We start from the raw sequence: 114904 nt of genomic DNA on the forward strand, positions 1-114904 counted from the left end.
ACAGCGCCGATGGTACTGCCCTGGAGACGGGGTGGGAGAGTAGGACGCCGCCGGACACCCTTCACACGAAGACCCGCACCCACCAGGGTGCGGGTCTTCGTGCTTTTTCACATCACCGGTTCGTCTTTTCCCCGGGATTCCGGGCGGCCCAGGGCCTCACGCTGACTAGACTGGGCGCATGTCCACCATCTCCCGTGACGAGGTCGCGCGCGTGGCCGCTCTGGCACGGATCGACCTGCGCTCCGACGAGGTCGACCGCCTCGCCGGCGAGCTCGCCGTGATCGTCGAGTCGATCGCCCGAGTGAGCCAGGTCGCCACTGCCGACGTGCCCGCGACGAGCCACCCCCTGCCGTTGACGAACGTGTTCCGCGCGGACGTCCCCGTACCGGCCCTGCCGGTCGCGGACGTGCTCGCCGCGGCACCGCAGCAGGAGGACGGCCGTTTCCTCGTTCCGCAGATCCTCGGGGAGGAGTGACATGAGCACCGACATCACCCGCTTGTCCGCAGCGGAGCTCGCCGGGGCGCTCGCCCGGGGCGACGTGTCCAGCACGGAGGTCACCCAGGCCCACCTCGACCGCATCGCGGCCGTGGACGGCGACCTCAACGCCTTCCTCCACGTCTCGTCCCAGGACGCGCTCGCCACCGCGCAGGACGTCGACGCGCGGCGCGCGGCCGGCGAGGAGCTGCACCCGCTCGCGGGCGTGCCCATCGCCGTCAAGGACGTCGTCGTCACCCGGGGCATGCCCACCACCGCCGGGTCCAAGATCCTCGAGGGCTGGATCCCGCCGTACGACGCCACGCTGGTCGAGCGGCTGCGTGCCGCCCGCCTGCCGATCCTCGGCAAGACCAACATGGACGAGTTCGCGATGGGTTCGTCCACGGAGCACTCGGCCTACGGCAACACGTGCAACCCGTGGGACCTCGGCCGCATCCCCGGCGGTTCGGGCGGCGGCTCCGCCGCGGCCGTCGCCGCCTTCGAGGCGCCGCTCGCGATCGGCACCGACACGGGCGGCTCGATCCGCCAGCCGGGTGCCGTGACCGGCACGGTCGGCGTGAAGCCCACCTACGGCGGCGTCTCCCGGTACGGCCTCATCGCGATGGCGTCCTCCCTCGACCAGGCGGGTCCCGTCACGCGGACCGTCCTGGACGCGGCGCTGCTGCACGAGCTGATCGGCGGGCACGACCCGCGCGACTCCACGTCGATCCCCGAGCCGCTCCCCGCGCTCGTCGAGGCGGCCCGCCAGGGCGCCACCGGCGACCTGTCCGGCGTGCGCGTCGGCGTCGTCACGGAGCTGTCGGGCGAGGGCTACCAGGAGGGCGTCTCCGCACGCTTCGCCGAGTCGCTCGAGGTGCTCCGCGGGCTCGGCGCCGAGATCGTCGAGGTCTCGTGCCCCAGCTTCACGTACGCGCTCGACGCCTACTACCTGATCATGCCCAGCGAGGCCTCGAGCAACCTGGCCAAGTTCGACGGCATGCGGTTCGGCCTCCGCGTCGAGCCGACGGAGGGCCCGGTCACCGCCGAGCGCGTGATGGCCGCGACCCGTGGCGCCGGCTTCGGCGACGAGGTCAAGCGCCGCATCATCCTCGGCACGTACGCGCTGAGCGCCGGCTACTACGACGCCTACTACGGCAGCGCGCAGAAGGTGCGCACGCTGATCCAGCGCGACTTCGCCGCGGCCTTCGAGAAGGCCGACGTGCTCGTCTCGCCCACCGCGCCCACGACGGCGTTCCGGTTCGGCGAGAAGCTCGACGACCCGCTGGCGATGTACCTGAACGACGTGGCGACGATCCCCGCGAACCTCGCGGGAGTGCCGGGCATGTCCGTCCCGAACGGCCTGTCCGATGATGGCCTGCCGGTGGGCTTCCAGATCCTGGCCCCCGCCAAGGCGGACGACCGCATGTACCGCGTGGGCGCCGCGCTGGAGGCAGCCCTGGAGAAGACGTGGGGCGGGTCGCTGCTGGCCCAGGCCCCCGAGCTGAAGACGACGGAGCTGACCCGATGACCTCACCCACGCTCGAGCTGGTCGCCTACGACGACGCCGTGCGCCGCTACGACCCGGTGATCGGCATCGAGGTCCACGTGGAGCTCGGCACCAAGACGAAGATGTTCTGCGCGGCCGAGGTGGCCTACGGCGGGGAGCCCAACTCGCAGGTGACGCCCGTGTCGCTGGGCCTGCCCGGCGCGCTGCCCGTGCTCAACGGCACCGCCGTGGAGCACGCCATCAAGATCGGTCTGGCGCTGAACTGCACCATCGCCGAGTCGTGCCGCTTCGCCCGGAAGAACTACTTCTACCCGGACGTGCCCAAGAACTTCCAGACGTCGCAGTACGACGAGCCCATCGCGTACGACGGCTGGCTGGACGTCGAGCTCGAGGACGGCACCATCGTGCGCGTCGAGATCGAGCGCGCGCACATGGAGGAGGACGCGGGCAAGAACACCCACGTCGGCGGTGCGACGGGCCGCATCCACGGCGCGGAGTACTCGCTCGTGGACTACAACCGCGCGGGCATCCCCCTCGTGGAGATCGTGACCCGGCCCATCACCGGGGTCGGTGACCGCGCCCCCGAGGTGGCCCGCGCCTACGTGCAGACCCTCCGCGACATCTTCCGCGCCCTGGACGTGTCCGAGGCGCGCATGGAGCGCGGCAACGTGCGGGCCGACGTGAACCTCTCGCTCCGCCCGAGCCCCGACTCGCCGCTCGGCACCCGCACGGAGACGAAGAACGTCAACTCGTTCCGGTCGGTCGAGCGTGCGGTGCGCTTCGAGATCTCCCGTCAGGCGGGCGTCCTGGACGCCGGCCAGAAGGTGATCCAGGAGACCCGGCACTGGCACGAGGACACCGGGGTCACGACGTCGGGCCGCGTGAAGTCGGACGCCGAGGACTACCGCTACTTCCCCGAGCCGGACCTGGTTCCCGTGGCCCCGAGCCGTGAGTGGGTCGAGGAGATCCGGGCCACCCTGCCCGAGATGCCGGTGGCGCGCCGCAACCGCCTCCAGGCCGAGTGGGGCTACGCCGACGCCGAGATGCGCGACGTGGTGAACGCCGGCGCGCTCGACCTGATCGAGGCCACCGTGGCTGCGGGCACCAGCGCCGCGGGCGCCCGCAAGTGGTGGATGGGCGAGCTCGCCCGCCGCGCCAAGCAGGACGACCAGACGCTGGAGGACCTCACGGTCACCCCGGCGCAGATCAGCGCGCTGCAGGCGCTCGTCGACTCGGGCCGCATCAACGACAAGCTCGCCCGCCAGGTCCTGGAGGGAGTGCTCGCCGGCGAGGGCGACCCCGAGGACATCGTGGTCTCGCGCGGGTTGGAGGTCGTTTCCGACGACGGTCCGCTGCTCGCCGCGATCGACGACGCGCTGGCGGCGCAGCCCGACATCGCGGCGAAGGTCCAGGGCGGAAACCTCGGCCCCGTCGGCGCGATCATCGGCGCGGTCATGAAGGCGACGCGCGGTCAGGCCGATGCCGGCCGGGTGCGGGAGCTCGTGCTGGAGAGGATCGGCCAGTGACCCGCGGCCCGGAGCTCCGGGGCGAGATGGTGCGTCTGCGCCCCATCGAGGCGCGCGACGCCGACCGGCTGTGGGAGTCGCTGCACGACCCGGAGGGCATGCGCCTGACGGGCACGACGGCGACCTTCACGCGCGAGCAGATCGACGAGTGGGCGCGGACGGTCAGCGACCGCCCCGGCCGCTACGACTGGGCGGTGACGTCCGGCGGGGTGCGGGAGGGCAAGTTCGTCAGCGACGAGCTGCTCGGCGAGATCGTCCTCAACCAGATCGACGAGGACGCGCGCTCCGCGAACCTGCGCCTCCAGATGCTGCCCGACTACCGGGGGCGCGGATACGGCCGCGAGGCCATCGAGCACGTGCTCCGCTTCGCGTTCGAGGGTGCGGACGAGGACCCGGGTCCCCGGCTGCACCGCGTCAGCCTCGACGTGCTGAGCATCAACCCGCGGGCCCGTGCGCTGTACGCGTCGCTGGGCTTCCGCGAGGAGGGCCGTCTGCGAGAGGTCTACCGCGACGGCAACAGCTGGGCGGACGCCATCCTCATGAGCGTCCTCGAGGACGAGTACCGCGCGGCCTGACGGTCGCTCACCTGCTGGACCGGCGGTCCCCGGCGCCTACGCGCCGGGGACCGCCGGCATCAGCCCGCCGAGCAGGTCGGGCGCCCACAGGAGCACCGCGGCGGTGACGGCCCAGGCGGCGGCGACGAATCCGGCGTCGGACGGGCGGAGCGGGACCGTGTGGCGCTCCGTGCGCGTGGGGTGCGCGCCGAAGGCGCGGGCGTCCATGGCCAGCGCCACCCGCTCCGCGTGGCGCAGCGCGCCCGCGAGGAGCGGCACCACGTACCCGGCCCAGCGCCGGACCCCCGCGAGCGGGCCGCGCCCGCCCGCCATGCCGCGCACGCGATGGGCGGCGCGGATCGTCGCGAGCTCGTGCCCGAACCGGGGCACGAAGCGGAACGCGGCGAACGCCGTGTAGCCCACGCGGTAGGGGACGCGGAGGTGCTGGACGGCGGCACGGACGACGTCGGGCCCGGTGGCGCTCACGCCCGGGACCAGGGCGACCGCGAAGAGCGCCCCGAGCCGCAGGGAGGTCGCGAGGCCCACGAGCCACGTACCGAGGTGGTACTGCCACGGGCCCAGCCGGACCAGGACCGGCGTCGTCGCAGCCTCCGCCGGGGCGGACCACAGGCCCAGCGTGAGCGACGCCAGGAGCACGAACGCCGTCGGCAGCACGAACACGAGGACGCGGTGCGGGCGCGCGACGTGCGCGCAGACCGCGACCAGGCCCGTCGCGAGCAGGAGGAAGACGAGCGGGGTGGCGAGGTCGCGGACCAGGACGAGCGCCACCAGGGCGGGCAGCACCGCGGCCATCAGCGCGAGCGGGTTCACCCGGTGCAGGGGGCGGGAGCGGTGGTGCTGGGCCCACGGGTCGAGGAGCAGGCTCATGAGGTACCTCCGGCCCGGGCTGCTCCTCCGGCACCAGCGCCGACGGCGGCGGCCGTGGCGCTGACGGCCGGGCCGACGGCGGCACTGCCGCTCGGCGCCGCGGCGCTCAGCGCCGAACCCGTCGGCGGGCCGCCGGGCAGGTCCTGCAGGCGGGTGACCGAGCGCCAGGCGGCGTGCCGCTCGAGCCCGCTCAGGGCGGCGGCCAGCGGGGGCCGGCGGAGCCCGGCGCGGAGGAGCACGTCGTCGGCGAGGAGGTCGGCCGCGGGGCCGTGGGCGAGGAGCCTGCCGTCGGCGAGGACGGCGGCGTGCGACGCGTGGTCGGCGACGAGCTGGAGGTCGTGCGTGACGACCAGCACCGTGGTCCCGTCGGCGACGAGCTGGTCGAGGAGGTCCAGCAGCTCGGCGGCACGCTCGCGGTCCTGGCCGAAGGTGGGCTCGTCGAGCGCGAGCACGGTGGCCCCTGCGACCAGCACGGTCCCCACGGACAGGCGGCGCTTCTGCCCGCCCGACAGCAGGAACGGGTGCACCTCCCGGTGGGCGGACAGGCCGAAGCGGGCCAGGACGTCGTCGACCCGGGCGGCGATCTCGTCGCGCGGCACCCGCTGCACCTCGAGCGCGTGCGCCAGCTCCTCGGCGACGGTGTGGCGCACGAACTGGTGCTCCGGGTTCTGGAAGACGAAGCCCACGTGACGGGCGAGCTTGCGCACGTCGGCCCGGGCGGGGTCCAGCCCCGCCACCTCGACGGTGTCGCGGGGTGGCGCGACCACGCCCGCGACGGCCTGCAGCAGCGTCGTCTTGCCCGCGCCGTTGACGCCCACGAGAGCGCAGAGCTCGCCGCGCCGGACGTCGAGCGACACGTCGTGCAGCACGGTGCGGCGCCCGCGCCGCACGGAGAGCCCGCGCACCCGCACCACAGGCCCGTCCGCCGCCCCCTTCGCCACAGAGACGGGAGAGGCGGCGACGGGAGAGGCGGCGACACGGGCAGCGCCGGGAGCCGGGGTCAGAGCCGGGAGCGTCTCCTCCGCGTCCAGCGCCTGCCGCAGCTCCGCCCCCGTGAGCGGCAGCGCCGCGAACGGGACCCCCGCGCCCCGGAGACGCAGCGCGGCCAGGGTGGCGACGGGCAGCCACACGCCCAGCGCGAGCAGCTCCTCGGCCCGGCCGGCCAGCACGTCGCGCACGGGCCCCTCCAGCACCAGGCGGCCCCGCCGGTCGAGGACGAGGACCCGGTCCACGAGGTCCACGCACGCGTCCAGGTTGTGCTCCACGAGCACCACGGAGCGGTCGCCCGCGGCCACGACGTCGCGCAGGGCGGCGTAGACCTCCTCGATGCCCGCCGGGTCGAGGTTGGCCGTGGGCTCGTCGAGCACGAGGACGGGGGCGCCGAGGGCGAGGGCGCACGCGATCGCCAGGCGCTGGCGGCCACCGCCGGAGAGCACCGCCGGGTCGTCGGCACGACGCTCCCAGAGGCCCACGCGGCGCAGCGCGTCCTCCGCCCGGGCGAGGACCTCGGGCGCGGGGACCAGCAGGTTCTCCGGGCCGAAGCAGACCTCGTCCAGCACGGTCCCGGTGACGACGGAGGCGTCCGCGTCCTGGAAGACCAGGGCGACGTGCTCGCTGAGGCGAGCGACCGGCGTCGTACCCGCGTCCAGGCCTGCGACCGTGACGCTGCCGCGGACCTCCGCCGCGACCGCGTGGGGGACCAGCCCGTCCAGGGTGAGGGCGAAGGTGGACTTGCCCGACCCGCTCGGGCCGAGCAGGAGGACGACCTCGCCCGGGGCCAGGTCGAGGCTGACGTCGGAGGGGGTGAAGCCCGCGTGGCCGTGGTGCCGCACGCCGACGTGGTCGGCGCGCAGCAGGAGCGGGGCGCTCACTCGTCCGCGGCCACGACCACCGTGGCGGGCTGCCGCCGGCCGAGGCCCTGGCGGGCCAGCTGGACGGCTACCCGCTGCGCGAGCAGCGTGACGCCGATCGCGAGAGCGACCGTCGCGGCCAGCGTGGCGAGCGCGCCCCACGGGTAGAACGACGCCGGGAAGAGGCCCGCCAGGGCGCACGACGTGTAGTACCCGGCGCTCCCGAGGACGAGGGCGACCACCGAGGCGTTGCGCACGTAGCGGTCGGACCAGCGGCGGTAGAGCATGACGAGGAACGGCAGCTCGAGCACCACGCCCGCGGCGAGGAAGTTCACGACCTGGAGGAAGCCGGTGGGCGCGACGAGGTTGACCACGCCCGCGAAGACCGCGGTCAGCAGGCCCACGCCCGGGACGCGGAACAGCGACACCGCCACCAGGGGGCCGAGCGCCCACACGCCGATCGTGGCCGTGTAGACGGCGTAGGCGAGCGGGCTCGGCGGGACCAGCGCCAGCAGGTAGTTGATCACGACCGCGAGCAGGCCACCGGCGGCGCCGATCGCGGCGCAGGAGAGCAGGAGGCGGGTCGAGAAGCGGGCGGGGCCGGCGGTCGGCGTCGTCATGATGGTGCTCCGGTTCACTGGTGAGGGCAGGCTTACCTTAGTCGTTCCCGAAGGGTGGCGGAGGCACCGTCCCAGGGCGCGCGCACTCTGGTCCCCGGTGCGACGATCGAGGGCATGACCCTTGCCGACCCGCCGGCCACAGGCACGGACAGGCGCTTCTTCGGCCATCCCCTCGGACTGATGACGCTCTTCACCACCGAGCTGTGGGAGCGGTTCAGCTACTACGGGATGCGCGCGATCCTGCTGTTCTACCTGACCGACACGGTCCAGGACGGCGGGCTGGGGCTCGACCAGACCACCGGCCTCGCCCTCGTGTCGATCTACGGCACCGCGGTGTACCTGCTGTCGGTGCTGGGCGGGTGGGCGGCGGACCGGCTCGTCGGCGCGCGGCGCTCCACGCTCTACGGCGGCGTGGTCATCGCCGCCGGGCACGTCTGCCTCGCGATCCCCGGAGCGGGGTTCTCGTACGTGGGCATCGTCCTCGTCGCGTTCGGTACGGGCCTGCTCAAGCCGAACGTGTCGGCCATCGTGGGCGAGCTCTACACGCGGGAGGACCCGCGTCGGCAGTCCGCCTTCTCGATCTTCTACATGGGGATCAACCTCGGGTCGCTGTTCGCACCCCTCCTCGTGGGGCTCGCGCGCGCCTGGGGCGGGTACCACGCGGGGTTCGCGGTCGCTGCCGTCGGCATGACGTTCGCGCTCGTGTTCTTCGTGGCCGGGCGGCGCATGCTCGGCGGGGCGGGCGACGCGGTGCCCAACCCCATCGAGCCCGGCGAGCGGCCCGCCGTGCTGCGGATGCTCGCGGTCATCGCGGGCGGCATCGCCGTCGTGTTCGCCATCGCGTGGCTCGTCAGCGGGGGCGGCATCACCTCCGTCATCGACACGCTGAGCTACCTCGCGTTCCTCGCGCCGATCGTCTACTTCGTCGTGATGTACCGGTCGCCCAAGGTGACCGACGCCGAACGGCCCCGCGTCGTCGCCTACATCCCCCTGTTCGTGGCGGCGATGCTCTTCTTCATGATCTTCGAGCAGGCGGCCACCACCCTCGCCGCCTACGCCCGGGACCGCACGGACCTGTCGGTGCTGGGCATCACCGTGAACCCCGAGTTCTTCCAGTCGATCAACCCGGCCGCGATCATCCTGCTCACGCCCGTCTTCGCGTGGCTCTGGCTACGCACCGGCAACCGGCCGCCCACGGCGTACAAGTTCGCGATCGGCCTGGCGCTGGCCGCCGTCTCCTTCCTGTTCCTCGCGGGGGCGGCGGCGCTCGCCGGCGACGCGAAGACCCCCGGCTGGGTCCTCGTCGCCGTCTACCTGATCCAGACCCTCGGCGAGCTGTGCCTGTCGCCCGTCGGCCTCGCCGCCACCACCCTGCTCGCGCCCCGCGCGTTCCGCAGCCAGGCCATGGCGCTCTGGTTCCTCGCGCCCGCCGCCGGGCAGGCCATCACGGCGCAGCTCGTCCAGGCCACCGAGGGCGCGTCGCCCACCGGCTACTTCGGCGTCATCGGGCTCGTGACGCTCGGCTTCGCGGCGGCGCTCGCCGCCATCGGGCCGTGGGTCACCCGCCACGTGCGGCACGCCGACGAGCTGGAGGGCGTGCACACCGCGGGGGAGTGACGGGCGGGCGCCGTCCGGAGTGTGACCCTCCGCCGTGACCGCTGTCTGCGCGGACTACCCTCGGGGCAGCCTTTCGTGAAGGAGCTGAAAACATGAGCCGTCCCCTGCGGTCCCGGACATCCACCCACGGCCGGAACATGGCCGGCGCCCGTGCGCTCTGGCGCGCCACCGGGATGGGGGCGGACGACTTCGGCAAGCCGATCATCGCGATCGCCAACTCGTACACGCAGTTCGTCCCGGGCCACGTGCACCTCAAGGACATGGGCGACCTCGTGGCGTCGGCGATCCGCGAGGCGGGCGGCGTGGCCAAGGAGTTCAACACGATCGCGGTCGACGACGGCATCGCGATGGGCCACGCGGGCATGCTCTACTCGCTGCCGAGCCGCGACCTCATCGCCGACTCCGTCGAGTACATGGTCAACGCCCACACGGCCGACGCGCTCGTGTGCATCTCCAACTGCGACAAGATCACGCCCGGCATGCTGAATGCGGCGCTGCGGCTCAACATCCCGGTGATCTTCGTGTCGGGCGGGCCCATGGAGGCCGGCAAGGCCGTGGTGGCGAACGGCGTGGCCTCCACGCCGCTGAACCTCATCAACGCGATCAACTACTCCGCGGACGAGGGGGTCGACGACGCGGCCCTCGCCCAGGTGGAGGAGAACGCCTGCCCCACGTGCGGCTCGTGCTCCGGCATGTTCACCGCCAACTCGATGAACTGCCTCACCGAGGCACTCGGCCTGTCGCTGCCCGGCAACGGCTCGGTGCTCGCCACGCACACCGCCCGCAAGGAGCTGTTCCTCGAGGCGGGCCGCACCATCGTGGACCTGGCGCGCCGCTACTACGAGGACGAGGACGACACCGCCGCGCCGCGGGGCATCGCGACCCGGGCCGCGTTCACGAACGCCATGACGCTCGACGTGGCGATGGGCGGCTCGACCAACACGGTGCTGCACATCCTCGCCGCCGCACAGGAGGCCGAGGTGGACTTCGACCTCGCCGAGATCGACGCCATCAGCCGCCGTGTGCCGTGCCTGGCCAAGGTGGCGCCGAACCACCCGCGCTTCCACATGGAGGACGTGCACCGGGCGGGCGGCATCCCCGCGCTGCTCGGCGAGCTCGACCGCGCCGGCCTGCTCGACCACGACGTCACGTCCGTGCACACGCCGACGCTGCGCGCGTGGCTCGACGACTGGGACGTCCGGGGCGGCAAGGCCACCGAGCGGGCGGTCGAGCTGTTCCACGCCGCCCCCGGCGGCGTGCGCACCACGAAGGCGTTCTCCACCTCCAACCGCTGGGACTCGCTCGACACGGACGCGGCCGAGGGCTGCATCCGCGCCATCGAGCACGCCTACACGGTGGAGGGCGGCCTCGCCGTGCTCCGCGGCAACGTGGCCGAGGACGGCGCCATCATCAAGACGGCCGGCATCGACCCCGACGTGTTCCACTTCGTGGGCCGGGCGCTCGTGTGCGAGTCGCAGGACGAGGCGGTCGAGAAGATCCTCACCAAGCAGGTGGAGCCGGGCCACGTGGTGGTCGTGCGGTACGAGGGGCCCGCGGGCGGCCCCGGCATGCAGGAGATGCTCTACCCGACGTCGTACATCAAGGGCCGCGGCCTCGGCAAGGTGGTCGCCCTCATCACGGACGGCCGGTTCTCCGGCGGGTCCAGCGGCATCTCGGTGGGGCACGTCTCGCCCGAGGCGGCGGCGGGCGGCACCATCGGCCTGATCGAGGACGGCGACGAGATCGAGATCGACGTCGAGACGCGGCTGATCCGCGTCAACGTCGCGGACGCGGTGCTCGCCGAGCGCCGCGCCAAGATGGAGGCGTCGGAGCAGCCGTGGCAGCCCCTCGGCCGGGACCGGTACGTCTCGCCGGCGCTGCAGGCCTACGCGGCCCTGGCGACGTCGGCCGACAAGGGCGCCGTGCGCGACGTGGCGCGCCTGCGTCGCGGCTGAGCGCGGACGTTCCTACACTCGGGCCATGACGGAGCCCGACATCAAGCCACGGTCCAGGCAGGTCACCGACGGCATCGAGGCCACGGCCGCGCGCGGCATGCTGCGCGCGGTCGGCCTCGGGGACGCCGACTTCGCGAAACCGCAGGTGGGCGTGGCCAGCTCCTGGAACGAGATCACGCCCTGCAACCTCTCGCTCGACCGGCTGGCCACGGCCGTGAAGAACGGCGTCCACGCCGGAGGCGGCTACCCGCTCGAGTTCGGCACCATCTCCGTGTCCGACGGCATCTCGATGGGCCACGAGGGGATGCACTTCTCACTGGTCTCGCGCGACATCATCGCCGACTCCGTCGAGACGGTGGTGCAGGCGGAGCGACTCGACGGCACGGTGCTGCTGGCGGGCTGCGACAAGTCGCTGCCGGGCATGCTCATGGCCGCCGCGCGGCTGGACCTGGCGAGCGTGTTCCTCTACGCGGGCTCGATCATGCCGGGCTGGGTCAAGCTCGAGGACGGCACCGAGAAGGACGTCACGATCATCGACGCGTTCGAGGCCGTCGGGGCGTGCGCCCGCGGCCTGATGAGCGTCGAGGACGTGGGCCGCATCGAGCGGGCCATCTGCCCGGGCGAGGGCGCCTGCGGCGGCATGTACACGGCGAACACCATGGCGTCGGCGGCCGAGGCGCTGGGCATGTCGCTGCCGGGGTCGGCCGCGCCGCCCGCGGCCGACCGCCGCCGGGACGCCTTCGCGATGGCCTCTGGCGAGGCGGTCGTGAACCTGCTGCGGCTCGGCATCACGGCGCGGGACATCCTCACCAAGGAGGCGTTCGAGAACGCGATCGCCGTGGTCATGGCGTTCGGCGGGTCCACCAACGCCGTGCTGCACCTGCTGGCGATCGCCTACGAGGCGGAGGTGGAGCTCAGCCTCGACGACTTCGACCGGGTGGCGAGCCGCGTGCCCCACCTGGGCGACCTCAAGCCGTTCGGCCGGTACGTCATGAACGACGTCGACCGCATCGGCGGGGTGCCGGTGATCATGAAGGCCCTGCTCGACGCGGGCCTGCTCCACGGCGACTGCCTCACCGTCACGGGCCGCACGGTCGCGGAGAACCTGGCGCTGATCGACCCGCCGGACCCGGACGGCAAGATCCTGCGGGCCCTCGACAACCCGATCCACCGGACGGGCGGCATCACCGTGCTGCACGGCTCGCTCGCGCCGGACGGCGCCGTGGTGAAGTCCGCCGGGTTCGACTCCGACGTGTTCGAGGGCACCGCCCGGGTCTTCGAGCGTGAGCGTGCGGCCCTGGACGCGCTCGAGGACGGCACCATCCAGGCGGGCGACGTGGTGGTCATCCGGTACGAAGGGCCCAAGGGCGGGCCCGGCATGCGGGAGATGCTGGCCATCACGGGCGCGATCAAGGGCGCGGGCCTCGGCAAGGACGTCCTGCTGGTGACGGACGGCCGGTTCTCCGGCGGCACCACGGGCCTGTGCGTGGGCCACATCGCGCCCGAGGCGGTCGACGCCGGGCCCATCGCGTTCGTGCGCGACGGCGACCGGATCCGCCTCGACGTGGCGGCCAAGACGCTGGAGCTGCTCGTGCCCGGCGAGGAGCTCGCCGCCCGCGCGGACGGCTGGGTCCCGCTGCCGCACGCCTACACGCGCGGGGTGCTGGCGAAGTACACCAAGCTGGTGCAGTCGGCCTCGCGCGGGGCCATCCTCCAGTAGCCCCTGGGCCGCCCGAGTGTCGGTGGCTCGTGGCAAGGTGGGAGGAGTCACGACGAAGGAGACGATGATGGCCGCTACAGGACGGATCACCCCCGGGCAGTTCCACGACGAGCGGGGCGTGGGCGACTGGCGCGTCCTGCTCCAGGTCGCCACCGCCCGGTTCGCCACCGGCTCGTTCCTCACGGGCGTGCGGCTCGTCGACGCGATCGGCGAGCTCGCCGAGGCGGCGAACCACCACCCCGACGTGGACCTGCGCTACCCGCACGTCACCGTGCGGCTCACCACGCACGACGTCGGCGGGCTGTCCCAGCGCGACGTCGAGCTCGCCCGCGACATCTCCGCCGCCGCCCGCGAGCTCGAGATCCCGGCTGACCCCACGGGCCTCCAGGAGCTGGAGATCGCGATCGACGCGCTCGACCGGCCCGCGGTGCAGCCGTTCTGGGAGGCGGTCCTGGGCTACAAGCCCGGCGACGACGACCTCTCCGACCCCGCGGGCCGCGCGCCCGCGTTCTGGTTCCAGCAGATGGACGAGCCGCGCCCGCAGCGCAACCGCATCCACGTCGACGTGACGGTCGCGCACGACGTCGCGGAGGAGCGGGTGGCGGCGGCGCTCGCGGCCGGCGGCACGCTCGTGTCCGACGAGGCGGCGCCGCGATTCTGGGTGCTCGCCGACGCGGAGGGCAACGAGGCCTGCGTCTGCACGTGGCTCGGGCGGGAGTAGTCCGCAGGTGCAATCCGGGTAATCCGGCGACGGCAGGCCCGTCCGCCGGTAGGGTCTTGTGCTCGTGCGCGCGACAGGGGTTCCCAGGCTGCGCGGTGACCTCAGGCTCCGTGCCTACTGGCTGCTCCTGGTCGCCGGGATGCGCACCCAGTCGGCCTACCCGCTCGCCACGTTCGCGGGCCTGGTCGCCAACGCGACGTTCGGGCTGCTGAAGACGGCGATCCTGTTCGCGGTGGTCGAGGCCGCGGGCGGCGGGATCGCCGGGTACACGGCGGGGACCATGAGCGCCTACATCTGGCTGTCGCAGGGGCTGCTCGGGTCGGTCAACCTCTACGGCCGCAGCGACATGACCGAGCGGGTGCGCACCGGCGACGTCGCCACCGACTTCCTGCGGCCGGTGAACGTGCAGGCCGCGAACATCCTGCCGGCGATCGGCAAGGGGCTCTTCGCCTTCGTGCCCCGCGGGCTGCCGAGCATCGTCATCGGCGTGCTCGTGGTGGGCATGACCATGCCGGCCACCCCGGGGCCGTACGTCCTCGGGACCGTCAGCATGGTGCTCGGCATCGTCCTGTCCCACTCGGTGGTCTACCTCGTGGCGGTGAGCGGGTTCTGGCTCGTCGAGACGCGCGGCTTCGTCGGGCTGTACATGGCGGTAGGAGGCCTCTTCGCGGGACTCTTCACGCCCTTCCACCTCTTCCCCGACTGGCTCCAGGTGATCGGCCGGGCCACCCCGTTCCCCTCGATGATGATGTTCCCGATCGACGTGCTCACGGCGCGCGTCACCGGGTTCGCCGCGCTGCAGGTGGTCGGCGTGCAGCTCGCCTGGCTGGCGGGGGCGCTCGCCGTCGGGCACCTGATGACGAGGGCCGGGCAGCGGAAGCTCGAGGTGCAGGGTGGTTAGCGCCTACCGTGCGGTCCTGGCCTCCCGGGTGCGCGCGCAGCGCAGCTACCGGACGAGCTTCGCGCTCGACCTGGTGGGGGCCTTCCTCATGGGCCTCGCCGAGCTCGCCGAGGTCTACATCCTCTACACCGCGGTGCAGGGGATCGGCGGGTTCACGTTCGCGCAGATCCTGCTGGTCTTCGGCCTGGCGGACCTCACGTTCTCGCTGGCGGACATCGTGTTCGGCCACGTCGACAACCTGCCCGAGTACGTGCGCACGGGGAAGCTGGACGTGTACTTCCTGCGGCCCCAGCCCGTCCTGGCCCAGCTCGTGACGAGCGATATCAGCCTCCGCCGGCTCGCCCGGGCAGGAGTGGGTGCCGGGGCGCTCACCGTGGGCCTCGTCCTCAACGACATCGCGTGGGGCCCAGCCACGGTCGCTCTCCTGGCGCTCGCGCTCGTCAGCGGGGTCGCCACCTTCTCGGCCCTGTTCGTGACCGCCGCCGGGCTGCAGTTCTTCCTGGTGAACGGCGCGGAGATGACCAACGCGTTCGTCTACGGCGGCCGGTATGCCGCCACACAGCCCGCGTCGGTGTGGCCGCGCGCGGTGACCGTCGTGTTCGGCTTCGTCTTCCCCATGGCCTTCACGGCCTACCTGCCGGTCACGGCGCTGCTCGGCCTGCCGGGCGCACCCTGGCTGCCGTCGTGGCTCGGGTGGTGCGCGCCGCTCGCGGCGCTGTGGTCGTGGGCGCTCGCGCTCGCGTGCTGGCGGTGGGGGATCCGGCACTATCGAGGAGCAGGCGGATGAGCAGCATCATCGAGACCCGGGACCTGACGCGGGAGTTCACGGTCCGGGACCGGCTGCGCCGTCGGACCGTGACCGCGGTGGATGGGCTGAGCCTGCGGGTCGCGGCGGGGGAGTCCGTGGGCTACATCGGCGCGAACGGCGCCGGGAAGTCCACCACGATCAAGATGATCGTCGGGATCCTCGTCCCGACGAGCGGCGAGGCGACCACCTGCGGCCTGCGGCCCGTGCGCGACCGGCGCGTGCTGGCGCGGCGGGTGGGGGTGGTCTTCGGGCAGCGGTCTCAGCTGTGGTGGGACCTGCCGGTCCGGGAGTCCTTCGAGATCCTCGCCGCGATCCACGCGCTGCGCCCGGCCGAGGCCCGGGCCCGTGCGGCCGAGCTGGCCGAGACGCTCGAGCTCGGCGAGTTCCTCGCCACCCCCGTGCGGCAGCTCTCCCTGGGCCAGCGGATGCGCGCGGAGATCGCCGCCGCCCTGCTGCACCGGCCGGAGCTGCTGATCCTCGACGAGCCGACGATCGGGCTCGACGTGCTGTCCAAGCAGCGCCTGCGCGAGTTCCTGATCGCCGAGCGCCGCGAGCACGGCACCACCCTGCTGCTGACGACCCACGACATGGGCGACATCGAGCGGCTCTGCGACCGCGTCCTCGTCGTGGACCGCGGGCGGCTCGCCTACGACGGGACGCTCGACGGTCTGGCGGCGACGGTGGGCGCCCGGCGCGTCCTGGTGGTCGACCTCGTCGAGCCCACCGCCGACCTCGTGGGACTGCCGGGCACCGAGCACCTGCGCAGCAAGGTGGGCGGCCTCAGGCAGCACCTCGTCCTCGACGGCTCGACGACGTTGGCGGCCGTGCTCGCCGCCGTCGCCGAGCACGCCGAGCTGCGCGACCTGTCCATCGAGGAGCCGGACATCGAGGACGTGGTGCGCCGGATCTACGCGGCGTCGCGCTGAGCGCTGGGGGCGTGGGATCGGGCGGGCGGCGGGCCCCGCTCGCCGCGTCGGTCGGTTTCGTACACCACTGCTCGCCGCGTCGGACGGTTGTCGCGGGGTCGGTCCGAATACCGACCGACCCCGCGACAAGGGACCGACCCCGCCGGCTCGTAGGCGACAGGGGACCGACCCCGCCGGCGTCCGGGGGCTCAGGACTGCCGGCGCTCGCGCGCGACCAGCAGCTCCACGTACGACGGGATCAGCACCCGGCGCTGCGCCCGGCGGCGCACGACGCGCAGCGGCTCGCCGTCGGACCACAGAGTCCGCAGCAGGGCGGCGATCTCCGCCCGCGCGAGCGCTGCCCCGAGACACAGGTGACGGCCCGCGCCGAACCAGAGCTGCCGCGTCTCGCGCACGTAGGGCCGGTCGGCCCGGAACGGTCCTGCGGCCGCGTTCGCCGACCACACGAGCAGCATGATCCGCTCGCCCGCCCGCAGGTGGGCGCCGCCGATCTCGACGTCCTGCGCCACGCCCCGTCCGATCACTGACGCCGGGCTCGTCACCCGCAGGCCCTCACGCACCACGTTCTCGATCGGGTCGGCCTCGCCGGGAAGCAGGCTCCCCGCGGGCAGGCTCCCCGCGGGCAGGCTCCCCGCCAGCGGGCTGCCCGACGACGCGGCGGGCGCACCCAGGTGCACCGCGTCGCGGTCCGGCGCGTGCTCGCGGAGCCGCGCGAGCAGCCGGTGCTGCTCGCCCGTGTCGACGAGGAGGGCGGTGGTGCGCATCATGGCGCTCGCCGACGTCTCGGTGCCGGCCACCATGAGGAGGCTCGCGAGGCCCGTCGTCTCCTGGAGCCCCAGGCCGAGCTCGCGGCAGCGGCCGAGCAGGCGGTCCGGCGGTGCGGACTTCCAGCCCTCGGGGACGCCCGCGGTGAGCTCCTCGACGATCCCGCGCGCGGTCGCGATCTGAGCGGGGGACAGGCGGGTCGAGCCTGCGGTGCCGAGCGCGACGGTCGCGAGGCGCTCGCCGGTCGCGAAGGCGGCGAGGGCGCTGTTGTCGTCAGGCCACGGGTCGCCTGCGCCCTCGGGCGCCGGAAGGCCCAGCAGGGAGACCATCATGCGGCCCACGAGTACGCGCGCGAGGCGGGCGACGTCGACGGCATCCCCGGCGCGGATCGCATCCCCGGCGTCGGCGAGGGTGGAGCCCCAGGCGTCTGCGACGAGCGCCGCGGAGCTGGCCTCGGTGAAGAGCTCACGTGAACGTGACCTGAGGTCGTGGTGGCCGGGGCCGTCGAACAGGTCGGGCACCCAGTCGCCGAGGATCTGCGTCCACAGATCACCCACCCCGCCCTCGCCGAGGATGGTGAAGGAGCGGTGGTCCTGCAGCACGGCGCGGGCGACCACCGGGTCGGCCGTCACCCAGCCGATCCCGGGCACGCGGCGCACGGCTGGCCCCGCGACGGCGTGACCAGCGAGGAGGAGCCCCGCCATGGCGGGACGGGCGCTCCAGAGGAGGCCGAGCTCGTGGCGGGTGGTGGGCAGGATGGTCGGCACGGGCAGAGTGTGGCAGGGATGGGGGCGTCGTGCTTGGAGGGGGAACACCGACTCGTACTTCGGTCGTTTTGAGTCTAATGCGCCTGATGCTGCTAAAGTCCCGACTTGGCAGGGCTGCCCCTTTTGGAGCGCTTTTGTTTCGCTGGGCGTTTTCGGTACTCGGGTGGCCTGTGGATCGTCGCGGGTGGAGCAAGAGGGAGATTTGCGCGTGATGGTTCGGCATTCGATGACGGGGCGGCTGGGGCGGGGGCTGATTTCGGCGCTCTGCTTGACAGCTCTTTCGGTGCCGGCGGCGTCGCCGACTCGTGCGGGTGCCGATGACGCGGTGACGTGCGTTGCGGAGGTCGGCTCGTTGCGGGAAGCTGCCGGGCTCTCGGTGGTGTGTGGGGACGTTGTCGCGGTTGATGAGCACACGGCCTGGTCGACGACGACGGCGCTGGCTGGTGGTGGGACGCGTTGGGACTCCTCGACGTTGGCGGTGCGTGCGGATGCTGATGGCGACGGCGTGTGGTCGCCGATCGATACGTCGTTGGTGGCGACTCCTGCGGGTCTCGAGGTTGCGTCGGGTGTCGCGGAGATCGTGTTCTCTGACGGCAGTGCGTCGATGCCTTTGGCGCGGATCTCGCGGCTGACGGACTCGCCGACCGGAGGCGAGGTCGTGAGCGTGGCGCTGGATCTGACTGAGGGTTCGCCACTGGCGCTGGGTGAGCCGGTCGTATCGGGGTCTCGTGCGACGTTCGCGGAGGTCCTTCCAGGTGTGGACCTGGCGTTGTCCGTCAATGAGGACGGAACCGGGTTCGGCCCGACACTCGTGCTCAAGACGGTGGCGGCTTTGTCGGACCCGCGGTTGGAGCAGATCGAGTTCGACGTGAGTGTCTCGGGAGGGCTGCGGGTAGTGCCTGTGGCCGGAGGATTCGAGGTGACCGATCAGGAGGGGGTCGTGTGGTACACGTCGCCGGCTCCTGTGATGTGGGACAGCTCGGGTTCGACTGTGGAAGACCTGGCTGGTGACCGTGTGTCGGCGCGTGGTGTTGGTGGTGACGTCGGCGAGGCCGTCGATCGGGTCGCGTCCCCGTTGCCGGGTGATGTGGTGGCGCCGATCGGTCTGGAGCTGGAGCCCGCGGGCGATGGCGCGACGCGGCTGATGCTGACCCCCGATGCGGGCATGCTGGCAGATCCCGAGGTGAGCCTTCCGGTCCATCTGGATCCGGACGTCGAGATCACCGCTCCGCAGTCGCGTACGACGGTGCAGTCGGCGTGGCCGAACTCGACCAGCGGGTGGGCGTTCGCAGGCGATGCGGGGGTGGGTTTGTGCGACCCGAACGCGCCGTACGAGAACGGTGCGTGTGCGACGACGTTCGGGGCTCGCAACTTCTATCAGTACGAGGGGATCCCGATGCCGGACGGGGTGACGGCTGCGGACGTATCCGGCTCGACCTTCTCCTTGTTCGGCACGCACTCATACGGGTGTTCGAACGGTGCGACCGAGGTAGTCCTGACAGCGCCGATCCATGCTGGTACGTCGTGGTCGACGCAGCCGTCCTGGGGCTCGGTGCTGGCCAGGTCGACGGACTCTTATAGGCCGGAGTGTGGTGGGCAGCGCTTCACCGAGCACAACGTCCTGGCTGGTGCTCGGCTCATCGCCGACCGGAACGGTCACCAGCTGACATTCGGCGTGCGCGGTGACGAGTCGAGCATGGCGGGTTGGAAGCGGTTCTCCCATGCTCAGCTGTCGATCGTGTGGAACCGTGCCCCGAACCCGCCCTCAGGGATGGCGATCACCTCCGCCGGCGTGCACCGCGCAGAGTGCATTACGGGGCAGGGACGGCCCGTCATTCGCGACCTGACACCGCGTCTGTCGATGGTTTTGGGTGATCCGGACGCGGACCAGGTGACCGCGCACTACGAGCTGTGGAACCCGGCTACAGGGCTGATGGTCTGGGATGCGCATCCTGCGGGGGCTCAGCGTTCCGGAAGCGTGCACTCGGTGGACGTGCCCTCGGGGAAGCTGGCACTCAACGGAACATACTCGTGGCACATGGCGGCGCACGACACCCTCGGACGGAGCGGGCGCGCAGGGTTCTGCGAGTTCACTGTGGACCAGGTCTCGCCGAACATCCCGACGATCGAGTCGAAGAACGGCGTGTACCCGAAGGACACACTGATCAACGTGACAGGCACGGCACCAGCCGGAGAGTTCATCCTCGGCCGGAACACCTCGGTCGACGTGAACCGGTGGTACTACGCCTTCGACACCGATGTCCTGACCGGTCCCTATGCGGCCTCTCCGACCAACGGCAGTCTCACGATTCCGTTCCCGGCGGGCAAGCCTGGACCGCACGTGATGTTCGCACGGTCGGTGGACAAAGCTGGGAACGTGTCGCCGGTGCAGATGTACCGGTTCGGAACTAGCTTTCCTACCGCATCCGGGCTGTGGCACCTGGATGACGCGGCAGGGACGGTTGCCGCCGACTCGGCCTTGGTCGAGCTTCCCGACCCGTCGTTCCCGGGCGACGAATGGGCAGCCCAGTCGAGATCGAACCCGTTGACGGTGGCCGGTTCGACGATATGGGGTAGCGGCCGTGGTGGGACGACGGGATTGTACTTCGACGACCCGGCAGACCAGGCGTACTCGGTGGGTCCGGTGCTACGGACGGACCGTTCGTTCACGGTCAGTGCGTTCGTCAAGCTGACCGACGTCCAGGACGTGGTGCGTACCGCGGTCAGTCAGGACGGGTTCGTCAGCGGGGCGTTCAAGCTTGGTCAGCTGCCGTCGCGGTTCTGCGCTTCAGGGATAACGGGATGCTGGGGATTCTGGATGCCGTCGGCGGACCGGACCGGGGCACCAGTTGTCGCAGTGTCCGACACCCCGCCGGTGCCGGGCCAGTGGACGCATCTGACCGGTGTGCACGACGCGGAGTCCGGCGAGATCCGGCTGTACATCTGCGGGACGGACACCGTGTGGAGCCCGGTCCTGACCGACGATGCGGACTTCCTCACCCCGTGGCCCTCGAGCGGGAGCCTCCGCATCGGACAGGGCATGGCGACGAGCCGGTTGCAGGAACCGTTCGCGGGAGCGGTCGACGACGTCCGGGTCTACGCGACGGCTCTGAGCGAAGAGCGGATCAGGCAGGTCTGCGGAGGGCAGCAGGTCTCATGAGGCTTGGTGAGTGGTGGGCGGGTGTCGGTGAGCTTCTGCGCTGTGCCGGTGTGCGGTCGGGCAGGCGTTTGGACGCGAGGGGAACGACGATGGTCGGCACGGTGAATGAGGCAGCAATGTCGGGTCGATCACGTATGGGTCGGGTGTCGGGGTGGGTGGCCGGTCTGGCGTTGGTCGCCTCGTCGGTCGTCGCTGTCCCAGCGGCTGCCGACGAGGACCCGTCGCTCGCGGAGCGGATGTCTTGGACCGCTGAGGAGCGACGGGCACATGGCGAAGCGGTTGCCCCAGACCTTCCGAGTACCGAACCCGTCGTAGCGGAGGAGACAGGTGGCGAGGTCGAGCGCGAAGCGCCGAACGCTGCCGACGAAGGCGATGCTCCGGGTGGAGACACACGGGACCCCGCGGCTCTGACGGGGCTCGGGGCGAAGTGGCCGTTTCCGGGGAGGGCGGCAGCGCCGGGTCTCGACCGGGCAGCTCAGGTCACCGCCGGAAGCCTGCCTGTCCGCCTCGAGGCAGCCGCCGACGAGGCAGACGCAGTTGCGCGTCTCGCGGGCAACGGCGCTCGGGTGGAGTCGCTTGGCAGGGAGCGGGCGGAGGATGTCGGCGTCGCGGGTGCGATGTTCACCTTGAGCGGTACGACCGGCACCGTTGCGGTGCCGCAGACGCCGGGGCAGGCAGCGGCTGCCCGGCAGGCGGCACCTGGGCGGCTGAACGTCAGCGTCGACTATTCCGGCTTCGGGGCTGCATACGGTGGCGAGTGGGCGTCACGGTTGCGTCTGGTCCAGCTGCCCGGTTGCGCTCTGACGACACCGAAGGAGCGGGCCTGCACCATTCAGCGTCCCGTGCAGGTGGCTGACGGCATGGTCGCGAACGACGCCGAGGCACGGACCGTGTCGGGGGTGGTAACGGTCGGCGGCGTCGAACCGGTGGTGCTGGCAGTGGCCGCGGACACGGCCGGGAGCGCGGGAGACTGGGGCGTGACATCGCTGGCAGCCGAGGCGACATGGGAGGTGAGCGCCAACAGCGGTGACTACTCGTACTCGTACCCAATGCGGGTGCCGCCGACAGCCGGTGGACTTGTGCCCCAGGTTTCGCTCGGATACTCCTCCGGGTCGGTGGACGGTCGGGTATCGACCACGAACAACCAGACGTCCGTGGTGGGCGACGGGTGGGAGCTGAACGCGACCGGCTACATCGAGCGCAAGTACGTATCGTGCGCGGACGACACAGGAGCCAATCCCGCTGGGGAGTTGCCGAACAATGCGACGCGCGAGACCGGGGACCTGTGCTGGAAGTCGGACAACGCGACCTTGCTCCTGAACGGTCGCGCGCTGGAGCTGGTCAAAGACCAGACCACCGGGGTGTGGCGGGCCTTGAACGACGACAACACCAGGTTCGAGCGGCTGACCGCTGCTCAGGCATGGAACAGCGACAACGACCACGAGGCGTGGAAGGTGACGACCGCTGACGGCGTCCAGTATTACTTCGGGCGTGATCAGCGTTCGGCGACCGACACAGCGAGGCTGAACTCGTCCTGGGTTACCCAGGTCTACGGCAACCACCCGGGTGAGCCCTGCCACCAGGCAACGTTCTCCGCGTCACGATGCCAGCAGACGTGGCGATGGAACCTGGACTACGTGGTGGACCTGAACCAGAACACGATGACGTACTTCTACGCCCGTGACGCCAACCGATACGAGTACAACCAAGGCGAGGGCGTGTCGGCCTATCAGCGCGGCGGTGTGCTCTCCCGGATCGAGTACGGCACCCGCACGGGGGCGGAGTCGGCCCCGCCGGTCAAGGTCGAGTTCGCCTACCAGAACCGGTGTCTGCCGGCAACGGCGGCGGAGTGCCAGGCCCTGACTGCGGCGACAAAGGCGTCGTGGCCGGATGTGCCGTACGACCTGATCTGCGACTCCAACACCAGCTGCCCGGGCAGGTACTCACCGTCGCACTTCATCACCAAGCGACTTTCGTCGGTTGCGACCTCGATCCGCAAGGCCGACGGCACCTACCGCGCCGTGGACCAGTGGGTCACCGACCACGCCTACCCGGCGACGCTGCCCGGTCCGGCCCTCGTGCTCTCCTCGCTGACGCACACCGGTGTGGCCGGCGCAGCGTCGGCCAACAACGTGCCGATGCCGTCCACGAAGTTCGAGTACATCAAGCTGGCCAACCGGATCGATGTCCAGGGAGACGCCCAGCCGCCGATGAACCGTCACCGCCTTTCGGCAGTGACCACTGAGGCCGGTGGAACGGTGAACATCACCTACTCCGGAATGGACTGCAGCCCGACGTCCAAGCCCGCGGTCGAGTCGAACAAGCGCCGATGCTTCCCTGTCTGGTACACCCCGCCAGGGCAAGCGGAGCCGGTCATGGAGTTCTTCCACAAGTACGTCGTGACCGACACAGTGACCAGCGGGAACCTGGCCGGCGCGGGGGAGACCCGGGTGCACTACCAGTATCCGGACCCGTCCGTGACGGGTGGTGGAGGAGCGTGGCGGTACACCGACGACGAGATCATCCCAGCCGACCAGCGCACCTGGTCCCAGTGGCGCGGATACGGATTCGTGGACGTGTACACCGGGACGGCCGGCAACCCGGACCAGCCACGTACACATGCGCGGCACAGGTTCTTCCGAGGGTTGGACGGCGACCGCCTCAACGGTGGTGGTGGTACGACCGACGTGAAGGTCGACGGACTGGACGACCACGACCAGTTCGCGGGCATGACCCGCGAGCTGATCACCTTCGACCAGGCCGCGGTGGTGTCCAGGACGGTGTCCGACCCCTGGCGCTCGGCCGCCACTGCTACCGGGCCGAACGGTCAGGCGTTCCACGTCGCGACTCAAGCGGTCCAGACCCACACCGTGGCGCCCCTCCTACCGGGCGGGGAGCGGGTCGCGCGGAGCGAGACCGAGTTCGACTCCTACGGCATGGCCGTCGCGGTCAACGACCTGGCAGAGGTCGGACTGGCCACAGACGACCAGTGCACCCGCACCGAGTATGCGCGCAACACCACGCTGAACATCCTGGGCACGGTCAAGCGGGTTGAGAAGGTCGCCAAGAGTTGCGATGCGGCCAGCGTCGCGCGTCCCGGCGACGTGATCAGTGACACCAGGACCTGGTACAGCACAGCCTCGTACGCGACCAATCCGACGGACGGTCTGCCCCGGCGGGTGGAGGACGTCAGCTCCTACGACTCGGCGGGGGCGGCGGTCTACACACCGACTCAGCGGTTCGGGTATGACGAGTTCGGGCGACCCACCTCGCTCACCGATGGGGGGTGTCAACTTCTCTGTGTAAGGCCTGATCACGGGCCTTTCGAGAGGAGCATGTATGTCCGTGAGGGACGAGAAGAAGGACGCGACGGCGGCGATGGCTGCCGAGCTGGTCGCGTCGGGTGCGTTGGACGGGTTGTTCTCCCGGATCGACGCGGGCGAGGTCAAGCTGACCGGGGACGGCGGGATGCTGCCGGCGATGATCAAGGCGGCGCTCGAGCGAGGGCTGGCCGTCGAGCTGTCCGATCACCTCGGCTACGACAAGGGCGACCCCGACGCGAAGCACTTTGCGAACTCGCGCAACGGCACGACGCCCAAGACGGTCGCGACCGAGGTCGGGGACGTGGCCCTTGACGTGCCGCGGGACCGGGACGGGACGTTCACCCCGATGCTCGTGCCCAAGGGCGCGCGGCGGCTGGGCGGGTTGGACGAGATGATCATCAGCCTCTATGCGGGCGGGATGACGATCCGCGATATCGAGCACCACCTGGCCATCACGATCGGGACCGAGCTGTCGCACGAGACGATCAGCAACGTCATCGACGAGATCCTCGAGGAGGTCATGGCCTGGCAGAACCGGCCGCTGGAGGCGTTCTACCCGGTCATCTACCTCGACGCGATCATCGTCAAGGTCCGCGACGGGGCGCACGTGCGTAACAAGGCCGCGCACCTGGCCGTGGGCGTGGACCTGGACGGCGTCAAGCACGTGCTGGGCATCTGGATCGAGAACACCGAGGGCGCGAAGTTCTGGGCCTCGGTGTGTGCCGATCTGGCCAACCGCGGAGTGCGGGACGTGCTGATCGTGTGCTGCGACGGCCTCAAAGGCTTCCCCGAGGCGATCGAGGCGACCTGGCCCGACAGCGTGGTCCAGACCTGCGTGGTGCACCTGATCCGCGCGGCGATGCGGTTCGTGTCCTACACCGATCGCAAGGCCGTCACCGCGGCGCTGAGGCCGATCTACACCGCCGCCAACGACCAGGCCGCCAAGGCGGCACTGAACGCGTTCGAGGCCTCACCGCTGGGGCGCAAGTACCCGCACGCAGTAGCGACGTGGAAGGCCGCGTGGGAGCGGTTCACGCCGTTCCTGGCCTTCCCGCCCGAGCTGCGCCGGGTGATCTACACGACGAACTCGATCGAGTCGCTGAACTACCAGCTGCGCAAGGTCACCAAGAACCGCGGTCACTTTCCGACCGACGACGCGGTGCGCAAGCTGCTCTGGCTGGCGATCTGCAACATCGAGGACAAACGCGCCCGCGAGCGTGCCAAGGAACGCGGCCTGCCGGCCGACAAGCGCAAGGCCTCCGGCAGGCTCATCGAGGGCCAGGTCACCACGAACTGGAAGCACGCCCTGGCCCAGCTCGCGCTCGCCTACCCCGAACGCATCAACCCCTACCTGACCTACTGACCAGGCCGTTTACACAGAGAAGTTGACAGGCTCCACCGATGCTCTCGGACGTGCGACCACCACTGTCTATGCCCAGACCGCGGGATCACCGACGCGGACGACGGTCACGACCCCGGACCCCGACGGTACGGGCAGCCTGAGCGCGCACCGGACGATCACGGACCTTGACCCCGCCTGGGGAAGTCCAGTGAAGGTCACCGACCCCAACGACCGTGTCACCATTGGCGTGTACGACGCGCTCGGGCGCCTGACCTCGGTGTGGGAGCCGGGCCGGGTGCTGGGCACCCACACCGCGAACACGACGTTCTCCTACGACGTGCCCGGGACCGGCAAGGCCGCCGTCACCACCGCCACCCTGAACCACGACGGGTCGAAGCACCTGTCGAGCTCCACGATCTACGACGGGCTGCTGCGGCCACGCCAGACCCAGGCGCCGTCGTCCGACCGCCTCTCGCCTGGACGTGTGGTGACCGACACCGTCTACGACTCGCGGGGCCTGGTCATGATCAGCAACGACCGCTGGTACACGACTGGAACCGTCGGAACAGCCCTGGTGACGCCGACCACCGCCGTGCCCGGCCGCACCGAGTACGCCTACGACGGCGCCCGTCGACCCGTGTCCGAGACTTTCCTCAACGGGGTCCAAGGCCTACCAGACACTCTGGCGAACTATGTCGTGGCATGGACCACGACGACCGAGCACGGCGGAGACCGCACCACGGTCACCCCGCCCGACGGTGGCACACCGACTACGTCCATCACGGATCTGCGAGGTAACACCATCAGCCTGGTCCAGCACACCGGAGCTGCGACGAACGGCGACCAGGCGACCACCTACCGGTACGACATCGCAGGCCGGCTGGCCGCGATGACCGACCACTCGGGCAACCAGTGGACCTACTCCTACGACCTCCGCGGACGACAGGTCTCAGCGACCGACCCTGACAGGGGGACCACCACGTCGACGTACGACGCGGCCGGGCAGCTGACCACGACCACCGACGCGCGCGGGCAGACCCTGGCCTACACGTACGACAACCTCGGCCGTAAGACGTCCCTGCGGGACGGCTCCCCGACGAGCACCTCGGTCCGGGCGCAGTGGACCTACGACGCCCTGGCCTCCGGCACCGTGGTCAAGGGACCGGTCGCCTCCACCAAGCGGATCGATGCCGGCAAAACGTTCACCACCACGATAACCGGATACGACCACCACAACCGCCCGCTCGGACAGACCGTCACCGTCCCCGCAGGACTCGGTGGCATGTCCGGCGCATGGACCACGAACTACGAGTACACAGTCGACGGCCGTATGAAGTCCCTCACCATCCCCGCCGCGGGCGGACTGGCGACCGAGAAGATCGGGCTCGGCTTCGACGCCGCCAACCAGGCCACAACGCTTACCACCGAGAACCGCGAGCTCCTGGAGCCGTACGGGTCGATCGTCAACGGCACCCGGTACAACGCACTCGGTCAGGTCATGCAGACCGACCTGGGGTCCAACTACGCCGTCGTCGTCTCCCACGCCCACCAGGCCGGAACCAACCGACTCGAGCGCACCTGGGTCAACCGGTCCCATCAGACCGGGTTCGACCTCGACCTCACCTACAGCTACGACGACGCCGGAAACATCCAATCCATAGCCGACACCCCGACCAACCCTGGCACCACCACAGACGTCCAGTGCTTCGACTACGACGGGCTACGCCGCCTGACCCAGGCATGGACACCGGCAAGCGGAGACTGCACCCCGGCGCCGACCGTCGCAGAACTCGCCGGACCAGCCACCTACTGGACGACCTACACATTCGACCCCGTAGGCAACCGCACCAGCACCACCCAGCACGCCGCGCAGAACACCGTCTCCACCTACTCCTACCCGCCAGCCGGCCAGCCCCGCCCCCACGCCGTCACATCCGTGACCGCCACCACAGGGACAACCACTCCGACAGCCGCGTTCGACTACGACGCCACCGGCAACACGACACGACGGGCGCTGCCTGGCCAGCCCGAACAGATCCTGGCCTGGGACGCGGAGGGAGAGCTCGACACCGTCACCGAGAACTCGGCCGTGACCGACGAGTACGTCTACACCGCCGACGGCGACCGACTCTTGCGCACCCAGGACGGAATCACCACCCTCTACCTGCCTGGAGGCCAGGAGCTCACCCTCAATGGCACCGCGGTGACCGCCACCCGGTACTACCACCACAACGGCTCCGCCGTTGCCCTGCGCACAGGCCCCTGGGCCACCGGCCTGACCACGATCGTCTCCGACCACCAGTCGACCGCGCAGATCCAGATCAACCAAGCCACCAATACCCTCACCCGAAAGTACGCCGACCCCTACGGCGCTCCCCGCGGCATCAACCCCACGATCAAGGGCGACCACGGCTTCCTCGACAAACCCACCGACACCACCGGCCTCACAGCCATCGGCGCCCGCTACTACGACCCGGTCATCGGCAGGTTCATCTCGGTGGATCCGATCATGGACCTGTCCGACCCTCAGCAATGGGGTGCCTACGGATACTCCAACAACAATCCCGTCACGTGGTCCGACCCCACCGGGCTGATCCTGCAGAACATGATCGACGGCCTCTACGGCTCGGGGGCTGCTGCTGCGGCCTCAACGCCCGCAGCTTCGGCACACACATGGCAGGACGACCGTCCAGGCGGGGGAGCCGCCGAGGTCAACGAGAAGCTGGAGGGTTCCGGTCGGGCTGCCGACGCGGCCGAAGCGGCGAACGATGCGATCGACGATGCGGTCGACGATGCGGTCGAGGAGAACCATCGGAACTCGATCAAGCTTGATTTCTTGGGGAGTGTTTGGAGGTCGGCATCTGACCCGCTTGGTTATGGGTTCACGCTAAACGGACTTCTAGGTGATGTGGCTGGAGTGTTCGCCGCCTGCGAGGAGTACGGCGAATGCTGGGATGAGAACGGCCTAACCGGTGCATTTTGGCTTGCGGTGGCACAGGGTGTAAACAAGGCGAGTTTTGAGTTTGTGTTTGCCACTATTGGTGCGGTGTATGGGGCGAATGCTGGTTCGGCGCTTGGTGCAGGTCTTGGGACTGTCGAGCTGCCAATCGTAGGTACAATCGGCGGTGGGGTGGTCGGCGGCGTCGTCGGTGCAGGGCTCGGGGGTTGGGCGGGCGGTGCCCTTGGTGGCGTCGCCGGGGATTTTACGAACGAGATCGTGCTTGAAGCATATTGGCGACGTGAGGGGTGGATCGAGTGATCGAATTGTCGGGAGATCTCATCTACCGAATTCTCGGTGTGTTGATCGGCATCCTAGCTGTTTCCTTTTTGGTATTCGGTGTAGTGCGTGCGTCCAGTTCGTTGCGCCACTCCCCATTCGGCGGGCATGACACTGAACTCCGCGGACACCAACGGACCTTTGCGCACAGGTTTATGCTGATACTCCCTTTTGCCCTCTTCGCACTGATAGGCGGAATTGTCGGCAAGCATTACCTATACGATAACTTTGTCGTGGTAGCCGTCCCTCTCGCGTCACTATGGATAATTCTAGTGTTGTGGGAGCGGGTTGAACGCGAGTTCGCATGGCCCGGATGGCTCGTGCCGCCCGAAGCTCGGGATGTTCCGGGGGACGCCTCTGTTCGTGCGAAGAGGCGCAAAGAGGGCGGTCGGAATCGATAGCCTTTGTGGCGGTCCGGCCTCGGAGCAGGCGTGCTGATCGGGGCGGCTTGGCGATCCGGCTGGGAGTGGTTCCAGGTGGGCGTCGGCGAGCTCTGCACCCGGGGGATCTCGTTGGAGCTTCATGTGAACGCACTTCCAGCTGTCGCACCTCACGGACGGCGGCCCTGAGAGCGGGCCTCCTGTCGCAGGAAGGCGCCGTGTCGGTTCACGCTCACAGCCCTGCGCCCATCCTCACCGCTACGCTGTGCCGAGTGCTCCCCGATCCGGCCGCCGCGCCGCTCGCCCCGCCCGCTCCGGTCGCCCACCAGGCCAGCGCGCCCACTCCCGTAGCCCGCATCGCGGCCGTCGCCGTGCACCTCCCGGTCCGGACGGTCGACGTGCGCGAGGCCGAGCGTGAGCTCCATGCGCGCAACCCCGGCGTCGCGCCGCGGGTCCCGATGGTCTCCCGGCTGACGGGCGTCCACACGGTCCACGTGCTGGCCGACGACGAGCAGGCGTCCGACCTCGCCGTCGGCGCCGCCCGCCGCCTCCTCGCGGCGGAGGGCCTGACCCCCGACGACCTGGACCTCCTCATCTTCGCCTCCGCGAGCCAGGACATGGTCGAGCCCGCCACGTGCCACATCGTCGCTGCCAAGCTCGGCGTGCGGGCCCCCGTCATGGACGTGAAGAACGCCTGCAACTCCGTGCTCAACGGCATCGAGGTGGCCGAGGCGCTCATCGGCACGGGCCGCTACGGCCGCGTCCTGGTCGTGAGCGGCGAGGCGCCGTCGCGCGCCGTCCGCTGGGACGTTCCGGACCGGGCCACCTACGCGCTCTCGGCGCCGGGCTACACCATGTCCGACGCCGGCGCCGCCGTCCTCGTGGAGGCGGTCCCGCGGGCGGCCGGCGGTCCCGGGGCGCCCGGCCTGGTCCCGCCCGGAGCGACGGACCTCGACGCCGAGCTCGCGGCCCTGGTGGGCGAGGACCTCGGAGGCGAGGACCGGGCGGGCAACCCCCAGGGAGGGGCGGCGCACGCGCCGTCGGGCATCCTGGCTTCCGCCTTCGCGGCCGAGTCGCAGCACTGGGACGTGGGCATGCTGCCCGGCGGCGGCACCGTGCACCCGCGCGACCCGGAGCGCACCTACTTCGAGATCGACGGGTCGCGCCTGCGCGACGCGTTCCTCGCGCTGGGCCCCGGCACGGTGCACGAGGCGCTGGACCGCGCGGGGATGACCTGGGACGACGTCGCGCTGGTCGCGGTGCACCAGGTCGCCGTGGCCTACCTCGCGGACGTGCACCGCGCCCTCGGCGTGCCGGACGACCGCACCATCCTCACGGTGGCCGACCGTGGCAACGTCGCGTCGGCCACCCTGCCCCTGCAGCTCGTCACGGCGCTCGAGACCGGCCGCCTCCGGCGCGGGGACGTCGTGATGCTCGTGGGCCTGGCCGGGGGCATCAGCATCGGCGCCATGGTGGTGCGCTGGTGACGCTGCCCTCGTGATCGCCCGGATCGCCCTACGAGACCTGACGCACCACTGGCGCGAGGCCGTGGGCGTGGTCACGATGGTCGCGCTCGGCCTCTCCTTGTTCGTCGTGGCCATGTCGTTCGTGGCGACGATCGCGCAGAACGCCGACCGGCTGCTGTTCGGGACGATCGGGGCACCCTGGCTCCTGGAGCCGGCCACGCGGGACGACGCCCTCAGGCTGGGCGAGGCGGACGCGGCCGGGCTCGGCGAGCGCGTGGGGGCGGCGTCGGTGCGGATGCGTCTCGAGGTGCCGGCCACGCTGGTGCCCGCGGGCGGGACGCACGACCCGGCGCGGCCCGGCAGCGCGACGGCGACGATCGTGGGCGTGGACCTCGCCGACGAGGCGGTGCTTGCGCGAAGCTTCGACGTCACCCAGACCGACCTCGGGCCCGGGAACGTCGTGGTGCACCGCGAGGTCGCCGCCCAGCTCGGGCTCGCCGAGGGCGACGAGGTGGAGCTGCGTGCCGGGTCGTTCGCGGGCGTCCTGACGGTCTCGCGGGTCGTCGTCCCCGAGAACCCGAGCTTCGTCCTCGCCACTTGGGTGCTCGTGGACCGGGCGTCCCTCGCGGAGGACGTCTTCGGCGACGCGGAGCGGGTCAACCAGGTGCTCGTCGACGCCCCCGAGACCGACGCGGTGGGCGCGGCGCTCGAGGACGCGGCGGCGGACCTCTCGACGGACGGGGCGACCGCGACGGTGTCACCGTGGACCGCCACGCCGTGGTCCGCGCTCGAGCTCGGACCCCGGATCTGGGGGATCCTCCTCGTTTCGGCCTTCACCTTCATGTTCCTCGTGGTCTGCCTGGGGCTGACGTCGCTCGTGTACGCCGCGCTGCTCGCACGGCTCCGCGACGTCGCCATCCTGCGCGTGACCGGGATGTCGCCGGCCCGGGTGCGCCGCACGTTCCTGTTCGAGGTGGTGCTGCAGTACGGCGTGGGGTTCACGCTTGCCGCGGGGATCGCCACGGTCGCGATCCTCGTCGTGAACGCGGTCGGCGTCACGTCCACCGCGGACGCGTTCACGTTCGCCGTCGGGGCGACGACGCTCCGTCTCATGCCTGCCTGGTGGGCGTACCTCGTGCCGTTCGGCATCGGGCTCGTGCTCTCCGTCGCCGTCCTCTGGGCGCCGATCCGCTCGATCAGCAACCGGCCGGTCCTCGAACTTCTGGAGCTCAGCGCATGACGACAGGTCGCCGATGATCGACGTCGAGAACGTCACCAAGGCCTATCCGGGGGGCGGCGAGGTGGTGGTCGCCGCTCGGGACGTCAGTCTCCGTGTCGAGCGCGGGGAGTTCGTCGTGCTCGCGGGCCCCTCCGGCTCGGGGAAGACCACGCTGCTGAACCTGATCGGTGCGCTCGACTCGCCGACGTCCGGGACGATCCGGGTGGACGGCACGGACCTCGGCTCCCTGTCCGGCCAGACGCTGGCCGACTTCCGCAGGGACCACATCGGGTTCGTCTTCCAGAGGTCCAACCTGGTGTCCTCGCTCCCGGTGCTGGAGAACATCCTGCTGCAGCGCAGGCTCCAGGGCCGGGTGACGGCGGCGGTGCGGCGGGAGGCCGAGGAGCTCCTGGAACGCGTGGGCCTCGCCGACAAGGCGGGCGCCCTCCCCGGCCGGCTGTCGGGCGGCCAGCAGCAGCGGGTCGCCGTCGTCCGCGCCGTCGCGTCCGCGGCGTCGGTCGTGGTGGCCGACGAGCCGACGGCGAGCCTCGACGGGCCCAACGCCACGGAGGTGCTCCGGCTGTTCCGGGAGATCAACGAGGAGCGGGGCATCACGATCGTCACGTCGTCCCACGACGAGCGGGTGATCGCTGCCGGACGACGGGTGGTGCACCTCGTGGACGGCGCGGTCGCGACCGACTCCGGCGACGCGCGCCGGCTGGCGGGGAACCCGGCGGCACGCGGGTGAGACTCGGCTACCTCTGGCACATGGCGCGTGCCCGGTCCCGCCTCGACCGGAGAGGGAGGCGCACGTTCCTGGCGGTCGCCGTGGCGACGTACGGTCTGCTGCTGTGCTTCGCGGCCATCAACGCGATGTCGACGGTCATGACGACGTCGGCCCGTGACGTGATCAGCGGCGACGTCTCAGCCTTCGCCCCGGGGTACGACTACTCGATGCTCAGCCCCCAGTCCGACGCCGTGCGGTTCGTCGTCGACAGCGACGAGGTGGCCGCGGACCTCGCCGGCCTGCCGGACGTGGAGGAGGTCCGCACCCGGCTCAACGTCGCTGCGCGCGTGGAGTCCGGCACGCAGCAGGCGGGGGTCCTCGTCGTCGCCGCGCGGTTCGGCCACGAGGGCTACGCGGCTCTCGACGGCGAACCACCGTCCCGGCCTGGCGACGTGTGCGTCACCGAGACGCTCGTGGACGAGCTCGACGTCGCGGTCGGCGACACCGTTCGCCTCTCCCTGGCAGGCGCCGCCGCAGACAGCCTCGAGGTGACCGGACGCGTCTCGTGCGTCTACGACTCGACCCGGTTCGGGCTCTTCCGGACCTCGCAGGTCGTGATGGACCTGGACGACGTGCGCGACATCCTCGACCGGTCCGACGCGGCGACCCAACTGCTCGTCACGCTCTCCGACGGGACGGACCCGGACGACGCGGCCGCCGCCCTCGCCGCGCACACCGGCGACGACGTCCGGTTCGAGACCGCCGCGCAGACCGCCGACCTGATCTACGTCATCCAGTCGGCGCAGCGCGCGGTGATGTGGATCCTTGTCGTCGTGACGGCGCTGGTCTCGGCGGTGCTCACGGGCAACATCGTTGCCTTCGCCGTGCGCCGCGAGCGGCACGAGCTGGCAGCCTTGCGCGCGATGGGGTTCGGACCGCGTGCCCTGCGGACCGTGTCCATGCTCCAGACCCTCGGGAGAGGGCTCGGGATGGTGGGGGCGGGCACGGCCGCGGCGCTCGTCACGGTGGTGGTCACGGCGCTGGTGGGCATCCCCGTCGGGGACGGGGCCCAGCTGTTCGGGGACTCCCGGCTCGTACCCTCCCTGTCGGTGGTGGACGTCGGGCTGACGGCGCTCCTGATGGTCACCGCCCTCGTGGTGGCGGACGGCCTCGCGTCCTCGGCGATGCTGCGGCGCACGCCGCTCGAGATGCTGCGTGAGAGATGAGGCGTTCGTGCCGCCCCGGACGCCTGCGCACCACTAGTCTGTCGAGGTGACCCGGACGACACGCCAACCCTCCGGCGAGACCCCTGTACCGGCGGCCCGGGCCCGGCTCGGCGTCGTGGTCCCGGCCAGGGACGAGGCGCACGGCATCCGCGCCACTCTCGAGGCCCTGCACGCGCAGGAGGACGACGACTTCGACCTCGTCGTCGTGGACAACGGGTCGTCGGACGGCACGGGCGACGTGGTGCGGGCGGTGATCGCCGAGCTGGGCAGGACCCGCTGGCGCGTGGTCACCGAGCCCGAGAAGGGCACCGGCGCCGCCGCGGACACCGGTATGCGCGCCGCGATCGCGGGCGGCGCCGAGGTGCTCGCCCGCACCGACGCCGACTGCCTGCCCCCGCCGGAGTGGACGCGGCGCATGCGGGAGGCGTTCGCGTCGGGGGACGAGCTGGTCGCCGGGCGGCTGGTGCCGCGCACCGACGACCGGCCCGTGTCGCGGTTCCAGCAGGGCGTGCTGTCGACGGCGCTGGCCGTGGCGAGCGCGTTCGGCAAGATCCGGCCCGGCAACCGGGACGACGGCTACCTCGGCCCGTACGTCATGGCGCCCGGGTGCAACCTCGGTATCACCGCCGCGCTGTACGAGGCCGCGGGCGGGTTCCCGCGCACGCGCATCGAGGACGTGCACGAGGACCGCGCGCTGGTCAACGCCGTGCGCCGCCTCACCACGCGGTACGCCGAGCACCCTGAGGTGTGGGTGCGCGCGTCGACGCGGCGGGTGCACGCGTGGGGACTGGTCCGGACGCTCGGCTGGTACGCCGACCACCGGTACCGGCCCGAGATGGTCGACATCCGGTGAGCTCCCCGGTCACAGCTAAAAGTGTGCCAAGCGGGTCGCCTGCCCTCGGCACCGGTCCCGGCGCCGAGGCTGCCTGGGAGGAACGCGTCCAGCGCGCCGCGCACCCGCTCGCCTACCCGGCGCTGCGGGCCCTCCGGCGTCGGCCCGTGGTGCGGGTGCCCCGCATCGGGGTCGTGGTGAACGACGCCGCGACCGCGCGCCAGGTGCTGCTCGACACGGCGCGGTTCTCGAAGGTGGGGCCGGGGGCGCCGTCGGACCTCTGGACGCCCGTGCTGGGGCCGTCCGTGCTGCTCAACATGGAGGGCGCCGAGCACGCCGCGCTGCGGCGCACCCTCGGGCCGCTGTTCTCGCCGCGTGCGGTGCGCGAGCTGGTCGGCGCGGCGGGGCCGGGCGGGACTGCCGACCTGGTGGCAGGCTCGGGGCACGCCGGGTCCGCCGCGCAGGCCGGTCCCCTGGCCGACGCCGTCTCCCGGCTCGCCGAGGGCCGCACCGTCGACCTGGCGCAGACGGTGAGCGCGCTCGCCGGGACGGTCATCTGCGGGATGGTGGGCCTGCCGCCGACCGACGCCGCAGTGCGCGGTTCCATGGCCCGGGCGCAGGCGGTGACCGGCATGGTCCGGCTGCACCGGCGCGGCCTGACCCGTGCGCAGGTGGCGGCGGCCCGCCGGGTCCTCGGCGAGCTGACCGAGCCCGCCCGGGCGGCCTACCGCGACGGCGACCCGGCCACGGTGCCGGGCCGCATGCGGGCCCTCGGGCTCAGCGAGCGGGAGGCGATGGGCGCCGTCGGCGCGTTCGTGCTGACCGGGACGGAGACGGTGCAGTCGCTGGTGCCCCGCCTGCTGGCGATCGCGCACGACACGGGCTGGACCGGTCGCCTCCTCGCCGCGGGGGCCGACGAGCGCCGCCGGGTGGTCGAGGAGGCGCTGCGCGTGACGGTGCCCACCCCGGCGATGCTCCGGGCGGTCCGGGAGCCGGCGAGCGTGGGCGGGGTCGACGTACGGCCGGGGGACCGGGTGGTCATCGCGACGGTGAACTGCTGCCGGGCCGCGGGCGGGTTCGACCCCGACCGGCCGGTGGACCCGGCCGTGCGGCACCTGTGGTTCGGCGCCGGGCCGCACTTCTGCCTCGGCATGCCCCTCGCGATGGCGCACGTCGACGCGGTGCTCGACGCCCTCGCGCCGCTCGCCGCGCAGGGCCTCCTGCCCCGCGTGGTGGGTCGCCGGGCCGCCCGGGGCGTGCTCGTGCCCGCCTACGACCGGCTCGACGTGAGCTGTACCCCTGATGCCTTAGCGCCCGCCCTGGAGGACGCGTGACCACGACCGACCACTTCGTCGACACCCTGCTGGGGGCTGTCGGCGACCGGATCGCGCCGTCCACGGTGGCGCTGCGCCGGCTCGGCGGCCCGGGCGTGCTCGGGCGGCTCGCGCCGTGGGCCGAGCGGCTCGGCCCACGGGCCGGGCAGGCCGAGGAGGTCACGTACGGCGCCCTGGCCGCCGCCGTCGAGGCGACGGCGGACGCCCTGCGCGCCGACGGGATGGTCCCCGGCGACCGCGTGCTGTTCAGCATCCGGCCGCGGCCCGAGGGCGTGCTGCTCTGCCTCGCGGTGCTGCGGGCGGGCGGGTCGATCGTGTTCGTGGACCCGGGCTCCACGCCCGAGCTCTTCGCCGCCCGGATCGCGGCGGCGCGGCCCCGCTGGGCGGCCACGGAGGCGCTGCTGTACGCGGCGTCGTCGGGCCTGCTGCGCCGCGTCGCCCGCTCGCGGGGGCTCCTGCTGCCCGACTACGGCCGCCTGCCCCTGCGGCACCTGTACTCCGGCTCCTGGCTGCCGGGCGTCCCGCGCGGCGCCCGGCGGGTCTCGAGCCTCGCGGGCGTTCGCGGCACGCGCCCCTCCCCGCAGCCGGAACGGCTGCCGGGCCCGCAGCGCGGGGCGGGCGAGGGGCGGGCGGACGCCGAGGCGCTGGTCGTGTTCACGTCGGGCACCACGTCCGACCCCCGGGCCGTGGTGCACACGACCCGCACGCTCGGCGGCGCGCTCGACCTGTTCCGCCAGGTGGTGGACCTGCGTGCGGGGCAGGTGGTGCACACGGACCAGATGTTCCTCGGCCTCCCCACGCTCCTCGCGGGCGGCACCTGGGAGATCCCCGCCCGCACCCCCGCACAGGACCCGGCCGCCTTCGCGCGTGGCGTGGCGGGGGCGGACGCGTCGTTCCTCGTCCCGGCGGACGCGACGGCATACCTCGACGCGATCGAGGCGGGTGCGCTGGGCTCAGGCGACGCCGCGAGCGCCGGACCCCGGACGCTCCTGCTGGGCGCCGCGCCGGTGCGGCGTGCGCTGCTGGAGCGCGCGCAGCGGATCCTGCCGGGCACGCGGTGGCTCGCCGTGTACGGCGCCACGGAGATCCTCCCGGCTGCGGTGGTCGAGGCCTCGGAAAAGGTGGCGGCCGACGTGGACGGCGACCTCGTGGGCGCGCCCCTGGCCGGGATCTCGGCGGTGCTCGACGTCTCGGGCGCCGACGACGCCGACGACAACCCGGGCGGGGTGGTGGGCGAGCTGGTGCTGTCGGGCCCGTCGCTCATGGCGGGCTACCTCGCTGACCTCGACGCCGGCGCGCCGCCGGTCCGCGAGCACCGCACGGGCGACCTGGCCTGGCTCGACGACGAGGGGCGCATCGTCCTGGTGGGCCGCACCCGCGACATGATCATCCGCGGCACCCTGAACATCTATCCGGGGCTGTTCGAGCCGCGGGTCCGCGAGCTGCCGGGCGTCGGGGACGCGCTCCTCGTGGGCGTCCCGGTGCCCGACGGCGACGAGCGGGTCGTGCTGGTCGTGACCCCCACGGCCGCGGGCCGGGCGGAGGGCGAGCCGGCGCTCACGCCAGGAACGCCGCTCGCTCGCTCGGTGGCGGCCGCGCTGCCCGGGGTGCTCGACCACGGCGCCCTGCCCGACCTCGTGGTCGAGGCCTCTCACGTGCCGCTCCACGGCCGGTCCCGCAAGCCGGACCGCCGGGTCCTCGCGGCGCTCGCGGCGCCTCTCCTCGAGGGGGCCCGCGCATGAGGGTCGCGGTGACGGGTGCGTCCGGGTTCGTGGGGGGAGCGGTCGCGCGCGGCCTCGCCGCGGACGGCCACGAGGTGGTCACCTTCTCGCGCCGCGCCCCGCGGTGGCTGCCCGACGGCGTCCGGGTCGCCCGGGCGGGGACCGCCCCGGGGTGGGCCGACGGGAGTGGCGGCGGCTCCTCCGTCGTCGGGCACCTGCTGTGGGACCTCCTGGACGGGCCGCTGCTCAAGGAGGCCCACCCGGGCGAGGTGGACGCCGTGGTGCACTGCGGCGCGGCGGTGGGCGACGGCGGGTCCCACGCCCGCTCGTGGCTCGTCAACGTGGAGGGCACGCGGGCGGTGCGGGAGACGTTCCCGGAGGCGCGGTTCGTGCACGTGTCGTCGGGCAGCGTGTACGACCCGGCGCGGCCGAGCGTCCGGGCGAGCGAGGACGAGGCCCCCGTGGCGGCGTACCTCAACGCGTACGCCCGGACCAAGGCGCAGGCGGAGCGGTACCTGGCCGCGGACGCGGCGCGCGAGGACCGCGGGCCTGTGGTGGTGCTGCGCCCGCACGCCGTCTACGGGCCGGGGGACACCACGCTCCTGCCCCGGCTGGAGCGGGCGGTGGTGGGCCGGTGGCTGCCGCTGCCCGGGGGCGGCGACGTGCTGCAGCACCTCACGCACGTGGACACGCTGGTGGCGGCGGTGCGGGCTGCGCTCGTCGCGGACGTGGAGCCCGAGCGGGCGGCGGGCGTGCCGCTGGTCGCGAACGTGGCGGACGCCGAACCGGTGGTGCTGCGCGACGCGGTGGAGCTGCTGCTGTTCGCCCGCTTCCGCCGGGTGCGCGTGGTGTCGGTGCCGCTCGTCGTCGCGCGGCGCGCCGCGGCGGTCAGCGAGCGTGTCGCCCACTGGCTGCAGCGGGAGCCGCGCCTGTCGCGGTACGCGATCAGCCATCTGGCCCTGGAGCGCACCTACGACCTGACGGTCCTCCGCGAGCGCCTCGGTGTGGACCCGCCGCCGACGTCGGTCCGTGGCGCGGTCTCGTGGTGATCGACGGCGCCTGAAGTCGGGCGATGTGTCCGCCTGAGGGGGAAGTGCCCGCGTTCAACGGGAATGCCCTACCCTGTGGCGGGTGAATCCCGGCTTGGCGATCGAGACCCTCGGCCTGCGCAAGACGTTCCGCACGGCGCGCGGGCGCCTGGTGGCCGTCGAGGGCCTCGACCTGCGGGTACCGACCGGCGGGGTGCACTGTCTGCTGGGGCCCGCCGGTGCGGGAAAGACCACCACGGTGCGCATGCTCCTGGGCCTGGCGCGGCCGGACGCCGGCGCGATCCGCGTCTTCGGTGTCCCGGTCCCGGACCGGCTGGCCGAGGTGGCGGAGCGGACGGGGGTCGTCCTGGAGGGCCGGCGGTTCTTCCCGGGCTTCTCGGGCCGGCGCAGCCTCACGCTGCTCGCGGCGGCGGCCGGGGTGCCGCGAGCGCGGGTGGACGAGGTGCTGGAGCTGGCGGGGCTGACCGACCGTGCCGCCGACCTGTTCGGCACCTACTCGGCTGAGGCGGTGCAGCGTCTCGCCGTGGCGGCGGCGCTCCTGCGTGACCCGGAGCTCCTGGTCCTCGACGAGCCGACGTCGGCCCTGGATCCTGCCGGGGTGCGCGACGTCCGGAGCCTGGTGCGCAACCTGGCGGACCAGGGCTGCACCGTGCTGCTGACCAGCCACGTGCTGGCGGAAGCGCAGCAGCTCGCGGACACGGTCTCGGTCCTCGCCGAGGGGCGGCTCGTCGCCCAAGGCCCGGTCGCCGACCTGCTCGGTGACGGCAGGGTCACCGTCCGTGCCCGCGTCGCCGAGCCCGCCCTGGCAGGCCGGGCGGCGGAGGTGCTGCGGGGAGCGGGCGTGGAGCATGTCCGGACGGAGGGCGAGGTCGTCGTGGTGGACGGCATCGCGGATCCCGCCGATGTCACCCGCGCCCTCGCGCGCCAGAAGCTGTGGGTGAGCGAGCTGGTGCCGCAGCGGGAGGATCTCGCGGGGGTGCTCCTGCGGCTCGCGGGCGCGGCAGCGCCGTCGGGCGGCGTCGTGAGGCCTGTGGCGACCAAGCAGGCCGAGGCGCCGACGCCGAAGCCTGCCGCCGCGGCAGCGAAGGCCGCCGCAGCCAGGCTGGAGACTCCGGGACCGAAGGCGGGGCCGGGATCCAAGCCGGGCGGGCCCGAGCCGAGGACGGGGCAGGGACCGAAGACGGAGCCGGGTTCCAAGACCGGGCCGGGTTCGAAGACCGCGCCGGAACAGAAGCCCGCCGCGTCCGCCCAGCCCAAGCCCGCCGTCAAGGCGTCCGCGGCGGACAAGTCCTCGCCCGAGGACGCCCCGAAGCCCGCCGACCCGCCCGGGCGGGTGAGGCCGGGCGGCACGCTGCCGCCCGGGGTCAAGCCCACGCCGTCACAGAACGGGCAGAGCAAGCACAAGCCGGCCAACGGTCCGGAGAAGAAGGGTGGTGCGGCGTGATGCGGCTGCTGGGGGTGGAGCTGCGCCGGTTCGGCGCGCGTCGGGCGGTCCGCTGGTGCGCGCTCGCGACGGTGCTGTATGCGCTGGTCGTGGGCCTCGTGGTGGCGAGCCGTCCTGAGGACTTCGCCGGGGCGGCCGACGTCGTCCGTGCGCACGCGCCCGTCCTGCTCGTGTTCGCCTTCGCGGCGGGTGTGACCCTCGTGACGGCCGAGACCGGGACGGGCGCCCTGGGGCTGTGGCTCACCGTCGAGCCGCGACGGGGCCGGGTGCTCGCCAGCAGGCTGGCGGCCGCGGCCCTCGGCGCCATGGTCGTGCTCGCCGTCGCCTATGCCGTGCTCGCCGGGGGCGCGTACCTCGTGCGGCGGGTCGTCGGCGGGCTCGGGGCCATCGGGACCTACGTGTGGGTCGGCCTCTTCCAGACGGGCCTGGCGCTCCTGCTCGCCGGGGTGCTGGCCGCCCTCGCGGGTGTGGCGCTCGGCGTCCTCCTCCAGCGGGTCACGGCCGTGATCGGCGCGGTCGTCGCGTGGTTCGTCGTGGTGGAGGTCGGGCTCGTCGAGCTGGTCTCGTCGGAGCTGTGGCGGTGGACGTTCTCGGCGAAGCTGCCCTCGCTGGTGATCGAGGGCGACGTCAACGCCGCCGCGTTCCTCCTCGGTGCCGCCGTGGTCCTCGTGCTGGTCGCCGGGGTGGTGCTCCGCCGCCGGGACGTGGTCTGACGGACCTCCGGCAGCCGCTTCCCGGGACCCGCCGGTCTCGCATGCTGGGACGCTGGGCCCGGCACGTGACACGCCCGGCACATCGGCGTAGTGTGCGGGACGTGCAGACGATCATCCTCGTAGTACTTCCTGGGCGCGCCGGCTGAGGCCACCGCACAGGCTTCGTCAGCGCGCTCACCCCTCGACCGTCCTCCTCCCCGAGGACCGAGGGGCTTTTTGTTGTCACGATGGTTCGCAAGAGCCCCTGTTCGCAGGGGTGCGACGGCAGGAGACACCGATGGCAGGCACACCGACACCCTCGCAGGTCGCCGCTCGTGCGGAGGCCCGCGCCGAGGTCCGCGCGGAGCTGCGCTCCCGCAGCGTCGGGCGGCCGACAGGGGCGCTCGCCCCCGTGGCCGACGGCGACCGCGTCACCGAGGAGGTGACCGGCGCACAGTCGATCGTCCGCTCCCTCGAGGAGGTCGGGGCGGAGATCGTCTTCGGCATCCCCGGTGGCGCCATCCTGCCCACCTACGACCCGCTGATGGACTCCACGCGACTTCGCCACATCCTCGTGCGGCACGAGCAGGGCGGCGGCCACGCCGCGTCCGGCTACGCCCACGCGACGGGCAAGGTCGGCGTGACCATGGCGACGTCGGGCCCGGGCGCCACCAACCTCGTCACGCCCATCGCGGACGCGCACATGGACTCGATCCCGATGGTCGCGATCACGGGACAGGTGGCCGCGGCGTCGATCGGCACCGACGCTTTCCAGGAGGCGGACATCGTCGGCATCACGATGCCGATCACGAAGCACTCCTACCTGGTGACCAACCCGGACGAGATCCCGCGCGTCATCGCCGAGGCGTTCCACATCGCGTCGACGGGCCGGCCCGGACCGGTGCTGGTGGACATCGCCAAGTCGGCGATGCAGGCCATGACCAGCTTCTCCTGGCCGCAGGACCTGCAGCTGCCCGGGTACCACCCGGTGACCAAGCCGCACGCGAAGCAGATCAAGGAGGCGGCGCGCCTGCTCGCGACGTCCCGCCGGCCCGTGCTGTACGTGGGCGGCGGCGTGGTCCGCGCCGACGCCGCGGACCTGCTGCGCCGGCTCGTGGACCTCTCGGGTGCGCCCGTGATCACCACGCTCATGGCCCGCGGCGCGGTGCCCGACAGCCACCCGCAGCACCTCGGCATGCCCGGCATGCACGGCACGGTGCCGGCCGTCGCGGCCCTGCAGAAGGCCGACCTGATCTTCGCGCTCGGCGCCCGCTTCGACGACCGCGTGACCGGCAAGCTGTCGAGCTTCGCCCCCCACGCGACGATCGTGCACGCGGACATCGACCCGGCCGAGATCGGCAAGAACCGCGCCGTCGACGTGCCCATCGTGGGCGACCTGCGTGAGGTCATCGCCGAGCTGCTGCCCGAGCTGGAGCGCGAGCACACCGCCCAGGGCAAGCCCGACCTCGAGGGGTGGTGGCGCCAGTGCGACGAGTGGCGCAGCACCTACCCCCTCGGCTTCACCGAGCCCGAGGACGGCCACCTGTCCCCGCAGCACGTCATCTCGCGCATCGGGGCCCTGACCGGCCCGGACGCCGTGTACGTGGCCGGCGTGGGCCAGCACCAGATGTGGGCCTCGCAGTTCATCCGGTACGAGCACCCGCGCACGTGGATCAACTCGGGCGGCCTCGGCACCATGGGCTACTCGGTCCCCGCGGCCATGGGCGCCAAGGTGGGCCGGCCCGACGCCACCGTGTGGGCGATCGACGGCGACGGCTGCTTCCAGATGACCAACCAGGAGCTCGCCACCTGCACCATCAACGACATCCCCATCAAGGTGGCGGTGATCAACAACTCGTCGCTCGGCATGGTGCGCCAGTGGCAGACCCTGTTCTACAACGAGCGCTACTCCAACACCGACCTCCACACCGGCCACGGCACCGCCCGCGTGCCCGACTTCGTGAAGCTCGCCGACGCCTACGGGTGCGAGGGCATCCGCGTGGAGAGCCTTGCCGACGTGGACGCCGCGATCAAGCGCGCCAACGAGATCGACGACCGCCCGGTGGTGGTCGACTTCACCGTCTCCCGCAACGCCATGGTCTGGCCCATGGTCGCCGCGGGCGTGAGCAACGACGACATCCAGTACGCCCGCGGGATCTCCCCGGCGTGGGACCGCGAGGACTGAGGACCGAACCCATGAGCCGTCACATCCTGTCCGTGCTGGTGGAGAACAAGCCAGGCGTCCTCACGCGGGTCGCCGGGCTGTTCGCCCGCCGTGCGTTCAACATCCACTCCCTGGCCGTCGGCCCCACGGAGCACGAGGAGATCTCGCGCATCACGGTGGTCGTCGACGTTGACGAGCACCCCCTCGAGCAGGTCACCAAGCAGCTCAACAAGCTGATCCACGTGATCAAGATCGTCGAGCTCGACGCCGAGTCGTCGGTCCAGCGCGAGCTGCTGCTCGTCAAGGTCCGGGCCGACGGCGCCTCGCGCGCCGGCGTGCTCGAGGTCGTCGAGCTGTTCCGGGCCCGCGTCGTGGACGTGGTCCCCGACTCCGTGGTCATCGAGGCCACGGGCACCGGCGCCAAGCTGGACGCCCTGCTGTCGGCTCTCGAGCCCTACGGCGTCCGCGAGATCGTCAAGTCCGGGACCCTGGCCATCGGCCGCGGCGCCCGGTCCATCACCGACCGGGCGCTCGAACGCGTCGCCCGGACGGCGTAACACCCATCGCGTCATCCATCACCACCGAACCACACCGGTCCGCCGGACCACCGAACCAAGGAGCACCCACCGTGGCTGAGCTGTTCTACGACGACGACGCCGACCTGTCGATCATCCAGCACAAGAAGGTGGCGGTGATCGGCTACGGCAGCCAGGGTCACGCGCACTCCCTCAACCTGCGCGACTCGGGCGTCGACGTCACCGTCGGCCTCCGCGAGGGCTCCCCGTCCCGGGAGAAGGCCGAGAACCAGGGCCTCAAGACCGCGGGGGTGGCGGAGGCCGTCGCCGACGCCGACGTGGTCGTCATCCTCGCGCCCGACCAGGTCCAGCGGCACGTGTACGCCGAGGACATCGCGCCGAACCTGAAGGACGGTGCCGCGCTCGTCTTCGGGCACGGCTTCAACATCCGCTTCGGCTACATCAAGCCCGAGGCCGGCCACGACGTCGTCATGGTCGCCCCCAAGGGCCCGGGCCACCTCGTGCGCCGCGAGTACGCGGACGGCCGCGGCGTGCCCGTGATCGTCGCCGTCGAGCAGGACGCGTCGGGCTCCGCCTGGGACCTCGCCCTGTCCTACGCCAAGGCGATCGGTGGCCTGCGCGCCGCCGGCATCAAGACCACCTTCACCGAGGAGACCGAGACCGACCTGTTCGGTGAGCAGGCCGTCCTCTGCGGTGGCGCGTCGCAGCTGGTGCAGTACGGCTTCGAGGTCCTCACCGAGGCCGGCTACCAGCCCGAGGTCGCGTACTTCGAGGTTCTGCACGAGCTGAAGCTGATCGTCGACCTCATGGTCGAGGGCGGCATCGCCAAGCAGCGCTGGTCCGTGTCCGACACGGCCGAGTACGGCGACTACGTCTCCGGCCCGCGCGTGATCTCGCCCGTGGTGAAGGAGAACATGAAGGAGGTCCTCGCGGACATCCAGTCGGGCGCCTTCGCCGCCCGCTTCATCGGGGACCAGGACGCCGGCGCGCCGGAGTTCAAGGAGCTGCGTGCCAAGGGTGAGCAGCACCCGATCGAGGCCACGGGCCGCGAGCTGCGCAAGATGTTCGCCTGGATCAAGCCGACGGACTCGGACTACGTGGAGGGCTCGGCCGCGCGCTGACCTTCACCGCCCGACCTCTGCCCGACGGCGGAGCGTGCCCCCTCGCGGGGGTGTGCTCCGCCGTTGGTGTGTTTCGGGCTGGTCTCGGCGGCGGTCCCGGTGCGGGGCTCAGTGCAGGTCTCAGTGCGGCACGGCTCAGTGCGGGCCGCGGCGCCGGTGCGGTGTCCTGAAGCCGAACGGGATCGGGATCGGCCCGCAGCAGCAGACGCCGCGCACGTCCGTCGACGCCAGCAGCCGGGCCGCCTGGTAGCACGCCAGGAACTGGACAGCGGTCGGCGCCGCCCCCCGCGCGAGGCCTCTCCGGGCGAGGATCTCGCGCACGGCTCCCGAGCACGACGCGCCACCGGTCAGGGCCGCGTGGGCGCAGCGCCAACCTTTTCGCGGAGAGATGCGCCGCTGATAGACGCCGATCGCGCGGTCGACAGCTCTCCCAACGGGTGTCATCCGCTCACGCTACGAGCGCCTCGGCCCGCTCGCTCGCCGTCCACCGCCGCACCGGCCGCTCGACCTCGGGCGTCCGCTCCCGAGGACTTGCAGGTGGAGGGACGCGGCTGGACGCTGGGCTCGGACCGTGAGGACGCTCGGACCGTGAGGACGCTCGGACCGTGAGGACGAGGAGGCTCTGATGAGCGAGACCGACGACCGCAGCCGCGAGGACGACGACCGCACCGAGAAGGACGCCTCGGACCTGTCGGACGAGGGGCTGGGCGCGACCGCGAGCGACGAGCCGAACACCATGGAGCCGGAGGAGGTCCCGCCCGAGGACGACTGACGCGCAGGTCCGGGCCGGACGGCAGCCAGGTACGGGGACCTGCCGTGCCTCGTTGCTCGGACTTGGTGCTCGGCCTCATCACCGTGTCGCAGTCACCGTGTCGCAGTCACCGCGTCAGAACGGCGGGGACTCGGAGAGGTCCGGCACGGCGCCGGTCCCCTGGGAGCCGGTGGCCCGGTCCGGGTCGGTGGCTTGACGCCCGGGGTCTGGATCGCGCGGAGGGCCGACGTCGTGCCCAGGATCGACCGCCGCCGGCAAGCGGTGGACGGTGCGCCCGGCCGGGGTGTGCCAGGTGGTGATGCCGGTGGTCGCGTCGCGGACGGGGGTCCAGCCGGCGTGCGTCTTGGCGCGATGGTGCCGGCGGCAGAGTGCGTGCAGGTTCGCGGCGCGCGTCTGCGGTTCTGCGGCCGGGGAGGGGACGCCGGCCGCGCGCGTGTAGGGGGCGATGTGGTCGAGGTCGCAGCGCCTTGCCGGCCGGTCGCAGCCCGGGAACGTACACGTCATGTCGCGGACCTCGACCGCAGTGCGGAGCAACGAGCCGGGCGCGTAGGTGGCGGTGGCGTAGTCCGTGAGGATGCCGTTTGCCGGGTCGGTGAGCAGACGTCTCCAGGTGGCGTCCGCCGCCAGCATGCGGGCCACGTCCGCCGGGACGGGTCCGTAGCCGGCGAGGTGCCCAGGAGCGTCGTCCACCCCCAGGAGCGTGGTGGCGGCGACCGTGATGTGGGCGGTGGCCCGTGCTGCGACGGGCACGACCCGGTACGCGACGGTCGGCGCGGGCGCGGGCGCGGGTGCGGGTGCGGGCGCAGACGCGGGTGCGGGCGCAGACGCGGGCGCGGGTGCGCCCGCAGGCACAGGGCACGGGGGGTCGGTGGACTCGGGGGCAGAAGACGGGGGTGCACTGGACGGAGACACGGTGGACACCGCCCGGCCCACGGCCACGGCCTCGCCGTCGGACGCAGTCCCGCCGTCGGCCACGGCCTCGCCATCAGACGCCGTCCTGCCGTCAGACGCCGTCCCGAGGTGGTCGCCGGGGTCCGGTGTCATCACCAGGCGCCCCGTCGCGAGGGCGACGAGCGCGTCGGCACGGGCCTGGGCAAGCGTCCGGGTCTCGCCAGGCGCTCGGCTGATGGTGTGCCCGGCGTCGTCGACCGCCGACCAGACCAGAGCGGCGTCCTCCGCGGGCAGGTAGGCGGTCAGATAGGCCATGCCGTCCTCGACCGGCTCGAGCTGGACGTGCCGTGCGGCACGGGCCGCCTTCCGGCACCGCGCCGCGGCGTCGGTGTCCAGGGAGGCCGCGAGCGCCCGCACCCTGTTCTGGACGGCGCGTACCCCGAGCCGCGGTGCGTCGCCCAGGATCCGAACGGCGGCCGAACGGCGGTCCTCGGTGGTGGGGAACGACGCAGTGAAGGCCAGGGCGTCGGCCTTCTTGAGGCACACCCGTCCCGCCAGCATCGCGTCCCGCACTTCTGGCAGGTCCTCGAGCGCAAGGGCGCGCCCCACGAGGTGGCGGCCGACGGTGACCGACTGTCCCACCATCGACGCGAGGTCGTCGCCCAGGAACTCCCGGGCGGGGCCGCTCGTGCGGGCGGCGAGCTCGGCCACGGCCTCGGCCTGCTTTGCCGCGGCCCAGGCCAGGATCCGCTCCCATCCCGACACCGCTTCGGTGAGGACGCTCTCCGGGACGTCGGCGAGCGTCAGGCCGTCGAGGTCCTGCGCCAGCGGGACGCCGGGGGCCAGGCACGCCAGCCGGGCGTCGAGCCGCACCCCGTGTTCCGCCTGGTAGGTCACAACGGGCAGGCTCGTGGCCCGCGCGAGATCGGTCCGGGTGAGGTCGACCTGTGCCGAGACCGGGCTCAACGTCGTCCGGGACACCGCTGCGGATCCCGTTGCGGATCGCGCTCCGGGCACGCCTGAGTGCCCGGCCTGGGCCGGGCTGATCAGGGCGCGGAACAGCGCGTCGACCGCATCGAACATGTGTTCCAGTCTACCGGGAGCAGCCCACGCTGTCGCGGCGGGCGGACGTCCGGCGGTCTCGTCGTCGGGCAAAGCAGGAGCCCGCAAACCTGTCCGGATGCGGCAGGATGTCCACGTGACCGACGAGACGACGCAGAACTTCGACCCCTCGAGCTTCGAGCCGGAGGAGGTGCCCGAGGACGAGGCGGCGCTCGCCGACGAGGTGCAGTCCTTCTGGGAGACCGCGCGCGGCCGCGCGGGCCTGGGAAAGACGAGCGTGGTGATCGGCCAGACGGTGAACGAGGCAGTCGCGCCGCCCGCCTGGTCCTTCGGCGACAACGAGGACCTCGCCGACGCCCTCGTCGGGGCGGTGCTCGCGGGCGAGAAGACCGGCACCTCGACGGCGCTCTGGGAGTTCGAGGACAGCGGCGAGAAGCTGCCGACCGTGGGCGAGCTGAGCATCGTCCTGGACGGCGCCGGCCACCCCCGCGCGCTGATCCGCACCACCGAGGTCGAGGTGGTCCCGTTCGACGAGGTCACCGAGGACTTCGCCGCGGCCGAGGGCGAGGACGACCGCTCGCTCGCGATGTGGCGCGAGGGCCACGAGGCATACTTCCGCCGGAACCTCGGCGAGGGCCGCGAGTTCGCCGCCGACATGCCGGTGCTGTGCGAGCGGTTCGAGCTGCTCTACCCGACGATGTAGGTATGGCACTTCGCTGGTACTCCACCGTCGTCGAGTCCACCGACCACAAGAAGCTGGCCCGCTGGTGGGCGGAGGCCCTCGGCTGGGACGTGATCTTCGAGACCGACGACGAGGCCGTCGTCGTGCCGCCGTGGGCGAGGGACCTCTCGCAGCAGCTGGAGTTCCACCGGGTCCCGCCGGGGTTCGTCTTCGTACCGGTGGTGCACGAGAAGACCACGAAGAACCGGCTCCACTGGGACTTCGCGCCGCACACCAGCGACGACCGGGACGCCGAGATCGCCCGGCTCGTCGGTCTGGGCGCGACGATCATCGACGTGGGCCAGCCCGACGAGGCCACCTGGACGGTGCTGGCAGACCCGGACGGCAACGAGTTCTGCGTCCTGTCCGCCCGGGAGCAGTGAGTCCTCACAGGCGAAATGTCCGAGGGGTGAGACCCGCGTCTCAGCGTGCCTCGGGCACACGTAGTCTCACTGCATGACGCGGAGCATCGATCTGGCGGTCGTCGCAGGCGACGGCATCGGCACGGAGGTCGTCGAGCAGGGTCTCGCGGTCCTGGAGGCGGCCCTGACCGGCACGGACGTCAAGGTGGCCACCACCGAGTTCGACCTGGGCGCACGTCGCTGGCACGCGACGGGCGACACCCTGACGGACGACGACCTGGCGCGCATCAAGACGCACGACGCGATCCTGCTGGGCGCCATCGGCGACCCGTCGGTGCCGAGCGGCGTCCTCGAGCGCGGCCTGCTCCTCAAGCTCCGCTTCGCGCTGGACCACTACGTGAACCTGCGGCCGTCCAAGCTCTTCGCCGGCGTCCGCAGCCCGCTCGCCGAGCCGGGCGAGATCGACTTCGTCGTGGTCCGCGAGGGCACCGAGGGCCCGTACGTGGGCAACGGCGGCGCCCTGCGCGTCGGCACGCCGCACGAGATCGCGACCGAGGTGTCGGTCAACACCGCCTTCGGCGTGGAGCGCGTGGTCCGCGACGCGTTCGCCCGCGCCGCGCGCCGGGACCGCAAGCACCTGACGCTCGTGCACAAGCACAACGTGCTGGTCCACGCCGGCCACCTGTGGCGCCGTACGGTCGAGGCCGTGAACGCCGACTTCCCGGACGTGACGACCGACTACCTGCACGTCGACGCGGCGACCATCTTCCTCACCACGAAGCCGAGCCGCTTCGACGTGATCGTGACCGACAACCTGTTCGGCGACATCCTCACCGACCAGGCGGCGGCGATCACGGGAGGCATCGGCCTCGCGGCGTCGGCCAACATCAACCCGGACCGGACGTCGCCGTCGATGTTCGAGCCGGTGCACGGCTCCGCTCCGGACATCGCCGGGCAGGGCAAGGCCGACCCCACGGCCACCGTCCTGTCCGTCGCGATGCTCCTGGACCACCTCGAGCTCGCCGACCAGGCGCGCCGGGTGGAGGCCGCCGTCGCGGCGGACCTCGCCGAGCGCGGCGAGCGAGTACGGTCGACGTCCGAGGTGGGTCGCGACCTCGCGGCCCGCGTGGCCGGGTAGTCCCGTACGACGCGTACGACGACGTCCCCCGGCCCTGAGCGCTTGGCCGGCCGACGTCGTCGTCGGCCGGGCAGTTTGCCCGGCCGGGGAACCTTCGGCAACCGGCCGGGCGTGGAAGACTTGACCACGTCCACCCGGTGAAAGGCCCCCACGATGACTACGTCCAGCACCATCCTTCCCGCCGAGCTCGAGGACCTCGTCGCCCTGTTCGACGTGCGGCGCACCGATGCGCCCACGTCGGACGAGGCGCGGGCCGAGCTGGTGGCCGCGCCGAAGTTCGGCACGGTCTTCACCGACCACATGGCCCGCATCACGTGGCGTGCCGACGTCGGCTGGGCCGACCGTCGTATCGAGAAGTACGGCCCGCTGCAGATGGACCCGGCCACGGCGGTGCTCCACTACGCGCAGGAGATCTTCGAGGGCCTCAAGGCGTACAAGCACGCCGACGGCTCGGTCTGGACGTTCCGGCCCGACCTCAACGCCGCCCGCTTCGCCCGGTCGGCGCACCGCCTCGCGCTGCCGGCGCTGAGCGTCGACGACTTCATCGGCTCGCTCGCCGCGCTGGTCCGCACGGACCTGGCGTGGGTGCCCGGGAGCTCCGACTCCAGCCTGTACCTGCGCCCCTTCATGTACGCCTCGGAGGTTTTCCTGGGCGTGCGGCCGAGCGCCGAGGTCGAGTACCTCGTCATCGCGTCCCCGGTGGGACCGTACTTCGCGGGCGGCGTGAAGCCGGTCTCGATCTGGGTCGCCGACGACTACCACCGAGCGGGCCCCGGCGGCACCGGCGCGGCCAAGTGCGGCGGCAACTACGCGGCGAGCCTGCTGCCCCAGCTGGAGGCGCAGAAGCTCGGCTTCGACCAGGTCTGCTTCCTCGACGCGATCGAGAACCTGTACCTCGAGGAGCTCGGCGGCATGAACGTGTTCCTCGTGATGGCCGACGGGTCGGTCCACACGCCGGAGCTGACAGGCTCCATCCTGGAGGGCGTCACGCGGTCCTCGATCCTGCAGCTCGCGGCGGACCGCGGCCACGACGTCGTCGAGCGCCGTATCCCGCTGGCCGAGGTCGCCGCCGGACTGGCGGACGGCTCGGTCAAGGAGATCTTCGCCTGCGGCACGGCCGCGGTGATCACCCCCGTGGGCCGGCTGGCGGGTGGCACGTTCGACCACACGCTCAACGGCGGGGAGCCGGGCGAGCTGACCATGGAGATCCGCGACGAGCTCACGGACATCCAGTACGGCCGGGTGGCGGACCGCCACGGCTGGCTGCGCCGGCTCGCCTGAGGCGCGCGCCGCATGGGGCGACGCCTCGACCTCCGGGAGCTGAACCGCACCACGCTCGGGCGGCAGCTGCTGCTGGCCCGCGCCGACGGCCCGGTCACCGACGTGATCGGCGCCGTCGGCGGCCTGCAGGCCCAGCACGCACGCATGCCTTTCGTCGCGCTCCACGCCCGGCGCACCGGTGACACGGTGGCCGACCTGGATGCCGCCGTGCTGTCCTGCAGGGTGGTCAAGGCGACGGTGATGCGCTCGACCCTGCACCTGGTGCCCGCCGCGAACCTGCCGGTCCTCGACGCCGTCGCGGCGGAGCAGCGGGTCGCCACGTGGGCGCCGAGCGCCCGGCGCGCGGGGCTCGACCTCGTCGCCCTCAACGCGGCGGTCCGGGAGCACTGCCGCGCGCCGCGCACGGTCGACGAGATCGAGGCGTTCGCCGCCTCGCTCCACCCGGGCGTCGACGCCGCGGCGGCCATCCCCGGCGGCGTCAGCCGCGCCTGGTGGCGCCTCGCCTCCGCCGCGGGCGGCCTGGTCCAGGTCCCGCCCGCCGGGACGTGGGACGCCCGGGGCACGCCGCGCTACGGCGACGCGACCGCGTGGGCGAGCGTGGACGCCGTCGGGCAGCCGGAGGTGGGTCTGGACGAGGCCCGGGCACGGGCGGTGGCCGGGTACCTGCGGGCCTTCGGTCCCGCCACGGTGGCCGACGTCGGTCGCGGGCTCGGCCTGCGCCGCGTCGGTCAGGTGAAGCGAGCCCTGGGCGAGCTGGACCTGGCGACCTACGACGGACCGGACGGCGAGACGCTCGTGGACGACGCCCGGCTGGGCACCCTGCCGGGCGACGCCGCTGCGCCCGTGCGCTTCCTGCCCCGCTGGGAGCAGCTGCTCGTCGCGCTGGACGGACGGGACAGGATCGTCGTGCCGGAGCACGTCCCGGCCGTCTACAAGCGGAACGCCGACGTGCTGCCCACGTTCCTCGTGGACGGGTTCGTGGCCGGGACGTGGGCGGTGGAGGGGAGCGGCGACCGCGCCGAGCTGGTCCTGGCACCGTTCGGCACCGTCGCAGCACGCGACCGCGCCGCCGCGGAGGAGGAAGGAGAGGCGCTGCTGCGCCTCCTCGTCCCGGCCGCGACGGCGCGGTCCGTGCGGTGGAGCTGAGCGCTCAGACCGCGGAGCGGCGCACCACGGTGCGGCTGAGCGTGCCGGTGAGCAGCGACCACACCGCGCTGCCGAGGACGATCCAGACCACGGCGGCGAGGACGGCCGGCACGATCTCAGGCTCGCCCGCGAAGGGCAGGGCGGCAAGAATCACTGTCGCGAGCGCGATGACCCAGCCGAAGAAGGACCGGGGTCGCGGTGTGCTCAGCACCAGCAGGTACAGGACGATCGCCGACAGGAGCGCGAAGACCGCGCCCACGACCGCCCACGTGGCGTAGTCGGTACCGGTCCCGAAGATGGCCGGCGGCGACTGGATGTCCAGGTTGAAGACCTCCTCGAGGAGGAAGACGGCCGCGAGGCCGATCAGGGCGGCCACCAGCATGGTGGCCAGCGCCCCGGCCCAGAACCGGCCTACCTCGAGGCCGAGCCGGGGGTCCTGGGTGCCTGACGTGACGGGCTGGACCGCTTCGTCGTCCGCCCGGGGGTGGCCCACCGGTGTGGTGGGCGTGCCGGGTGCCTGCGCCGGCGGGTAGGCGGGCGGCGGCTGCTCCCCGTAGGCGGGGTCGTACGGTCGGTTGGGATCGCTCATTGCGTTACCTCCCGGTTGTGAGCCGTATGTCCACTCCACCACACAAAGGGTGGACGTGCACGGCCAGCACCTACAGAGTAGGCCGGATCACTGGGGCCGGACGACCGGGAACGCGACCGTGTCGGTGACCCCGTCTACGGTGAGGGACTATGACCGGGGACACACCAGACGGCGACCTGCTCCTGCGAGCCCGCGGGCTCACGAAGACCTTCGGCGACTTCACGGCGGTGGACGGCGTGGACTTCGCCGTGCGCCGAGGCGAGGCCTTCGGGTTCCTCGGTCCCAACGGCGCCGGCAAGTCGTCGACGATGCGGATGATCGGCGCCGTCTCGCCGCCCAGCGGGGGAGAGCTGCGGATCTTCGGCCTGGACCCGTCGACCGACGGCCCGCGCATCCGCGCGCGGCTCGGCGTGGTGCCGCAGCAGGACCAGCTGGACCAGGAGCTCACCGTCGAGGAGAACCTGTGGGTGTACGGGCGGTACTTCGGCCTGTCGCGCTCCCAGGTACGGGAGCGGGCCGTGGAGCTGCTCGAGTTCGCCCAGCTGACCGAGCGCGCCAAGGACAAGGTGGAGCCGCTGTCCGGCGGCATGAAGCGGCGCCTGACCATCGCCCGGTCGCTCATCAGCGCCCCGGAGCTGCTCCTCCTCGACGAGCCCACCACCGGCCTGGACCCGCAGGCACGCCACCTGCTGTGGGACCGGCTGTTCCGGCTGAAGCGGCAGGGGGTGACGCTCATCCTCACCACCCACTACATGGACGAGGCGGAGCAGCTGTGCGACCGGCTGGTGGTGATGGACCACGGCCGCATCGTCGCCGAGGGTTCGCCCCGGCAGCTGATCGAGCAGCACTCCACCCGCGAGGTGCTGGAGCTGCGGTTCGACACGGACGACCATGCCGAGTACGCGGGCAAGGTGGCCGGCGTGGGCGAGCGGGTCGAGGTGCTGCCCGACCGGCTCCTGGTCTACGCGCACGACGGCGACGCGGCGGCCGCCGAGGTGCACTCGCGCGGCATCGAGCCGCTGTCCTCGCTGGTGCGCCGCTCCACCCTGGAGGACGTGTTCCTGCACCTGACCGGCCGCACCCTGGTGGACTGAGATGACGACCCTCTTCGAGGCACGCGGGGCGCACGGTGAGCGCCCGTCCCTGACCACAGGCGAGCGGATCGGCTCCGTCCTGGAGTACCAGCTCGCCGTCAACCGCCGCACCTGGCGTGGCAGGATCTTCAGCCGCTTCCTCTCGCCCGTGTTCTTCCTGCTCGCCATGGGCATCGGCCTCGGCGGCCTGGTGGACGACCGGGCGGGCGGGGTGGACGGCGTTCCCTACCTGCATTTCGTGGTGCCGGCGATCGTCGCGGTCCAGGCCATGTGGGTGGCGATCGGCGAGTCGACGTTCCCGGTGCTGGGCAACATCATGTGGGACCGGATGTACGACACGATGCTCGGGACTCCGCTCCGGCTGCGGGACCTGCTCGCGGGACACGTCCTGGCCGTGGTGGGGCACATCATCATGGCCACCCTCATCTTCGTGGGGGTTGCCGCCGCGTTCGGCGGGTTCCCCACCTGGGGCGCCGTGTGGTGCATTCCCGTCGCCGTGCTCACCGGGCTGGCGTTCACGCTGCCTGTGTTCGCGTTCACCGCGCGGCAGGAGCAGGACGGTGGGTTCAACATCCTCTTCCGCATGGTGGTCACGCCGCTCATGCTCTTCTCGGGCACGTTCTTCCCCGTGGCGCAGCTTCCCGTCGTCCTCCAGCCGATCGCCTGGGTGACGCCGTTGTGGCACGGCGTGGAGGCCGGCCGGGCCCTGTCGCTCGGCCGGGTGGACCCGCCGTGGCTCCTGCTCCACCTCGGGGTGCTGGTGACGTTCGTGGTGGTCGGCTGGGTGCTCGCGGAGCGCTCGTTCACGAGGAGGCTGATCAAGTGAGCAGCACGACGGCGCCCCTGGCGGTGCGGGTCTCGCGCCTGCTGCCCGTCCCCGCGGGTGCGGGCATGGCGCGGATGCTCGTGGAGCGCAACGTCCGGTCGTACAAGCACGGCTGGATCGCCCTGGTCACGGGCTTCCTGGAGCCGGTGCTGTACCTGTTCTCGCTCGGGGTCGGGATCGGCGCGCTCGTGCAGACGGTCACCACGGACTCGGGCGAGGTGCCCTACGCGGCGTTCGTGGCGCCCGCCCTGCTGGCCACCTCAGCGATGAACGGCGCGGTGTACGACTCCACGTTCAACGTCTTCTGGAAGCTGCGCTACGCCAAGCTCTACGACGCGGTCCTCGCCACCCCGCTCGGGCCGCGCGACGTGGCGGTCGGCGAGATCGCCTGGTCGCTGATCCGGGGCGCGCTGTACTCGGCTCTGTTCCTCCTGGTCGCCACCCTCGCAGGCACTGTCACGTCGTGGTGGGCGCTGCTCGCCCTGCCCGCGGCGGTCTTCATCGGGTTCGCGTTCGCGGCGGTGGGCATGTTCGTCACGACCTACATGAAGTCGTGGGCGGACTTCGAGTGGGTCAACCTGGCGATCCAGCCGATGTTCCTGTTCAGCGCCACGTTCTTCCCGCTGGAGACCTACCCGCCGACGGTGCAGTGGTTGGTGCAGCTCACGCCGCTCTACCACGGGGTGGCGCTCGAGCGGGCGCTCATGCTCGGCCAGGTGGACGCCGGGATCTGGTGGCACGTGGGCTACCTGGTGGCCCTCGGGGTGGTCGGGCTGATCGGCACTGGGCGGCGTCTCGAGAAGCTCCTGCTCACCTGACGTCGTCCCCCATGGTGGAAGGGGGGTGCCACAGCGCCTGTGCTGTGGCACCATGTGGCGCATGACACCGCGCGCACCCCAGCGACAGGCGATCTACATCGTGTAGCGCGTCCGGCACCACATCACCGGACGCGCCGACCTTCCATACCCGGGAGGTCTTTTTCTTTGCCCGGATCCGCACTGGTGGGAGAGACATGAGCAGGACAGCAGCACCTGTCACGTTCGACGTGTACGACACGACCCTGCGCGACGGCGCGCAGCAGGAAGGCATCAACCTGTCGGTCGCCGACAAGCTGGCGATCGCGGTGCTGCTCGACGAGCTGGGCGTCGGGTACATCGAGGGGGGCTGGCCGGGCGCTGTCCCGAAGGACACGGACTTCTTCGCACGTGCCGCCAAGGAGCTGACCCTGAAGAACGCGGTGCTCGCGGCCTTCGGCTCGACGCGCCGGGCGGGCCTCCGGGCCGGCGACGACCCGCAGGTGCGGGCGCTCCTGGACGCGGGCGCGCCCGTGGTGACGCTGGTCGCGAAGTCGGACGTGCGGCACGTCGAGCGGGCCCTCAAGACCACGCGCGAGGAGAACCTCGCCATGATCAGCGACACCGTCGCCTACCTGGCGGCGGAAGGCCGTCGCGTGGTGCTGGACGCGGAGCACTTCTTCGACGGCTACCGCCACGACCCGGCCTACGCGCTGAGCGCTGTCGACGCGGCGTTCTCGGCCGGTGCGGAGGTGGTCACGCTCTGCGACACCAACGGCGGGATGCTGCCGGGCTGGGTCGGCGAGATCGTCGCGGAGGTGCGCTCCGCCGTCGGGCACGACCTGCTGGCCCGGGGCGACGTGCGCCTCGGGATGCACGCCCACAACGACTCCGGGTGCGCCGTGGCCAACTCGCTCGCCGCCGTCGACGCGGGCGCCACGCACGTCCAGGGCTGCGTGAACGGCTACGGCGAGCGCACCGGGAACGCCGACCTGATCGCCGTGGTGGCCAACCTCGAGCTGAAGTGCGGGATGGAGCTCCTGACGGGTGCGGGCCTGACGGAGGCGACGCGCATCGCGCACGCGATCAGCGAGATCACGAACATCTCCCCGTTCGCCCGGCAGCCGTACGTAGGGTCGAGCGCGTTCGCGCACAAGGGCGGCCTGCACGCCAGCGCCATCCGCGTGGACCCGGACATGTACCAGCACACCGACCCGAAGGCCGTCGGCAACGACATGCGCATGCTCGTCAGCGACATGGCCGGCCGCGCCTCGATCGAGCTCAAGGGGCGCGAGCTCGGGTTCGACCTCGCCGGGCAGGCCGAGCTCCTGACGCGGGTCACGGGGCGCGTGAAGGCCGCCGAGGCCGACGGGTACACGTACGAGGCGGCGGACGCGTCGTTCGACCTGATGCTCCGCGAGGAGATGGACCAGCGGCCCGGGTACTTCACCGTCGAGTCGTGGCGCACCATCGTCGAGACGGGCCCGGGCCAGGCCGACCGGCACGACGCCGCCGCGAGCGCGGAGGCCACGGTGAAGCTGCACGCCGGGGGCGAGCGCATCGTGTCGACCGGGGAGGGCAACGGCCCGGTCAACGCGCTGGACCAGGCGCTGCGCGGGGCCCTGCGCCGGGTGTACCCCGAGGTCGACCGGATCGAGCTGATCGACTTCAAGGTGCGGATCCTCGACAGCGAGCAGGGCACGGACGCCACCACGCGGGTGCTCATCGAGCACACGGACGGGCAGCGGTCGTGGTCCACGGTGGGCGTGGGCCCCAACGTCATCGAGGCGGCCTGGGAGGCTCTCGTGGACGGGCACGTGTACGGCCTGCTCAAGGCCGGCGCGGCGCCGAGATAGGCGTCGCGAGACAGGGTGCGGTCCGCGAGACAGGGGTCAGCCCGCCGAGACAGGCCTGCCGAACGCCCATCTCGCGGACTGACCCCTCTCTCGGCGGATCGTGGGTCAGCGGCGGCGGCGCTCCGTGTCGCCGTGGACGGCGTCGTACGTGACCTCGAGCGCCTCCTGCGTGCGGGAGTGCTTCTGCGCCACCCGGACGAACAGGTAGTCGATCACCGTGAGCTGCGCGATGCGGCTCGACAGTGCCCCCGCCCGGAACTTGGTCTCGCGGGCGGTGGTGGCGAGCACCAGGTCGGAGACGTTGCTGATGGGACCGTCCGGGTAGTTCGTGATGGACGCCGTGGTGGCGCCTGCGCGCTGCGCCAGCTCCAGCGTGCGCAGCGTCTCCTTGGTCTTGCCCGAGTGCGTGATGGCGATGGCCACCATGCCGGGGCGGAGCAGCGCGGCCGCGGCGACCTGCTGGTGCGGGTCGGGCGAGCAGAAGACGTACAGGCCGATGCGCTGCAGCTTCATCGCCAGGTCCTGGGCTGCCAGCCCGGACGACCCCACGCCGTAGACGTCGATGCGAGGAGCGTTGACGACGGCCTTCGCGAGCTTCTCGAGGGTGACGACGTCGAGCATCCGCGCCGTCTCCTCGATGGTGCGGGCCTCGTGGAACGCGATCTTGTTCACCACGTCGGTGACGCCGTCGGTCTGGTTGATCTCACCCTCGGCGATGCCGGACCGTTCCATCTCCATCATGCGCCGGCTGGTCGCCTGCGCCAGGTCGATGCGGAACTCCGGGTAGCCGGCGTAGCCGACGGCCCGGCAGAAGCGGACGACGGTGGCCTGCGAGGTGTCCGCGTGGCCGGCGAGCTCGGTGATGGTGGATCCGACGACCGTGTCCGGGTCGTCGAGCACGGTCTGTGCGACCCGGGCCTCGGCGGGCCGGAGGGTCGGTAGGGCGCGCTCGAGTCGGACGAGGACGTCACCGCTCATCAGAAGTCTCCAGGGGTTGGGCGAGAGATGCGAAGCTGCCTGAACTCCGGAGGGATGCCCATGCCGTCGGCGGAGGCTTCGCCCGTGAGGTCCTGATCGAGCGCCATCGCTCCCGTGTCCTCCGTGCCCCCCGCCGCGCCGCGGCCGTCGATCCGGACCGTCAGCCAGGGCCGGTACGCGACCATTCTAGCCGCGTTGTCCCGAAGGTGTCGTGCCAGGTGGAGCGCACCGTCGAGCGGTGTGCCCGCGCTCGGGACCAGCTGGACCTCGGGACGCTCCTCGGCGAGCTGTTCCGCCAGCGTGTGCGTGAGGGGCGAGTCCTCCTGGACCAGGCTGCCGGTGGTCGACGCCATCGGGGGGATGCCGGGCGCGAGGGCGGTGACGAGCGTCGTCGCCAGGTGCCTGCCGGCCTCCACGAGGATCTGCTCGGAGATCCGGTCGCCTGCACGGGCCGCGGCCATCACCGCGGGGGCGAGGGCGGCGAGCCGGCCGGCGCGGTCGTTGGTCTTGTAGACCTGGGCGGGCCAGGTGGCCACCGGCCCGAGCCGCGCGGTGACGGACTCGAGCAGGTACGGCGAGCCGCCGCGCGGACGCCCGTCGTGCGCAGCGGTCGCGGCCCGCAGGGCGGCGCTCCCGATCCAGGCGCCGGCCCCGAGGTCGCCGAAGACGTGCCCCCACCCGTCGGCACGGTGCCAGCGGCCCGTCTTGTCCCAGGCGAGGGCGACCGATCCGGTCCCGACCGAGAGCACGGCGCCGGGGCGGCCGCGCAGCGCGCCGAGGTGCGCCGTCAGGGCGTCGCCCGCGACGGCGGAGCGGTTGGTGCGGAGCTCGGTCGCCAGGGCGTCGTGGATGTCGTTCGGGTTCTCCACCAGGGACTTCAGCCCCGTGACGCCGACAGCCGCGGCGGCGACGCGCGGGCGGTCCTGACCGATGGCGCCGCCCTGGTGACCGGTACGTACGGCCCAGGCGACGAACGACCGGCAGAGGGACGCCACCACCTCGGCAGCGTCGCTGCCGTCCGGAAGGATCTCGACCCGCCGGCCCTCGAGCTGGATGCGCTCCCCGCCCCGCCCCTGCACGGCCACGAGCCGGGACCCGCTCCCGCCGACGTCTACCGCGACGATCCATGAGTCGGCGCTGTCGTCAGCCGTGATGTCCCCTTGTGTGAATTCCGTCACCGCGACATTCTCACACGAAACTTCACCAAGATTGTTTAAAGGACAATAGAAATTCTCACCATATTGCGGGTGAATCGTCACCCGGGCGTACCGTTGACGACGTGCGCGGAGAGTACAAGGTACCTGGTGGCAAGCTTGTGGCGGTCGACGTCGAGGTGCGGGACGGCCGGCTGGCCGACGTGCGGGTGAGCGGCGACTTCTTCCTCGAGCCGGACGAGGCGCTCAAGGGTCTCGGGTCGGCGATGGAGGGCATGGCCGAGTCGGCGTCCGTCGCGGAGCTGGCGGCGTCGGTCTCGCGGGCCGTCGAGGGCGCCACGATGATCGGGTTCGACGCGGAGGCGGTCGCGGTCGCGGCGCGGCGCGCGCTGGGGCACGCGACGGGCTGGGCGGACCATGTCTTCGAGGTGATCCACGACGCGCCCGTCTCGCCGCTGCTCAACGTCGCGCTCGACCAGGTCCTCGCCGAGGGGCTCGGCGCGGGGAGGCGAGGCCCGACGCTCCGGATCTGGGAGTGGGACGAGTCCGCGGTGATCATCGGGTCGTTCCAGTCCCTCCGGAACGAGGTGGACCTGGAGGGCGCCGCCCGGCACCGCGCCCGGGTGATCCGGCGGATCTCCGGCGGCGGCGCCATGTTCATGGAGCCGGGCAACACGATCAGCTACTCGCTGTACGTCCCGTCGTCGCTGGTGGAAGGGCTGAGCTTCGAGCGGTCGTACGCCTTCCTCGACGACTGGGTCCTCGGCGCCCTGCACGACCTCGGCGTCGACGCCACGTACGTGCCCCTGAACGACATCGCGTCGCCCGCCGGCAAGATCGCGGGCGCCGCCCAGAAGCGGCTGAGCGGCGGCGCGATCCTGCACCACGCCACCATGGCGTACGACATGGACGCGCAGAAGATGACCGAGGTGCTCCGGATCGGGCGCGAGAAGCTGAGCGACAAGGGCACGCGGAGCGCGAACAAGCGCGTGGACCCGCTGCGGTCGCAGACGGGCATGGCCCGGGCGGCGGTGGTCGACGCCCTCGTGGCGTCGTTCAGGTCCCGCTACCAGACTGTCGACGGCACGGTCACGGAGGCCGAGCGGGCGCGCGCCGAGGAGCTCGTGCGGACCAAGTTCGCGACACCGGAGTGGACCGCTCGCGTCCCATGATCCTGGAGGTCACGATCTGATAACGGCCTGTCACATGAGGCTTCCGCGCGTCCCGCGGAGTCAGTAATCTCCACAAAGCACGTCGGTTAGGGAATTCCATTTCACGAAATGTTTCGGGACAGGTTTCGCGCACCAAGGACGAAGGGGACTCGCCGATGATCGCCGAGGCGGGATACGAGCGGCAGGCGCCGCCGGGCGGACGGCCCGTCTCTCCCACGGAGGAGCGCAACACACGTACCTACGACATCGACCTCGTGCCGACGGCCGAGGTCGTCCGCCGGCTGGGCGACGAGGACGCCGGGATCGTCGCGGCGGTCCGCGCCCAGCACCCGCGGATCGTCGAGGCCGTGGAGCTGGCTGTCGACGGAATCCGGTCCGGTGGGCGGGTCCACTACGTCGGGTCGGGCACGTCGGGTCGCATGGGCATGATGGACGCCGCCGAGCTGCTGCCGACCTTCGGTGTCGGCCGCGAGATGTTCGTGCCGCACCTCGCCGGAGGGCTCGACGCGTTCCGTGTCGCGGTGGAGGGCGCTGAGGACGACGTCGAGGCAGGTGCCGCGGCGGTGGGCGCCTGCGGGCCCCATGACATGGTGGTCGGGATCGCCGCGAGCGGCGCGACCCCGTACGTCCGGGGCGCGCTCGAGCGGGCGCGTGCAGCCCGTGCGAGCACGGTTCTCGTGGCGTGCAACCCATGGGCGCCCCTCGCCGAGCACGTCGACGTCCCGATCCTCGTCAACACGGGACCGGAAGCCATCACGGGCTCCACGCGGCTGAAGGCGGGCACCGCGCAGAAGCTCGTGCTCAACACGTTCTCGACGGCCGTCATGATCCGGCTCGGCAAGACCTACTCCAACCTCATGGTCGAGTTCCTCGCGACCAACGCGAAGCTCCGCGACCGCCAGGCCAGGCTTCTCGTCCAGGCCACCGGCCTCGACCGGGACGAGTGCGAGAAGGCCCTCGTCGATGCCGGCTCCGACCTGCCGGTCGCCCTGGTCATGCTGCTCGGCGGCGTCGACGAGGCCAAGGCCCGCTCGGCTCTCCTGGGAGACGGTGTGCGCGCGGCGCTGGCCCGCCTGGGCGGTCCGGGCCGCTAGAGGGCGCTACGCCGTCGGCCTCGGCCCGAACACCGCCGTGCCCACCCGGACGATCGTGGCGCCCTCGGCGACCGCGAGCTCCAGGTCGCCGGACATGCCCATGGAGAGCTCGCGGGCGTCGTCGGTCCCCGGTCGGCCCGACGACGCCACGTCGTCCCGGATCTCCCGGAGGCGAGCGAACCCGGCGCGCACCACCTGCTCGTCGTCGCTGCGTGCGCCGATCGTCATGAACCCGGTCAGCCGCAGCCCCGGCAGGGCGGCGACGTCGAAGGCCAGGGAGGGCCCGTCGTCGGGCAGGGTGCCCGACTTGGAGGGCTCGCCCGAGACGTTGACCTGGACCATGACGTCCAGGGTGCGTCCGTCCCGGACGCAGCGCTCGGAGAGCGCGAGGGCGAGGGCGAGGCTGTCGACGGACTCGACGCAGCCGGCCGCACCCAGGACCTGGTTGACCTTGTTGCGCTGCAGGTGCCCGATCATGTGCACGGCGACGCGGCCCGCGGCGACGTGCGGGGCGAGGGCCGGCGCCTTGGCGACGAGCTCCTGCACCCGGTTCTCGCCGAGGAGGTCCGCTCCGGCCTCGACCGCGGCCAGGACCATGGAGGCGTCCTGGGTCTTGGTGGCCACGAGGAGGCGGACGGCGTCCGGCGCGCGTCCGGCGTCCGCCGCCGCGGCGCTCACCCTGGCCCGGACAGCGGCGAGGCGTTCGGCGAGGGGACCTGTCGGGACGGGCGAGTGGGGCACGGTGCCAGTCTAGGAACGCTCGGGCCAGAAAAGTTCAGGGTCGGGTCAGGGACGTCCGGGGTACCACCGAGGGCCCAGGATGCGGGACAATCACGACATGAAGACGTTGCTCAACATCATCTGGCTGATCTTCGCCGGACTGGGCCTGTGGTTCGCCTACGTGATCGCGGGCATCCTGCTGTGCATCCCGATCATCACGATCCCGTTCGCGGTGGCGTCGTTCCGCATCGCCGGGTACGCGCTGTGGCCGTTCGGCCGCACGGTGGTGGACAAGCCCGGCGCGGGCGCCGGCTCGTGGATCGGCAACGTGCTGTGGATCGTGCTCGCGGGCTGGTGGCTCGCGATCGGCCACATCGTCACGGCCGTGCCCCTGTTCATCTCGATCATCGGCATCCCGCTCGGCGTCGCCAACATCAAGCTGATCCCCGTGTCGCTGCTGCCGCTCGGCAAGGAGATCGTGCCGAGCGACGTCGCGTTCCCCACGTACGAGCGCGGCCCGCGCCCGTAACGTCAGTCCCGGGCGATCGGCGCTGCGGTGCCGCCCGTGAGCCGGAGCAGGTCGGCGGGGGAGAGGCCGACGTCGAGCCCTCGCCGACCACCCGACACGTAGACGACGTCGTACTCCTCGGCCGACTCGTCCACCACCGTGACGTGCCGCTGCTTCTGCCCGAGCGGCGAGATGCCGCCCACCACATAGCCGGTGGCGCGCTCGGCCGTCGCAGGCTCGGCCATGACGGCCTTCTTGCCGCCCGCCGCACGCGCCAGCGCCTTCAGGTCGAGCCTGCGGTCCACCGGGACGACGCCGACGACGAGCCGCCCGTCGACGTCGGCCAGCAGCGTCTTGAAGACCTGCGGCGGCTCCACGCCGATCGCCGCGGCGGCCTCCAGGCCGTAGCCGAGGTCGCTCGCAGGGTCGTGCTCGTACGGGTGCAGCGTGTGGGGGACGCCGGCCTTCTCCAGCGCCACGACGGCGGGCGTTCCTGCGGGGGCGTGCTTGCTCTTCTTGGCCACGGACGGAATTCTCCCCCGGACGGGTCGAGATTCGCTCACGTACTGTGAAGGCGTGCTCGCCCTCCTCGTCCTCGCCATCATCCTCGGCGGGGCCCTCCAGCGGGTGACCGGGATGGGCTTCGGGCTGGTGGCCGGGCCGTTCATCGTCCTCATCCTCGGCCCGCTCGAGGGCGTGCTGATGGTCAACCTCCTGGGTGCGGGCAGCGCGCTGGTGATCCTCGGGCGCGTGTCGCGGGGGGTGGACTGGCGGCGCTACGCCTTCCTCGCCGCGGCCTCCCTCGTCGTGATGGTGCCCGCCGCGCTCCTCCTCCGCGGGGCCGGCTCAGCGACCCTCGAGGTGACGGTGGGGGCGGTGGTGATCCTCGCGATGACGCTCGCCCTGGTCACGTCGCGCCTTGCCGGTGCCCGCCGGCGGTTCGCGCCCGGTGCGCGCTGGCCGCTGCTCGTCACCGGCGCGGCGAGCGGGTTCGGGAGCGTCGCCGCCGGGATCGGGGGGCCGCCGCTGGCGGTGTACTCGGTGCTGGACCGCTGGGACCCGCGTGCCTTCGCCGCAACCGCCCAGCCGTTCTTCCTCACCAACGCGGCGGCGGCTCTCACGGCGAAGCTGATCTTCACCGACGCCAGCCTCCCCGCGATGTCACCGTGGGGCTGGGTGGCCGTGGCGGCGGCCGCCGTGGCGGGCATCGGTCTCGGCGAGGTGCTGGCGCCGCGGGTCTCCCGGGAGGCCACGCGCCGCGTCCTGGTCGTCCTCGCCTATGCAGGCGGGGTCGCGACGCTGGTGCGTGGCCTCGCGGGCTGACCGTCAGCCGGCCGGCAGCACCGACGTGTCGAGCGCGCCGAGGATCATCGCCGGCTCACCGGTCGGCGTGAGGCTCGTCGCGCCGAGGCCCGCGACGGAGCAGGACCCGCTGCGCGGCACCCCGTTGTTCCAGACCTGGCGGAGGCAGTTGCGCATCGCCAGCTGGCCCCAGTAGTTCGGGTGCAGCGACTCCTGGACGGAGTACGGCCCCCCGACCGTCGACACGGTCCGGATCTGGTTGATCCACTCCGTGCGGTCCTGGGCCCCGGCAGCCTGCCAGTTCGCGAGGCCGACCTCCTCGTACAGGCCCACGCCGTTCTCGCACAGCCGGCGCCCGTCGAACGCGTGCGTCATGTCGAGCGTGCGCACGTTGGTGAGGCCGGAGTCGGCGGCGGCGCCCAGCAGCGCCCCGTTGATCGTCGGCAGGGCCGTGGAGTTGGCCCAGTCGGCGTCCCGGTTCCAGAACCCGCACCCGCCGGTGGACTGCCGGGTGTACCCGGACTCGGAGTACCGGAAGCCCGAGCCGTGGGGGACGGGGGACGGGTAGTTCTGGACCACGAGCGTCCACTGGGAGCTGGTGTACCCGGCGTTGCGCATGGCGGTGTCGACGTTGCGGATCGCGGCGGTGACCCGGGCGCGGACCGCTGCGACGTTCGTGCTGGTGAAGCTGGCCCGCACCGACGAGTCGTCGTTGCAGTAGTTCTTCCACCAGGTGGGCGACGTCAGGAAGTTGACCACGCAGGCCTGGACGATGCTCGCGAACTTGAAGTCGTTGCCGCCGATCGACAGCGCGACCATCTTCACGTTGTGGGTGGCCGCGAACTCCTGGAGCATCAGCGCCTGGCCCTTGTTGGCCCCGCTGGCGTAGAAGTCGATGCCCGGCTTGAACAGGTCGCCGGACGTCGTGGCGGTCGTGGCGCCCGAGCAGGCGAGGTTGTGCCCGCTGACGCCACCGCCGATGTAGGCCTCGGCGGACGCTGCCCGGTGGCAGCCCGGGATGGTCTCGGCGGTGCGGCTCGCGTTGTCGAAGTAGGCCGTGGGGCCCAGCGCGTCGGCGCGGCTGGACGACGCGTTGGAGCTGCCCGCCCACCGGCCGGCCTCGCCGGAGATGTACGAGTCCCCGAGGGTGACCACCCACGGGGACCCGGAGCCTGGGCCGTCGGCTGCTGCCGGGGCCGCTGGAGCGAGGGGCACGAGCAGGGCTACCAGGCCCATCACCAGCGCAGAGGAACGGACGATTCGCATGACGTCTCCTGTCATCCAGCGGCCTGCCCCGGGCACCGTTGACCGGGGTCGCTCAAGGACGCTACTGACTTGAGGTTAGTAGATATCCTCCACGAGGTAAATATCGGGCAAAGACTTAGATCTGGCCCACATCGACGATGGTCAGCACGACGGCGCCTGCCTCGTCGCTCGCGGCGAGGTCGACCAGCGCCGTGATGGCCCAGTCGTGGTCGCCGTCCGCGTCGTCGAACACCTGGCGGACCCACCACGTGCCCGGCTCGACGCGCCCGCCCTGCGGCAGCTCGGCGCCCGGCTCGAGGATCGTGAGGAGGGCCGACGAGCGCGCGGGGGCGCCGAACCCGATCGAGTCGTCGCCCTGGGCCTCGAACAACGGGTCCAGGGCCTCGCCCCAGGCGTCCGCGTCCCAGCCGTCCGTGGCGTCGAGCGCGGCGAGCGCCGGGTATGCCTCCCGCGCCGCGAGCTCCACGCGGCGGAACATCGCGTTGCGTACCAGCCGCCGGAACGCGCGGGGGTTGCCGGTGACGGGCCGCGCGGGCGCCTCGGCCCCGGCCTCGGCGAGGGGGCCGGTGACGATCGTGTCGGCGTCGTCGTCCACGGGGTTGGCGAGGCGCTCCCACTCGTCGAGGAGCGAGGAGTCGGTGCCGCGCACGAGCTCGCCGAGCCACTCGACGATCTCCTGGACCTCCTCGGTGCGGTGGTCGTCGGGCACCACCTGGCGCAGGGCGCGGTAGGCGTCGGCGAGGTAGCGGAGGACCACACCCTCGGTGCGCTCGAGCCCGTAGACCGAGACCACCTCGGTGAACGTCATGGCGTGCTCCACCATGTCGCGCACCACGGACTTGGGGGAGAGCTCGGCGTCGGCGACCCAGGGGTTGGCCCGCCGGTACGTGATGAAGGCGGACTCCAGCAGGTCGGCCAGCGGCTTGGGCCAGGTGACCTCCTCGAGGAGCGCCATGCGCTCCTCGTACTCGAGCCCCTCGGCCTTCATCGCGGCCACGGCCTCGCCGCGGGCCTTGTTCTGCTGGCCCATGAGGACCTGGCGCGGGTCGTCGAGCGTGGCCTCGATGATGCTGACCACGTCGAGGGCGTGCGTGGGGCTCTCGACGTCGAGCAGGTCCATGGCGGCGAGCGCGAACGGGGAGAGCGGCTGGTTGAGCGCGAAGTCGCGCGGCAGGTCGACGGTGAGTCGGGCGGACGGGCGCCACCCGCCCGGCCGGGCCGCGTCGGGCACCCGGACCTTCTCGACGACGCCGGAGACCCGCAGGGACCGGTAGATCCGGAAGGCCTGGCGTACGTGCTCGGCCTGGCGGGCGTCGGAGTCGTGGTTGGCCGTGAGCAGGTGGCGCATCGCGTCGACGGGGTCGCCGGTGTGGCGGGCGAGGACGTTGAGCACCATGGCGTGGGTGACCCGGAAGTTGCTGGTCAGCGGCTCGGGGTCGGCGTCGCGCAGGCGCTCGAAGGTGGAGTCGGTCCAGTTGACGGCCCCGGGCGGCGCCTTCTTCCGCACGATCTTCTTGAGCTTCTTCGGGTCGTCGCCCGCCTTCTGGAGGGACTTGCGGTTCTCGATCACGTGGTCGGGCGCCATGACGAGCACCTCGCCCAGGGTGTCGAACCCCGCGCGGCCCGCCCGCCCGGCGATCTGGTGGAACTCGCGCGCGGTGAGGTGGCGCATGCGCTCGCCGTCGAACTTCACGAGGCTGGTGAGCAGCACGGTGCGGATGGGCACGTTGATGCCCACGCCGAGCGTGTCCGTGCCGCAGACGACCTTGAGCATGCCCTGCTGCGTGAGGCGCTCGACGAGGCGGCGGTACTTGGGCAGCATTCCCGCGTGGTGGACGCCCACGCCGTGCCGCAGGAACTTGCTCAGCGTCTTGCCGAAGCCGGTGCCGAACCGGAAGTCGCCGATCTCGGCCGCGATGGCGTCCTTCTCGGCCCGGGAGGCGATGTTCGTCGACAGCATCGCCTGCGCCCGCTCGACGGCGTCCTTCTGCGTGAAGTGCACCACGTAGACGGGGGCGCGGTGGGTGGTGACGAGCTCGTCGATGACGTCCACCAGCGGCTCCACCACGTACGAGAAGGTCAGCGGCACCGGGCGCTCCGCGCTGGTGACCTCGGCCACGGGGCGGCCCGAGCGGGACTCGAGGTCCTCGACGAGGCGCGTGGTGTCGCCCAGCGTCGCCGACATGAGCAGGAACTGCGTGCGCGGCAGCTCCAGCAGCGGCACCTGCCACGCCCACCCGCGCTGCGAGTCCCCGTAGAAGTGGAACTCGTCCATCACCACCTGGGTGATGGCGTCCTCGTCGGCGGCGGCCCGGTCGTCACCACGGCGCAGGGCGAGGTTCGCGAGGATCTCCGCCGTGCAGCAGATGATCGGGGCGTCCGGGTTGACCGCGGAGTCGCCGGTCATCATGCCCACGTTCTTGGACCCGAAGGCGGCGACGAGGTCGAAGAACTTCTCGCTGACGAGGGCCTTGAGCGGGGCCGTGTAGTACGTGCGGCCGCCGCGCCCGCTGCGGTAGGCGGCCAGGCCCGCGAACTGCGCGCCCATCGCCACCATCGACTTGCCGGACCCGGTGGGGGTCGCGAGGACCACGTGGGAGCCCGACACGAGCTCGATGAGCGCCTCGCTCTGGTGCGGGTACAGCTCTCGCCCGCCTGCGGACGCCCACTGCGAGAAGCTCTCGAACAGCACGTCCGGGTCGGGGTCCTTGCCCGTGGGGGCCGGGAGGTACGGGATCAGGGTGCCTGCGGGCCGGGGCGTGGTGGGCGCGTCGCTCGTGGTCGTCATCGTGGGCCCCATTGTGGCAGGCGCCGAGCCGCAGGGCGCCCGACGCCGGTGGGCCGGGCGGTGCGCTCAGCCCACCTCGGCCACGGGCTCGGGCCGGGCGATCCGCTCCTCGCCGAGGCGGACGACCACCACGCCGGCCAGGATGAGCAGGCCGCCGACGAGCTGGACCGGGCGGGGGAGCTGGCCGAGCAGGAGCCAGGCGAACCCGATCGCCGCCACCACCTCGAGCAGCGACACGAAGGACGACAGGCGCGAGCCGAGCCGCCGCCCCGCGGCGATCCCGGTCACGTAGGCGATGCCCGCGGTCACCACGCCGAGCCCGGCGAGCGGCAGCCACCACGGCACCGACGTGCCCGCGTAGACCGGCGTGGCGGCGGACGCGGTGAGCGGCATGAGCCCGGCGAGCCCGAGCAGGCCCAGCACCAGGGTGCCGACCACGAGCCCGCCCGCGGCGAGCACGAGCGGCGGCAGGCCCGTGGTCTCGTCGCCGTTGATGACGAAGTAGGTGGCGGCGCCCACCATCGCGCCGAGCGACCACGCGACGCCGACCGGGCTCAGCTGCGCGCCCGAGAGCAGGTCCAGCACGAGCACCAGACCGAGCGCGGCGAGCCCCGCGCCGGCGAGGGTCACGGGTCCGGGACGCTGGCCGTGGCGTAGCCAGAACCAGACGACGACGGCGGCCGGGGCCGTGTACTCGATGAGCAGCGCGGGCCCCACCTGCATGTGCTGCACGGCGGAGAAGTAGCAGAACTGGGCCCCGGCGACGGCGAGCGTCCCGTAGGCGACGATCAGCCCGACGTTGCGTCGCACGGCGCCCCAGCGGCCCCGCAGGGCGATGAGGCCCGCGGGCAGCACCACGAGGGTGCCGACCGCCACGCGCACCAGGACCACCGCGCCGGGGCTCCAGCCGGTGGCGAACAGGCCGCTGGCCAGCGTGCCGGACAGGCTGAACGCCACGGCCGAGGTCAGGGCGAAAGCGAGCCCCGTGACGAGGCGGCGGTTCCCGAGACGCGCGGCCAGGGTGGTGCCCGGGCCCGTTCCGGGGGAGGTGTCAGGAGTCACGGCGCTCATGACACATGACGGTACGGAGCAAGGGGTAATGTGTCAACGTGGTATTTGCTCATGACACCGAGATGTCGCTCCTGGCCGCGGTGGCGCTCGTGAACTCTGCCCAGCCGCCCGAGACGCTGACCACGGTGGCCGAGCTCGACGCCTTCTTCGTGACGTACGAGTACACGGGCCGGCACGACCGGACCGTCGCCGAGCTCGACCAGGTGCGAGCGCTCCGCCCCCGCCTGCGCGCGCTGCTCACGGCCGGCCCGGAGGCGACGGCCGACCTGGTCAACGAGATGCTGGCCGAAGCCCGGGCGGTCCCCCGGCTGGTGCGGCACGACGCCTCCGGCTGGCACGTCCACGCGGTGTCGGAGGACGCCCCCTGGGCCACCCGGATCGCCGTCGAGTCGGCCATGGCGATGATCGACGTCCTCCGGGAGGGCGAGTCCTCCCGGCTGTCGGTGTGCGCCGACGAGGACTGCGAGGGGCTGGTCCTCGACCTCTCGCGGAACCGGTCACGCCGGTTCTGCTCGGTCGCGTGCACCAACCGCAACGCGGCGGCGGCCTACCGGGCGCGCCGCCGGGCGTGAGGCGTCAGGCGGGCCTGAGGCGTCAGGACAGGTCCCACAGCAGGCGGTAGTAGGCGATCTTCTCGTCGTCCCGGTCGATCCCGTAGGCGTCGAGAAGGACGTCCTCGAAACCCGGGCCGTAGTTCCACTGCGTGCTCCACGTGGCGACCGCCAGGTCGGCCCACGGGTCGGCGACGCCGAGCCGGCCGAGGTCGACGTGCGCCGTCCAGGAGCCGTCGTCGCCGACGAGCGTGTTGGGCGCGCAGGCGTCGCCGTGGCACACGACGAGCCGGTCCGCAGCGGGCGCGTCCGCCAGCCGGGCGCGGGCCTCGACCGGGTCGAGGTGCTGGTGCCCGGGCTGCCACGTCTCCTGGCCCTCGCCCGCGGCGAGCCGGGCGTCGGCCCGGGCCAGCCGGTCCTCCACCGACCAGGTGAAGGGGCAGTCCGCGACGGGCAGCGTGTCGTGCAGAGCCCGCAGGCCCACCCCGATCGCCCGCGCCGCGGTCCCGGGCTCGGCCCGCCACCGCGGCACGACGGCGGAGCTCCCGTCGAGCGCGGCCGTCACCATCCACTGGGCCTCGTGGTCCTCGCCCGCGTCCAGCACCCGCGGCACGGGCGTGCGGCCCTCCGCCCACGCGAGCCGGGCGGCCTCCTCGCGCAGGTCGATGCCCGCGCTGCGGGGCGACCACTTCACGAACCGGACGCCAGCGCCCGGGGCGAGCGCCGCACCGCCGTCGGGCACCAGGGGGTCCAGGCGGAAGGTGCGGCCGCCCACCTCGTTGTTCCAGACCGGGGTGATCTCCGCGCCGTCGGCGAGGGCGGCGACCGAGGCGGGGACTGCGACGGGCCCCACCGGGATCTGCGAGATGATCTGCGACATGCGGCGATGGTGTCACGCGGGCGCCGGGCGCCGGAAGCGCTTTCGGTCGGCGCCGCGCAGCCGGTGGTTCTCGACGGCGTCCCACAGCCTGCGGTAATAGGCGCTCCTCTCCGGGTCGGGCGCGACGCCGTACGCGTCGAGGACCACCGGCTCGAGGCCTGGTCCGTACCGGCGGGTGACGCTGCGGGTGGCGACGGCGAGGTCGGCCCAGCGGTCGGCCACGCCCAGCTCGCCGAGGTCGACGTGGCCGGCGAACGTGCCGTCGTCGGCCAGGAGGGTGTTGGGCACGCACGGGTCGCCGTGGCACACGACGAGACGGTCGACGTCCGGGACTGCCTGCAGCAGCGCGCGGAGCGGACGCGGCAGGTGCGGCGGGAGCGACGCGAGCCGGTCACCGGCGGACCAGGTGTAGGGGCACGTGCCCACCGGCAGGGCGTCGTGCAGCAGGCGCAGCCCCACGCCGATCACCCGGGCGGCGTGCTCGCGCTCGGCGACCCAGCGGGCCTCGATGGCCGACGTCGCCTCGATCGCCTCCGTGACGATCCACCCGGCGGACCGGCTCGTGCCGACGTCCAGGACGCGGGGCACGACGGCGTGGCGCCGCGCCCACTCGAGGCGACGGGCCTCGTCGAGCGGGTGCGGGCAGGCCGTCCCGTGCGGGACCCACTTGAGGTACCGGGCCGGGCGCCGGGAGCTGCTGCCCGGCTCGTCGAGGCGGAACGTGAGGCCACCCATTTCGTTGCGCCAGACCGGCGTCACCACGGCCCATCCGGCGAGGGCCCGGACGTCCGGCGGGACGTCGACGGGCGTCGGACGGATACCGACGAGCGCTCGCGACACGCCGACATCGTTCCATGACGCGCCGGAGGCGCACACCGCGTCCGTGATACCAGGTCACAGACCTGGCGCCGGACGCGGCGCGCGCCTCCTTACTCGGTACGACGGGCGCGGCCCAGGTCACGGGATCGCCGTCCTGGCCCGCGCCACGCGCACTGCTGGGTGCCTAGCAGGCGCCCTGGTCCTGCCACACGCCGTACTGCCCGCTCTGCGACGGGATCTCGGCGAGGGTCCACCACTGGGCACGGTACTGGCGGCTCTGGTAGGTCACCACGTGGCCGGCGGTGTACGTCGTCGTGGCGCTCCAGGCCGGGGCGGTGCAGGAGCCGACGGGCGGGGTCGTGGGGGTCGGCGTCGGCGTGGGGGTGGGGGTGGGGGTCGGCGTGGGGTTGGTACCGCCGCTGCCCACGGTGACGTCGGAGCAGGCGTAGAACGCGTTGACGGTGTCGTACACGTTCCAGCGGGCGAGGATGGTGTGGTTCCCGCTCGGGAGGCCGGTCAGCGTGTGGTTCACCGTGGAGCCGGGCTGGGCGCCGTTGTCGTTGACGGTCTTGAAGAGCCGGCCGTCCACGAAGTACTCCCACGTGGACGTGCGGTGGTTGGCCTTGATGGTCCACGTGAACGTGGTGGTGCTGCCGATCGTGGTGCGGGGCCACGCGAGCGAGCTGTTGTCCAGCGTGGTGTACCGGGTACCGCCCGAGCAGAGCATGGAGCCCTTGGCGGACTCGACGCTCTGGGGCTCGTACTCGATGCCGTCACAGCCCCAGCTGACCGTGCGCTTGGCGCAGTGGTCCTGGCGGCTCGGCGGGTAGCTGACCCAGCCGTGTGCCTCGGCCTGCGGCGTCAGTGCCGCGGGGGTGGCGACGAGGGCGGTGACCGCCAGGGCGAGCGTGGCGATGGCTGCGTAGAGGCCGCGGGGGAGCCGTCTGCTCAGGGTGGAGCTCATGTTTCACCTCGTGTCTCGGGGGTCGTGCTGTTGCGGGCCTCACGCTAGGAATTGTTCGCGGACCTGACAATTAGGGTGACCGCGTATACGGGAGGCTGCGTAGACCGTCCCGGTGAGGTGCCCGCCCCCAGGTTGTCAGAAGCTCCCCGGTGAATGCACCGGGGAGCTTCTGACAACTCGGGGAGGCGTGGCGGCTAACAGGCGCCGAGGTCGCTCCAGACTCCCCACTGGCCGCTCTGGGACGGGATCTCCGCCAGGGTCCACCACTTGGCCTGGTACTCGCGGCGCTGGTACGACACCTGGGCGCCGCCCGTGTAGGCCGTCGTGGCGCTCCACGCCGGCAGGTCGCAGGAGCCGCTGGGCGGCGGCGACGTCGGGGGCGGGGTCGGGGTGGTGCCGCCACCGCCGCCGACGTTCACGTCGGTGCACGCGTAGAAGGCGTTGTTCGTGTCGTACACGTTCCACCGGGCGAGGATCGTGTGGCTGCCGCTCGGCAGGCCGCTGAGCGTGTGGCTGACCGTGGCCCCCGGCTGGGCGCCGTTGTCGTTGAACGTGCGGAACAGGCGACCGTCCACGAAGTACTCCCACGTGGCGGTGCGGTGCCGTGCGGTCAGCGTCCACGTGAACGTGGTGGTGCTCCCGACCGTGGTGCGGGGCCAGGCCAGCGAGCTGTTGTCCAGCGTGGTGAACCGGGTGCCGCCCGAGCAGAGCATGGAGCCCTTGGCGGACTCGACGCTCTGGGGCTCGTACTCGATGCCGTTGCAGCCCCAGCTGACCGTGCGCTTGGCGCAGTGGTCCTGGCGGCTGGGGGGCGACGTGATCCAGCCGTGTCCCTGGGCGCTGGGCGTCAGCTCCGCGGGGGTCGCCACGAGCCCGGCGATCGTCAGGCCGACGACCGCGAGGGCTGCGAGCAGGATCCGTCCGAGCCGACCTTGCAGGGTGATGGTCATGGTGCTCACCTCTTTATCGGGGCTTGGTCGAACGGGGATGGTTCCCCGTCCAGAATGTGCACCTTTGACGGTAAGATAACGACGCGACGGTAACAATGAGGGCAAACTCGTACTCCTGGGAGGCGTGGGAGTGTCACGGGGCTGGCTGTGACGCGGCTCAGCGGCCGCGGCGCGGCAAGGCGGCCGCGGCGCCGCTCAGCGCAGCAGCGACTCGCACACGGTGAGCAGGCGCTCGCGGAGGTCACCGGCCCGGGCGGCGAACCCGCGCTGGCGGCGCACGTACTCCGCCTTGCCCTCGGTGGTCTCGATCGCGACAGCCTCGACCCCGTACGGCGACACGTCGTACGGCGACGCCGCCATGTCCGTGTACCGGATGTCGCGCGCGAGCTCGAACGCGTCGAGCAGCAGGTCGCCCGGTACCGCGGGGCCCAGCTTGAGGCACCACTTCAGGAGGTCCATGTTGGCGTGCAGGCAGCCGGGCTGCTCCAGCGCCACCTGGGTCTCCCGCGTGGGCTGCAGCTGGTTGAGCCCCGTGGCCTGCGGCGTGAAGAAGCGGAACGCGTCGAAGTGCGAGCAGCGCACCGGGTGCGACTCCACCACCGCGTCCGTCCCGGCGTGCCCGAGCCGCAGCGGCAGCGGGTGGCGCTGGTCGCGGCCGGACTCCTTGTCGCGGTAGACCATCGCCCACTCGTGGAGCCCGAAGCACCCGAAGGTCCCCGGCCGCGACGCGGTCGCCCCCAGCAGCGAGCGCACGTGGCGGACGGTGTCGCCCCGGTCGGCCAGGAACGCCGCCACGTCCAGGGTGACGGTCCCCTCGGCCTCGCGGTACCACCGCCACGAGGCGCGCTCGCCCGCCGGGGGCTCACCGGCGGCGTCGGGCACCGCCAGCGCGATGCCCGGGCCCGGGTGCCAGCGGCCCAGCTGCGCCGGGCGGGTGGGGTAGTACGTGAAGAGGAAGTCCTCGATCGCGTGGGCGCGGCCTGCGGCGCGGGACGCGCGCCACACGGCGGTGAGCGCGTCGGCGCGGGAGGCGTGCGCGGCCTCGGCGGGAAGCCATTCCTCCGGCTGCACGATCCCCGGGGCGGCGACGCGCGCACGGCGCGCGGTCGCCTCGGGCAGGGTGGTGGTCACCCCTCCAGGGTAGGTGGTGGCGCGACGGGACCCGCCGGCCCTTGCCGGTCCCGCCGTCCGGGTCCCGCCGTCCTCAGGACCGCGGGTGCGCCTCGAAGAACTCCCAGATCTCCGCCGCCGTGTCGTAGCCGTCGTCGGCGTCCGGCCACCAGTGCCCGGTCCCGTCGATCGTCACGACCTCCACCACGCGCCCGTCGTCGCAGGCCGCCGTCGTGACGTGCACCGGGACGGCGTCGACGGGGACGGTGTCCGCGCAGGCGCCCGCCTCGCGCCACGGGGCCTCCTCCTCGCGGAAGGGGACGTCGCGGTCGTCGAGGCCGTGGACGCGCAGGACCGACGCCGGGACGGGTTCGGGGCACGCGACGAGCAGGGCGCCTGCGACGGGTGCGAGCGCCGCGAACCGGTCGGTCTCGCACGCGAGCCGGTACGACATCATCGCGCCGTTCGAGAACCCGGTCACGTACACGCGTCCGGGGTCGACGTCGAGGCTCGCGCCGACCTGGTCGAGCACGGTCGTGAGGAAGCCGACGTCGTCGGCCCGCTCGTCCACGGCGTACCCGCAGCAGCCGCCCGCGTTCCACGAGCTCCCGAGCCCGTCGGGGTAGACCGCGACGAAGCCTTCGTCGTCGGCCACGGGGTCGAAGCCGTACGACGCGCGCGCCTGGCTCGACGACCCGGTCAGGTGGTGGAGCACGAGCACCAGCGGGGCGGGGTCCGTGAGCCCCTCGGGCACGTGGACCGTGTAGGACCGTGGGCCGCCGTCGTGCTCGAGCTCGACGGTGGTGTCGCCGGGGGGCAGGTCCACCGGCGGGAGATCGCTCGCCCCGGACGACGGCGCGGACGCCCCGGTGCTCTCCCCGGACGGTGCGGACGGCTCCGCCGTCGGTTCGCCCGAGGAGCAGCCCGCGAGGGCGAGGGTGACAGCCGCGACGAACACAAAGGTACGAATCGGGCGCATTACCCGATCGTTGCACACGCGGTTCAGGCCGGGAAGATCTCGTCGAGCTCGATGAGGTCCTCCGCGCTGGGGGTCCACGACCAGGCGCGGGCGTTGCGGCGCACCTGCTCGGGCGTGGTGGCGCCGGCGATGACGGACGCCACGGCGGGCCGGGAGAGGAGCCACGAGAACGCGACGTCGACCTCCTCGATGCCGCGCACCTTGCAGAACGCGTGCAGGCGGGCGAGCGCCTCCCACGGCGCCGCCTCGAGCCGGTCGGGCCGGTTCTCGAGGCGCGATCCGGCTGGCGCCCCGTGGGCATACTTGCCGGTCAGGAGGCCGCTGGCGAGCGGGAAGTAGGGCAGCACGCCCAGCCCGTACGCCTCGGCGGCCGGGAGGACCTCCTGCTCGATGCCGCGGGAGATCAGCGAGTACTCGTTCTGCGCGGACGCGAACCGGGTCCCGATCGCGCGGCCGAGGTGCTCGGCCTCCGCGACCTGCCAGCCCCGCAGGTTCGAGTGGCCCACGTACCGCACCTTCCCGGCGGTGACGAGGTCGTCGAGGGCGGAGAGCGTCTCCTCGAGCGGCGTCGCGTTGTCCGGCCAGTGGTACTGGTACAGGTCGATCCAGTCGGTCCGCAGGCGGCGCAGCGACGCCTCCACCGCCCGGACGACGTAGCGCCTCGAGCCCCGGGCGCCGAAGTCCTGCCCGTTCGTGCCCCGCAGGTCGCTGCCGAACTTCGTCGCGACGACGACGTCGTCGCGACGGCCCTGCAGCGCGTCGCCGAGAAGCTCCTCGGACATGCCGGGGCGGCCGCCGTAGACGTCGGCGGTGTCGAAGAAGGTGACGCCCGCGTCGATGGCGGCGCCGATCAGCGCTGTGGTGCCCTCGCGGGTCTCGGTCGCGGTGCCGGGCCGCCCGAGGTTGTTGCAGCCGAGGCCGACCGCGGACACGGCCAGACCGGTGCGGCCCAGCCGGCGGAGGGGCGGGGCGGTGGTGTCGGAACTCATGCCACGACCTTAATGTGGAGCCCACGCCGGCCGGCCCGGCGAGCGCGAGCGCGAGCTAGTGCCGCGGGCCGGTCCTGTCCTGACCGGTCCGGTCCTGGGCCCGCTTGGCCACGTAGCGCCGCATCTTCTCCTGCTTGCCGCAGTCGTCCATCGAGCACCACCGCCGGCTGCCGTTCTTGGTCGAGTCGAGAAACACGAACCCGCAGCCCGGGCACACCTTGATGCGGCCGGTCGGACCCGCCCGGAGCAGGTCGACCGCAGCGGAGGCGAGCTCCCACAGCGCGGCGTCGGGTGTACCGGGGTCCCACGCCCACACGAGCCGGCCGTTCTCGAGCGCAGGCACGGCGCGCTGGACGGCCTCGGCGCCCGCCGTCGAGAGCGCCGTCAGCGCAGCAGGGTCGGCGTCCCTCTCCCCGGCGACCGCCTCGACGGTCGACCGGACGGCGCCGCGCAGCTCCGCGGCCCGAGTCAGGAAGGTGCGCTCCTGCGCACGGGACAGACGGGCCGGTCCTGGCGCGACCGACACGACCCCGGCATGGCCGCACCAGGCCAGGAACTCTCCAGTCGCACGCAGCACGTCGGTCGAGCGGTCGCCCTGGGAGACGACGTCGGTGTTGACGAAGTCGAGCGCCACGTGACCGCCCACCGTCCGAGGCCATCGTTCTGCCTCACCCATCTGCGCCTCCCGCCGATTGTTACCAGTAAAACCCTAGTAGGGTGTCACACCCTGGTGTTACCGTCTAAGCATGGATAGACGGTAACACCGAGCGGAAGGTGCCGGACCCATGGATATCGGACTGGTAGCGGCGATGATGGTGCGGGTACGCGCCGGCGACCCGCAGCGCTATGCGGGATGTGGGATGTTCAGCGCACTCCCCGGAGCTCCGACGACCGAGGGGGAGCGCCCCCGGTGGAAGCGCCGTCGTCCGACGTGGCGGCCGGCTCGGGCGGTGGGGTCGAAACGCAGGCCACGACCTTAATGTGGGCCACATGCCTCTCCCGTTCAGCCAGGTCGACGTCTTCTCCGGCACCAGCACCTCGGGCAACCCCGTCGCCGTGGTGCACGACGCGGACGGCATCACCGACGAGCAGATGGCCGCCTTCGCGCGCTGGACCAACCTGTCGGAGACCACGTTCCTGCTGGCGCCGGCGGACCCTGCGGCCGACTACCGCCTCCGGATCTGGACCCCCGGCGGTGAGCTGCCGTTCGCCGGCCACCCCACGCTCGGCAGTGCCCACGCCTGGCTCGAGGCGGGCGGCACGCCCGCCGGCGAGGCGGTGGTGCAGGAGTGCGGCGCGGGCCTGGTCCGGGTGCGGCCCGTCACGCTGCCCGACGGCGGCTCGCGGCTCGCCTTCGCCGCCCCGCCCCTGGTGCGGTCGGGACCGCTGGAGCCGGACGTCCTCGAGCGTGCCACCCGCGTGCTCCGGCTCGACACCGCGGACGTGCTCGACGCCGCCTGGGTCGACAACGGGCCCGGCTGGCTGGGCCTCCGGCTCCGGGACGCGGCCGCCGTGCTGGCGCTCGAGCCCGACCTCGCGGCGTTCGGCGACCTGAAGATCGGCGTGGTCGGTGAGCACCCGGCAGCGGACCGCGAGCGCCTCGGCGCCGACGTCGAGGTGCGGGCGTTCGTCCCGGCGCTGGGTGTCAGTGAGGACCCGGTGACGGGCAGCCTGAACGCGAGCCTCGGTCAGTGGCTCGCCGGCGGGGTGCTGCCGGAGCGGTACGTGGCGGCGCAGGGCACGGTGCTGGGCCGGCGCGGGCGGGTGCACGTGGAGCGGGACGCCGAGGGGACGGTGTGGGTCGCGGGCGGCACGGTGACGACGATCAGGGGCGAGGTGACCCTGTAGGTTCCGGCTCGCGGGCGCGGTCGTGGTCCGGCTCTCGGTCGGGGCCGGGGAAGGTCCGGGTGGCGACGCGGGCGAACAGCCTCTCGAGCGGCCCGCGCCCGAGGAGGGCCCGCCACGCGGTCGCGGCGACGAGGCTCAGCACGGTCACCACGGCGAGCGGCACGTTGGTCTCCGGCTGGAGCAGGTCGAAGTGGAACGCGGTCCAGTACCAGATGGCCACGATCTGCGCGGAGTAGACGGTGAGCGCGAGGGCGCCGACGGCGGCGAGCGGTGCCAGGACCCGGGAGCCGATCCGGCCGACGAACAGGCAGAGCCCGATCACGCCGAGCGCGAAGCCGCCGGACCCGAGGGCCTCGAGAGTGGTGTCGTCGTGGGGGCCCCCGAGCCAGAGGAACGCGGGGGTGGGCCAGGCGCCGTCCAGGGCAAGGTTGAGGCCGCTCGCCTCGCTCGACGTCCGTGCGAGGTCCGCCTCGACCGCGGCGCGGCCGCCGGACGCGGCGACCATCACGGCGGACACCACGCCCGCGACGACCGTCATCCCGAAGCCGCCCACCACCAGCCAGGTGCGCACGGCGGCGGACCGTAGGTCGGACCTGCCCACCGCCATGCCCGCCAGGACGAACGCCATCCAGACGAGCGCGGGGTAGTGGCCCGTCAGGAGGAAGTCGGTGACGGCGCCCGAGCCGTCGTGCGGCAGCCGCAGCCCGAGCCGGGTCAGCAGCTCGGGTCCGTAGTACACGATCACGGGGCCGACGAGGGCGACCGAGAGCGCCAGGACCAGCAGGCGGCGCGGGGGCCATCGGAGGAACGGCAGCGCGAGCACGAAGTAGGCCGCGTAGAAGCCGAGGATCAGGTAGACGCGGGTACCGAGCAGGTCCAGCGCGGCGACGAGAGCGAGGAGCAGCGCCGCCCGCACCAGGAGCCGCGAGCGGGCGGTGGCGAGCGCGTGGCCGTCGAGGGGCCGGTCACGGCCGGTCACCAGCGCGAGCGACAGGCCGGCCACCGTGGCGAACAGGATCGAGGAGCGGCCGTGCGCGACGGACAGCCAGCCGGACAGCGTGCCGAGATCGTCGGACGTGACTCCGACGTGCGCCGTGAACATGCCGAGCACGGCGATGCCGCGGGCGACGTCGACGCCGGGGACCCGGCCAGGGCCGCCGGTGAGACGGTCGCCTGCGCGCGCGAGGAACGACTGAGGCATGGCCCGCATCCTTCCGTGCTCACGGCGTCTTGTCCCGATGGGTGAGAACCCGGGTGTGTTGTTGCCGCGAGCGCGCATAAGGTGCGCTCATGACAGGCAGTGCCAGCACCGAGCCCATGACGCCCGCCGGAGCCGACCCCGTGGATGCGGTCGACGCCCCCAGCGGGTCGCACGGCACCGACCTCACCAAGGAGTCGGAGTCGTACACGCACGGCCACCACGAGTCCGTGCTGCGGTCCCACCGGCGTCGTACCGCGGCGAACTCCGCGGCGTTCCTCCTGCCGCACCTGCGGCCCGACATGACCCTGCTCGACGTGGGGTGCGGTCCGGGCACGGTGACGGTCGACCTCGCGGAGCGCCTCAGCCAGGGCAGCGTCGTCGGCGTGGACGCCTCGGACAAGGTTCTCGAGGCGGCGCGCGAGCATGCCGCCGAGCACGCTGCCGCGCGCACCGCGGGCCAGACCGAGGCGAACGTGCGGTTCGAGCAGGCGAACGCCTACGAGCTCCCGTTCGAGGACGACTCGTTCGACGTCGTGTACGCGCACCAGCTGCTGCAGCACCTGTCCGACCCGGTGGCCGCCCTGCGCGAGATGAAGCGGGTCGCCCGGCCCGGCGGCCTCGTGGCCGTCCGCGACGCCGACTACGCCGCCATGGCGTGGTACCCCGAGGTCGCCGAGCTCACCGAGTGGAACACGCTGTACCACGAGGTCACGCACACGTACGGCTTCGAGCCCGACGCCGGCCGCCGCCTCTTCTCCTGGGTGCGCGAGGCGGGCTTCGACCCCTCCTCGATCGCCCCCACGGCCAGCGTCTGGTGCTACGCCACGCCCGACGACCGCGCCTGGTGGGGCGGGCTGTGGGCCGAGCGCTGCACGTCCTCGAACTTCGCGACCCAGGCGAAGGAGTCGGCGCTCGCGGACGACGTGGCCCTGGAGCAGCTCGCGCAGGGGTGGCTCGACTGGGCCGCCGCGCCGGACGGGTGGTTCGGCATCCTCAACGGTGAGGTGCTCGCCCGCGCGTAGTCGCACGTAATCTGGGGCCGTGCGCATCGCGAGATTCACTACCGGAGACGACCCCCGTTACGCCCTGGTCCAGCAGGAGGGCGACAAGACCTTCCTGGCGGTCCTGGGCGGAGACCCGCTCTACATGCCGGCCCTGCCGACGGGCGAGCGGGTCGAGCTGGGCGACGGCGTGCGGCTGCTCGCGCCCGTCATCCCGCGCTCGAAGATCGTGGCGGTCGGGAAGAACTACGCCGACCACGCCGCCGAGATGGGTGGCGAGGTGCCGGCCAGCCCGCTGCTCTTCTTCAAGCCCAACACCTCGGTGGTCGGCCCGGACGACCCCATCGTCCTGCCCGACTTCACGCAGGAGGTCTCGTACGAGGCCGAGCTGGCCGTCGTCATCAGCCGGGTCTGCAAGGACGTGCGGCCCGAGAACGCGCGGAACTACATCCTCGGGTACACCGTGGCGAACGACGTCACGGCGCGGGACGCCCAGCGCACCGACGGCCAGTGGGCCCGGGCCAAGGGCTTCGACACGTCGTGCCCGCTCGGCCCCTGGATCGACACGGAGCTCAACGTCGAGGACGTCGCCGTGCGGTCCCGCGTGAACGGCGAGCCCCGCCAGGACGGTCGCACGGCCGACATGGTGTTCGACGTGCCGTTCCTGGTGTCGTACATCTCGGAGGCGATGACGCTCCTCCCGGGCGACGTGATCCTCACGGGCACGCCCGCAGGCGTGGGCCGGATCGACGCCGGGGACCGCGTCGAGTGCGAGGTCGAGGGCCTCGGCACCCTGGTCAACCCCGTGGTGCGCCGGGACTGACCCCACAGCCCGACACACCGGGTACATCTCCCCATATCGCCCCTGGGCAGGAGCGTCTACGGTCGCTCCGGCCCAGGGTGAGATTTTTGTGGTTGCCGCGCGCACGTATCTCACCGCCGGGTCGGTGCTCATTGAGATGAGTCGACGCCGGACCGAGGGGCGGTCCGGCTTCCCGGGGGAGATCACATGCCGCTGTCAGACTTCTCAGCCGACTCGGTGCCGCTCGTGCACAGCGACGAACCGGCGCGCCCCACCCGCACGCAGCACGAGGTCTTGGTGGGCGAGCAGCTCACCGGCCCGCGGTCGGCCCAGTGGGCCGTGCCGCTCGAGGTCACCGTCGAGGGCCGGGTCCTTCCGGGCGTGCTCCAGCGGGCCCTCGACCAGATGGTCGTGCGCCACCCGGTGCTCCGCACGGTCCTGGTCGACCGCGAGACGGTGGTGCGCCCGCCCGCCGCAACCGTCCCGCTGACCGTGCACGACCTGGGCGCCCTGCCTCCTGAGGCGGCCGCTGCCCGCCGCGGGGACCTCCTGCGCGCCGAGGCCCGCGCGCCGCTGCCTGCTGGGAGCGGTCCGCTGCTGCGTGCCCTGCTGCTCCGCGAGGTGGGGGACCGGAACACCCTGCTGGTGCACGTGCACCACGCCGCGTTCGACGGGCTGTCCACCGGCCCGTTCCTGCGCGACCTCGCCGCGGTGTACGCAGCGCTCGTCGGGCGGGCGGCGCTCCCTCCGGCGCCGAGGATCACGTTCGACGACGCGGCGCGCTGGCTGGCCGACGACGACGACCGGAACGCCGCCACACGCGAGGCCTACTGGGCCGAGCGCCTCGCCGGCGTGCCCAGGGACCAGCAGGTTCCGGGCGGGCAGGCAGCGGCCGCGGGGGCCGGCCGCTGGGACGGCGACCTCGTCGAGCGCGCGCTGGCGCCGGACGAGCTGGCGGAGCTCCGGACGTTCGTCGCGTCCACCGGTACCACCCCTGACGCCCTGGTTCTGGCGGCGTCCGCAGTCCGTGTCGCGCGGGAGACGGGCCGCACCGACGTCGTCCTGTGCGCCCCGACGAGCACCAGGGGCCATGCGGACGTCGAGCGGGTGATCGGTCCGATGATGCGCAGCGGGCTCGCCCGCGTGCGCCTGGACGGCGACCCGGAGTTCGGCGACCTGGTGCTCCGGGTCGCCGACGAGACGGACCGCGACGCGGAGACCGGCACGCTGCCCTGGGGCGACCTGCTGCGCCTTGCGGGCCTGGACCTTCCGGCGGGGGCGCCCCGGGTGCCGTTCCTCACCGTCTCGATGCAGCGCGGCGTGCCCCCGGTCACCGCCGGGAACGTGACCTGGTCCTTCGTCCGCGAGCTGGCCAGCGGCGGCGCCAAGGCGGACCTCACCCTGTTCTGGGACCAGGACAACCCCGCCCGCCCGCGGGTCGCTGCGGAGTTCGCGCTCGAGCGCTTCACCGCCGACGACGCCGCACGCTTTCTCGACGAGGTCGTCGGCGTGGCGCTCGCCGGGGCGGCAGCGCCGACGGCGCGCGTCTCCCGGCTCGGCCGGACGGCGGCCGCGACGCGCAGGGCCGCGGCGTGAGCGGGCTCCGGACCGCCGGCGTGGTGCGCGTCGACGTTCTCACCGTCCCGGTCGCCGGGCTCGGGCCGCTGCCCGAGCACCTGCTCGGCCCTGCGGAGCGGGCACGGGCCGACAGGTTCCGTCGCACCGAGGACCGGCGGCTGTCGGTCGTCGCCTCGCTGCTCGTGCGGGCGGTGGCCGGCCGGGCGCTCGGGGTGCCGCCCGGCGAGGTGGAGGTGGTGCGCCGCTGCCCCGGGTGCGGTGGTCCGCACGGGGCGCCGTTCGTCCAGGGCGCGCCGCTGTTGTCGGTGAGCCACTGCGCCGGGCTGGTCGTCGTCGCGGCGTGCGACCTGCCCGTGGGCGTCGACGCGGAGCCCGCCGACCGCACCGGCATGGCCGCCGTCGCGGGGCTCCTGCTCGCCCCGGGCGAACCGGTGCCCGACGACGCCGGCCTCCTCCGCACCTGGGTGCGCAAGGAGGCCGTGCTCAAGGCGACCGGGCGCGGCCTGACCGTGCCGTTGACCGAGGTGCGGGTCACCGCCCCCGGCGAGCGGGCCGCCGTCGTGCACCATGGGCCGGACCCGGGGCTGGCGGTCGCCCTCGCCGATGTGGACCTGCCGGGGGGAGTGGGTGCCGTGGCCGTGCTGACGGCCGCGGCGCTGGACGTCCGGACCGGCGACGGGACCGCGCTCGTGCTCGGGGCTGGGACGATGGTGCCGTTCACGAGCTGAAGGAGTGGTGATGGTCTCGCTGCGGGACGACGCGCTGGAGGTGCTCCGGCGGTGGGCGCCTCCTCACGAGGAGCAGGAGCGGCTGCGCGACAGGTACGTACGGCACCTGGAGGCCCACCCCGACGGGCTGCGCCGCGGCTGCGTCCCTGACCACGTGACGGCGTCGACGCTCGTGCTCTCGCACGACGGCTCCCGCGTCCTCCTCACGCACCACGCGAAGGCGCGGCGCTGGTTCCAGTTCGGCGGGCACACGGAGGACGGCGACGCGACGCTCGTCGGGGCGGCCGCGCGCGAGGCGGCAGAGGAGTCGGGGCTGTCCCTGGTGCTCGACGGCGTCCCGGTGCAGCTCAGCGAGCACGAGGTGCCGTTCTGCGGGCCCACCGGGACGGTGCACCACCTGGACGTGCGGTTCCTCGCGGTGGCGCCCGAGGGCGCGTCGCACGCGGTGAGCGACGAGTCGCTGGACGTGCGCTGGTGGCCCGCCGACGCGTTGCCCCACCCGGACCCCGACCTCGTGGAGCTGGTGGAGCTGGCGCGGGCGCGGCTGGGGGTCGTGGCGGGTTGACCCTGCGGGAAGCCTGGCGGGCCCCCGGGTGTTGGACCTGCCCGTGAGGATCGGACTGTTCGGAGCGGGGAAGGTCGGCACGGCCATCGCGCGGCGCGCGCTGGAAGCCGGCCACGAGGTGCGCGTGGTGGGTTCGCCGCGCCAGGACGCGCTGACTCTCGACCTGATCGTGGGGTCGGTGGCGCCCGGCGCCGTCGTGTCCGACGCCACGTCCGTGGCCGCCTGGGCTGACGTGCTGCTGCTCGCCGTGCCGTTCTCCCGGTCGGCGGACCTGCCGTACGAGCTGTTCGACGGGCGGGTCGTCGTGGATCTCATGAACCACTGGGAGCCCGTGGACGGGCCCGCGCCCGAGCTGTCCGGGGCGGGGACCACGGAGGTGGTGGCCGCCCGCAACCCGCGCGCCCGCTGGGTCAAGTCGCTCAACCACCTCGGCTACCACGACGTGGAGACCGACGCCCTGCCTGCGGGTTCGGCGGGCCGTCGAGCCGTGGGCGTGGCCACCGACGACGCCGCTGCCGGCGCCCTCGTCGCCCGGCTCGTCGACTCGCTCGGGTTCGACCCGGTGGACCTCGGTCCGCTGCGGACCGGCAGGGTGCTCGAGGCGGGCGGACCGGTGTTCGGAACGTACCTGACGGCGGACGACCTCGGTGCGATGGTGGGGGCCGAGGCGGCGGCCTGAGCTGTGGTTCTTCGGCACGGCAGGCGTCGCGACCAGGTAGTTGTTCCGCTAGCCCGGCCGACCAGGTAGCTGTTCCCCCTATGAACCCAGGACGGGGAACAGCTACCTGGTCGCCAGCGCCGTGCTGAGACTATGAGCCGCATGCGGAGGAAGTACCTGATCGCCTGCCTGGTGTCGACCATCGTCTCTGTGGTCGCCGGGCCGTTCATCTCGATCCTCACGTGGCGTCCGACGCCGGGAGCGGGCGTCGAGGACGACGTCTGGCCGATGGGGCTGATGATCGGCTGGGTGCTGTTCAGCGGTCCGCTGACCGCGATCGTTCTTGTCGCCGCACTCCTGGGTGAGGCCCTTGCCCAGCAGCTCGAGGGAGCGGCCACGAAGATGCTGATCGTCTCCTCCGGGTCGGCGGTGATCCTCCTCGGAGGCGCCGCGTGCCTGAGTGCCCTCTCGGGAGGGCTCGGTCCATTGCCGAGCACCGCGTTGGTGGCGCTGCCCGGGTGGCTGATCGTCGGCGTCGGGCCGCGGCTCCTCAGGTGGATCGACACGAAGGACGCCGGCGCGGGATTCGCCACCGACGTCCTCGAGGACGAGGACTACGAGCGCACCCGCCAGGCGGGGATTGCCGAGGCCGCCCTCCGGGCGATCGGGAGCGAACCCACCCGGCACAACGGGTGATGCGGCGTGGTTGATGCGCGGCCCTGGCGACCAGGTAGCTGTTCCCCCTATGAACCCAGGACGGGGAACAGCTACCTGGTCGCCAGGGCCGGGCGGCGCCGTGGCGGGTCGGTAGGCTGGGGGCGTGACCTTCCCTGCTCCCGGCTCCGCGCCGATCCGCGTCCGCTTCGCCCCGTCGCCCACCGGCATCTTCCACGTCGGCGGCGCCCGCTCCGCGCTGTTCAACTGGGCGACGGCCAAGCAGCAGGGCGGCATCTTCGTGCTGCGCATCGAGGACACCGACGCGTCCCGCAACCAGCCGGAGTGGGTCGACGGCATCCTGTCGGCGATGGAGGCGCTCGGGATCACCAAGGCCGACGCCACGTTCGAGGGGCCGTACTTCCAGTCGGAGAACGCGGGCGTCCAGAGGGCTGCCGCCGAGCGGCTCTTCGCCGACGGCAAGGCGTACTACTGCGACTGCACACGCGACGTCCTGGTGGCGCGCACCGGCAACCAGCAGACGGGCTACGACGGGTTCTGCCGCGAGCGCGGCCTGGAGCACGCCGAGGGTCGTGCCTTGCGTTTCCGCACCCCCGACGAGGGCGAGACCCACGTCGTGGACCTGATCCGCGGCAACCCGGTGTTCCCGAACTCCACGCTCGAGGACTTCGTCATCGCGCGCGGCGACGGCTCGCCGGTCTTCCTCCTCGCGAACGTCGTGGACGACGTCGACGAGCGCATCACGCACGTGGTCCGCGGCGAGGAGCACCTCCCGAACACGCCCAAGCAGCAGCTCCTGTGGGAGGCGCTCGGCGCCACCCCGCCCGTGTGGGCGCACCTTCCGGTCATCGTCAACGAGAAGCGCCAGAAGCTGTCGAAGCGCCGTGACAAGGTGGCGCTCGAGGACTACCTCGCCGACGGCATCCTCCCGGCCGCGATGGTCAACTACCTCATGCTGCTGGGCTGGGCGCCGGGCAACGACGAGGAGATCCTGCCGTTCGAGGAGCTGATCCGCCGGTTCCGCCTCGAGGACGTCAACTCCGCCTCGGCGTTCTTCGACATCAAGAAGCTCACGGCCTTCAACGGCGAGTACATCCGCGCGCTGCCCGTCGACGAGTTCACGGCGGCCTGCGACCCGTGGCTGCACGCGCCCTTCGCGCCGTGGGACGAGGCGTCGTACGACCCGGCCGTCTTCGCGGCAGTGGCGCCGCTGGCGCAGACGCGCGTGGCGGTGCTGTCCGAGATCACGGCCAACGTGGACTTCCTGTTCCTCGACGAGCCGGTCGTCGACGAGCAGTCGTGGAACAAGGCGATGAAGGTAGGCGCGGCCGAGCTGCTCGCCGACGTCCGGGCCGTGCTCGTGGACGCCGCCTGGGAGGCGGAGACCCTCAAGGACACCGTCACCGTGGTGGGGGAGAAGCACGGCCTCAAGCTCGGCAAGGCGCAGGCGCCCGTCCGTGTCGCCGTCACCGGCCGCACCGTGGGTCTGCCGCTGTTCGAGTCGCTGGAGCTTCTCGGCCGCGAGCGGACGCTGGCTCGTGTCGACGCGGCGCTGGCGCGCCTCGCGGCGTCGGCCGAGACCGCTGAAGGAGCCGAGACGGCTGGTTCGGCTGGGGTTGACGCGCCGGCGAGCGCCGGGTGACGTCCGGCGGGCTCGTCCACCCGCAGGCTCTGCGGGGGCAGTGGTACCGGTGGTGGCGGCCTCTCGTCGGCCTGAGCGTGGTGGTGGGCTTCGGCGCGCTCCTCGTCGGGCTGGCACTGGTCGCGGTGATCGTGGGGGTGGTGCTCGAGGCTACGGGCGTCATCGGCATCCCGGGCCTCGCGACGGTGGACGACGCCTGGTTCGCCTCGCCGGTCGGCATGCTGGTCAACAACCTCTTCCTCGCTCTCGGCATCCCCGTGGCGCTGCTCGCCACGTGGGCGCAGCGGTCGCGGCCGGGCAGGGTCTCGTCCGTGACGGGCCGTCTGCGGTGGCCGCTCGTGCTGGGCTCCGCCGCCCTGGCGCTGCTGCTGCTCGGCGTGCTGAGCTTCGGCGTCGACCTGGTGATCGACGCCGTGGCGCCCGGGCCGCTCGAGGGCTGGGAGCTGGACCCGGAGCCGGCGTGGCTCGGACTCTCCGTCGTCATCCTGCTCACCACGCCGCTCCAGGCGGCGGGCGAGGAGTACTTCTTCCGTGGCTGGCTGAGCCAGGCGATCGGCAGCTGGTGCCGCTCACGGTGGCTCGCGATCCTGCTGCCGATGGTCGTCTCGGCCACGCTGTTCGCGCTGGCACACGGCACGCAGAGCGGCTGGCTGTTCGCGGACCGGCTGATCTTCGGCCTGCTCGCGAGCGTGCTGGTGTGGCGTACGGGCGGACTGGAGTGCGCCATCGGGCTCCACGTGGTGAACAACCTGCTCGCCTTCGGCTGGGCCATCGCGTCCGGCACGATGGCGGAGTCGCTGCTGATCACCGAGGTGCCGGCGGTCGACGCCGCCATCAGCATCGGGTCGACGGTGGTCACGGCCGGCGTCGTCCTGCTGTGGGCCCGGCGACGCCGGCCGCAGACCGAGGTGCCCGCATGAGCCGCGTGGACGGCGTCCTGTTCGACGTGGACGACACCCTCGTCGACACCAAGGCCGCCTTCGCCCAGGCCCTCGCGGCGATCCGCGCCCGGTACCTCCCCGACCTGCCCGTCGATCGCGAGGCGGACCTGCTCTCGCACTGGCGCACCGACCCGGGCGGGCACTACCGCCGGTACACCCGCGGCGAGACGGACCTCGCGACCCAGCGCTACGACCGCGCGGTGCTGCTGCACCGGACGTTCGGCGGGCCGCCGCTCACCCGGGCGGACTTCGACGAGTGGGACGCCGTGTTCTGGGGCACGTTCGAGCGGTCGTGGACGGCCCACCCGGACGCCCGCGCCGCCGTCGACCGGCTGGTCGCCGCAGGGGTCCGGGTCGGCGTGCTGACGAACGCGGCGGTGGACCTGCAGGTCCGCAAGCTGGCGGCGGCCGGGCTGCCCGACCTCCCCGTGCTCGTGGGGGTGGACACCCTCGGCTTCGGCAAGCCCGACCCGCGCGTCTTCCTCGAGGCGGCGGACCTTCTGGGGACCGCTCCCGGCCGGACGGCGTACGTGGGCGACGAGCCGCACGTCGACGCTGCGGCGGCCCGGCGGGCCGGGCTGGTGGGCGTCTGGCTGGATCGCCCGGCGCACCGCCGCGGCGCCGGCTACGGCGGCCCTGGGGCCGACGAGGACCGGGCGCAGGACCCCGACATGCTCCGGGAGCAGGGTGTGGAGGTCATCGCCTCGCTGGACGCCCTGCCGGGCGTCCTGGACCTGCGGTAGCGCGCCGCGTCAGGGCCGCAGCGAGGCCCGGAAGCACCGTCTCACGGGGGGCGTGACCCACGGCACCTGGTTCCGTTTTGGCACCTCGCCCCACGTCGGGTAGTGTTTCCCGTCGGTGAGGCCCCCGGAAAAACCGGTCAGGGGCTTACCCCCATGGGGTATGGTGTAATTGGCAGCACGAGTGATTCTGGTTCACTTAGTCTAGGTTCGAGTCCTGGTACCCCAGCGCAGCGCTCTACATCACGTCTCGTAGCGGCAGGAATGCCGCGCAGGATGCAGTAGAGTTCTCACGGCACGAACGACCCGCGAGGGTCTGACGAGTCTCAGGCCCCCATCGTCTAGCGGCCTAGGACGCCGCCCTCTCACGGCGGTAGCGCGGGTTCAAATCCCGCTGGGGGTACGCAGGTCCACCAGCCTTGGCTGGTAGACCATCCTGGCCCCCATCGTCTAGTGGCCTAGGACGCCGCCCTCTCACGGCGGTAGCGCGGGTTCGAATCCCGCTGGGGGTACACAACTTTCGAGGCCCGGTCCATCTGGATCGGGCCTCGTGTCGTTTCCGGGGCCTCGTGCCGGTTCGGGGGCGTCAGCCCAGCCGTGGCCTCAGCCCAGCTTCGGGTCGCGGCCGCCCTCGATGAACGGCTCGGGACGCCGCGCACCCGGCTCGTAGCGATGGGCCGGGAGCCCCGGCGGCGGAACGGGCGGGCCGCCGTGCCCACCGGCGCCGTCGGCTGGTGAGACCACGGGGATCTGCTGGGTGGGCGGCGGCGGACCGGGCGAGGTCATCGGGTGCCCGCCGGGGACCACGACGATGCTCGGACCCGGCTTCGGCTCTTCCTTCTTGGGCTCCGGGAAGAACGTCGACGTGAGCTGGTGGTAGCGCGCGTCCGGCTCGGGGATGTAGTCGATCAGGCTCAGCTCCTGGTCCTGACCTGCGGACTCGAAGCGGAACGACCCGAAGCCGAGCAGCATCCCGTGCGGGGGGCGGCTGAACCGGAAGTCCGTCACGGACTTCGTCGGCATGGTGCGGACGGTGGTGCCGACGATCCCCGAGATGAGGCGGATCTGCAGGTTCGTCACCACGAACCACTCGGCGCGCCACTCGAGCCACCGCCACAGCAGGTTGCCGGCGGCCGCGACGAACCCGAGCCACAGCCACGACAGCTCCGGGACGCTCATCGTGGCCGAGAGCACGAAGACGAACGTCCCGGCCGCGATGAGGAGCGGTTTCCAGAGGCACGCCCAGTGCCGGTGCGTGGCGAAGACCACCTTCTCCTTCGGTCCGACGTATCGGAAGAGGGAGCGGTTCTGGAAGAGGATGTCCGACGCGTCGCTCACGGTGACTCCCGCGCGCAGCTCAGATCTGCACGAGGCTGGCGAAGAACTGACCGAAGCCCGCGAAGGCGCTCACGATGACTTCCCAGATCGCACGGACGACCTCGGCGGATCCCTCGGGGTTCGTGATGATCGCGTAGAGCAAGAAGATCACGACCACCCAGGTCAGGGCTGTCTTCACCTTCGGCGGCATCGGAGTCCTCACGGTCGCTACGTGGTTGCCTCCCCGGTCGGGAGGCACGTCCATGCGAAAGCGTACTTTCCGGACCCGTCACCGGGGAACCACCAGCCTCGGCGTGCCGCACCTTCGTGCGCTACTCGCCCGCGCGGTGCAGGACCTCGGTGAGCTTGTTCGCGGCCGCGACGACTGCGCCGGCGTGGAGCCGGCCGGGCTGGCGCGAGAGGCGCTCGACAGGCCCGGAGACGCAGACGGCAGCGACGACACGACCCGACGGGCCACGCACCGGCGCGGACACCGAGGCGACGCCCAGCTCACGTTCTGAGACGGACTGTGCCCAGCCGCGCCGTCGGACGCCGGACAGGATCGTGGCCGTGAAGACGGCCTCGCGCAGGCCGCGGTGCAGGCGGTCCGGCTCCTCCCAGGCGAGGAGGATCTGGGCCGCCGAGCCCGCGTGCATGGTGAGCGTGGCACCCACCGGGATCGAGTCGCGGAGTCCCACGGGGCGTTCGGCAGCGGCCACGCAGACGCGATGGTCGCCCTGTCGGCGGTAGAGCTGCGCGCTCTCGCCGGTGTGGTCGCGCAGCGCCACGAGCACCGGGTTCGCTGCGGCCAGCAGGCGGTCCTCGCCCGCCGCGGTGGCGAGCTCGTTCAGCCGTGGGCCCAGCACGAACCTGCCCTGCATGTCGCGTGCCACCATGCGGTGATGTTCCAGTGCCACTGCCAGTCGGTGAGCCGTCGGGCGGGCGAGGCCCGTCGAGGTCACGAGCTGCGCGAGGGTGGCGGGGCCGGCTTCGAGAGCCCCCAGAACGGACGCGGCCTTGTCCAGCACGCCGACTCCGCTAGTATCGTCCATACCTCGATATTGCCGTCTCGTAACGTGAGATTGCAAGTCGGCACGGAAAGTTCACTACTGAGGAGGCAACCCGCATGGCCGGCACGCTGGCGGAGAAGGTCTGGGAGGCGCATCTGGTGCGCCGTGGCGAGAACGGATCGCCGGACCTTCTCTACATCGACCTGCACCTCGTCCACGAGGTGACCAGCCCCCAGGCGTTCGAGGGCCTCCGGCTCGCGGGACGCCCGGTCCGTCGGCCCGACCTCACGATCGCGACCGAGGACCACAACACCCCCACGCTGGACATCGACCTGCCGATCGCGGACCTCACGAGCCGCACGCAGATCGACACCCTGCGCGCCAACGCCAAGGAGTTCGGCGTCCGCCTGCACTCCCTCGGTGACGCGGACCAGGGCATCGTCCACCAGGTGGGACCGCAGCTCGGGCTCACGATGCCCGGCCTGACGGTGGTCTGCGGCGACTCGCACACGTCCACGCACGGTGCGTTCGGTGCGCTGGCCTTCGGCATCGGCACGTCCGAGGTGGAGCACGTCCTCGCCACCCAGACGCTGCCCCTCGCGCCGTTCAGGACGATGGCGATCACCGTGGACGGTGAGCTGCCCGCGGGCGCGACGTCGAAGGACATCATCCTGGCGATCATCGCGAAGATCGGGACCGGTGGCGGTCAGGGCTACGTGCTCGAGTACCGCGGCGAGGCCATCCGCACGCTCTCCATGGAGGCGCGGATGACGATCTGCAACATGTCGATCGAGGCCGGCGCCCGCGCCGGCATGATCGCCCCGGACGAGACCACGTTCGAGTACCTCAAGGGCCGCCCGCACGCGCCCGAGGGCGAGGACTGGGACGCGGCCGTCGAGTACTGGAAGACGCTGCGCAGCGACGACGACGCCGAGTTCGACGCCGAGGTGGTGCTCGACGCCGCCGACCTGGAGCCGTTCGTCACCTGGGGCACCAACCCCGGCCAGGGCCTGCCCCTGTCCGCCTCCGTGCCGGTGCCGTCCGAGATCGCCGACGAGAACGAGCGCGTCACCGCCGAGCGGGCGCTCGAGTACATGGGCCTCGAGCCCGGCAAGCCGCTGCGCGAGGTCGCCGTCGACACGGTGTTCATCGGGTCGTGCACCAACGGCCGCATCGAGGACCTGCGCTCCGTCGCCAAGGTCGTCAAGGGCCGCAAGAAGGCGGACAGCGTCCGCGTGCTGGTGGTCCCGTCGTCGGCGCGCGTGCGCCTGCAGGCCGAGGCCGAGGGCCTCGACGTGATCTTCAAGGACTTCGGCGCCGAGTGGCGCAACGCCGGCTGTTCCATGTGCCTGGGCATGAACCCTGACCAGCTCGCGCCGGGGGAGCGGTCGGCCTCCACGTCGAACCGCAACTTCGAGGGTCGCCAGGGCAAGGGCGGGCGCACGCACCTCGTGTCCCCGCTCGTGGCGGCCGCGACGGCGATCCGCGGCACGCTGTCGTCCGTCTCGGACCTCGACCTGCCCTACGACGTCGACATCACCACCTTCGACGGGTCCCCGCTGCCCGTCCCGGCCGGCATCTGATTCGGAGACTGCGATGGAGAAGATCCACACCCACACCGGCGTCGGCGTCCCGCTGCGCCGCAGCAACGTCGACACCGACCAGATCATCCCGGCGGTGTACCTCAAGCGCGTGACCCGGACCGGCTTCGAGGACGCGCTCTTCGCGGCCTGGCGCGGTGACCCCTCGTTCGTGCTCAACCAGGACGCGTACCGCAACGGCTCCGTGCTCGTGGCCGGGCCCGACTTCGGCACCGGCTCGTCCCGTGAGCACGCCGTCTGGGCGCTCAAGGACTACGGCTTCCGCGTGGTGCTGTCGTCGCGGTTCGCCGACATCTTCCGCGGGAACTCGGGCAAGCAGGGCCTCGTGACGGGCATCGTCTCGCCCGAGGACATCGAGCTCCTCTGGAAGATCCTGGAGACCAAGCCGGGTACCGAGGTCACCGTCGACCTCGAGGCCAAGACCGCCACGGCCGACGACGTCACGGTGCCCTTCCAGATCGACGACTACACCCGCTGGCGCCTCATGGAGGGCCTGGACGACATCGGCCTGACGCTGACGAACGAGGCCGACATCACCGCCTTCGAGGCGACGCGTGAGTCGTGGCGGCCGAAGACCCTGCCGGCGAAGCACCTGCCGAGCGTGCCGATCGAGGCGGCGCGCCCGGTCTGAGCACCCGCCGGCCGACGACGCCGGGACAGTTGACGCCGATCGTGCGCCGGCTGTCCCGGCGCTTCTCGTCCTACAGCGCGGGCGGGCCCTGCCGGACCCTCTCCAGCAGCGACTCCGGCGTCGCCGTCGCCGGGTCCCACCGCGACTCGACCCACCACGTGGCGCCCGCCTCGGCCAGAGCCGACGCGTGCGCGGCTGCCTCGCCGGGGTCGTCCGGCAGGATCCCCTGCGTGACGACGTCCCACGGGGCTTCCGTGCCTGCGGCAGCCCGGCGCTCGCGCGCCCAGGCGACGAGGTCGGCCACGTCCTGGGCTCCGAGCGGGGTCTCGGCCGCCGTGGTGGTGGTGCTACGGAGCTGCGGCACGACGCCGTCCCACCGGGCCGCCCGGCTCATCGACTTCTCGCTGGGCCAGGCCGCGACGGGCCACACGGGGACGCGGCCGTTCACGGGCGCGACCGGGAAGCGGAAGTCTCCGGTGTGCAGGTGCGTGCCGTCGAACGCGAACCGCTCGCCCGACCACGACTCCGCGAGGTAGGCGAGCATGTCGTCGAGGAGCTCTGCGCGCTCGCGCAGGCCCTTCTCCTGCTCCGCGACGGACTTGAACGCGTGGTCGTCCAGGACGCCCAGGCCCACGGGCAGCACGAGCCGCCCGCCGGAGAGGTGGTCCACGGTGAGCACGCGCTGCGCGAGCTCCCAGGGCCGGTGCCGAGGGAAGGCGAAGACGAGCGCACCCAGCGTGATCCGCTCGGTCACCCTCGCGGCGGCGGTGAGGATGCTGAACGGGTCCCAGGTGGCGACACCGCCGCCGCCCCAGTCACCCAGGTCCACCCCGTCCCAGAAGAAGAAGCCGTCCCAGCCGTGCTCCTCGCACTCGCGAGCGAGCGCGACGTGCTGTTCGGGCGTGCCGAAGCTGCTGACGAATCCGAATCTCATGGCCTCGACGCTACGCGCGACCTCTGACATTCGCGGGCCCACCCTCCAGATGCGCACGCAGCAGGGCCAAGCTGGTGGCCACCGTGGCGAGGTCCCGCTCGGGCAGTCCCGCACCGCCGAGCAGGTCCCGCACGGCCGCCGCGTAGGTGGGGCGCATCGCGTCGAGCAGCGCCGCTCCCTCGGGCGTGAGAGAGAGGAACGACGAGCGCCGGTCCGATGGGTCGACCGTGCGGCGCACCAGCCCGTCGCGTTCCTGCCGGTCGACCCCCTTGCTCGCCGCCCCGACGGTGATGGCGAGCACGCGGACGACGTCGGACACCCGGCAGCCCGGCACCTCGGCGACCACGCGGAGCAGGTCGAACCGACCGAGTCCGGAGCCGTGCTGCTCCCGCAGGCGCGCGTCGACGGCCGTGTAGAGGCGGACCTCGACGCGCACGAGGTCGTCGAAGAGCCGTCCGGCGTCGGTCCGTGGGTGCTGAGTGCGCATCGGAATAGATTCCACGGAATCTTTATTGGATTCCATGGAACCTATCTTCCACCCGGAAGGACCTCATGGACCACGCCGCGCTCACCGACCTCCGGACCTTCTACGAGACGTTCGGCGACCTGCCGCTGCCCGCGGGCGTGCGCGCCACGGAGACGACGCTCGGCGGCGTCCCCGCGCTCGACGTCCGGCTTCCCGGCCGCGGCGCGGCCGCTCCCGCCGGAACCCTGCTCTACCTCCACGGCGGCGGGTACACGATCGGCTCGGCGCGCACGGGGTTGCCGCTCGCCGCCCGCCTCGCCGCAGGTGCCGCGCTGAACGCCGTCGTGCTCGACTACCGCCTCGCTCCCGAGCACCCGTACCCGGCAGCCGTCGCCGACGCCCTGGCCGCCTACGAGGCGCTCGTCACCGAGCGCGACCCCGCGCGTGTGGTCCTGGCGGGGGACTCGGCAGGGGCGGGGCTGGCGCTCGCGACCGTCGTCGCCGCCCGGGACCGCGGGCTGCCGCTACCCGCGGCCGTCGCCGCGTTCTCGGGCTGGTTCGACCTCACCGCGAGCGGCGCCAGCCTGACCGGCAAGGAGGCGGTGGACCCGGTCTTCGACGCCTCGGACATCGTCGACTATGCCGCCACGTACCTCGCGGGAGCCGACGCCGACCAGCCGCTCGCCAGCCCGCTGCTCGCCGACCTTTCGGGCCTTCCGCCGCTGCTGCTCCAGGTCGGGACGTACGAGGTGCTGCTCGACGACTCGACCCGGCTCGCGGCCCGCGCCGCCGCGGCGGACGTCGACGTGCTCCTCGAGGTCTACGCGGGCCAGGCGCACGTCTTCCAGCACCACCACGGCTCCGAGCCGACGGCGGCGCGCGCCCTCGAGAGCGCCTCGGCCTTCCTGGCGCGGGCGGTCGCCCGGTGAGAGGCGGGTGCCCCGGATTGCGGGGCTACCGAGCCTCGAAGGGGGTCGTCGCCCAGTCTGCCGGGAGCTCGCGGGCCGTCCAGGAGGGGTCGGGCGTCCAGTCGGCCCAGGCCTCGTCCCACCAGCGCTTGCCGGCGTCGAGCAGCCCGGCGATGCGGTCTCCCTCCGCCTGAATCTCGGCAGACCGTCCCGGGTAGCGCAGCTCGCCCACCGCCGCGAACTCCTCGACGTCCTTCCAGCGGTACGTCTCGGCGTCGACCGGGAGCACGAGGTCCAGCTCGTGGTCCAGGGTGTCGAACCCGATCGGCGTGCGACGCGGGGCGTCCTGCAGGTTGAAGTACCACGTGCGGAACTGGCGCTCCGGTCCCGACCAGAAGAGGAAGATCGCGTGCTCCACCCCGGTCCACTGGAGGTCGAGGCATCCGTGGCCGGTCCAACTTTGGCGCCCGGCGGCCTCCCACGGGTGGCGGCCCGCCGGGAACCGGCCCTCCTGCGGGAAGCCGAACGGCGTCCCTTCCGGCGTGTACGTGACGAGGAGGTCGCCGTCGTCGTGCACGCAGATCTGGGGCGACGCGAACCAGACCTCGCCCCGGAGGATCTCGCGCCGCACCACTGTCTGACCCCGTTCGAAGACCATGCCGGGACGGTAACGCACACCGCGTCGCGGACGGGGTCGTGCCCAGGCCGCGGCCGACGTCGGCCCGCCCGGTTACGGTGAGCACCGTGACGGAGACCCGACCTGTGGTGGAGATGTGGACCGACGGCGCCTGCAAGGGCAACCCCGGCCTCGGTGGCTGGGGCGCGCTGCTGCGCGCCGGCGAGCACGAGAAGGAGCTGTTCGGCGGCGAGGCCGTGACCACGAACAACCGCATGGAGCTCACGGCTGTGGTGGAGGCGCTGCGCGCGCTCAAGCAGCCGAGCGAGGTCACGATCCATGTGGACTCGTCGTACGTCATGAACGGCATGAAGACGTGGATCCTGGGCTGGAAGCGCAACGGCTGGAAGACCGCGGGCAAGCAGCCCGTGAAGAACGTGGACCTGTGGCAGGCGCTGGACGCCGAGGTGGCGAAGCACGTGGTCCGATGGGTGTGGGTCAAGGGCCACGCGGGCGACCCGGGCAACGAGCGGGCGGACGTGCTGGCGAACAAGGGCGTCGACACGGTGAGGTAGTGCGACGCACATCACGCGCCGAGGGTTTGCCGGGGCGAATAGGCTGAGACCCATGGCTTCCCACTACGACGTCGTGCTCCTCGGAGCGGGCCCCGGCGGCTACGTCGCCGCCATCCGCGCGGCCCAGCTCGGCAAGTCCGTTGCGATCATCGAGGAGAAGTACTGGGGAGGTGTGTGCCTCAACGTCGGGTGCATCCCCTCCAAGGCGCTCCTGCGCAACGCCGAGCTGTCGCACATCTTCACGCACCAGGCGGACCTCTTCGGCATGTCGGGTGATGTCACGTTCGACTTCGGCAAGGCGTGGGACCGCTCGCGGGTCGTGGCCGAGGGCCGCGTCAAGGGCGTCCACTTCCTGATGAAGAAGAACAAGATCACGGAGTACGACGGCCGCGGCACCTTCCGTGACGCGAACACCCTCGAGGTCGCGCTGAACAACGGCAGCACCGAGACGGTGACCTTCGACAACGCGATCATCGCGACCGGCTCCAAGGTGCGCCTGCTGCCGGGCGTCGAGCTGTCCGACAACGTCGTGACCTACGAGACGCAGATCATGACGCGCGACCTGCCGCGCTCCATCGCCATCGTCGGCGCAGGCGCGATCGGCATGGAGTTCGCGTACGTCCTGAAGAACTACGGCGTGGACGTCACGATCATCGAGTTCCTCGACCGTGCCCTGCCGAACGAGGACGCGGACGTCTCCAAGGAGATCGCGAAGCAGTACAAGAAGATGGGCGTGCCGATCCTCACGTCCACCAAGGTGGAGACGGTCAAGGACAACGGCTCGTCCGTGTCCGTGAGCTACACCGGCGTCAAGGACGGCAAGGCCGGCTCGATCGAGGTCGACAAGGTCCTCATGGCCATCGGCTTCGCCCCGAACGTCGAGAACATCGGCCTCGAGGCAGCGGGCGTGCAGCTCACCGACCGCGGCGCCATCGCGATCGACGACCACATGCGCACCAACGTGCCGCACATCTTCTCCATCGGCGACGTCACCGCCAAGCTCATGCTGGCGCACGTCGCGGAGGCGCAGGGCGTCGTCGCCGCGGAGACCATCGCCGGCGCCGAGACCATGACGCTGGGCGACTACCGCATGATGCCGCGAGCCACCTTCTGCTCCCCGCAGGTCGCGTCCTTCGGCCTCACCGAGCAGCAGGCGCGCGACGAGGGCTACGACGTCAAGGTGTCGTCCTTCCCGACGATGGCCAACGGCAAGGCGCACGGCCTCGGCGACACGACCGGGTTCGTCAAGCTCGTCGCCGACGCCAAGTACAACGAGATCCTCGGCGCGCACATGATCGGCCCGGACGTCTCCGAGCTGCTGCCGGAGCTCACGCTCGCGCAGAAGTGGGACCTCACGGCCGACGAGATGGCCCGCAACGTGCACACGCACCCGACGCTGTCGGAGTCGGTGCAGGAGACGATCCACGGCATCGCGGGGCACATGATCAACTTCTGATCGCTCTGGTCGGCTCGTCCGGCCGAAGCGCCTGGCCAGGGGCCCGGAACCGCGGAATCTCGCGGTTCCGGGCCTTCTTGCGTCCTGGGTGGTTGATGTCAACCGAGATGGCTGTTGGCCCTGTGCCACCGCCACCCGGCCTGGGGCGGGGCGAACTCGACGATTAACGAGCGCGGCCTGGCCTGGTGGCGGAACGGCACCCGCATGCCTTCGAATACGGGTCACATTGTTGCGCCGAGCTACCATCCGCACGGCACGATGGCGCCGGTCTACGCTCGGAACCACGTCGATTTCCAGGACTACATCACCTGGCGCCACAATGTCGGTCCCGGTGGCACTTCAGCACTCACCTTCGCGGGGCACATCCAGCTGACGAACGAGGATTATGCATCCTGACTTTCACGAGGTGCGCTCGGTGGTGCAGGCGATCGTGGATCGCCTGCACCACCCGGCTGTTCACTGGACGATCCTGTCCGTTGCTCCCTCCGACTACGTTCCCACCCGACAAGGGTTTCTTTCTCCTGAACTGATCACCGTGACGCTGACCGCGGGTACGGAGACGGTGACCGCCTACTTCACAGCCAGTTCTCCCTTCTCCGAGGCGGTCGCCGCTCTTGCCTCGCATATCCAGGACCACAGCATTGAGGCAACGCAAGGCGCCCCCTTGCCGCCCTGTCCGGGGCACCCACATCCGCTCACGTCAACGGTTGAAGAGGGTCAGGCTGTCTGGGTGTGTCCGAGGGATTCGACACACCACCGGACCCCCATCGCCCCCCGCGGCGGACGACCACTCGCCAGGTAGGTTTCGTCAGGTGATCGAGTTCCAGGACCTGGAGGTCCGCCTTGGCGGGCGTGCTGTTCTTGACGGCGCGAACGGGTCGCTGCCCACGGGCGTGACGGCACTGCTGGGACGGAACGGCGCAGGCAAGACGACGCTGATCCGTTCGTTGAGCGGCCTGGTCAGGCTGCACGCCGGCACGGTGCGGGTCGACGGCGTCGACCCGTTCGTTTCGCATAGCGCGCTCACGGCCTATCGCCGTTCGCTGGGTTTCATGCCGCAGGACCCTCCGTTCGTGGGCAGCGCGCGCGTTCTTGACGTGGTGCGCTATGCGGCCTGGCTCCGCGGGCTGACGAAAAGCACCGAGCACGCCAGCGCCATGACCGCGCTGAGCGACGTCGACCTCGGAGACCACCTGAGGGCCCGTGTGCGGACGCTCTCCGGAGGACAGCGCCGACGAGTCGCGCTCGCCTGCGCCCTTGTCGGAGAGCCTCGGTTCCTCCTGCTGGACGAGCCGACCGCCGGCCTGGACCCCGACCAGCGCGACCACTTCCTGGACCGCGTCCGCGGCCTGGCGCCCGACCGGACCGTCCTCGTCTCGACCCATCTCATGGAGGACGTCCTGGCGGTCGCGGACCATATCGCCGTACTGGACGGAGGGCGCATCGTCCGATCGGTGCCGGTGGCCGAGGTTCTCGCCGGGACGGGCGAGGGACCGGCGACGGCGATGCGCGAGCTGCGGCGGTCCCTGCTCGGAGACGTGTCGGCATGAGAGTGCGCGGAACGGTCCAGTCCCCTTACGGCAAGGTATGGCCGTTCGCACTCGGGACAGGGATGGTCGCCTTCGTCGTCACTGTCGTGAAGATGGCGGTCGACGCCCCGCAATGGGTCGGATGGATGCCCGCGACTGTCGGGTACTGGTCCGACGTCGCCATGGTGTTCAGCATGGTGGGCGCAGGCCTCGGTGCCTGGCTGACCGTGGTCCAGCGGCAGGACCGGCATCGCGAGTGGGCTGCAGCGGGCAGCCGTACGCAATGGGAGAGGGTGCGTCACGTCGTCCTTGCCTGCGCCTCGTCGGTTGCCACGTCCATGACGGCATCGCTCCTCGTGGGCGTCGTCCTGACCATGTCCGCGGGGGGCGACCCGTGGGTGGGCCTGGGCACCAGCGTGCTGTGGTGGTATGGCACGGTCATCGCAGGTGTCGCGTTTGCTCTTCTGGGTGCGCTGGTCGGTTGGTGGACCAGGCACCTGGTCGCCGTGGTCGTCGCGCCGGCGCTGACCTACTGCCTGGTCGTCGCGCCGATGATGACGCTGGACCCACCACTGTGGTCGGGGCTGGCTGCGGCACAAGGCCTGTCCTGGATCGAGGTCGCCCCGTCGACGACGAGCGTCGTGTTGCGGGCGATCTTCTGGAGCTCGATGGTCGTACTACTCGCCTGCGCTCTCGGGGGTGTCAGGAGGCTCCAGGCGGGCTTCGCTGTGGCGCTGAGCCTCACGACGTCGTTCGGGATGCTCGAAGGTCCGGTGCTCCGGCCCATCGAGGGCGCCACGGACGTGGTCTGCGTGGGCGAAGGACCGACGACGTGCACGACGAGACCGTGGGCCGCCGGGCTGAACCGGTTTGCCGACGTGCTGGGGCAAGGACTGGCGCTGGTTCCTCCGGCACTGGCACCGCCACTGATCAGCACGTCCCTCGCCGCCGGTCGTGCGCCCGAGGACTCTGGCCTCGTCGTCGAGCCGGTCGGCGGGACCACCGCGCCGACAAACCGCTTGGACCGTGACGCGACGCTCGTGAACTTCGGCGAGGGCCTGTTCGCCGCCGAGTGCTCCGCCGGTAGTGACCCACTCGCGATGGCATCTCTTCTCACCTGGTGGCGGCTGGAGCTGGGCATCCCCGTCGACCGCCCGGTGCTCCCCGGAGACGCCGTCCTGGCGACGATCCTCGAACCCGGCGACTACCGCGTCGTGGTCGAGAGTGCTGGCCGGATGCTGGCGCTCGACCCGGAGCGCCGGCTCGAGTGGCTGGAATCCCACGCGGAGAAGGTTCGGACATGTTCGCTGACGATGTCGGACCTTCCATGAACCGTGCTCGAGCGGTGGTGACGGTATGGGCGCTCGGCCACGGGGTCTCGGTCAGGCAGGTCGCGAGCATGGTCGTCCTCTGGTTCGCCACGGCCTTGTCGTGCCATGTGGCGCTGCCTCGTATCGCACCGGGTATCGAGCAGCCGTCCGTCGACCTGCAGCTCTTCGGCATCGTCGCGCTGGCGGCCACCGGTGGTGCGACGAGCCTCCTGTTCCACGACGGCATCGCGTGGTTGTCCAGCACAGCACCTGGACGCCTGTGGATCGCACGGGCGGCGTGGGGATGTGCGGTCCTCGCAGGTACTGTCGTGCTCGCCCTGGCCAGTGTCCCGTTCCTGCCCGCCGGGTTGCCGGTCGACTCCGCGTATCTCGCAGTCGGGGCCATCTGGTGGTCGGTGTCGCTGACGGCCGTCGCGGCCGTCGGTCGGCTGGCAGGCCTCCTTGGGCCGCTCGTCCTCGCCGTGGTGGCGACGACCAAGGTGGTGCCGTGGCAGTGGAACATCGTGGTCCATCCGGACCACGGAGCAACACGTGTCGCGGTCGCCGTGAGCGCTGTCCTCGCCGCGACCGCGCTCTACGCCCTCGTCGGTTCTGCGAGTGATCGTCGTTCGCGCTGAGGAGCCCTTCTTGACCTGCTGCTGGATCAGGCCCTGCTCCACCGACTCTGCTCGTGCTCGACGCCGAGCCCTACACTCGGCCTGCATGAGACGTCGCGCGCTCGTCCCGCTCGTCCTCGCCGCGGTGCTCGCTCTCGCCGGCTGCACCGGCGAGCCGCGTGCTGAGCCGAGCGTCCCGACCGCCCCGCCCCCCGCCGACCCCGGCTGGTCGGAGATCGGCCTCCCACCCCCGCCGGGTCCGGCGGGCCGCGTCGCCCTCCGCGACGCCACCGTCTGCGACGGGCGCTGGTACGTGGTGGGCGGCGTCTTCCCCGACGACGCCCCGGGCGGCGCCGCCGAGCCCTACCCCGCGGCCTGGACCAGCGCCGACGGTCGCACGTTCGAGCCGGTCGAGATCCACGCCACCGGCTTCTGGGCGCTGCTCGCGACGCTCACGTCGGTCGCCTGCGGCGGCCCGGGAACAGCGGCCCAGCCCGAAACAGTCGTCGCCGTCGGCTCCCGATCGGGCGGCGCGCACGGGAACCCCCGCGTCTCCACGTTCCACGGCCCGCCCACAGGTCCCTGGGTCGACGTCCCCGCGCCCATCACCCTGTACGGCGGCAGCGAGGGCATGGTGGTCTACGGCGTCGCGCCCGGCCCGGAGGGCTGGCTGATCCCCGGTGGCCGCACGTCGGGCGGCGCGGCCTGGACGTCGCCCGACGGCACGGAGTTCACCCTGGTCGACGACGACCCCGAGCTCACCTCGTCCGGCGACCTCGACACCCTCGCGGTCCACGCCGTGCACGACGGGGAGGGCTGGACCGTCGTCGGCTCCGCAGGCCGGGAGGGCCGGGTGCCGCGCGTCCCGCTCGCCTGGGTCTCCGTCGACGGGCGCACCTGGCAGCGCCAGAGCGTGCCCGAGCCGGAGGGTTTCGGGTCGCTGGACCGCGTGGTCCGGTACGGCGACGGCGTCCTGGCCGCCGGCGTACGGGACGAGGGCTTCGGCGTCTGGTCGCGAGCGCAGGACGGCGAGTGGGCCGACGTCGGCGCCTTCGGCGCGCTGAGCGACCGCTACGGCGGCAGCCCGTACGTCGCGGACCTCGACGTGGTGGCCGACGGCGTCCTGGCGGTCGCCAGCGACCGCGAGACGAACGGCGTGTGGTGGGCCGACGCCGGGCCCGGCGGCGCGACGCCGAAGAACGCGTGGCCCCGCGACGCCTGGCGGGAGGTGCGCCTCCCCGTGCCGGTCGAGGCGGGGGCGGACCACACGGTGTCCGCCGCGTCGGACGGCGACGAGGTGCTGCTCCTGACCGACGACGAGACCGCCGGCCGGCTGTGGGCGGCGACCCGCTGGCCGCCGTCGGACAGGTCGTAGTCCCCACCAGGTAGCTGTTCCCCGTCCGAGCGCTCTGACGGGGAACAGCTACCGGGTGGCGGCGAACGGGGAACGGCTACCTGGTGGCCGCCCCGGGCGAACCGCGCCTCAGTGCCCCGCGCCCAGGTTCCCGGCGAGCCGTCCGTGGCGCTCCGCGCTGTCCGGGTTCATCCCGACGATCGTGACCGTCTTCCCCTTGAGCGCGTACTTGTGCTGGATCGCGTCGAGCGTGGCCACCGTCGAGGCGTCCCAGACGTGGGCGTTCGTCATGTCGATGACCACGTCGTCCGGGTCGCCGGCGTAGTCGAACTGGTAGACGAGGTCGTTGGACGAGGCGAAGAACAGCTCGCCCTCCACGGCGTACACCCGCTGGCCGTCCTCGTCGCTCGTGTCCAGGCGCGTGACGCTCGTGAAGTGGGCGACGCGCCGGGCGAACAGGACCATCGCGACGAGCACCCCGGCGATCACGCCGTAGGCCAGGTTGTGCGTGGCCACGGTCACCACGACCGTCGTGAGCATGACGACCGTCTCGGACTTGGGCATGCGCCGCAGCGTCGCGGGGCGCACCGAGTGCCAGTCGAACGTGCCGACCGAGACCATGATCATCACCGCGACGAGCGCCGCCATGGGCATGATCGCGACCACGTCGCCGAGCCCCACCACCAGAACCAGCAGGAAGACGCCCGCCAGGAACGTGGAGATCCGGGTCCGTGCCCCGGACGCCTTCACGTTGATCATGGTCTGGCCGATCATGGCGCAGCCGCCCATGCCGCCGAAGAAACCGGTGATGATGTTCGCCGCGCCCTGGCCCCAGGCCTCGCGGGTCTTGTTGGAGTGGGTGTCGGTGACGTCGTCGACGAGCTTGGCGGTCAGCAGGGACTCGAGGATCCCGACCAGCGCCATGGCGAGGGCGTACGGGGCGATGATCTGCAACGTCTCGAGGGTGAGCGGGACGTCGGGGAACAGCAGCGCCGGCAGGGACTCGGGGAGTGCGCCCTCGTCACCCACGGTCGGCACGTTGATGGCCGCCAGGACGGCGGCCGCCGTCAGGAGCACGATCGCGACCAGCGGCGCGGGCACCACGGTGGTCCAGCGCGGCATGAGCACCATGATGACGATGCCGACGGCGACCATCGGGTAGACCATCCACGGCACGGCGATCAGATGCGGCACCTGAGACAGGAAGATGAGGATCGCCAGCGCGTTGACGAAGCCGACCATGACCGAGCGGGGGATGAACCGCATCAGCCTGGCGACACCCAGCACGCCGAGCACCACCTGCACCACGCCGCCGAGGATCACCGTGGCGATCAGGTAGTCCACCCCGTGGTCGCGGACCACTGGTGCGATCACCAGCGCGATCGCGCCGGTCGCCGCCGAGATCATGGCGGGCCGCCCGCCCAGGAACGCGATCGACACGGCCATCGTGAAGGACGCGAAGAGCCCGAGCCGCGGGTCCACCCCGGCGATGATCGAGAACGCGATCGCCTCGGGGATCAGCGCCAGGGCCACGACGAGGCCCGCGAGGACCTCGGTCTTCAGCCGTCGCGGCGACTTCAGGGCGGCGAGGACGGAGAAGGACTCGTCGGCCTCCGGCGCACCGCGGACGGGCTGGGGGGTGGGGGCGGGATCGGGCAGGGAGGCACGCAGCTCGTTGGACACGCGGCAGTTCCGTTCAGGGTCGAGGGACGCGGCGCGCCCCGTGAACCAGGCCGGCGGCCCGGTCCGGTCGGACAGGTGGGAGCACGCCACGCTGCGCGCGAAGAAAGGGGTGACCTCAGCTCCTCAGCACAGCAGGAGGCAGGGGAGCGGGCCACCCGAAACCCTACCCTAACGTGAGGGTAGAGTTGGTCGTCGACCATCAGGGGGAGAATCCATCCATGAACGAGCGCGAAGCGACCCTCGTCGGCGGGAGCACCATGCACATCGGTGCCGTGGCCGAACGCACCGGCCTGTCGCTGCGCACCCTGCGGCACTACGACGAGGTGGGGCTGCTGCGCCCCTCCGGCCGCAGCGACGGCGGGTTCCGTCTCTACACGGAGTCCGACGTGACCCGGCTGCTGCTCATCCGCCGCATGAAGCCCCTGGGATTCACGCTGGAGGAGATGAGCGACCTGCTGAGCCTGGTCGACCGGCTCGCAACGGGCGACCCGGACCCCGCGGAGACCCGGAAGCGGCTGAACTCCTACATCTCCCGGGCCGAGGAGCGGCGCGCCGACCTGGCCCGGAAGCTCGACATGGCCGACGAGCTGATCGAGCTCCTGCGCGCCCGCTGACGTGCGTCGGCCGGATAATGGGGCGACCCCGCCCCCCGTCAGGCATAACGTCGAGCAGGTGACCAACGACGCGAACCTCGTCTCCCAGCACTCCAGCGGCAGCACAGCCGACGACCCGGCCGACGGCTGGTTCCCCGAGAGCATCGCCTATGACTACGACGGCGACACCGGCGAGTTCGACCCGGCTGTGGTGGCCCGCACCGTGGGCGTCCTCGCGGACCTCGCCGGCAAGGGCCGGGCCCTCGAGCTTGCGGTCGGCACGGGCCGCCTCGCGGCACCCCTCGCCGAACGCGGCGTGCCCGTCCACGGCATCGAGCTGTCCCGGGCGATGGCCGCGCGGATCGCCGGCAAGCCGGGCGCGGAGCGGGTCACCGTCACGATCGGCGACATGACCACGACCCGGGTGCCCGGCGAGTTCACGCTCGCCTACCTCGTCTTCAACACCATCAACAACGTCGTCACGCAGGAGGGCCAGACCGCCTGCTTCGTCAACGCGGCGGCACACCTCGCGCCGGGTGGCACCTTCGTGGTCGAGGTGGGGGTGCCCGACCTCCGCCTCCTGCCGCCCGGCCAGGACACGGTGCCGTTCACCGTCGCCCCGGACAGCGAGGGCGGCGGCTACGTGGGCTTCGACCGGTACGACGTGGTGACGCAGTACTTCACCTCCAACCACGTGCGCGTCTCCCCGGAGGGCGCCGGCCGGTTCTGGTCCATCCCCTTCCGGTACGTGTGGCCCTCGGAGCTGGACCTCATGGCCAGGCTCGCGGGGATGCGCCTGCGGCACCGCTGGGCGGGCTGGGACCGGTCGCCGTTCACCGCGGAGAGTCGCAAGCACGTGTCGGTCTGGGAAAAGGCCTGACCCACCTGTTGCTACGGTCACCCGCACGGGGTCAAATGGGGTATGCCGGACCGCATGACGCATGGGAACCTGCAGAACGGACGGCCGTCGTCGGGCCACGGGGTGTACTCGGAGGTGGGGCGCCTCCGCAAGGTGCTCGTGTGCCGGCCGGGGCTCGCGCACAGCCGCCTCACGCCCACCACCTCGGACGACCTGCTGTTCGACGACGTCCTGTGGGTGGACAAGGCGATCGAGCACCACGGGGAGTTCGTCGCGGACCTGAGGGCGCGCGGCACCGAGGTGGTGGAGCTCCACGAGCTGCTCACCGAGACCGTCCAGGTGCCGGGCGCGCGGGACTGGCTGCTCGACCGGAAGATCGTCCCCCGGCTCGTGGGCGCGGACCTGGTCGACGCGACGCGGGAGTTCCTCGAGGACCTGCCGCCCGAGACCCTCGTCGAGTACCTGGTAGGCGGTCTCGCCACGGAGGACGTCCCCGAGCTGCCGTCCGGCGGCCGGGCGCTGGCCGAGTACTCGCCGGACTACCGCGAGTACCTCATGCCGCCGCTGCCCAACACGCTCTACGCCCGCGACACCACCTGCTGGCTCCAGGGCGGCGTGACGCTCAACCCCCTCTTCTGGCCCGCCCGGCACGACGAGACCCTGCTGATGAAGGCGGTCTACGAGTTCCACCCGGAGTTCGTCGGCTCCAAGATCTGGTGGGGCGACCCCGAGCAGGACCACGGCCTCGAGACCCTCGAGGGCGGCGACGTCATGCCGGTGGGCAACGGCACCGTGCTCATGGGCATGAGCGAGCGCTCGTCACGGCAGGCGATCACGCAGGTCGCGTCCGCCCTGTTCGCCCAGGGGGCGGCGGAGCGCGTCGTGGTGGCCGGGATGCCCAAGCTGCGGTCGGCCATGCACCTCGACACGGTGCTGACCTTCGTCGACGTCGACATCGCGCTGGTCTACCCGCGGATCGTCGAGTCGATCCACGCGATCACCCTCCGTCCGGGCGACGGGCCGGGCGGCCTCGACGTGACCGACGAGGGTCGCACGCCGTTCGTCGACGTCGTGGCCCGCTCCCTCGGGCTCGACTCCCTGCGCCTGGTCGAGACGGGCGGCGACGTGTTCGAGTCCGAGCGCCAGCAGTGGGACAGCGGCAACAACGCGCTCGCGGTCTCGCCAGGCGTCGTCTTCACCTACGACCGCAACACCACCACCAACGGGCGGCTCCGCAAGGCGGGGATCGAGGTCCTGGAGATCAACGGCTCCGAGCTCGGCCGCGGCCGCGGCGGCGGGCACTGCATGACCTGCCCCATCGCGCGGGACCCGGTCTGAGGGCCGCCGTCGTCGGGCCGAGAGCTACGTGCCCGAGGCGCGGCGGGCGCGGAGGCGGAACACCACGAGGGCCGCGCCCCCGAGGATCAGCGCGCCGGCGCCGAGCAGGAGCGGCAGGGCGGTCGCGCCCGTGCTGGCGAGCGGGCCGCCGGAGCCCTCGGCCACGGCCGGCGAGGCCGACGGGCTCGGGACCGCGGCGGACACGGGCGAGCCGCTCGCCGAGGGCGAGGCGCCGGACGCCGAGGGCGCGGCGGGCGTCGAGGCGAGGGGTGCGGGGTTCTCGGACGGTGAGCCGCCCGCAGGCGTCTCCGGCTTCGGCGGAGCCGCGTTCGGGTCCGGCTTCGGCGACTCGCCGGCCGGGGGCGCGTCCGCGGGCACGTCCTCGGTGCAGACCGGCTCCTGGCCGCCCTCGCCGAAGTGCTCGTTGTAGGGGCCCACCTGCACCCAGGTGATGCAGTACGCGTCGGTACCGGTCAGGTCCTGCCACGGGAGGTACGACGTGCCCACGTACTTCGCCGACGGCTGGTTGTTCAGGGCCTCGATGTGCAGGTTCTTCTGGTGGGACTCACCGTCGACGGTGAACCTCACGTTGACGTGGTCGCCGCTCGCGAACGTGTCGCCGTCGGGGAGCGTGAGGCCTTGGGCCGTCACGGTATAGGGCGTCGGGTCGTCCGAGCCGCCGGGCGCCGCCACGGCGGCGGAGGCCGGGGCGAGGAGCAGGAGGGTCGCGAGCGCCACGGGCGCGGTACGCATGGGTGTCCTTTCGGGCAGGGGAGGTTCACCTGGTCCTGCATGCTAGGACATGGACATACGCCCGATTGACCGCGTATCGCTCGGTGGTCCTGGTGCGGGACCTGGCCCGTGGCGAGGTCAGGCGCGGCGCCTGCGGAGCGCCGCACGCACCGCGACGACGACGGCCGCGCCGCCCACGACCCAGGGTGCCGCGACGACCACGGGGTCGAGCACCAGGTGGCCCACGTCGGCTCGTCCCCGGCCCACCCGTGACGACCAGCCGTGGTGGGAGAGCTCGCTCCGGATCCCCGTCTCCGCGACGGGGTTGTCGGGACGCCCGGCGACGAGGGCGCTCAGGGTGCTCTCGACGACGTCGACCCGGTCGGCCAGGATCAGCAGCAGCCAGTGTGCGGCGCGGCCCTCGCTGAACCGGGCGTAGGAGTACCGGCGGATCGCCCCCGAGACGCCCTTGAGCGGCACGGCGGTGCCGAAGACCGGGGTCAGCCGGGCGTGCTCGACGGAGCGCTCGCGCGGCCGCAGCTCGGGCTGCTGGTCCGGGACGTCCCAGTGGGCGCCCGTCGCGTCGGGGTCGAACCGCTCGCGCGGCACGGCCGGGCGGTCCGCCCGGTCCAGGTCGACTCCCCAGCCGGGGATGCGCGCGCGGAGCTGCTCGGGCGTCTCCGGCAGCGGCGGCTTGTTTCTGGTGTAGGCCATGGGGGGCTCCTCCGGGTCGTGAGGGCGAACAGGGTCAGAGGACGACCAGCGGCTTGATGCAGCCGTCGAGCTTGGCCGAGAAGATGTGGTACCCCTCGGCGATGTGCTCGAGCGGGACCCGGTGGGTCACGATCTCGCTCGGCCTCAGGTGGCCGTTGCGGAGGTGCTCGAACAGGCGTGGCCACTGCCGCTTCACGTGGCACTGGTTCATCCGGAGCGTCAGCCCCTTGTTCATCGCGTCGCCGAACTTCACGGCGCTGAACATGGGTCCGTAGGCGCCCATGACGGACACGGTGCCGCCCTTGCGGGCCGCGTCGATGGCCCAGTTCAGCGCGACGGGGGAGCCGCCCTGGAGCTTCAGCTTGGCGGCGATGACGTGCTGGAGGAGGTTGCCGTCCGCCTCGGCGCCCACGGCGTCGATCACGACGTCGGCCCCCAGGTGGTCGGTGATCTTCTTGACGTGGACCACGATGTCGTCGTGCTCGGTGAAGTTGTACGTCTCCGCGAAGGCGAACTCCCGGGCCTTGGCGAGGCGGTACTCGAGATGGTCGATCACGATGACGCGGCCCGCGCCCATCAGCCAGGCGGACCGTGCCGCGACGAGCCCCACGGGGCCGGCGCCGAGCACGAGGACCACGTCGCCCTCGTGGATGCTGCCGAGCTGCGCGCCGAAGTAGCCCGTGGCCACGGCGTCGGTCAGGAGGACGGCGTCCTCGTCGGCCATCCAGCCGGGGATCTTGCTGGGGCCCACGTCGGCGAACGGCACGCGCACGAGCTGCGCCTGCCCGCCGTCGTACCCGCCGGTGGTGTGGGAGTAGCCGTAGATGCCGCCCACGGCCGTGGCGTTCGGGTTCACGTTGTGGCAGTTCGCGTAGAGCCCCCGCGCGCAGAAGAAGCACGAGCCGCAGTAGATGTTGAACGGGACCATCACCCGGTCGCCCACCTGGAGGTTCTGCACGGACGGCCCCACCTCCTCGACCACGCCGATGAACTCGTGGCCGAACGTGGAGCCCACCCGGGTGTCCGGCATCAGGCCGTGGAACAGGTGCAGGTCCGATCCGCAGATCGCCGCGAGCTCGACCCGCACGATCGCGTCGTTCGGGTGCTCGATCCGAGGGGCGTCCTTCTCCTCGACGCGGACCCGGTACGGCCCGCGGTAGACCATGGCGTGCACGGCGGCTCCCTCGACGGTTGGCGGAGGTTCGACCGCCCCAGGCTGACACCGCGGCCGGGCGCTCGCAGGGGCTCGTCGTGGAGAGCGCGCCAGGTCACTGTTCGACCACATGCGGCCAGGTCTGTGGCGGACGTCACATCGATGCGAGTAATGTCACGGTCTACCGGATCGACGACGATCGGAGACCGCCATGACACGCGTAGGACGCCGCAAGACCCCTGTGGCCGCCGTGACACTCCTCTTCCTCGGCCTCAGCCTGGCCGCCTGCGTGCCGGGCGGCGGCGGGGGCGGGGACGGGGGTGGTGGAGAGGGCGACGGAGGCTCCGCCTTCCCGGAGGACGACATCGAGATCATCGTGCCCTTCGCCGCGGGCGGCCCGACCGACACGGTCACCCGCATGATCGCCGACCCGATGAGCGAGAGCCTCGGGGTCCAGATCGTGGTCCAGAACATCGAGGGCGCGGGCGGCACGGTCGCCGCGGGGCAGGCGGCCACCGCCGCCCCCGACGGGTACACGGTCCTCATGCACCACATCGGCATGTCGACGGCGCCGACCCTGTACCCGGACCTGCCCTACGACCCGCTCGCCGACTTCCAGACGGTCGGCCTCGTCACCGAGGTGCCGATGACGATCATCGCGCGCAAGGACTTCGAGCCCACCACCGTGGACGAGCTCATCGCCTACGTGCAGGAGAACCAGGACACCGTGACGCTGGCGCACGCGGGCGTGGGGTCGGCGTCGAACCTCTGCGGGCTGCTGCTCCAGGACGCCATGGGCGTCAAGGTCCAGGAGGTGCCCTACGACGGCACCGGCCCGGCCATGGCCGACCTGGTCGGCGGCCAGGTCGACTTCATGTGCGACCAGACCACCAACACCACGGGCCAGATCTCCGCCGGCGAGGTGAAGGCCTACGCCGTCACCACGCCGGAACGCGTGGAGAGCCTGCCTGACCTGCCCACCACGGCGGAGGAAGGGCTGCCCGACCTCGAGGTCACCGTCTGGCACGGCCTGTACGTCCCGACCGGCACGCCCGACGACGTCGTCGCGACCCTCACGGAGGCGCTCCAGGCGGCCCTGCAGGACGAGGGCGTCATCGACCAGATGGCCGACCTCGGCACCGCCCCCGTCGAGACCGACCGGGCCACGCCCGAGGAGCACACCAGCCTGCTCGAGGAGCAGATCGGCGCCTGGGAAGAGGTCATCACCGCGAGCCAGGGAGGCTGAGATCTCCCGGCTCAGGCCCCGCTCCACAGCCGACCTGGTAGCGGGGGTGGTGTTCGTCGCGCTCGGCGCGGCCTTCGCGATCGGGTCCCTGGCGTACGACGTCGGCTCGCTCCTCGCCATGGGACCGGGGTACGTGCCGCTCGCACTCGGCGGACTGCTCGTCGCCCTCGGCGCCGCGACGGTCGTCAAGGCGTACGTCGCCCCGGGCGTGCCCGCCGACGTCGTCGTGTCCGACGCCGTCGTACCGGACGCCGTCGTACCCGACGCGACCGGCGGCGACGTGCCCGTCCAGGAGGACTCCGGCGACGACCGGCCGCTCGCCGGGCTGCGCTGGCGTCCCCTGCTGCTCGTGACCGCGGCCGTCGCGTTCTTCGCGTACACGGTGGACGGCCTCGGGCTGCTGCCCGCGGCGTTCGGCGCCGGCCTCCTGGCCGCGTTCGCGGACAGCGGCACCCGCTGGCACCGGGCGCTGCTGATCGCGGTATGCCTCACCGTCGCGAGCTACGTCATCTTCGTCCTGCTGCTGCAGCTCCGGCTGTCGCTGCTCGGCGGCTGGCTCGGGGGGTAGCGCATGGACCTCCTCGACAACCTCGCCCTCGGCTTCAGCACCGCGCTGCAGTGGCAGAACGTGCTGTTCTGCCTCGCCGGGGTGGCCCTCGGGACGGCGGTGGGCGTGCTGCCCGGCATCGGCCCCACCGCGGCCATCGCCATGCTGCTGCCGATCACGTTCGGGTTCGACGACCCGACGTCGGCCCTGATCATGCTGGCCGGCATCTACTACGGCGCCCAGTACGGCGGCTCCACCACAGCGATCCTGCTCAACCTGCCGGGGGAGTCGTCCGCGGCGGTGACGGCGATCGACGGACACCAGATGGCGCGTTCGGGGCAGGCGGGGACGGCGCTCGCGGTCGCCGCCATCGGCTCGTTCGTGGCCGGGACCGTCGCGACGGTGGTGCTCGCCGTGGCCGCCCCGCCGCTCGCCCGGGCCGCGCTCAGCTTCGGGGCCGCCGAGTACTTCGCGCTCGTGGTGCTGGGGCTCATCGCGTCCATCGCGCTCGCCAGCGGCTCCACGCTCAAGGCGCTCGCCATGATCGTGCTCGGCATCCTGCTCGGCCTCGTGGGCCAGGACCTGTACACGGGCGTGCCGCGATTCACGTTCGGGCTGCGTGAGCTGTACGGCGGTCTGAACTTCGTGTCCGTCGCCGTCGGGGTGTTCGGCGTGGCCGAGATCCTGCGCAACCTGCACGACCCCCGCACCCGGCGGCGCATCGTCTCCCGCGTCACGAACATCTGGCCCTCGCGTGCGGACCTGCGCCGGATCACCTGGCCCGTGCTGCGGGCCACCGGGCTGGGATCGGCGCTCGGCGTGCTGCCCGGCGGCGGGCACGTGCTCGCCTCCTACGCGTCGTACGCCGTGGAGAAGCGGATCTCGAAGCACCCCGAGCGGTTCGGCCACGGGGCGATCGAGGGGGTCGCCGGGCCGGAGTCGGCGAACAACGCGGCGGCGCAGACGTCGTTCATCCCGCTGCTCACGCTCGGCCTGCCCGCCCACCCCGTCATGGCGCTCATGGTGGGCGCGTTCATCATCCAGGGCATCACCCCCGGCCCCGACGTCATGACCGACCAGCCCGAGCTCGTGTGGGGGCTCATCGCCTCGATGTGGGTCGGCAACGTGCTGCTCGTGCTGCTCAATCTGCCGCTCATCGGCCTGTGGGTGCGGATGCTGCGCGTCCCGTACTCCGTGCTGTTCCCCACCATCGTGGTCTTCGCCTGCATCGGCACGTACTCGCTGGGCCAGAACCCGTACCACGTGCTGGCCGTGGCGTTCTTCGGGATCCTCGGGTTCGTGCTGGTCCGCTGCGGGTGCGAGCCCGCGCCGCTCCTGCTCGGCTTCGTCCTGGGGCCGCTGCTCGAGGACAACCTGCGGCGCGCGCTCCTCATCTCGCACGGCGACCCGTCGGTGTTCGTCACGCGGCCGATCTCCGCGGTGCTGCTGGCGCTCGCCGTCGTGGCGCTGGTGGTGGCGGTGCTGCCGTCGATCCGGCGCAAGCGCGAGGTGGTGTTCGCGGAGGACGAGTGAGCGGGCAGAGTCAGAGGGCGACGAGGCCGCGCACCAGGGCCGTCGCCGCGCCCGCCACGGCGACCGTGACGGCGAGGGCGGCGGCGACCCGGGACGGGACCACGCGGGCGAGGACCGCGCCGAGCGCCACGCCGCCGAACACGGCTGCGGCGATCACCGGCCAGGTCCACCAGGCGGGCACCGCGTCCGGCGGCACGGAGCCGAGCAGGAGCTTCGTCGCCAGCGACGCCACGTTGGCCACGAGGAGGAGCGGCTGGAGCGTCGCCGCGAACGACCGGTGCTCCCACCGTGTCGCCAGGGCGTACGCGGTCCAGGCGGGTGCGGCCACGCCGCACGTCGTGTTCATGAACCCCGCGGCCAGGCCCGTCCCCAGGGCCGCGGCGCGGCCTCCCACCTGTGCCCGACGGCGTAGCACCACCGTCGCGGCGAGAGCCACCAGCACCGAGCCACCGACCAGGATGTCGAGCCAGGTGGTGCTCGCCGCGCGGACCGTCAGCGCGCCGAGGACGGATCCCACCAGGACCAGGGGCGTGAGAGCGGCGACCCTCCGCCAGTCGATGCCGTGGCGGAGCGCGCCCAGGACCAGGAGCGAGGTGACGATCGCCGCACCGTTGCTCATCAGCACCCCGGCAGCCGGACCGAGGAGCACCGTCAGGACCGGCGCCGCCACCATGCCGAGGCCCATCCCCGCCACTCGCTGCAGCGACGCCCCGAGCACGACGGCGGCGCAGGCCGCGACCAGCGCCGTGGTGTCCACACGTCCACGCTACCGGCGCGTGTCAGAGGATGGGTCTTGCCTTCAGGACCTGCGTGACGCGCTGCTGCCCCGATACCCACTGCTCAGGAACGGTGTCGATCGCGCGGAGGACGTCGAGGATGTCACGGAGCGTCGCTCTGACATTGGTGCGAAAGAGAGGTTCGAGATGGGCTACGCGATTTCGCAGCAGGTGGATGTCGTGAACCTTCGCGGTGAGCCGCCGAGGTGTGATCACCAGGTTGGGAAATGCTGATGAGAGGGCGTCGTCCCAGAGCCGTTGCCGACCCGAGTCGTGGTCCGGCAGGAGGTTGCCTCCGGCCTCGGCGAGGTAAGGGGCAAAACGGGACAGGCTGATCCAGCGGGTGATCGGTGGGTCTGTTGCGGTGATCGTCACTTGTGAGGCTCTCCAAAGCGGGCTAGTGTTCTTCTCGAAAGCGGAGGCAGGTCTCTCCGTTCGAGCGTTTCCTCTGGGTCCGTCGGTTCTCACCGGCGGGCCCTTTGGCTTTCCCCGGTTGGCGACCCGCCCAGCCTAAGGATCTCTAGCGAAGTCTGCTCGGGGGAGCGCTCGCGGCCTTGTTACTGTCGTCGGTATGACACAGCAGGACA

Annotated in this window: 103 protein-coding genes and 3 tRNA genes; 71 read left to right on the forward strand and 35 right to left on the reverse strand. The window is 72.1% G+C overall.

The window, feature by feature from the left end:
• Window positions 1-178: 178 nt before the first annotated feature.
• The 4 genes from gatC to D1350_RS18065 are packed head-to-tail and all read left to right on the forward strand — an operon-like array spanning window position 179 to window position 4083.
• Window positions 179-475, forward strand: coding sequence for an Asp-tRNA(Asn)/Glu-tRNA(Gln) amidotransferase subunit GatC (gene gatC, locus D1350_RS18050; protein WP_125777444.1), 297 nt, complete (start codon window positions 179-181; stop codon window positions 473-475).
• Between the two features lies 1 nt (window position 476).
• Window positions 477-2003, forward strand: coding sequence for an Asp-tRNA(Asn)/Glu-tRNA(Gln) amidotransferase subunit GatA (gene gatA / locus D1350_RS18055; RefSeq protein WP_125777445.1), 1527 nt, complete (start codon window positions 477-479; stop codon window positions 2001-2003).
• Window positions 2000-3508, forward strand: a complete 1509-nt coding sequence (gene gatB / locus D1350_RS18060; RefSeq protein ID WP_125777446.1) for an Asp-tRNA(Asn)/Glu-tRNA(Gln) amidotransferase subunit GatB — start codon at window positions 2000-2002, stop codon at window positions 3506-3508. The genes gatA and gatB overlap by 4 nt, the downstream gene beginning before the upstream one ends.
• A complete protein-coding gene (locus D1350_RS18065; RefSeq protein WP_125777447.1) occupies window positions 3505-4083 on the forward strand; it encodes a GNAT family N-acetyltransferase in 579 nt (192 codons plus the stop codon). The genes gatB and D1350_RS18065 overlap by 4 nt, the downstream gene beginning before the upstream one ends.
• Window positions 4084-4119: 36 nt before the next feature.
• Here D1350_RS18065 and D1350_RS18070 read toward each other — a convergent pair whose 3' ends face one another.
• Genes D1350_RS18070 through D1350_RS18080 form a run of 3 tightly spaced genes read right to left on the reverse strand, consistent with a single transcriptional unit; the run spans window position 4120 to window position 7420 of the window.
• Complete coding sequence (locus D1350_RS18070; RefSeq protein WP_125777448.1) at window positions 4120-4950, reverse strand: energy-coupling factor transporter transmembrane component T family protein; 831 nt, start codon at window positions 4948-4950, stop codon at window positions 4120-4122.
• Window positions 4947-6821, reverse strand: a complete 1875-nt coding sequence (locus tag D1350_RS18075) for an ABC transporter ATP-binding protein (protein ID WP_125777449.1) — start codon at window positions 6819-6821, stop codon at window positions 4947-4949. The genes D1350_RS18070 and D1350_RS18075 overlap by 4 nt, the downstream gene beginning before the upstream one ends.
• Window positions 6818-7420 (reverse strand): ECF transporter S component, encoded by a 603-nt coding sequence (locus tag D1350_RS18080; protein WP_164545221.1) that lies wholly within the window; start codon window positions 7418-7420, stop codon window positions 6818-6820. Before D1350_RS18080 ends, D1350_RS18075 begins: the two co-directional genes overlap by 4 nt.
• A gap of 114 nt (window positions 7421-7534) precedes the next feature.
• Between D1350_RS18080 and D1350_RS18085 the strand changes: the two genes are divergently transcribed.
• The 7 genes from D1350_RS18085 (at window position 7535) to D1350_RS18115 (ending at window position 16068) form a co-directional block, all read left to right on the forward strand.
• Window positions 7535-9037 (forward strand): peptide MFS transporter, encoded by a 1503-nt coding sequence (locus tag D1350_RS18085; protein ID WP_125777451.1) that lies wholly within the window; start codon window positions 7535-7537, stop codon window positions 9035-9037.
• Window positions 9038-9129: 92 nt separating this feature from the next.
• The gene (ilvD, locus tag D1350_RS18090) at window positions 9130-10992 is read left to right on the forward strand and encodes a dihydroxy-acid dehydratase (RefSeq protein WP_125777452.1); all 1863 of its coding nucleotides are present in this window, start codon (window positions 9130-9132) and stop codon (window positions 10990-10992) included.
• A gap of 25 nt (window positions 10993-11017) precedes the next feature.
• Window positions 11018-12712 carry a dihydroxy-acid dehydratase gene (gene ilvD, locus D1350_RS18095; RefSeq protein ID WP_125777453.1) on the forward strand — a complete coding sequence of 565 codons (1695 nt, stop codon included), beginning with the start codon at window positions 11018-11020 and terminating at the stop codon, window positions 12710-12712.
• A 67-nt stretch (window positions 12713-12779) separates the two neighbouring features.
• Entirely contained in the window at window positions 12780-13433 is a 654-nt protein-coding gene (locus D1350_RS18100) for a VOC family protein (RefSeq protein WP_125777454.1), read from the forward strand.
• 64 nt (window positions 13434-13497) lie between these two features.
• A complete protein-coding gene (locus D1350_RS18105) occupies window positions 13498-14334 on the forward strand; it encodes an ABC transporter permease (RefSeq protein ID WP_240644185.1) in 837 nt (278 codons plus the stop codon).
• Window positions 14327-15121, forward strand: a complete 795-nt coding sequence (locus tag D1350_RS18110; protein ID WP_240644186.1) for an ABC transporter permease — start codon at window positions 14327-14329, stop codon at window positions 15119-15121. Before D1350_RS18105 ends, D1350_RS18110 begins: the two co-directional genes overlap by 8 nt.
• Window positions 15118-16068 (forward strand): ABC transporter ATP-binding protein, encoded by a 951-nt coding sequence (locus tag D1350_RS18115; protein ID WP_125777455.1) that lies wholly within the window; start codon window positions 15118-15120, stop codon window positions 16066-16068. The genes D1350_RS18110 and D1350_RS18115 overlap by 4 nt, the downstream gene beginning before the upstream one ends.
• A 188-nt stretch (window positions 16069-16256) precedes the next feature.
• Here D1350_RS18115 and D1350_RS18120 read toward each other — a convergent pair whose 3' ends face one another.
• Window positions 16257-17600: a cytochrome P450 gene (locus D1350_RS18120; RefSeq protein ID WP_240644187.1), complete on the reverse strand. Its 1344-nt coding sequence runs from the start codon at window positions 17598-17600 to the stop codon at window positions 16257-16259.
• A 184-nt stretch (window positions 17601-17784) separates the two neighbouring features.
• On the opposite strand from D1350_RS18120, the gene D1350_RS18125 reads away from it, so the two are divergent.
• The 16 genes from D1350_RS18125 (at window position 17785) to ilvC (ending at window position 44613) form a co-directional block, all read left to right on the forward strand.
• Window positions 17785-20760 (forward strand): LamG domain-containing protein, encoded by a 2976-nt coding sequence (locus tag D1350_RS18125; RefSeq protein WP_164545222.1) that lies wholly within the window; start codon window positions 17785-17787, stop codon window positions 20758-20760.
• 3339 nt (window positions 20761-24099) lie between these two features.
• Window positions 24100-25446, forward strand: a complete 1347-nt coding sequence (locus D1350_RS18130; protein ID WP_125777457.1) for an IS256 family transposase — start codon at window positions 24100-24102, stop codon at window positions 25444-25446.
• A gap of 187 nt (window positions 25447-25633) precedes the next feature.
• Window positions 25634-28684: an RHS repeat-associated core domain-containing protein gene (locus D1350_RS18135; RefSeq protein ID WP_125777458.1), complete on the forward strand. Its 3051-nt coding sequence runs from the start codon at window positions 25634-25636 to the stop codon at window positions 28682-28684.
• A gap of 670 nt (window positions 28685-29354) precedes the next feature.
• A complete protein-coding gene (locus D1350_RS18140; RefSeq protein ID WP_240644188.1) occupies window positions 29355-30569 on the forward strand; it encodes a 3-oxoacyl-ACP synthase III family protein in 1215 nt (404 codons plus the stop codon).
• Window positions 30570-30579: 10 nt separating this feature from the next.
• Window positions 30580-31788 carry an ABC transporter permease gene (locus tag D1350_RS18145; protein ID WP_125777460.1) on the forward strand — a complete coding sequence of 403 codons (1209 nt, stop codon included), beginning with the start codon at window positions 30580-30582 and terminating at the stop codon, window positions 31786-31788.
• Between the two features lie 13 nt (window positions 31789-31801).
• Entirely contained in the window at window positions 31802-32515 is a 714-nt protein-coding gene (locus tag D1350_RS18150) for an ABC transporter ATP-binding protein (RefSeq protein WP_125777461.1), read from the forward strand.
• 20 nt (window positions 32516-32535) lie between these two features.
• Window positions 32536-33720: an ABC transporter permease gene (locus D1350_RS18155; RefSeq protein ID WP_125777462.1), complete on the forward strand. Its 1185-nt coding sequence runs from the start codon at window positions 32536-32538 to the stop codon at window positions 33718-33720.
• A 46-nt stretch (window positions 33721-33766) separates the two neighbouring features.
• Entirely contained in the window at window positions 33767-34573 is an 807-nt protein-coding gene (locus D1350_RS18160) for a glycosyltransferase family 2 protein (protein ID WP_125777463.1), read from the forward strand.
• A gap of 23 nt (window positions 34574-34596) precedes the next feature.
• Entirely contained in the window at window positions 34597-35886 is a 1290-nt protein-coding gene (locus tag D1350_RS18165) for a cytochrome P450 (RefSeq protein ID WP_125777464.1), read from the forward strand.
• Window positions 35883-37628 carry a class I adenylate-forming enzyme family protein gene (locus D1350_RS18170; protein ID WP_125777465.1) on the forward strand — a complete coding sequence of 582 codons (1746 nt, stop codon included), beginning with the start codon at window positions 35883-35885 and terminating at the stop codon, window positions 37626-37628. Before D1350_RS18165 ends, D1350_RS18170 begins: the two co-directional genes overlap by 4 nt.
• The gene (locus D1350_RS18175; protein WP_125777466.1) at window positions 37625-38656 is read left to right on the forward strand and encodes an NAD-dependent epimerase/dehydratase family protein; all 1032 of its coding nucleotides are present in this window, start codon (window positions 37625-37627) and stop codon (window positions 38654-38656) included. Before D1350_RS18170 ends, D1350_RS18175 begins: the two co-directional genes overlap by 4 nt.
• A gap of 82 nt (window positions 38657-38738) precedes the next feature.
• Window positions 38739-40100: an ATP-binding cassette domain-containing protein gene (locus tag D1350_RS24185; protein ID WP_240644189.1), complete on the forward strand. Its 1362-nt coding sequence runs from the start codon at window positions 38739-38741 to the stop codon at window positions 40098-40100.
• Window positions 40097-40813, forward strand: a complete 717-nt coding sequence (locus D1350_RS18185) for a hypothetical protein (protein WP_125777467.1) — start codon at window positions 40097-40099, stop codon at window positions 40811-40813. Before D1350_RS24185 ends, D1350_RS18185 begins: the two co-directional genes overlap by 4 nt.
• Window positions 40814-41090: 277 nt before the next feature.
• Entirely contained in the window at window positions 41091-42977 is a 1887-nt protein-coding gene (locus D1350_RS18190; RefSeq protein WP_125777468.1) for an acetolactate synthase large subunit, read from the forward strand.
• 11 nt (window positions 42978-42988) lie between these two features.
• A complete protein-coding gene (ilvN, locus tag D1350_RS18195) occupies window positions 42989-43513 on the forward strand; it encodes an acetolactate synthase small subunit (RefSeq protein WP_125777469.1) in 525 nt (174 codons plus the stop codon).
• A 71-nt stretch (window positions 43514-43584) separates the two neighbouring features.
• Complete coding sequence (gene ilvC, locus D1350_RS18200) at window positions 43585-44613, forward strand: ketol-acid reductoisomerase (RefSeq protein WP_125777470.1); 1029 nt, start codon at window positions 43585-43587, stop codon at window positions 44611-44613.
• Window positions 44614-44748: 135 nt separating this feature from the next.
• Here ilvC and yidD read toward each other — a convergent pair whose 3' ends face one another.
• Entirely contained in the window at window positions 44749-45057 is a 309-nt protein-coding gene (gene yidD / locus D1350_RS18205) for a membrane protein insertion efficiency factor YidD (protein WP_125777471.1), read from the reverse strand.
• A 181-nt stretch (window positions 45058-45238) separates the two neighbouring features.
• On the opposite strand from yidD, the gene D1350_RS23845 reads away from it, so the two are divergent.
• The gene (locus D1350_RS23845; protein WP_164545223.1) at window positions 45239-45385 is read left to right on the forward strand and encodes a hypothetical protein; all 147 of its coding nucleotides are present in this window, start codon (window positions 45239-45241) and stop codon (window positions 45383-45385) included.
• 114 nt (window positions 45386-45499) lie between these two features.
• Here D1350_RS23845 and D1350_RS18210 read toward each other — a convergent pair whose 3' ends face one another.
• Entirely contained in the window at window positions 45500-47359 is a 1860-nt protein-coding gene (locus D1350_RS18210) for an HNH endonuclease signature motif containing protein (protein WP_125777472.1), read from the reverse strand.
• Between the two features lie 115 nt (window positions 47360-47474).
• Here D1350_RS18210 and D1350_RS18215 point away from each other — a divergent pair, with 115 nt between their 5' ends.
• From D1350_RS18215 to D1350_RS18235, 5 genes are all read left to right on the forward strand, one after another.
• Complete coding sequence (locus tag D1350_RS18215) at window positions 47475-48041, forward strand: ASCH domain-containing protein (protein WP_240644190.1); 567 nt, start codon at window positions 47475-47477, stop codon at window positions 48039-48041.
• A 2-nt stretch (window positions 48042-48043) separates the two neighbouring features.
• Window positions 48044-48442 (forward strand): VOC family protein, encoded by a 399-nt coding sequence (locus tag D1350_RS18220; RefSeq protein WP_125777474.1) that lies wholly within the window; start codon window positions 48044-48046, stop codon window positions 48440-48442.
• A gap of 73 nt (window positions 48443-48515) precedes the next feature.
• Entirely contained in the window at window positions 48516-49559 is a 1044-nt protein-coding gene (locus tag D1350_RS18225; protein ID WP_125777475.1) for a 3-isopropylmalate dehydrogenase, read from the forward strand.
• A 153-nt stretch (window positions 49560-49712) separates the two neighbouring features.
• Window positions 49713-50840 carry a branched-chain amino acid aminotransferase gene (locus tag D1350_RS18230; RefSeq protein ID WP_125777476.1) on the forward strand — a complete coding sequence of 376 codons (1128 nt, stop codon included), beginning with the start codon at window positions 49713-49715 and terminating at the stop codon, window positions 50838-50840.
• Between the two features lie 12 nt (window positions 50841-50852).
• Window positions 50853-51986 (forward strand): winged helix DNA-binding domain-containing protein, encoded by a 1134-nt coding sequence (locus tag D1350_RS18235; protein WP_125777477.1) that lies wholly within the window; start codon window positions 50853-50855, stop codon window positions 51984-51986.
• Between the two features lie 4 nt (window positions 51987-51990).
• Here D1350_RS18235 and D1350_RS18240 read toward each other — a convergent pair whose 3' ends face one another.
• Window positions 51991-52575 carry a hypothetical protein gene (locus D1350_RS18240; RefSeq protein ID WP_125777478.1) on the reverse strand — a complete coding sequence of 195 codons (585 nt, stop codon included), beginning with the start codon at window positions 52573-52575 and terminating at the stop codon, window positions 51991-51993.
• A gap of 149 nt (window positions 52576-52724) precedes the next feature.
• On the opposite strand from D1350_RS18240, the gene D1350_RS18245 reads away from it, so the two are divergent.
• The 4 genes from D1350_RS18245 (at window position 52725) to cimA (ending at window position 57145) form a co-directional block, all read left to right on the forward strand.
• Window positions 52725-53669 carry an ABC transporter ATP-binding protein gene (locus D1350_RS18245; protein WP_125777479.1) on the forward strand — a complete coding sequence of 315 codons (945 nt, stop codon included), beginning with the start codon at window positions 52725-52727 and terminating at the stop codon, window positions 53667-53669.
• A gap of 1 nt (window position 53670) precedes the next feature.
• Window positions 53671-54495, forward strand: coding sequence for an ABC transporter permease (locus D1350_RS18250; protein ID WP_125777480.1), 825 nt, complete (start codon window positions 53671-53673; stop codon window positions 54493-54495).
• A complete protein-coding gene (locus tag D1350_RS18255) occupies window positions 54492-55313 on the forward strand; it encodes an ABC transporter permease (RefSeq protein ID WP_240644191.1) in 822 nt (273 codons plus the stop codon). The genes D1350_RS18250 and D1350_RS18255 overlap by 4 nt, the downstream gene beginning before the upstream one ends.
• A 194-nt stretch (window positions 55314-55507) precedes the next feature.
• Window positions 55508-57145 carry a citramalate synthase gene (cimA, locus tag D1350_RS18260; protein WP_125777481.1) on the forward strand — a complete coding sequence of 546 codons (1638 nt, stop codon included), beginning with the start codon at window positions 55508-55510 and terminating at the stop codon, window positions 57143-57145.
• A 105-nt stretch (window positions 57146-57250) separates the two neighbouring features.
• Here the strand turns inward: cimA and D1350_RS18265 are convergent, their stop codons facing one another.
• Both D1350_RS18265 and D1350_RS18270 read right to left on the reverse strand, forming a co-directional pair.
• Entirely contained in the window at window positions 57251-58123 is an 873-nt protein-coding gene (locus D1350_RS18265; RefSeq protein ID WP_125777482.1) for a MurR/RpiR family transcriptional regulator, read from the reverse strand.
• Window positions 58123-59301 (reverse strand): N-acetylglucosamine kinase, encoded by a 1179-nt coding sequence (locus tag D1350_RS18270; protein ID WP_164545224.1) that lies wholly within the window; start codon window positions 59299-59301, stop codon window positions 58123-58125. The genes D1350_RS18265 and D1350_RS18270 overlap by 1 nt, the downstream gene beginning before the upstream one ends.
• A 101-nt stretch (window positions 59302-59402) precedes the next feature.
• Here D1350_RS18270 and D1350_RS18275 point away from each other — a divergent pair, with 101 nt between their 5' ends.
• Window positions 59403-60449, forward strand: coding sequence for a lipoate-protein ligase LplAB (locus D1350_RS18275; protein ID WP_125777484.1), 1047 nt, complete (start codon window positions 59403-59405; stop codon window positions 60447-60449).
• Between the two features lie 155 nt (window positions 60450-60604).
• A complete protein-coding gene (locus D1350_RS18280) occupies window positions 60605-61543 on the forward strand; it encodes an N-acetylmuramic acid 6-phosphate etherase (protein WP_125777485.1) in 939 nt (312 codons plus the stop codon).
• Window positions 61544-61549: 6 nt separating this feature from the next.
• Here D1350_RS18280 and D1350_RS18285 read toward each other — a convergent pair whose 3' ends face one another.
• Window positions 61550-62284 carry a YggS family pyridoxal phosphate-dependent enzyme gene (locus D1350_RS18285; protein WP_125777486.1) on the reverse strand — a complete coding sequence of 245 codons (735 nt, stop codon included), beginning with the start codon at window positions 62282-62284 and terminating at the stop codon, window positions 61550-61552.
• Window positions 62285-62381: 97 nt separating this feature from the next.
• Between D1350_RS18285 and D1350_RS18290 the strand changes: the two genes are divergently transcribed.
• Window positions 62382-62792, forward strand: a complete 411-nt coding sequence (locus D1350_RS18290) for a YccF domain-containing protein (RefSeq protein WP_125777487.1) — start codon at window positions 62382-62384, stop codon at window positions 62790-62792.
• 2 nt (window positions 62793-62794) lie between these two features.
• Here the strand turns inward: D1350_RS18290 and ybaK are convergent, their stop codons facing one another.
• Window positions 62795-63295 (reverse strand): Cys-tRNA(Pro) deacylase, encoded by a 501-nt coding sequence (gene ybaK, locus D1350_RS18295; protein WP_125777488.1) that lies wholly within the window; start codon window positions 63293-63295, stop codon window positions 62795-62797.
• A 52-nt stretch (window positions 63296-63347) separates the two neighbouring features.
• Here ybaK and D1350_RS18300 point away from each other — a divergent pair, with 52 nt between their 5' ends.
• The gene (locus tag D1350_RS18300) at window positions 63348-64094 is read left to right on the forward strand and encodes a sulfite exporter TauE/SafE family protein (RefSeq protein ID WP_125777489.1); all 747 of its coding nucleotides are present in this window, start codon (window positions 63348-63350) and stop codon (window positions 64092-64094) included.
• A gap of 3 nt (window positions 64095-64097) precedes the next feature.
• Here the strand turns inward: D1350_RS18300 and D1350_RS18305 are convergent, their stop codons facing one another.
• The 3 genes from D1350_RS18305 to D1350_RS18315 all read right to left on the reverse strand — a co-directional run bounded on the left by D1350_RS18305 (window position 64098) and on the right by D1350_RS18315 (window position 69198).
• Window positions 64098-65339 (reverse strand): SGNH/GDSL hydrolase family protein, encoded by a 1242-nt coding sequence (locus D1350_RS18305; protein ID WP_206074597.1) that lies wholly within the window; start codon window positions 65337-65339, stop codon window positions 64098-64100.
• Window positions 65340-65454: 115 nt separating this feature from the next.
• On the reverse strand, window positions 65455-68127 hold the full coding sequence (locus tag D1350_RS18310) for a DEAD/DEAH box helicase (protein ID WP_240644192.1): 2673 nt from the start codon (window positions 68125-68127) through the stop codon (window positions 65455-65457).
• A gap of 66 nt (window positions 68128-68193) precedes the next feature.
• The gene (locus D1350_RS18315; RefSeq protein ID WP_125777491.1) at window positions 68194-69198 is read right to left on the reverse strand and encodes an EamA family transporter; all 1005 of its coding nucleotides are present in this window, start codon (window positions 69196-69198) and stop codon (window positions 68194-68196) included.
• A 38-nt stretch (window positions 69199-69236) separates the two neighbouring features.
• Between D1350_RS18315 and D1350_RS18320 the strand changes: the two genes are divergently transcribed.
• Complete coding sequence (locus D1350_RS18320; protein WP_125777492.1) at window positions 69237-69770, forward strand: CGNR zinc finger domain-containing protein; 534 nt, start codon at window positions 69237-69239, stop codon at window positions 69768-69770.
• Between the two features lie 22 nt (window positions 69771-69792).
• Here D1350_RS18320 and D1350_RS18325 read toward each other — a convergent pair whose 3' ends face one another.
• The 8 genes from D1350_RS18325 to D1350_RS24190 form a co-directional block, all read right to left on the reverse strand.
• A complete protein-coding gene (locus D1350_RS18325; RefSeq protein ID WP_125777493.1) occupies window positions 69793-70629 on the reverse strand; it encodes an aminoglycoside 3'-phosphotransferase in 837 nt (278 codons plus the stop codon).
• Window positions 70630-70641: 12 nt separating this feature from the next.
• Window positions 70642-71469, reverse strand: a complete 828-nt coding sequence (locus D1350_RS18330) for an aminoglycoside 3'-phosphotransferase (RefSeq protein WP_240644193.1) — start codon at window positions 71467-71469, stop codon at window positions 70642-70644.
• Between the two features lie 163 nt (window positions 71470-71632).
• The gene (locus D1350_RS18335) at window positions 71633-72412 is read right to left on the reverse strand and encodes a lytic polysaccharide monooxygenase (RefSeq protein WP_125777494.1); all 780 of its coding nucleotides are present in this window, start codon (window positions 72410-72412) and stop codon (window positions 71633-71635) included.
• Window positions 72413-72606: 194 nt separating this feature from the next.
• Complete coding sequence (locus tag D1350_RS24770) at window positions 72607-73362, reverse strand: lytic polysaccharide monooxygenase (protein WP_125777495.1); 756 nt, start codon at window positions 73360-73362, stop codon at window positions 72607-72609.
• Between the two features lie 195 nt (window positions 73363-73557).
• Window positions 73558-74493 carry a 3-methyladenine DNA glycosylase gene (locus D1350_RS18345; RefSeq protein WP_420807820.1) on the reverse strand — a complete coding sequence of 312 codons (936 nt, stop codon included), beginning with the start codon at window positions 74491-74493 and terminating at the stop codon, window positions 73558-73560.
• Between the two features lie 73 nt (window positions 74494-74566).
• Window positions 74567-75451 (reverse strand): alpha/beta hydrolase family protein, encoded by an 885-nt coding sequence (locus D1350_RS18350; protein ID WP_125777496.1) that lies wholly within the window; start codon window positions 75449-75451, stop codon window positions 74567-74569.
• A 23-nt stretch (window positions 75452-75474) separates the two neighbouring features.
• Window positions 75475-76440, reverse strand: a complete 966-nt coding sequence (locus tag D1350_RS18355; RefSeq protein ID WP_125777497.1) for an aldo/keto reductase — start codon at window positions 76438-76440, stop codon at window positions 75475-75477.
• Window positions 76441-76495: 55 nt separating this feature from the next.
• Window positions 76496-77116, reverse strand: a complete 621-nt coding sequence (locus D1350_RS24190) for a CGNR zinc finger domain-containing protein (RefSeq protein WP_206074598.1) — start codon at window positions 77114-77116, stop codon at window positions 76496-76498.
• 314 nt (window positions 77117-77430) lie between these two features.
• Here D1350_RS24190 and D1350_RS18365 point away from each other — a divergent pair, with 314 nt between their 5' ends.
• Window positions 77431-78288: a PhzF family phenazine biosynthesis protein gene (locus D1350_RS18365; RefSeq protein ID WP_125777498.1), complete on the forward strand. Its 858-nt coding sequence runs from the start codon at window positions 77431-77433 to the stop codon at window positions 78286-78288.
• Here the strand turns inward: D1350_RS18365 and D1350_RS18370 are convergent.
• The gene (locus tag D1350_RS18370) at window positions 78266-79489 is read right to left on the reverse strand and encodes a heparan-alpha-glucosaminide N-acetyltransferase domain-containing protein (protein WP_240644194.1); all 1224 of its coding nucleotides are present in this window, start codon (window positions 79487-79489) and stop codon (window positions 78266-78268) included. The genes D1350_RS18365 and D1350_RS18370 overlap by 23 nt on opposite strands.
• A gap of 89 nt (window positions 79490-79578) precedes the next feature.
• Between D1350_RS18370 and D1350_RS18375 the strand changes: the two genes are divergently transcribed.
• From D1350_RS18375 to D1350_RS18435, 13 genes are all read left to right on the forward strand, one after another.
• Window positions 79579-80511: a class I SAM-dependent methyltransferase gene (locus D1350_RS18375; RefSeq protein ID WP_240644195.1), complete on the forward strand. Its 933-nt coding sequence runs from the start codon at window positions 79579-79581 to the stop codon at window positions 80509-80511.
• 19 nt (window positions 80512-80530) lie between these two features.
• Window positions 80531-81313 carry a fumarylacetoacetate hydrolase family protein gene (locus D1350_RS18380; RefSeq protein ID WP_125777500.1) on the forward strand — a complete coding sequence of 261 codons (783 nt, stop codon included), beginning with the start codon at window positions 80531-80533 and terminating at the stop codon, window positions 81311-81313.
• Window positions 81314-81499: 186 nt separating this feature from the next.
• Complete coding sequence (locus tag D1350_RS18385; RefSeq protein WP_125777501.1) at window positions 81500-82888, forward strand: condensation domain-containing protein; 1389 nt, start codon at window positions 81500-81502, stop codon at window positions 82886-82888.
• Window positions 82885-83598, forward strand: a complete 714-nt coding sequence (locus D1350_RS18390) for a 4'-phosphopantetheinyl transferase family protein (protein ID WP_125777502.1) — start codon at window positions 82885-82887, stop codon at window positions 83596-83598. The genes D1350_RS18385 and D1350_RS18390 overlap by 4 nt, the downstream gene beginning before the upstream one ends.
• Window positions 83599-83608: 10 nt before the next feature.
• Entirely contained in the window at window positions 83609-84163 is a 555-nt protein-coding gene (locus D1350_RS18395; RefSeq protein WP_125777503.1) for an NUDIX domain-containing protein, read from the forward strand.
• 43 nt (window positions 84164-84206) lie between these two features.
• Entirely contained in the window at window positions 84207-84842 is a 636-nt protein-coding gene (locus D1350_RS18400) for an NADPH-dependent F420 reductase (protein ID WP_125777504.1), read from the forward strand.
• A gap of 141 nt (window positions 84843-84983) precedes the next feature.
• Window positions 84984-85517 carry a hypothetical protein gene (locus D1350_RS18405; RefSeq protein WP_125777505.1) on the forward strand — a complete coding sequence of 178 codons (534 nt, stop codon included), beginning with the start codon at window positions 84984-84986 and terminating at the stop codon, window positions 85515-85517.
• A gap of 124 nt (window positions 85518-85641) precedes the next feature.
• A complete protein-coding gene (gene gltX, locus D1350_RS18410; protein ID WP_206074599.1) occupies window positions 85642-87138 on the forward strand; it encodes a glutamate--tRNA ligase in 1497 nt (498 codons plus the stop codon).
• The gene (locus D1350_RS18415; RefSeq protein WP_125777506.1) at window positions 87135-88058 is read left to right on the forward strand and encodes a CPBP family intramembrane glutamic endopeptidase; all 924 of its coding nucleotides are present in this window, start codon (window positions 87135-87137) and stop codon (window positions 88056-88058) included. Before gltX ends, D1350_RS18415 begins: the two co-directional genes overlap by 4 nt.
• Window positions 88055-88822 carry an HAD family hydrolase gene (locus D1350_RS18420; protein ID WP_125777507.1) on the forward strand — a complete coding sequence of 256 codons (768 nt, stop codon included), beginning with the start codon at window positions 88055-88057 and terminating at the stop codon, window positions 88820-88822. Before D1350_RS18415 ends, D1350_RS18420 begins: the two co-directional genes overlap by 4 nt.
• Window positions 88823-88976: 154 nt before the next feature.
• Window positions 88977-89048 (forward strand) — tRNA-Gln (locus D1350_RS18425).
• A gap of 101 nt (window positions 89049-89149) precedes the next feature.
• Window positions 89150-89222: transfer RNA gene (locus D1350_RS18430), tRNA-Glu, on the forward strand.
• 36 nt (window positions 89223-89258) lie between these two features.
• Window positions 89259-89331: transfer RNA gene (locus D1350_RS18435), tRNA-Glu, on the forward strand.
• A gap of 91 nt (window positions 89332-89422) precedes the next feature.
• Here D1350_RS18435 and D1350_RS18440 read toward each other — a convergent pair.
• The 3 genes from D1350_RS18440 to D1350_RS18445 all read right to left on the reverse strand — a co-directional run bounded on the left by D1350_RS18440 (window position 89423) and on the right by D1350_RS18445 (window position 91188).
• Window positions 89423-90157, reverse strand: a complete 735-nt coding sequence (locus tag D1350_RS18440; RefSeq protein ID WP_125777508.1) for a PH domain-containing protein — start codon at window positions 90155-90157, stop codon at window positions 89423-89425.
• A 19-nt stretch (window positions 90158-90176) separates the two neighbouring features.
• Window positions 90177-90347: a hypothetical protein gene (locus D1350_RS23850; protein ID WP_164545225.1), complete on the reverse strand. Its 171-nt coding sequence runs from the start codon at window positions 90345-90347 to the stop codon at window positions 90177-90179.
• Window positions 90348-90468: 121 nt separating this feature from the next.
• Window positions 90469-91188 carry an IclR family transcriptional regulator gene (locus tag D1350_RS18445; RefSeq protein ID WP_125777509.1) on the reverse strand — a complete coding sequence of 240 codons (720 nt, stop codon included), beginning with the start codon at window positions 91186-91188 and terminating at the stop codon, window positions 90469-90471.
• Window positions 91189-91262: 74 nt separating this feature from the next.
• On the opposite strand from D1350_RS18445, the gene leuC reads away from it, so the two are divergent.
• Together leuC and leuD are read left to right on the forward strand one after the other, a co-directional pair.
• Window positions 91263-92729: a 3-isopropylmalate dehydratase large subunit gene (gene leuC, locus D1350_RS18450; protein ID WP_125777510.1), complete on the forward strand. Its 1467-nt coding sequence runs from the start codon at window positions 91263-91265 to the stop codon at window positions 92727-92729.
• Between the two features lie 13 nt (window positions 92730-92742).
• Window positions 92743-93378 carry a 3-isopropylmalate dehydratase small subunit gene (gene leuD / locus D1350_RS18455; protein WP_125777511.1) on the forward strand — a complete coding sequence of 212 codons (636 nt, stop codon included), beginning with the start codon at window positions 92743-92745 and terminating at the stop codon, window positions 93376-93378.
• Window positions 93379-93448: 70 nt separating this feature from the next.
• Here the strand turns inward: leuD and D1350_RS18460 are convergent, their stop codons facing one another.
• Together D1350_RS18460 and D1350_RS18465 are read right to left on the reverse strand one after the other, a co-directional pair.
• Window positions 93449-94312: an LLM class flavin-dependent oxidoreductase gene (locus D1350_RS18460; RefSeq protein ID WP_125777512.1), complete on the reverse strand. Its 864-nt coding sequence runs from the start codon at window positions 94310-94312 to the stop codon at window positions 93449-93451.
• Window positions 94313-94322: 10 nt separating this feature from the next.
• Complete coding sequence (locus D1350_RS18465) at window positions 94323-94799, reverse strand: MarR family winged helix-turn-helix transcriptional regulator (RefSeq protein WP_125777513.1); 477 nt, start codon at window positions 94797-94799, stop codon at window positions 94323-94325.
• 65 nt (window positions 94800-94864) lie between these two features.
• On the opposite strand from D1350_RS18465, the gene D1350_RS18470 reads away from it, so the two are divergent.
• Window positions 94865-95707, forward strand: a complete 843-nt coding sequence (locus tag D1350_RS18470) for an alpha/beta hydrolase (RefSeq protein ID WP_125777514.1) — start codon at window positions 94865-94867, stop codon at window positions 95705-95707.
• A 25-nt stretch (window positions 95708-95732) separates the two neighbouring features.
• On the opposite strand, the gene D1350_RS18475 is transcribed toward D1350_RS18470, so the two are convergent.
• The gene (locus tag D1350_RS18475) at window positions 95733-96344 is read right to left on the reverse strand and encodes a ribonuclease FAU-1 family protein (protein ID WP_125777515.1); all 612 of its coding nucleotides are present in this window, start codon (window positions 96342-96344) and stop codon (window positions 95733-95735) included.
• A gap of 113 nt (window positions 96345-96457) precedes the next feature.
• Between D1350_RS18475 and rnhA the strand changes: the two genes are divergently transcribed.
• The 6 genes from rnhA (at window position 96458) to D1350_RS18505 (ending at window position 103164) form a co-directional block, all read left to right on the forward strand.
• The gene (gene rnhA, locus D1350_RS18480; RefSeq protein WP_125777606.1) at window positions 96458-96877 is read left to right on the forward strand and encodes a ribonuclease HI; all 420 of its coding nucleotides are present in this window, start codon (window positions 96458-96460) and stop codon (window positions 96875-96877) included.
• Between the two features lie 52 nt (window positions 96878-96929).
• Window positions 96930-98333, forward strand: a complete 1404-nt coding sequence (gene lpdA / locus D1350_RS18485; RefSeq protein ID WP_125777516.1) for a dihydrolipoyl dehydrogenase — start codon at window positions 96930-96932, stop codon at window positions 98331-98333.
• 812 nt (window positions 98334-99145) lie between these two features.
• Window positions 99146-99883, forward strand: coding sequence for an ABC transporter ATP-binding protein (locus tag D1350_RS18490; protein ID WP_164545226.1), 738 nt, complete (start codon window positions 99146-99148; stop codon window positions 99881-99883).
• A 125-nt stretch (window positions 99884-100008) separates the two neighbouring features.
• Window positions 100009-101193: a hypothetical protein gene (locus D1350_RS18495; protein ID WP_125777518.1), complete on the forward strand. Its 1185-nt coding sequence runs from the start codon at window positions 100009-100011 to the stop codon at window positions 101191-101193.
• Window positions 101190-101810: a hypothetical protein gene (locus D1350_RS18500; protein WP_125777519.1), complete on the forward strand. Its 621-nt coding sequence runs from the start codon at window positions 101190-101192 to the stop codon at window positions 101808-101810. The genes D1350_RS18495 and D1350_RS18500 overlap by 4 nt, the downstream gene beginning before the upstream one ends.
• Before the next feature lie 85 nt (window positions 101811-101895).
• Window positions 101896-103164 (forward strand): hypothetical protein, encoded by a 1269-nt coding sequence (locus D1350_RS18505; protein ID WP_125777520.1) that lies wholly within the window; start codon window positions 101896-101898, stop codon window positions 103162-103164.
• Between the two features lie 108 nt (window positions 103165-103272).
• Here D1350_RS18505 and D1350_RS18510 read toward each other — a convergent pair whose 3' ends face one another.
• Window positions 103273-104802 (reverse strand): SulP family inorganic anion transporter, encoded by a 1530-nt coding sequence (locus tag D1350_RS18510; RefSeq protein ID WP_420807822.1) that lies wholly within the window; start codon window positions 104800-104802, stop codon window positions 103273-103275.
• Between the two features lie 242 nt (window positions 104803-105044).
• Between D1350_RS18510 and D1350_RS18515 the strand changes: the two genes are divergently transcribed.
• Genes D1350_RS18515 through D1350_RS18525 form a run of 3 tightly spaced genes read left to right on the forward strand, consistent with a single transcriptional unit; the run spans window position 105045 to window position 107616 of the window.
• Window positions 105045-105440 carry a MerR family transcriptional regulator gene (locus D1350_RS18515; protein ID WP_125777522.1) on the forward strand — a complete coding sequence of 132 codons (396 nt, stop codon included), beginning with the start codon at window positions 105045-105047 and terminating at the stop codon, window positions 105438-105440.
• 58 nt (window positions 105441-105498) lie between these two features.
• The gene (locus D1350_RS18520; protein ID WP_125777523.1) at window positions 105499-106299 is read left to right on the forward strand and encodes a class I SAM-dependent DNA methyltransferase; all 801 of its coding nucleotides are present in this window, start codon (window positions 105499-105501) and stop codon (window positions 106297-106299) included.
• Window positions 106300-106353: 54 nt separating this feature from the next.
• Complete coding sequence (locus D1350_RS18525) at window positions 106354-107616, forward strand: arginine deiminase (RefSeq protein WP_125777524.1); 1263 nt, start codon at window positions 106354-106356, stop codon at window positions 107614-107616.
• 24 nt (window positions 107617-107640) lie between these two features.
• Here D1350_RS18525 and D1350_RS18530 read toward each other — a convergent pair whose 3' ends face one another.
• The 3 genes from D1350_RS18530 to D1350_RS18540 form a co-directional block, all read right to left on the reverse strand.
• The gene (locus tag D1350_RS18530; protein ID WP_125777525.1) at window positions 107641-108369 is read right to left on the reverse strand and encodes a hypothetical protein; all 729 of its coding nucleotides are present in this window, start codon (window positions 108367-108369) and stop codon (window positions 107641-107643) included.
• A gap of 117 nt (window positions 108370-108486) precedes the next feature.
• On the reverse strand, window positions 108487-109062 hold the full coding sequence (locus D1350_RS18535; protein ID WP_125777526.1) for a hypothetical protein: 576 nt from the start codon (window positions 109060-109062) through the stop codon (window positions 108487-108489).
• A 34-nt stretch (window positions 109063-109096) separates the two neighbouring features.
• Window positions 109097-110236, reverse strand: a complete 1140-nt coding sequence (locus D1350_RS18540) for a zinc-dependent alcohol dehydrogenase (protein WP_125777527.1) — start codon at window positions 110234-110236, stop codon at window positions 109097-109099.
• A 190-nt stretch (window positions 110237-110426) separates the two neighbouring features.
• Here D1350_RS18540 and D1350_RS18545 point away from each other — a divergent pair, with 190 nt between their 5' ends.
• From D1350_RS18545 to D1350_RS18555, 3 genes are read left to right on the forward strand one after another with little or no spacing between them, the layout of a single operon-like run.
• On the forward strand, window positions 110427-111461 hold the full coding sequence (locus tag D1350_RS18545; RefSeq protein ID WP_125777528.1) for a tripartite tricarboxylate transporter substrate-binding protein: 1035 nt from the start codon (window positions 110427-110429) through the stop codon (window positions 111459-111461).
• Window positions 111462-111510: 49 nt separating this feature from the next.
• The gene (locus tag D1350_RS18550) at window positions 111511-112029 is read left to right on the forward strand and encodes a tripartite tricarboxylate transporter TctB family protein (protein WP_206074600.1); all 519 of its coding nucleotides are present in this window, start codon (window positions 111511-111513) and stop codon (window positions 112027-112029) included.
• Between the two features lie 3 nt (window positions 112030-112032).
• A complete protein-coding gene (locus tag D1350_RS18555; protein ID WP_125777530.1) occupies window positions 112033-113541 on the forward strand; it encodes a tripartite tricarboxylate transporter permease in 1509 nt (502 codons plus the stop codon).
• Window positions 113542-113551: 10 nt separating this feature from the next.
• Here the strand turns inward: D1350_RS18555 and D1350_RS18560 are convergent, their stop codons facing one another.
• Both D1350_RS18560 and D1350_RS18565 read right to left on the reverse strand, forming a co-directional pair.
• Window positions 113552-114298 carry a sulfite exporter TauE/SafE family protein gene (locus tag D1350_RS18560; RefSeq protein ID WP_125777531.1) on the reverse strand — a complete coding sequence of 249 codons (747 nt, stop codon included), beginning with the start codon at window positions 114296-114298 and terminating at the stop codon, window positions 113552-113554.
• A gap of 22 nt (window positions 114299-114320) precedes the next feature.
• Window positions 114321-114692 (reverse strand): hypothetical protein, encoded by a 372-nt coding sequence (locus D1350_RS18565; protein WP_125777532.1) that lies wholly within the window; start codon window positions 114690-114692, stop codon window positions 114321-114323.
• Between the last annotated feature and the right edge of the window lie 212 nt (window positions 114693-114904).

The organism is Antribacter gilvus, assembly GCF_003946865.1.
Lineage (GTDB): Bacteria > Actinomycetota > Actinomycetes > Actinomycetales > Cellulomonadaceae > Antribacter > Antribacter gilvus.

Excerpts from the sequence above, each read along its gene's own strand:
- gatC (WP_125777444.1), top strand. The coding sequence starts at position 179 with ATGTCCACCATCTCCCGTGACGAGGTCGCGCGCGTGGCCGCTCTGGCA.
- gatA (WP_125777445.1), top strand. The coding sequence starts at position 477 with ATGAGCACCGACATCACCCGCTTGTCCGCAGCGGAGCTCGCCGGGGCG.
- gatB (WP_125777446.1), top strand. The coding sequence starts at position 2,000 with ATGACCTCACCCACGCTCGAGCTGGTCGCCTACGACGACGCCGTGCGC.
- D1350_RS18070 (WP_125777448.1), bottom strand. The coding sequence starts at position 4,950 with ATGAGCCTGCTCCTCGACCCGTGGGCCCAGCACCACCGCTCCCGCCCC.
- D1350_RS18080 (WP_164545221.1), bottom strand. The coding sequence starts at position 7,420 with ATGACGACGCCGACCGCCGGCCCCGCCCGCTTCTCGACCCGCCTCCTG.
- D1350_RS18085 (WP_125777451.1), top strand. The coding sequence starts at position 7,535 with ATGACCCTTGCCGACCCGCCGGCCACAGGCACGGACAGGCGCTTCTTC.
- ilvD (WP_125777452.1), top strand. The coding sequence starts at position 9,130 with ATGAGCCGTCCCCTGCGGTCCCGGACATCCACCCACGGCCGGAACATG.
- ilvD (WP_125777453.1), top strand. The coding sequence starts at position 11,018 with ATGACGGAGCCCGACATCAAGCCACGGTCCAGGCAGGTCACCGACGGC.
- D1350_RS18100 (WP_125777454.1), top strand. The coding sequence starts at position 12,780 with ATGGCCGCTACAGGACGGATCACCCCCGGGCAGTTCCACGACGAGCGG.
- D1350_RS18115 (WP_125777455.1), top strand. The coding sequence starts at position 15,118 with ATGAGCAGCATCATCGAGACCCGGGACCTGACGCGGGAGTTCACGGTC.
- D1350_RS18130 (WP_125777457.1), top strand. The coding sequence starts at position 24,100 with ATGTCCGTGAGGGACGAGAAGAAGGACGCGACGGCGGCGATGGCTGCC.
- D1350_RS18150 (WP_125777461.1), top strand. The coding sequence starts at position 31,802 with ATGATCGACGTCGAGAACGTCACCAAGGCCTATCCGGGGGGCGGCGAG.
- D1350_RS18155 (WP_125777462.1), top strand. The coding sequence starts at position 32,536 with ATGGCGCGTGCCCGGTCCCGCCTCGACCGGAGAGGGAGGCGCACGTTC.
- D1350_RS18175 (WP_125777466.1), top strand. The coding sequence starts at position 37,625 with ATGAGGGTCGCGGTGACGGGTGCGTCCGGGTTCGTGGGGGGAGCGGTC.
- D1350_RS18190 (WP_125777468.1), top strand. The coding sequence starts at position 41,091 with ATGGCAGGCACACCGACACCCTCGCAGGTCGCCGCTCGTGCGGAGGCC.
- ilvN (WP_125777469.1), top strand. The coding sequence starts at position 42,989 with ATGAGCCGTCACATCCTGTCCGTGCTGGTGGAGAACAAGCCAGGCGTC.
- yidD (WP_125777471.1), bottom strand. The coding sequence starts at position 45,057 with ATGACACCCGTTGGGAGAGCTGTCGACCGCGCGATCGGCGTCTATCAG.
- D1350_RS23845 (WP_164545223.1), top strand. The coding sequence starts at position 45,239 with ATGAGCGAGACCGACGACCGCAGCCGCGAGGACGACGACCGCACCGAG.
- D1350_RS18210 (WP_125777472.1), bottom strand. The coding sequence starts at position 47,359 with ATGTTCGATGCGGTCGACGCGCTGTTCCGCGCCCTGATCAGCCCGGCC.
- D1350_RS18220 (WP_125777474.1), top strand. The coding sequence starts at position 48,044 with ATGGCACTTCGCTGGTACTCCACCGTCGTCGAGTCCACCGACCACAAG.
- D1350_RS18225 (WP_125777475.1), top strand. The coding sequence starts at position 48,516 with ATGACGCGGAGCATCGATCTGGCGGTCGTCGCAGGCGACGGCATCGGC.
- D1350_RS18230 (WP_125777476.1), top strand. The coding sequence starts at position 49,713 with ATGACTACGTCCAGCACCATCCTTCCCGCCGAGCTCGAGGACCTCGTC.
- D1350_RS18235 (WP_125777477.1), top strand. The coding sequence starts at position 50,853 with ATGGGGCGACGCCTCGACCTCCGGGAGCTGAACCGCACCACGCTCGGG.
- D1350_RS18240 (WP_125777478.1), bottom strand. The coding sequence starts at position 52,575 with ATGAGCGATCCCAACCGACCGTACGACCCCGCCTACGGGGAGCAGCCG.
- D1350_RS18245 (WP_125777479.1), top strand. The coding sequence starts at position 52,725 with ATGACCGGGGACACACCAGACGGCGACCTGCTCCTGCGAGCCCGCGGG.
- D1350_RS18250 (WP_125777480.1), top strand. The coding sequence starts at position 53,671 with ATGACGACCCTCTTCGAGGCACGCGGGGCGCACGGTGAGCGCCCGTCC.
- cimA (WP_125777481.1), top strand. The coding sequence starts at position 55,508 with ATGAGCAGGACAGCAGCACCTGTCACGTTCGACGTGTACGACACGACC.
- D1350_RS18265 (WP_125777482.1), bottom strand. The coding sequence starts at position 58,123 with ATGAGCGGTGACGTCCTCGTCCGACTCGAGCGCGCCCTACCGACCCTC.
- D1350_RS18280 (WP_125777485.1), top strand. The coding sequence starts at position 60,605 with ATGATCGCCGAGGCGGGATACGAGCGGCAGGCGCCGCCGGGCGGACGG.
- D1350_RS18290 (WP_125777487.1), top strand. The coding sequence starts at position 62,382 with ATGAAGACGTTGCTCAACATCATCTGGCTGATCTTCGCCGGACTGGGC.
- D1350_RS18305 (WP_206074597.1), bottom strand. The coding sequence starts at position 65,339 with ATGCGAATCGTCCGTTCCTCTGCGCTGGTGATGGGCCTGGTAGCCCTG.
- D1350_RS18310 (WP_240644192.1), bottom strand. The coding sequence starts at position 68,127 with ATGACGACCACGAGCGACGCGCCCACCACGCCCCGGCCCGCAGGCACC.
- D1350_RS18315 (WP_125777491.1), bottom strand. The coding sequence starts at position 69,198 with ATGAGCGCCGTGACTCCTGACACCTCCCCCGGAACGGGCCCGGGCACC.
- D1350_RS18325 (WP_125777493.1), bottom strand. The coding sequence starts at position 70,629 with ATGTCGCAGATCATCTCGCAGATCCCGGTGGGGCCCGTCGCAGTCCCC.
- D1350_RS18335 (WP_125777494.1), bottom strand. The coding sequence starts at position 72,412 with ATGAGCTCCACCCTGAGCAGACGGCTCCCCCGCGGCCTCTACGCAGCC.
- D1350_RS24770 (WP_125777495.1), bottom strand. The coding sequence starts at position 73,362 with ATGACCATCACCCTGCAAGGTCGGCTCGGACGGATCCTGCTCGCAGCC.
- D1350_RS18350 (WP_125777496.1), bottom strand. The coding sequence starts at position 75,451 with ATGCGCCCGATTCGTACCTTTGTGTTCGTCGCGGCTGTCACCCTCGCC.
- D1350_RS18355 (WP_125777497.1), bottom strand. The coding sequence starts at position 76,440 with ATGAGTTCCGACACCACCGCCCCGCCCCTCCGCCGGCTGGGCCGCACC.
- D1350_RS24190 (WP_206074598.1), bottom strand. The coding sequence starts at position 77,116 with ATGGGTGAGGCAGAACGATGGCCTCGGACGGTGGGCGGTCACGTGGCG.
- D1350_RS18365 (WP_125777498.1), top strand. The coding sequence starts at position 77,431 with ATGCCTCTCCCGTTCAGCCAGGTCGACGTCTTCTCCGGCACCAGCACC.
- D1350_RS18370 (WP_240644194.1), bottom strand. The coding sequence starts at position 79,489 with ATGCCTCAGTCGTTCCTCGCGCGCGCAGGCGACCGTCTCACCGGCGGC.
- D1350_RS18375 (WP_240644195.1), top strand. The coding sequence starts at position 79,579 with ATGACAGGCAGTGCCAGCACCGAGCCCATGACGCCCGCCGGAGCCGAC.
- D1350_RS18385 (WP_125777501.1), top strand. The coding sequence starts at position 81,500 with ATGCCGCTGTCAGACTTCTCAGCCGACTCGGTGCCGCTCGTGCACAGC.
- D1350_RS18395 (WP_125777503.1), top strand. The coding sequence starts at position 83,609 with ATGGTCTCGCTGCGGGACGACGCGCTGGAGGTGCTCCGGCGGTGGGCG.
- D1350_RS18405 (WP_125777505.1), top strand. The coding sequence starts at position 84,984 with ATGCGGAGGAAGTACCTGATCGCCTGCCTGGTGTCGACCATCGTCTCT.
- D1350_RS18420 (WP_125777507.1), top strand. The coding sequence starts at position 88,055 with ATGAGCCGCGTGGACGGCGTCCTGTTCGACGTGGACGACACCCTCGTC.
- D1350_RS23850 (WP_164545225.1), bottom strand. The coding sequence starts at position 90,347 with ATGCCGCCGAAGGTGAAGACAGCCCTGACCTGGGTGGTCGTGATCTTC.
- D1350_RS18445 (WP_125777509.1), bottom strand. The coding sequence starts at position 91,188 with ATGGACGATACTAGCGGAGTCGGCGTGCTGGACAAGGCCGCGTCCGTT.
- leuC (WP_125777510.1), top strand. The coding sequence starts at position 91,263 with ATGGCCGGCACGCTGGCGGAGAAGGTCTGGGAGGCGCATCTGGTGCGC.
- leuD (WP_125777511.1), top strand. The coding sequence starts at position 92,743 with ATGGAGAAGATCCACACCCACACCGGCGTCGGCGTCCCGCTGCGCCGC.
- D1350_RS18460 (WP_125777512.1), bottom strand. The coding sequence starts at position 94,312 with ATGAGATTCGGATTCGTCAGCAGCTTCGGCACGCCCGAACAGCACGTC.
- D1350_RS18465 (WP_125777513.1), bottom strand. The coding sequence starts at position 94,799 with ATGCGCACTCAGCACCCACGGACCGACGCCGGACGGCTCTTCGACGAC.
- D1350_RS18470 (WP_125777514.1), top strand. The coding sequence starts at position 94,865 with ATGGACCACGCCGCGCTCACCGACCTCCGGACCTTCTACGAGACGTTC.
- D1350_RS18475 (WP_125777515.1), bottom strand. The coding sequence starts at position 96,344 with ATGGTCTTCGAACGGGGTCAGACAGTGGTGCGGCGCGAGATCCTCCGG.
- rnhA (WP_125777606.1), top strand. The coding sequence starts at position 96,458 with ATGTGGACCGACGGCGCCTGCAAGGGCAACCCCGGCCTCGGTGGCTGG.
- lpdA (WP_125777516.1), top strand. The coding sequence starts at position 96,930 with ATGGCTTCCCACTACGACGTCGTGCTCCTCGGAGCGGGCCCCGGCGGC.
- D1350_RS18495 (WP_125777518.1), top strand. The coding sequence starts at position 100,009 with ATGCCCGCGACTGTCGGGTACTGGTCCGACGTCGCCATGGTGTTCAGC.
- D1350_RS18500 (WP_125777519.1), top strand. The coding sequence starts at position 101,190 with ATGAACCGTGCTCGAGCGGTGGTGACGGTATGGGCGCTCGGCCACGGG.
- D1350_RS18505 (WP_125777520.1), top strand. The coding sequence starts at position 101,896 with ATGAGACGTCGCGCGCTCGTCCCGCTCGTCCTCGCCGCGGTGCTCGCT.
- D1350_RS18515 (WP_125777522.1), top strand. The coding sequence starts at position 105,045 with ATGAACGAGCGCGAAGCGACCCTCGTCGGCGGGAGCACCATGCACATC.
- D1350_RS18525 (WP_125777524.1), top strand. The coding sequence starts at position 106,354 with ATGACGCATGGGAACCTGCAGAACGGACGGCCGTCGTCGGGCCACGGG.
- D1350_RS18530 (WP_125777525.1), bottom strand. The coding sequence starts at position 108,369 with ATGCGTACCGCGCCCGTGGCGCTCGCGACCCTCCTGCTCCTCGCCCCG.
- D1350_RS18535 (WP_125777526.1), bottom strand. The coding sequence starts at position 109,062 with ATGGCCTACACCAGAAACAAGCCGCCGCTGCCGGAGACGCCCGAGCAG.
- D1350_RS18545 (WP_125777528.1), top strand. The coding sequence starts at position 110,427 with ATGACACGCGTAGGACGCCGCAAGACCCCTGTGGCCGCCGTGACACTC.
- D1350_RS18555 (WP_125777530.1), top strand. The coding sequence starts at position 112,033 with ATGGACCTCCTCGACAACCTCGCCCTCGGCTTCAGCACCGCGCTGCAG.